Origin of the sequence: Methylotuvimicrobium sp., from assembly GCF_050611805.1 — a bacterium.
Lineage (GTDB): Bacteria > Pseudomonadota > Gammaproteobacteria > Methylococcales > Methylomonadaceae > Methylotuvimicrobium.
On sequence record NZ_JBNGHF010000018.1, the window covers coordinates 1 to 91,203 of the forward strand.

The following is a 91,203-nucleotide window of genomic DNA, read 5'->3' on the forward strand; positions in this document are numbered from 1 at the left end:
CTGGAAGATACTAAATACGCTTCGAATGTAGCTTAATTAATCACGGGCTCTATATGGCGACTATCTATGCTTTTGCCCAACCCCTCAGTCTGAACATGAGGCTTCCCGGCTGAAGAACCTTTGACTCCTGATACCCCATCATTTCTTAACTTCCCACCGGCTTTTTCAACGATCCTCCTCAATTGATCTGTTTTATCCTGAGAAAGACCATTGTTTTGTCTACTGTTATCCGAAAGTTCTTTAACTAATCGCTTAACACGCTTAAGTGAAGACTTCGTTATTTCCTTAAATAAACCGCCAACAGTATTAACCGGCAATGCAAATCCAATTGCAATATCAAAAGCATCCTGCTGGAACTGAAGGATTTGCGCTTGGGAAATTCCGATGCGTTCAAAACCCGACGGATCCACAAATATAATGGGATTCCCACCCACATACGCATACAGATTCAATCCCCCCTCGAATCCGATCGGGTCTTCGCTGATAAACCGGCCGATATCGGCATCATAGTACCGTGCCCGCATGTAGTAAAGGTTGTCTTCTTCGGAGAACACACCAAATTGGCCGACATACTTGAACGGTTGCGGCTTGGTCTCGGTTTGCGCCATGAGCCGGCCATAGGGATCGTAGGCATAGGTGTTGACGGTTTGCCGGTTTTGATCGGTGATCGCGACCGTGTGCCCGGTGCCGTCGAAGAGGTAGGTGTAGAGTTGATTGGTACTGGCATTGACAAAACCGAGCAGGCCTTGGCCGTGGATATAGTAACGTGTGATTTGATTGCTGTCATTGGCTTCGGCGAGCAGGTTGCCGGCGGCATCAACGATGTATTTTGTGGCGATGCCGCTGCGTGTCGCTCTGATGCGGTTACCGACGCCGTCATAGACATACTGCTCGTTGCCGTGTCGAATCAGCCGGTGGGCATGGTCGAAGGTGAAAGACGTGGGTCTTTCGCCATGAGGAAATATGCGGAATAGGCGACCTTCGTGGTCGTAGTTGAAGGTCGCCTGGTCCGTGCCGTTCAGTTGCGTGGCGAGCAGCCGATTCTTTTGGGCATTGTAAGTATAGCCTTGGCTCCGGTTGATCAGTGCTTCCGGTTTTATTGGTTCTTCGACCACGGCTTTGATCCGGTTGCCGTTGTTGTCGAGGGTGTATTGATAATCGGCCAGGGTTTGGCCGTAGGTGCTGTGTTGAATGCCGGTCAACCGGTCGGCTTTGTCCAGGGTGTAATTGGTGACGCTGCCGTTGAACAGATCGGCCTGTTCCATCCGGCCTGCGCCATCGTAGTGGTAGGTCGTGGTCGGGCTTCCGCTCAACCAATCGATTTTGACGGTTTTCAATCGGTTGGCGTCGTCGTAGCCGTAGGTGACGGTGCGGTTGGTGCCCGGATAGGTGAGGGTTTGGAGGTTGCCGGCCGGGTCGTATTGGTAGGCGACAGTAAAGCCGTTCGGGTCGGTGTGGCCGGTCAGCCGGTTCAGTTCGTCGAAGCTGTTGGTCGTCGTCCCGCTCGGGTCGGTCATTGTGACCGGATTGTCGCGACTGTCGTAGTTAAACTCGACCTGGCTGCCATTCTGGTAAGTGATGCTTTTGAGTTGACTGGTCGGCGTGTAAGCCAGACTGGTGACGTTGCCGTTGCGGTCGGTTTGGCTTTGGACCCGTCCCGCATCGTCATAAGTCGTGAAGCGTTTTTTGCCTAGCGGGTCGGTCTGCTCGGTCAATAAGCCACGTTGGTCGTAATAATCAAAAGTCGTCACGGTGCCGTTTTGATCTGCCAGCCGGGTCAGTTGGCCAATGGCGTTGTAATCGGTATCGACGACCGGGTGCGCGCCGGTTTTTTGCGTGTCGAGCCAACCGTAAGCGTCGTAGACATAATCGGTCCGGGTATACCGGGCGTCGGCTTCGAGTTGCAGCAAGCCATTGGCATAGTAGCGGCGCAAGGTTTGGATCCGCCGGCCGGTGCTTGCATCGGTTTCGCCGTTGCGGAAGCGGATCGGACGATGTTTGGCATCGTAGTCGATCTCGGCGCCGTGGCCCAGCGCGTCGATGACGCGGGTCAGCCGGTGTTGTCCGTCGTACTGGAATTCGGTCGGCTCATCCAGCGGATTCCAGCTGACTCGGAGATTGTTGTGACTGTCATAACTGTGCCGGCTGATGCGGCCGAGCGGGTCGGTTTGCTTGATGACCTGGCCTTGGCCGTCGTAGTCGACCGTACTTCTCTCGCCCAGGGCGTTTTCGACGGCGACGGTTCGCCCCGCGAAATCGTAAGTGTAGGTGGTGCGATGGCCGAGCGGGTCTTCTTCGCTGGAGGAGAGGCCGGTGTAGTGGAGTGTGTAGACGGCGGTCGTATGGTTGTCGCGCGGGGCGGTTTGCCAGATGACTTTGCCGCTTGCGTCGTAGACGTTGTCGACGATGGTAACGCCAACCGGGTCGGTGACGGTCAGGATTTGGTGATGGTCGTCGTAGCCGTATTGCCAAAGCTTGTTTTCGGCGTCGCGGTAGCCGGTCAGGTTGTCACCGGTATAATCGTAATGAACGCTTCGGCCTTGATTGTCGCTGACTTGGGTCAGCCAGTCGCCGGTATAAGTCAAAGTTAGCGTGCGGTGATAGGCGTCCTCGACCTGACTGAGTCTGCCGTTGCTGTAGGTAAAGCTCAGGGCGTTGCCGTCGATATCGGTCAGGCTTTGGATGCGGTTGTCGGTGTTGAAGGTCAGTACCGTGCCGAAGCGCCCTTCCAGTTTGAAGGTGCCGTTCGGGTTTTGGATTAATTCGGTGGTCACGCTCGGCGGCGGCGTGTAACTGCCGTCCGGTTGTTGCCGGTAGCTCAACACCCGGTCGCCCAGATTGACCGCGACCGCGTTGTCCAGCAATTGGTCGGTGGCCCATTGCGCGACCAAGGCGGCGGTTATCCAGTTCTCCAAATCGGGTTGCGTGTCGGTCAAAAGATCGCGGGCAACGTAGGCGGCGACGATCAGGGCGGCCGCGTCTTGCGGGGTGCGCAGTCCCAAGGCGGCGTCGTTGTCGCTGAAGCGTTTGAGTTCGATGGCGTAGCTGTGGCTCCAGCCCGGCGCCATGAAGGCACTGTTGGCGTTGACTTGCCGGCTGTTGTAGCTGCGTCCGAAGCGCAAGCCGCGCGGGCCGTTGCCGCCCAGGGCCAAGTCGGTACCGGCGTTGAGATAGGCGCCGCTGCCAAGATCGACAGGATCCACGCCTTTGGGCGTGGCAATGTTAGCCGACGGCGTGTAGGCCGGCCGGGACAAGCTGCTTTGCGTGATGGCGTTGACGTTCCCTTCCAGGCTGGCGAAGCCGCCGTGCAGGCCGCCGCCAATGATCATGCCGATGCTCCGCTGCGTTCCCGAAACCCGGTAGTCGACATAGCCGGCCCCGGTCCAGTCGTTCAACGCCACCTGACCGCTTTGCGGCAGGATCACCCGGGCTTGATTGTTGATTGCCGCTTGGATATCGTTGAGCGTGTTCGTATCGTAGCCGGTCAATTGCCCTTTGATGGCGGCATAGTTTCCGGGCGTTGCCAAGTAGAACTTGCCGCCGGTTTGGTTGTGCAGATGGAATATCTTGATCGTGGACATCGCCGGATTGTTGTCGCCTTGGAGTTGCTCCAGAACGCTGTGTTCCATCGCGCTGGCGATGAAATTGCCGGCCGCGAACGAACCGTCGCTGCCGGAGGCTACAGTCGACGCCGGAGTCGATTGTACCTGAGCCTTGATGTCGACGAAGTATCCCGCTTCCTGGCCGACGATGCCGAAACGGTGATGCCGAATCAGGCGTTTGCCGCCGATCGCGGCGAGCATTTCGGCATCGAGCTGGGTTTGTTTGTACCAGCTTTGACCGATGATATTGAGGGTTTCGGTGATGACTTCGCGCGAGTCCTCGGCCACCCCGTCGAGCAACAGGCGGTCCAAGCGTCGTTGGCGTTCGGCCGATAGGATGCTGTGCCGGTCGCCGCCGAAACCCGAGGCCAGAACATAGGTGCCGGAGCGTTTGACCGGAAATTTGACGTTGTCTTGATCTTGATATTTGCCGTTGTTGGCGGCATAAGGATGATCCACCGACAAGATTAGGGCATTCAAGTCGCCCGTGGGCGTGCCTTCATCGAGCAGCAATTGGTCGTCGAGATAGATTTGAGCGGTCGGCGTGGTTTCGACGATACCGGTCAGCACGATGTTTTGTGTAAAAGGGGTAAATCCAGGCGCCGATTGGATAATCGTTAACGTCGCATTCTTGCGTCCTCGTGTCTGCCCTGCCGCAGAAAAGCGGATTCGTGTTTGTGTGGAGCTACCGGGCGCGACATTTCGGGTGCCTTGTCCTTGAACAAAACTAAAGGCATTACTACCGCTCAAACTGGCCGTGTAGGTCACCGTTACATTATTCGAGTTGGTATAGTTCCAGACTCTTTCAGCTGTCTGGCTGCTACTTACAGTACCGAAATCGGTAGCCTCGGCCGGCGGCGGATCGATCGGCATTGTATCGCCGGTATAGGCGATACTCAGCTTTTTGCCGGCAATTTCGGGAATATCGAGTGTGACATCGATGCCGCCGTGTTGCAGGCGCACGGTATGAAGGTAGACGGCCGGTATTTCGGTCCATTGCGGTTCGGTCGGCGTCGCGCTGAACGGTAATGCCGCCGGCAAGGTTGTACTAGTATCCGCAATGATGGTCATGCCGCCGAGAATTTCGCTGACTTTGGCATTCGGATGGCTTTGTTTGAGTGTCGTCAGCAGCTGTTCTGTTAAGTCGTCGAGCTCGCTCTCTACTTCGTTTTGATTCAGGTTTTCGATGCTGTTCGTCCCCAGCGTGCCGCCGGCCGCATTAAGAAGATTGGTCGGGTTATAGCCCATTGCGGCGGCCAAATCGATGCCGGCAGTTTTTTCGCTCGGTTTGAAGGCGGGATCGAGGGCGTAGGCCGTACCGTTGATCGTGGTGACCACCCAAATGCGGTCCAATACAATGCGGTCGGTGTAGTTGTTGGCGATCGGGATGCCTCCGCTGGCAATAATATTGCCGATGACACCGGCATTAGCTTCGGCACCCAACCAGTGCGCGGTATCCATGCCAATGGCCGAAGCATGCGGAATCGTCATTCTGCCGTATTGGTAATTCGCCGCGATGCCGGCCGCCCGGAGCAATTCGACTAACAGGGCCGCCTGGTCGAAGTCGTTGCCGCTACGATCCAGTAAGGTCAGATAGGGCCCTTTCAGTGCGCCGTAATAGGGTTCGTATTTAAAATGATTGCGTACGAATTGATAGATTCGAACCGGGTCGTTGGCCAAGGCTTCGGCCGTCTGCGTATAGATGTCGGCGACCGTCATGGCGGATGCAACGGTGCCCGATTCGGTAAGGCCTTCGGTTCCGAAAGTCCGCTGCATCGCCCGTGATTCGAACGGTTGAACCGCAGGACTTCGTTCGGCCAGTTCCTCCGTGCGTTGTTCCAGATATAGCGCATGGGCTTCAGGGGATACCGGTTCGGCTTGTTGCTCGATCCAGCCGGGCTCGGCCTGCGCCGCGCTCATCGGCACGATGATCACCAAGAGGACGTTCAAGATCATCCGGACGGCGGCATTTAGCGGGCAGTTGCTTCGGTTCGCCGCTTGGCGGTCGGTTTGTGGGTGTCTGGTCGGCAAGATCGATGCGATATGGATTACGGTATTCAGCGTTTTCATGTGCGTCTTCCTGTCCGTTGGGAGCGGTAGAGTCGAATCAGACGCTGGGCCCAAGCCGGCAGCGGTAATCACCATACCGGCACGAACAGGACTTGATGGGCGGTCTGTTGATCCGATCCGTTGGCTTGTAAAGGATTCGTCTCTAATTGTTATTCCAGAAGATGGGTAAACCGTCGCCATCGATATTGGGACCGGCAAAATCGGCGATGCCGTCACCGTCCGTGTCGGGGCTTCCGCTCACGGTCTGCGTGAGGATGTTGCCGGCGGCATCGTAGCCATAGGCAACTACCGGCCCATCCCCGCGCTCGACCCGCTCGAGTCGGTTCAAGTCGTCATATTGATAAACGATTTCAACAGGCTGCGCTGAAACGGCGGTGTTGTGAATGAGTAGGCCGCTTAGCAACGCCCTACCTAAGCGGCTTATGATAACCTTGCAATCAATTTTCATGGTCATTCATCTCGTGACTTTACTTTTCGCTTGTTTATTGATTCGTTGTTTCGATCGCCCGGCAGACACACGATACGATCCTTATTGTTTACCCAATGAGCAGGTATTGACGAAAAAGGCGGTCGCCAATCAAGAGGCTTCGTTTTGCCTCGCGGTCTTTATCGACACGCCGAACAAATGTAGTCAACCGATCAGCATACTGTTAGCAACAGTATCATACTTTTTTTGACAATTGCAAGATGGAATGTGTTAAGTGCACGGCGAAACCGTTCTAAACTTCTTGACTTTGGTGTTGCAATATAACCTTTCTCGAATTCTCTGTCATGCGCAGGTAATCGAATACCCGTCGTACATTACGCGCCAGCTTTTCGATAGTGGCTGCCACACTGTCTTTACTCATGGACTTAATCAACCCTGCGGCAAATCTGCGCAGACAGGTTATGTTTTCAGGCCCATGGCCTTTGCTTATCCTGCACCGATCTTCATTCCAATTCCAATCCAGTAGGTAATGATGACTCTCGACGCCCCAATGATCTCTATTGAACTTGAGCACTTGTTCGGCGTTGGCGCTCATCGGTGAATGACTGGTCAGGCCGTAAGCCATCTCAAAGGTTTCTTGGCCGCTTTTTTTGTCGATGGTGTGGCGTTATATGGCAAATATTTGCCCGACGAAAGGGAAATCAAGGTAGTTGTTCAGGAGCGTAGACGTCCAAATAGAGCGTGACTCAATACGACCATGCATCAAGGTGTAAGGCTCGCTATAGTCAGGCGCCTGGCGGTTTTCAAAGGCGAGGCGAATATCCTGGGCGAGTGTGAGTTGGTTATCTTTGGCGGTAAATACATAATGGGCCTGCCGGTCTTCGACCAGATAGTGCGCCAGTTTACGCTGTGTTAAAAGGGCGTCGCCAGTGATCGTTTTATCGGCAATATCCGCCAAGGTATCAATAACAGGGATGAACATCCCAATTTCGTGGGTCTGTTTGAGTTCATCGCTCCCCTCTACGGGCAAAGCACCGACTTTTTTTGAGTGTGGCAGCGTCCAGTCTGATGCCCGACGACGCCCAGGATATGCGTTTGACGACAACCGCCAGGGATGGTGGGAATGCGGATTTTGCCGGGAGCAAAAATCCGCCTTCTTCATCGATCGCGTTACGCAGAGTTTTACCGTCGACAGCCATGCCTTCGTCTGCTTCGGCGAATTGTTCGTTCCAGCCTTGCAGTGCAAGATCGAGTTGTGCGGGATTGACGCTAATTAAGGTTTCTCTGAAGGTGGTGCGACTGGGTACCTGATAACGCCCATTGCGTTTGCGACAGCCAAAACGGGCTCGCGCTTTTTGGCCTAAGTCATCCGCCCAGCTGCCAATCGCTTTATAGCCTTCCATGCCACAGAGCACGGCAGCGGTGGCAAGAGCCAGAATACACGGCAGGGAATGACGCTGCCCCTGCTTACGCCGCGGGTCAGGAATATCAAGATAGAATGTCAGGATGATTTATATCGGAAAAATGAAAGTTTGTTCAGGATTAGTTATATTTCATTGATTCGTAATGTAAAATTATAGAGAACTGTTCCGCCGTGTTGTTAAGTGAGTGAGTTTGTGCCTACAATCCGAATAACGAGAAAATGAGCCATGCGTTCAACGGGAGGGGGCGTGATGAAGGTCGATAGAATAGCCATACCCAAAACAATCTGGACGCTCGGGTTCGTAAGTTTGTTCATGGATTTGTCGTCGGAATTAATACACAGCTTGTTGCCGGTTTTCTTAGTGACGACGCTCGGTGCCTCGGCGTTGACTGTCGGTTTGATCGAGGGCATGGCCGAGGCCGCGGCCTTGATGGTCAGAGTTTTTTCCGGAACGATCAGCGATTTTTTCGGCAAGCGCAAATTCCTCATTTTTATCGGCTACGGCATGGCGGCATTGTCGAAGCCTTTGTTTCCGATGGCCGGTAACGTCGAAACGGTGTTTACCGCGCGTTTTCTCGACAGGATCGGCAAGGGCATACGCGGCGCGCCGCGTGATGCCTTGATCGCCGATGTGTCGCCGCCGGAAATTCGCGGCGCGTGCTTCGGTTTGAGGCAATCGATGGATACGGTCGGCGCTTTTTTGGGGCCGTTGTTGGCGGTGTCGTTATTGTTTCTTTATCAAGGCGATATCGAGTTGGTGTTGTGGGTTGCCGTCGTTCCGGCTGTGCTCGCCGTGCTGTTGATCGTCATCGGCATCGAAGAGCCGAAGGCACGGTCAAGTTACAAACCTGCGCGCTCGCCGTTGAGTTTCAAGATATTGAAGGAATTTTCCGGGCGCTATCGCTGGGTTGTCGCATTGGGGGCCTTGTTTACGATGGCTCGGTTCAGCGAGGCTTTTTTGGTGCTGCGCGCCGCGCAAATCGGCTTGGCGGTGACCTGGATACCGTTGGCGATGGTGTTGATGAGTTTGGCTTATGCCTTGTCGGCTTATCCTGCAGGGCTTTGGTCCGACCGGGTCGAGAAAAGAGGCTTGCTGGCCTTGGGGATGGCGTTTCTGGTTCTGGCCGATTTGATTCTGGCAAACGCCGAGACCTTGCCGATGTTGTTTGCGGGATTGGCCTTGTGGGGTTTTCACATGGGTTTCAGTCAAGGCATTTTGGCGGCGATGGTCGCAGACACCACACCGGCTCGCTGGAAAGGCACGGCCTACGGTTTTTTTAATTTTGTCGGCGGTGTCTTCATGTTATTGGCCAGCGTGTTGGCCGGCTGGTTGTGGGACCGTTATGGCGCCGAATTTACCTTCTATTGTGGAGCGCTGTTTGCTTCGTTAACGTTGTTGATGTTGAAGAAGCGCTATTGATTTGAATGGTCAATGCAACATCAGCCGGATTTGTTCGATTTCTTCCTTGGCCATGTCCAAGATTCCGATGCTGGCATCGATCGTTAGCCCTCCCGAAGCCAGTTTTCTAAAAGCGGGGAGTTGATCTATTTTGGGCATTTTTTTGATGTCGATCTTGCCGATGAAACTATGAAGTTGCGAAATCATCACGATGTCGGCGTAATCCGGTGGGCCGTCATTGTCGCGATACCAGTTCTCGGCGTTGATAATGACATCTTCGAAGTCTTGCGGAAAATCCCATTTACGCAGAATTTGCAGGCCGATATCGACGCGTAGTTTTCGTACCGTTTCGACCAGGTCTTTCGGATTGTCGATAATTTCCGGGCGTTTGTCGGCATGCGTCAATATCGGGACGACGCCGATGTCGTGAATGAGGCCGGCCAGCATCGCCTTGTCCGGGTCGAACCCCGGGGTTTTGTGAGCCAATACCGCGCTGATAGCGGCAACATAGCTGCTGTGAGCCCAAAGATCGGTCATTTTTTTGCGAATCACCGGCGTTTTGGCTTGAAAAACCGCTTTCATCGCGAATGAGGTAATGATGTCCTGAGCCGCTTTTAAACCGACGCGGGTTAAGGCTTCCGGACAGCTTTCAATTTTTCTTCGGCCCCGGTAAAGTGGGCTATTCGCAATTCTGATCAAACGGGCGGTAATGGCCGGGTCGATCTGAACGACTCTAGCGATTTTGGCATTGTTGGCCGTCTGGTCGTTGATCGCGCGTCGAATTTTGAAGGCGACATCGGGTATCGTTGGCAGTTGCAGTTTATCCTTCTGCATCGACTTATAACAATCGAGGTACAGTTGATTTTTGGCAAGGCTCGAAGCAATAGCGGTAGTATCCGGTGATGTGCTCATGTTCTGTTTAATATTCGGGCAAGCAAAAAGAGTTTAGTTTAAAATTGCCCGTTGAGTCGAGATTTCCGTGATTAACCATGTCAGACAATTTTTTCGATATATCCGCCACATTAACGACCATTCGCGATTATATTCGTTACGGCGCCAGTCGGTTTCGTGATGCCGGAGTGTTTTTCGGGCACGGCACCGTGTCGGCGATCGATGAAGCCGCTGCCATTGTTTTACATACCTTGCATCAGCCCTACGATTTATCGCCTGTTTATTTAGACAGTACCTTGACGATGCTGGAGCGCGAGGCGATTCTTGCGATGTTCGAGAGGCGGATAAATGAACGTAAGCCATCGGCCTATTTGACCCATGAAGCGATTTTTGCCGGTTTATCGTTTTTTGTCGATGAGCGCGTATTGATACCGCGCTCGCCGATCGCCGAGCTGATTGAGGATCAATTCAACCCTTGGGTCGATCCGGATTCGGTCAACCGAATTTTGGATTTGTGTACCGGCAGCGGCTGCATCGCGATCGCCTGCGCCTATGCTTTTCCGGACGTTCAGATCGATGCGGTCGACTTATCCGAAGATGCGCTGGCCGTGGCCGCGATCAATGTCGAAAAACATGACAGAGTTGAACAAATCACGCTGTTTCAATCCGATTTGTTTTCGCAATTACCGCACGAACGTTACGACATCATTGTCAGTAACCCTCCCTACGTGGCCGTCGAAGAATGGCAAAATCTGCCTCCCGAATATCATGCCGAACCGGCGATGGGCTTCAAGGGCGGCGAGTCGGGTCTCGATATCGTGCTGCAAATTTTGGCGAGTGCCAATGATTATTTGTCGAAACAAGGCGTATTGATCGTCGAAGTCGGCAGCAGCGCCGAAACGCTGCAAAACCGGTTTCCCGAAATCCCTTTTTATTGGTTGGACTTTCAGCGAGGAGGCGACGGCGTGTTTTTGTTGAGCGCCGAACAAGTCGATCAATTTCATTCTTTATTCATCGAAGCATTAAATTAATATGTCCGGAAATACGATAGGAAAGTTGTTCACCGTGACTTCGTTCGGCGAAAGTCACGGACCCGCATTAGGTTGTATCGTCGATGGTTGCCCTCCCGGCATGGCGTTGTCGGAAGACGATATTCAAATCGATCTCGACCGACGCAAGCCTGGTACCTCGAGACACACCACGCAGCGCCGCGAAGCTGATCAGGTCAGGATTCTATCCGGGGTTTTCGAAGGCAAGACCACCGGCACGCCGATCGGTTTGTTGATCGAAAATACCGATCAGCGCTCGAAAGATTATTCGAAAATCGCCGAAAGTTTCAGGCCCGGCCATGCCGATTACAGCTATCAGCATAAATACGGCTTTCGCGATTATCGCGGGGGTGGGCGTTCATCGGCTCGCGAGACGTCGATGCGCGTGGCCGCCGGGGCAATCGCGAAAAAATATTTAAAGGAATCGGCCGGTATTGAAATTCGCGGGTTTCTGTCGCAATTAGGCCCCATCAAGATCGAAAAATTCGATTGGCCCGTGGTCGAAACGAATCCTTTTTTCTGTCCCGATAGCGATAAAATCGCGGAGATGGAGCAATACATGGATGCCTTGCGCAAGGAAGGCGAATCGATCGGCGCCAGAATCGAAGTGATCGCGTCGAATGTACCGCCTGGTTTAGGCGAGCCGATTTTCGACCGGCTCGATGCCGAACTGGCCTATGCCCTGATGAGCATCAATGCGGTAAAGGGGGTCGAAATCGGCGACGGTTTTGCCTGTATCGATACCAAGGGTACCGCATTTCGCGATGAAATCACGCCGGAAGGTTTCTTGAGCAATCATGCCGGAGGGGTTTTGGGCGGCATCAGTACCGGGCAAAACATTCGGGCCAGTATCGCGCTGAAGCCGACTTCGAGCTTGAGATTGCCCGGCAGAAGCATCAATGTCAGAGGCGAACCGATTGAAGTGGTCACCCAGGGCCGTCACGACCCCTGCGTCGGCATTCGCGCGACGCCGATCGCCGAAGCGATGACCGCACTCGTGCTAATGGACCATCTCTTACGGCACCGCGCTCAAAATTTCGAGGTCGATTCCGGCTTGCCGATTCTTAGATAAGCCGCGGTATGTCCGTTCCTTATTGGCGACTGTCGGGATTCTACTTTTGTTATTTTGCTACCCTAGGAGGTTTTTTACCCTACTGGAGCTTGTATCTGGAAAGCGTCGATTTCAATGCAATTGAAATCGGCGAGCTTTCGGCATTATTGGTCGGTACGAAAATCATAGCGCCGAATATTTGGGGCTGGATTGCCGATCGAAGTGGACGAAGTTTACGGATTATCCGCATTGCGTGTTTTTTTGCGGTTATTTTATTCAGCGGTTTTTTGTTCGTTGAAGGTTATTTAGCATTTGCCTTATTGACGGTAGCATTTAGTTTTTTCTGGAATGCCGCGCTGCCGCAATTCGAAGCGGCAACTTTGTTTCATTTAAAGCAAGAACCGCAACGCTACAGTCAAATTCGGCTATGGGGGTCGATCGGTTTTATCGTTACCGTTAGCGGTATCGGTCGCTTGCTCGACTGGCAAGGTTTGGCATTCATGCCGGAAATTATTACCGGGCTTTTGGGCTCGATTTGGCTTATGGCGTTATTGACGCCCGAAGCTTATGCATCCCAGCAGGGCATTGACGGTATCGCCATCGGTGGAATTTTAAAAAAGCCTGAAGTGTGGGCGTTTTTTTTCGTCTACATGCTTTTGCAAGTCGCGCACGGTCCCTATTATGTGTTTTATTCTATTTTTTTGAATCAACACGATTATTCAGGAACGACGACCGGGATGTTGTGGTCATTGGGGGTTTTTGCCGAAATCTTGCTGTTTGTATTGATGCGTAGGGTATTGGTAAAGTACTCGCTAAGACATATTTTATTGGTCAGTATCTTATTGAGTATCCTTCGTTGGCTGTTGATTGGTTGGTGTGCGGATAATCTTGCTTTACTGGTTTTTGCTCAAGTGCTTCATGCCGCGACTTTCGGCGCCACGCATGTGACGGCGATTCATCTAGTCGATTATTATTTCGGCCATCGACACCAAGGCAAGGGGCAGGCGCTTTATAGCAGCGTTAGTTTCGGCCTGGGTGGAGTGCTAGGCAGTCTGTACAGCGGTTATTTTTGGGATTCGCAAGGTGCCCGGTTCGTTTATAGCATTGCAGCGGTTTGTTGTTGTATGGCGTTGTTGATCGCATTTGTTTGGGTGGGCCGTGATAACGCTAAGCAAGCGGGATTTGTTTAAATTATAGAGCCCTTAGTTAATTAGAATATGGCATTACCTTTCTAGCCTGAGCTGAAGTGCAATTTATGTAGCTTTATTAACTACCGGCTCTATAGCTACAAATATCATCCTGATTACGTATAAGTTTCAGCCTATTTGAAGTCCGAAGTAGGTTTTGTGTCGCTATCGCGACGCTTATATGGAGTCGGTTCGCGGACCGACAACCGCGATACTTTTCTTTGCTTGTCCAAAGAAAAGTATCCAAAAGAAAAGACACCCGGAGGCCGCTGCATCCTGCGCGCTGACGATTTTGCCGAGGGTTTTCGGAAGGGCTATCCCTAGCCCTCCGAAAACGAGCGGCATCCCTGCCGCTCCCCTAGCGGGCTATTCTCGGCAAAATCGCCAGTGCTCGGCGCGGCCTAACGGGACCTAGGCGGGCGCCCTGAGTTAAGTCAAATTGGCTGAACGTTCTAAGTAATCAGGAATATCATTGCTCCGGGAAGTTATTTGTCATGAAATCCTTGGTCAATTCTCATGGGTTATCGAAAGCGTCATTCCGGCTGATTTGGCTGAAGCGGTATATTTTGTCTTAAGTTTTATAAACATAGGTAAAAATAGTGTTCGATTTGATTAAAAGCGGCGGCTGGTTAATGCTGCCGATTATTTTATGCTCCATCGGTGCGATGGCGATCATTGGCGAGCGGTTTTGGACGCTACGCAAAAATAAAATTTTGCCGCCCGATCTCGTCCCTCAGATTTGGAAATTATCCCGCGAAGGTAAACTCGATGCTTCAGCGTTGCGCAGCCTTAAAATGAGTTCGCCGTTAGGCGCGGTTTTGGCCGCAGGGCTTGCCAATAGCCGCCACGGTCGGGACATCATGCGCACCAGCATCGAAGAGGTGGGACGGCAAATCGTTCATGAATTGGAAAAATTTCTGAATACTTTGGGTACGATTGCCTCGATCACGCCGTTGTTGGGTCTTTTAGGAACCGTGGTTGGCATGATCAAAGTATTCACGGCTATCATGATGCATGGCGTCGGCGATCCCACGATATTGGCCGGGGGTATTTCCGAGGCATTGATTACGACCGCGGCCGGCTTGAGCGTTGCGATACCGAGCCTGATTTTTCACCGTTATTTCGAGCGATTGATCGATGAATATGTTTTGAATATGGAGGAGGAAGCGCTACGTTTGATCGATGTGTTGCACGGAGAGCGTGAGGAAGCCTGATGGATTTTCATCGTAAAAAAAGAGAAAAGCTCGAAATCAGCATTACGCCGATGATCGATGTGGTCTTTTTATTGTTGATTTTCTTCATGGTGACGACGACCTTCAATCGGGAAACCGTATTGAACATAGATTTACCTGAAGCCGAAGGCAGCGAACCTGAAAGAAAACTGAGACAGATCGAGTTGAGCATCGATTCGGACGGCGTCTATTATTTGACCGGCGAAGACGGTTTGCCTCGTCAATTGGTTAATCAAGAAAAAGAAACGCTCAAACAAGAGCTACTCAAATTGGCAGGTTCGTCGCGATCTATCCCTTTCGTCATCAATGCGGACGGGGAAACACCGCATAAATCCGTCGTAATGGCTTTGGATATTGCCGGGCAAATCGGTTTTAAACATATTACCTTTGCGGCAATAAAACCCAATGGAGGATAAATGAACGACTCAGGGAAGTTATTATACTTCGAGCAGCCACATTTTCGGTTTTCTAACGCGCTCCTTTGTCCGGTAGCTACGTTGCGAAAACAGTTACATAGCTTGCTATGCGCCTGTTTTCGCGCCTTGCTACCGAACAAAATAGCATTGCCATAAAAGCCGAAAACATGACCGCGCGAAGTATATCGCTCGATACCGTTTGGTATCAAGGCCGATTTCCCGCTAAGTTTTTATTACCGCTTAGTTGGGTTTTCCGAGGAGTCGTCGAGCTCAGGCGGTTTTTTTATCGTGCAGGATGGATAAAAAACAGGCGTCTGCCGGTTCCGGTCATCATCGTCGGAAATATCAGCGTCGGTGGTACCGGGAAAACGCCGTTAATTATCGCGTTGACCAAGCTTTTGAAAGAGAACGGTTATAAACCTGGCGTCATTAGCCGCGGTTACGGGGGGGAAGTCCGGGGCGCACCGGTCAAAGTCGATCCTTCCGGCAATGCCGCGATTGTTGGCGATGAGCCCTTGTTATTGTCCAAGCACTCCGATTGCCCTGTCGCGGTCGGCGCCAATCGTTTTGAAGCAGGACGTTTATTGTTGGAGCAAGACGGCTGCGATGTCATTTTATCGGACGACGGTTTGCAGCATTACAAATTGGCCCGCGATATCGAAATTGCTGTCGTCGACAGCGAAAGACAGTTCGGTAATGGTTTTTGTCTGCCGGCCGGCCCGTTGAGAGAACCGGTCGAGCGCTTGTCGGAAGTCGACTTTATCATCGAGAATGGAACAAAAACCGAAGACGAACGTTTTTCGATGACACTTAACGGCGATATGGCTGTCAATCTGACGACCGGTTCTGCCAAGCCGTTGCAAGACTTTATCGGTTTGAGTTGTCATGCGCTGGCCGGAATCGGCAATCCCGACCGGTTTTTCAACAAGTTGAATGCCGCCGGACTGCATTGCATCAATCATAAATTCCCGGATCATTATTCGTATCGCGCCGACGATATTGAATTCGGAGAGTGTCCGGTATTGATGACCGAAAAAGACGCGGTCAAATGCTTCGATTTTGCTAACGATACGCATTGGTATGTGCCGGTGACGGCCCAACTGGAGCCGGCTTTTAAGAATCGATTTTTAACCTTATTGAGAGAAAAATATGATGGATACAAAATTACTTGAAATTCTGGTCAGTCCGGTCAGTAAAGGGCCATTGATTTACGACAAAGAAAAGCAGGAATTGATTTCTATTGCCGATCGCTTGGCGTTCCCGATACGCGATGGCATACCGGTCATGCTCGAAGACGAAGCCCGAGAATTGAGTCAAGAAGAAGCCGAAGCCCTGCGCAAATGAGTATTCCGTTCAAAGTCGTGATTCCGGCCCGCTATGGGTCGACTCGGCTGCCGGGCAAGCCGTTGCTGACCATCGCCGGAAAACCGATGATCGCGCATGTCTGCGAACGAGCAAGGGAAGCCGATGCCGAAGAAATCGTCGTGGCAACCGACGATGCGCGGATTTTGGATAAAGTGTTGGAGCTCGGTATTCAAGCGGTGATGACTCGCGACGATCATCAAAGCGGGACCGAGCGTATTGCGGAAGTAGCGGAGTTATGCGGATGGAGCGATGATACGATTATCGTCAATCTGCAAGGTGACGAACCGTTGATTCCGCCGGATTATATCCGGGATGCCGCGGAAGCATTAGCGGGTCAGCATCGTGCAGGTATCGCAACTCTGGCGGCACGCATTACCGATCCGGAAGAAGTCTTCAATCCCAACTCCGTCAAAACGGTGCTGAACAAAGACGGTTATGCACTTTATTTCAGTCGTGCGCCGATTCCGTGGGACCGAGATCATTTCAGTCGGCAGGGCAGGGACTTTTCCGGAAAAATCGATTATTTGCGTCATATCGGCATGTATGCGTACCGCGTCGATTTCTTGCGGCGTTATTGCGGCTGGGAAGCTTCACCGCTTGAGGCGGTCGAGTCATTGGAGCAGCTTCGAATACTCTGGCACGGCGAGTCGATTCTCGTTAACACCGTCGCCAAAACTCCAGAAGCCGGTGTTGATACCGAGGACGATTTAAAACGCGTGGAAAAGGTTTTAGGGGGAAAGATGAAAGGTGAAAGAGGATTGGGTACCCCAGGTTAAACCCTAAGGACTTTGGATAATATTGGCGGGTACGGCTTTGGTACGCGCAACATACCCTTCAGTTCCGGCGATAACCCGGTAAAAAAGTATTGATAAATTCTTTAATAAGTTCAATTTTCATTTTGATGCCTCCTGCTAAGTCGTTGATTTTTAGCTCTAGGAAGCAAATAAAAGTAGGTTGACTGTCTGTTTTTCACCTCAAAAAAATAATAAACAATTGAATTATAATGATTAATATTTTATTTCGACAGCCTACATCTTTCCTCTTTCTTCTTTCATCTTTCCTCTGATGTATAATTGACAGAGCCTTTGATTAACAGTAATTTAGACGGTTTTTTAAACTTACTGACTAATAAATCTTTCTTCAGAGCCGCAAATGGAACAATTTCATCGAATCAGTCGCTTGCCTCCCTATGTTTTCAATATTGTCAACGAGCTAAAAGCGAAAGCCCGAGCGGCCGGGGAAGATATCATCGACTTCGGGATGGGTAATCCCGATCAGCCGACACCCGATCATATTGTCAAAAAGCTGGTCGAGGCAGCTCAACGAGAGGACACTCACCGTTATTCCGTTTCCAAGGGTATCCCTCGTTTACGAAGGGCAATATGCAATTGGTATAAACATCGCTTCGACGTAGATTTAGATCCGGATACTGAGGCGATCGTTACGATCGGTTCTAAGGAGGGGCTTGCGCATTTGGCTTTAGCTACGTTGGGGCCGGGCGATGTCGTGCTGGTTCCGAATCCGGCCTATCCCATCCATCCGTATGGTGTCGTCATCGCCGGTGCCGACATTCGTCATGTGGCGTTAGTTGCTGGTGTGGATTTTTTCGAAGAACTGCATAAAGCCATCGTCGATTCATGGCCGAAGCCGAAAATGTTGATTCTCAATTTTCCGGGTAACCCGACCACCCAATGCGTCGATCTGGAATTTTTCGAAAAAATCGTCGAAATGGCCAAAGAGCATAATATCTGGGTTGTTCAAGATGTCGCTTATGCCGATATCGTGTTCGACGGTTACAAAGCTCCGTCGATTCTTCAGGTCAAGGGTGCGACCGATATTGCGGTCGAATTTTTTTCGCTATCGAAAAGTTACAACATGCCCGGTTGGCGGGTCGGTTTCATGTGCGGCAATAAAGAACTCGTTGCGGCATTGGCGAGGATCAAATCTTATCTTGATTACGGTACGTTTACACCGATTCAGATTGCCGCGATTAGCGCTTTGGAAGGCCCTCAGGATTGTGTGGCCGAAATTGCCGAGATGTACCGGAAAAGACGCGACGTATTATGCGAAGGCTTGACGGCCGCCGGTTGGCCGGTGCCTAAGCCGAAAGCGACGATGTTCGTTTGGGCGCCGATTCCTGAACCTTATAAAGCAATGGGCTCGCTCGAGTTTTCGAAAAAATTGCTCGCCGATGCGAAAGTAGCCGTGTCTCCGGGGATCGGTTTCGGACAGTACGGAGACGATCACGTTCGTTTCGGTTTGATCGAAAACGAACACAGAACCCGACAAGCGATTCGCGGCATTCGACATATGCTCAAGAAAGACAAAGTTGTATAATGCTCGATTTGTTCGGGTTATGGGAAATTAGCAGGAGTCGAATTTGAAGCCGGTCAAAGTAGGGGTCTTAGGTCTAGGTACCGTCGGCGGTGGCACCGTCAATGTCTTGAAACGCAACGCCGCCGAAATTGCGCGCCGGGCAGGGCGTGAAATTATCGTAACGCGCGCCAGTGCTCGCGATCTTGAGCGAAGCCGTATTTGCGATACGCAAGGCATCGCGTTGACGACTGATCCTTATGAGATCGTCAACGATCCCGAGATTGAAATCGTTGTGGAGTTGATCGGCGGTGAAACGATTGCGAAAGACTTAGTGCTTAAAGCGATTGAAAACGGCAAGCATGTTGTGACCGCGAATAAAGCCTTGATTGCGCTGCATGGGAATGAAATTTTTGCGAAAGCCAGCGGCAAAGGTGTCATGGTTGCGTTCGAAGCCGCTGTTGCCGGCGGAATTCCTATTATCAAGGCGATTCGAGAAGGCTTGAGCGGCAATCAAATTGAGTGGGTGGCGGGCATTATCAATGGTACCGGCAATTTCATTTTGACCGAAATGCGTGATAAAGGCCGCGATTTCGCCGATGTCTTGGCTGAGGCCCAGGCTTTAGGTTATGCCGAGGCCGATCCGACATTCGACGTTGAAGGGATCGATGCGGCGCATAAATTAACGATTTTGGCTTCAATCGCATTCGGTATCCCCTTGCAATTCGATAAGGTTTATACCGAAGGCATTACGCAAATCACGCGCGACGATGTGGATTATGCCGATACCTTGGGTTATCGTATCAAGCATTTAGGAATCGCACGAAAAACTTCCGAAGGCATCGAGCTGCGCGTGCATCCAACCTTGATACCGGCCCGTCGATTAATCGCCAATGTCGATGGTGTAATGAATGCGGTATTGGTTAAAGGCGATGCGGTCGGGCCGACCTTGTATTATGGTGCGGGCGCGGGCGCAGAGCCTACGGCTTCATCAGTCGTTGCCGATGTGATCGATGTCGTTCGGGCATTGACGAGCGACCCCGAAAACCGCGTGCCGCACTTGGCCTTTCAACCGAACGCGCTGGCCGATATTCCGATGCTTTCGGCCGAGCAAATTCATACGGCTTATTATTTACGGCTCAATGCCGAAGATAGGCCGGGTGTGTTAGCCGACATTACCCGCATCTTAGCTTTGCACGACATTAGTATCGAAGCGATTATTCAAAAAGAACCTCATGAAAACGAAAAATCGGTGCCGATTATCATGTTGACTCAAAATACATTGGAATCGGAAATGAATGCAGCGATTACCGTGATCGAACAATTGACGACCGTAACCGGCAAAGTGTGTCGCATTCGTCTGGAAACTCTGGGATAAAACATAATGACAATTCGTAAACGCTATACAGGTTTAATCGAAACTTATAGAGATCGCCTACCGGTCGCTGATGGCACTCGCTTAATCAGTCTAGGCGAAGGTAATACACCTTTGATACAGCTGCAAAATATTCCAAGATTGATCGGCAAGGACGTCGATATTTATGTTAAATTCGAGGGTTTGAATCCGACCGGCTCGTTTAAGGATCGCGGCATGACAATGGCTGTGACCAAAGCCGTCGATGAAGGTAGTCAAGCCATTATCTGTGCATCGACCGGCAATACTTCGGCTTCCGCAGCGGCCTATGCGGTACGCGCCGGCATCAAAGCCTTCGTGCTGATTCCGGAGGGCAAGATCGCGCTGGGTAAATTGGCGCAAACTTTGATGTATGGAGCCAAGATCATTCAAATCAACGGTAACTTCGATCAAGGCATGGCTTTGGTTAAGGAAATCGTCGATCATGCGCCGGTTTCGATCGTCAATTCGATCAATCCGTTCCGTCTCGAAGGACAAAAAACCGCAGCATTCGAAATCATCGACGAACTGGGTACCGCGCCCGATTATCACTGTCTGCCGGTCGGCAATGCCGGCAATATTTCGGCCTATTGGAAAGGCTATAAGGAATATTCGACCGATATCGGTTCGCTGAAAGCCGTGACGAATAAGCGTCCCGTGATGTGCGGTTATCAAGCGGCCGGCGCCGCGCCTTTCATCGCTAGGGAAATGATCGATCATCCCGAAACGGTAGCAACCGCGATACGCATCGGACGCCCGCAATCCTGGGATTTGGCTTGGGCCGCGCAACGCGAATCGGAAGGTTGGTTTGACGCGATGACCGACGAGCAAATTTTAGCCGCGCAAAAATTGTTGAGCTCGAACGAAGGTGTTTTTTGCGAGCCTGCTTCGGCAGCATCGTTGGCCGGCGCGCTGCATGACATCAAGCTGGGTAATATTCCCGAAGGCAGCACGATCGTTTGCACATTAACCGGCAACGGCATCAAAGATCCCGATATCGCGATCAAGCAATGTAAAGACGCGCATCCGGTCACGATCGAAGCCGATTTAGACGCAGTCAAGAAAGCGATACTCGATAGTCTATAAAAACTGCTTGTTACTCCCTTTTATCGTTCCCACGCTCTAGCGTGGGAATGCAGACCGAGACGCGCTAGCGTCTCGTACCGCTGGAGCGGTGCTCGGGCGTTTCCACGAAGAGGTCTCATCATACATAAATTGTAGGGTACGCTGCGCGTACCAAAGCCGCGCCTTGGCGGTTCGGTTGGCACATGAACATCGCGGGGTTACCAGGGTACGCACAGCGTACCCTACGCGGATCACCTAGCGTTAGGTAATTCGCGAGTGTTATGTGACACAATAAATGGTGAGGATTGTATGATTCCCATTCTCCGCGATCGCCGTCATCCATAAGCACCAATAGACCTGTAGTGCGAAAAAACGAGGGTTTGAGGGCAGTAATGTCGTGCCATCTGGTAAGACAGTCATGTGGCTGACGGTTATACCAACAAAACTGGGTTGGGCAATTTTCACTCGCCCCTTGTTCCTTGATCCTTTCCCCTTGCACCTGACCCCTATGTACTCCCAAGGCGTTAAAAAAACAATTATTCCCCGTCCTCTAGGTAAGAAAAAGCTGGATTTGGGTGATATGCACCCGGTTTTGCAGCGCATATTTCTAAGCCGGGGTATTAAATCCGCGGATGAATTAGACCGTTCGTTGGTTGGATTGCCTTCGCCGTGGCTTTTGTCCGGGATGAAGGACATGGTCGCTCATTTGATCGAAGCGCTAAGTCAGCAGCAGCGAATCACTATTGTGGCCGATTTCGATGCCGACGGGGCAACCAGTTGCGCCCTTGCTATTAGAGGCTTGCGCATGCTCGGAGCGGTCAATGTCGACTTCATCGTGCCGAATCGTTTTGAATACGGATACGGGTTGACGCCGGAGATTGTCGAGTTGGTCAAACGCCAAGAGCCCGAATTGATTATCACCGTCGATAACGGCATATCGAGCATAGCCGGCGTTGACGCGGCTAAGGCGCTGGGTATCAAAGTTTTGGTCACCGATCATCATTTGCCCGGAGAATCACTGCCTGAGGCCGATGCAATCGTCAATCCTAATTTACCGGACGAACCTTTTCCTAGCCAAGCATTGGCTGGTGTCGGTGTGATGTTTTATGTCCTGACTGCATTAAGAAGTCGTCTTCGGGAAATCGATTGGTTTCAACAACAAGCCATACCCGAACCGAATCTAGCGCAATTACTGGACTTGGTTGCCTTGGGCACGGTCGCAGATGTCGTGCCGCTCGATCAGACCAATCGAATCTTGATCCATCAAGGCTTGCAGCGAATTCGTTCGGGCCGTTGTCATCCGGGAATATTGGCCTTGGTCGAAGTATCGGGGCGGAATCATCGGTATCTATCCTCATCCGACCTAGGCTTTGCGTTGGGACCAAGGCTCAACGCTGCCGGGCGCATGGACGATATGGCGCTGGGCATTCAATGCCTGCTAACCGATGATGTTCCTTTGGCCAAGGATATCGCACAGCAGCTTGATGAAATGAATAGGGATCGCCGGGACATCGAAGGTCAGATGAAGATCGAAGCAATGAGTTTGTTGAACGAAATGAAAGCCTTAGATGAAAAACATCTGCCGGCCGGCGTTTGCTTGTTCGATGAAAATTGGCATCAAGGTGTAATCGGTATTCTCGCATCGAGAATCAAGGATAGACTTCATCGGCCGGTCGTAGCTTTCGCACCGGCCGGTAACGGCGAAATCAAAGGTTCGGCGCGATCGATTCCCGGTGTGCATATCCGCGACGTTCTGAGCGACATAGCCGCAGCTCATCCCAATATACTTAATAAGTTCGGCGGTCATGCGATGGCTGCCGGAATGAGCATACAAATGCACGATTATCCCCCTTTTGCGTTAGCCTTCGATGAGATGGTCGCTCGGCGTATAGCGAATATGGACCTGGAACAGAAGGTGTATTCCGACGGCGAATTGTCGGAAAACGAGTTGACATTGGAATTCGCCGAGTTATTACAACGTTCGGGCACTTGGGGGCAGGAGTTTCCGGAGCCGGTTTTCGATGGTGTATTCGAAGTAATTCAGGCACGTATCGTCGGGCAGCATCATTTAAAATTGGTGCTGCGTCAGGCCGAAAACAAGCAGTTGATCGACGCGATTGCTTTCTTTATCGAAAAGCCCGAACAATGGCTGGGAATTCGAACGATCCATGCTGCTTACAAGTTGGATATCAATGAATACAGAGGCAATCGCGCCCTACAATTTGTGATTCAGTATTTGGAAAAGCTGAATTAAAGACTGAAATACGAACGCGGCTGATTTTTCCGATCAGTGCTGAGCGTTCAGGAGCATTACTACTACCTTCATAATGTTAGCCATTTTTTGAGTATAAAGGGAGTAAGCGTGAAAGATAGGTTGAAACGTTAAAGTTCAGCTTTTCGCAAAATTTGTAGTCTTCAAGCTATACTGAATGTTACGAAAAATTCCTAAGCTTTAGGTGTGTCATGGAAATAGAGTTAGTCAAAGTACAGCCAAGCGATATCGAATTAAATACGCCGCTGCCATTTTCCATTTTTACCTTTGAGCAATCGTTGTTATTGAAGAAAAATACGATTGTTACCACTGAAAAGCAACTTAACGTGTTGCTTGAAAAAGGGGTTTATAGGAATCTTACGGAACAAGAGATCGAGCTAAGAGACGCTTTAAAGCAAGAGCCGGATCAAAAAAAACTACAAACCAATCCGTTTACCGCTATCGCTTATTGCAACCAGAAGTTGTATCCATTGTTTCAAGATTTGGCAGATCAAAAAGCCGAGAATGTACAATCGCAACTAGCGAAAATTGCCGAGCTTTTACGGGTTATAATCGTATTCGATCCTAATGCCGCATTAGGGGCGATTCATTTACTGGGCTGCGCTAATAATTATGCCGTCATTCATTCAATATATACTGCAGTATTGTCCGGCTTACTTGGTCGGCGCAGGCAGTTATCCGATGAGGATAACGAACTGATCATTAGCGCGGCGCTGACGATGAATGTAGGCATGCTGAAATTACAGGATCAGCTTTATCGACAAGATTCTCCGTTGACAAGTGAGCAGCGTCAGCAAATCATAGAACACCCTAAACAAAGCGTCATTTTATTAAAAAAAGCCGGTATAGAATCTAGAGATTGGTTGGCGATGGTTTTGCATCATCATGAAAAAAACGACGGTAGCGGTTATCCCAATAAGCTCAGTGGAGGTGCTATTAGCGAAGGGGCTAAAGTCATCTCTTTGGCTGATATCTATACATCGTTGATCACCGGCCGTAAATATCGAGCTCCGATTTTGGCGCATGATGCGATCAAATCGCTATTTGCGAAACGCGGCAATGAAATCGATGAGCAATTGGCCAATCAATTCATCCGCGAAACCGGTATCTATCCCCCAGGTACATTCGTCGATTTGCAAAACGGCGAAATTGCTTTGATTACTAAGCGCGCCACAGTTAAGGGCAGTAAAACATCGGGTCCTTACGCGCTCGCTCTAGTAAGCCCTCGTGGTGCCTTTTATCGAGAGCCTCAAAAACGCGATTGCGGCATTGCACTGTATAAAATTAGCAAGCCTTGTTCGGCGCCAAAGGGATTTAACGTTGATCAAGCCAATAAGTTTTGGGGCTATTAAGCTGAACACAATTATTTTCGATGAAGCAATGAACAGGCAAGATCTTCCACTCGAACTATATTCCGCCGATCAAGTAAGAGAACTGGACCGAATGGCAATCGATGAATTTTGCATTCCCGGTTATGAATTAATGTGCAGGGCAGGTCAATCGGTATTTGAGCGGGTCAAGGCGTTCTGTCCGGAGGCGAGAAGTTGCGCGATTTTTTGTGGCGGCGGTAACAATGCCGGAGATGGCTATGTGATAGCGCGTTTAGCGATTGCTGCCGGAATGGAGGTAACGGTTTATTCTGTTGTCGAGGTTTCTAAGCTTAAGGGCGATGCGCTCACGGCATATCGAGATTGCATCGATAGCGGCTGTAAAGTTGCGGCCTATGATACGAAAGCTTTACTTGGCGAAGAAGTGATCATCGATGCACTACTAGGTACCGGCTTGGATCGTGAAGTCGAAGGTTTATATGCCGATGCTATAGCGGCGATCAATGCCAGTCGGGCTTTCGTCATTGCGGTCGATGTTCCAAGCGGATTGAATGCAGATACAGGAAAAATCATGGGCTGTGCGGTCAAAGCGGATTTGACCGTGTCTTTTATCGGGTTGAAAAAAGGCTTGTTTACCGGAGATGCGCCTGATTATTGCGGAAAAATTTATTATGCATCGCTCGATATTCCTAACGCGGTTTTTGACAAAGTCGATTGCGCTGCGCAACGCATTCGTTTTCTGCAACCACCGCGAAGAAGTCGCTGTACGCACAAAGGTCATAATGGTCATGTCTTAGTTATCGGCGGTGATGTCGGTTATTCGGGGGCGGTTCGTATGGCAGGCGAAGCCGCGTTACGGGTTGGTGCAGGGCTCGTTACCGTGTTGACCCGTCCTGAGCATGCCATATTGATCAATAGCTCGCGGCCGGAACTGATGTGTCGAGGTGACATCGACCCGGAGTGCATAGAGACGATCATCGATAGTGCAGATGTTCTTGTATTAGGGCCCGGGTTAGGACGAAGCGATTGGTCGAAAGGTTTATTCGATGCCACGATCCGAGCCGCTAAGCCGATGGTGATCGATGCTGACGGCTTGAACTGGCTGGCGGATTCGGAGCAATACGGCGAGCATTTCGTATTGACGCCGCATCCGGGCGAGGCTTCGCGTTTGTTGAAATGCTCAGTATCCGAAGTCGAACATGATCGCTTTGCGGCAGTAAATTCGATCAGGCGGCAATATGGAGGTATTTGTGTACTGAAAGGGGCAGGCACATTGATTGCTAGTCACCATCATATCGCAGTTGCCGATGTCGGTAATCCGGGCATGGCAACCGGAGGCATGGGGGATGTTCTGACCGGGGTGATTGCAGGGCTGTTGGCTCAGGGGTTCAGCAATTGGGAAAGCGCCGAACAAGGTGTTTATATTCATGGTTTGGCAGCCGATGCGGCCGCTGCCGATGGCGGTGAGCGGGGTCTTTTAGCGACCGATTTGATGCCTTATTTGAGGCGTTTGGTAAACTAACGCTCATGAAGGCATGACCATCGCCCCGGCAAATGAAAGTGCGAGGCGTTGGGAGAGGGTGCGGTCACTCGCCCGACAGGACGCCGTGAATACGTCCGTGTAGGCTTGGCGCCGGCTTTCCCTGCCGCCGACACCTGTCGATCGAGCAACCGCACCCTCTTTAGAACCTACGTTGTTTTATATATCGAAAAATTAGATAAGGAGTTCGAATCTGCGAACTTTCAAAGTCATGCAAATAAAACTGAGAAATACCGAGGCTACCGAAGCATTCGGTGCCGAGCTGTCAAGGCTGTTACCGCATAAATGTTTGATCTTTTTAAAAGGCCAATTAGGTGCCGGAAAAACTACGCTGGTTCGGGGCTTCTTGAGGGCTCTGGGTCATCAGGGTGCGGTTAAAAGTCCGACTTATACGCTCGTTGAGGAGTATATATCGAGTGGTCGAGCAGTCATTCATTTTGATTTGTATCGACTCTCCGACCCGGAAGAACTGGAGTGGATCGGGATTAATGATTATTTGGATCAAGATGCGGTTTGTTTAATCGAGTGGCCGGAAATGGGCGAAGGTTTTCTGCCGGAGCCTGATTTAGTCTTGACCTTGAGCGTTGTCGGGCAAGAGCGAAACCTAAAAGTGGAAACTAGCAATTTAAGCTTAAAAAAACTTTTTATCTAGCGTGATAAAACAAAGACATACTGCTATACTTTAAACAAATTTATAACTTGAATACTTTTAAAATTGAGAAATAACTAAGCGATTCATCGAAGTGCTTGTATTTTCAATTGCTTAGGGAAGGACAAAAAACTGTCCGTTGCGAAAGATATAAACTTCCCGTTCCTTAACGTCTAATTTCGGTGTTCAAGTCTTAAAGTTATAGAAAAGTTAAAAATGATATTGTCCGCTAATTTTAATTGAACTGGATACTAAGCGTAGTTAAGTCTGGAAATTTAGCGGCAAACATTCAATGACGGGGATTTACCGTCGGTAAAATAGCAAGCTTGGGTTGGGTCATGCGTAGTTTTATTAATATCTTATTCATTGCGATGTTGCAATTCTGGACAGGATCGGTGTTTGCGCAACAAACGGCGGTCAATTCCTTGAAGCATCAAATTTCTTCCGATCACTCCCGGTTGATTTTCGATCTGTCGGCGCAATTTTCACACAGAGTATTTCAACTGGATAATCCCCCGCGTTTAGTTATCGACATCAGTGATGCTCGCTTAAACGGAAAACTTGACCAACCGTCCTCCAATCATCCGTTGTTTAAAAAAATTCGAAGCGCGGTTCGTAATGACAAAGATTTGCGAGTTGTCGTCGATTTGAAAAAGAACGGCATAGCTAAGAGTTTGACGATTCCGGCTAATCAATCCGGTGGCTATCAATTGATGATTGATTTGTTTGCCAAACAGGATGGTCTTGCTGCCAAGCCTCCCGTTACACGGTCGGTTGCATCGCATCCATTGCTTTCGAAGCGAACCCCTTCCCCTAATCCGACCAAAAGGCCTTCCGCAAGGCCCGAAGCGTTAGCCGCCGTACATAATAAGCCGGTGAAAAAAACGCCGCAACGCAGCAAAGACGTTGTAATAGCGATCGATGCCGGACATGGTGGCCAAGACCCCGGAGCAAAAGGCCCGCATGGCACTCATGAAAAAGATGTGACTTTTGCGATCGCGAAAAAGCTGGCGGCCTTAATCGATAAAAAGCCCGGAATGAAAGCCGTTTTGGTTCGGCAGGGCGATTATTTTATCGATCTGAAAAAACGCATGAAAATTGCCAGGAAAGCAAAAGCCGATTTATTTGTATCGATTCATGCCGATGCCTACGATAACCCAAGTGTCAAAGGTGCGTCGGTATTTACCTTATCTAACAAAGGCGCAACGACCGAAATGGCGCGATGGTTGGCCAATCATGAAAATTCCGCTGACCTGGTTGGAGGCGTCAGCTTAGTCGATAAAGACGATGTATTGGCGTCCGTGTTACTCGATCTATCGATGACCGCCACTCAAGAAGCCAGTCAAAATGCAGCGTCAAAGATACTCGGAAGCCTGAAGCAAGTTGGTCATTTACATTCTCGGTCGGTGCAAAAAGCTGGTTTTTTGGTGCTTAAATCGCCCGATGTACCGGCAATTTTGGTTGAAACCGCGTTTATTTCGAATCCGGACGAAGAAAGTAAACTGCGCAGTGTTGCTCATCAGAGCAAAATGGCCCGAGCTATTTTCAATGGTATCGACAGTTACTTTCAGCAGGCGGCTCCAGCCGGAACTTATATCGCCGAACAAGGTCGACAACACGTCATCAGCCGTGGCGAAACTTTGTCAGGTATAGCGCAGCAATATGGAATTAGCATGCAGAAAATTAAAACGACTAATGCAATGAATGGTAATCAGGTTAGGATCGGCCAAGTTTTGAGTATTCCTGTTGATGGGTGATTTTTAAAGATGAAAGGTGAATCGGGGTTTGGTTTGCCAATCTTTTCTATAAAAAGCATTTTTCACACGAAACACGCAGATTTTTGCTTGTTTTAATTGGCTTCCCTCCTAAGAGTGGAAGGTTAATCCGCCCATGGTTCGACAGGGCTCTCCTGAGCGCAGCGGAAGGGCTCACCACGAACGGATTAACCTTAAATTGTCCCGCATTAATTGAGTAGCCTTGTAATTCAAACTGACATGGCTTTGACCGATCGGCTAAAATAGCCGATTTGGTTTCAGACTGTTCAATGCGTATTCATTCTCTTCCGACTCAACTCGTCAATCAGATCGCCGCAGGCGAGGTCGTCGAAAGGCCTTCTTCGATCGTTAAGGAGTTGGTCGAAAATTGCTTTGATGCCGGGGCTACGTCTGTTGCCATCGAGATCGAGCAGGGCGGCATGCGCCGGATCAAAATCCGAGACGACGGCTGCGGTATCGACAAGGATGATTTGCCGCTGGCCTTGTCTCGCCATGCCACCAGCAAAATCGCAACGCTTGATGATTTGGAGCATGTCTCGACGATGGGGTTTCGCGGAGAGGCCTTGCCCAGCATCAGCTCGGTCGCCCGGCTGACGTTGATTTCCAGAATCGAAGGTGCCGATTGCGCCTGGCGAGTCGACGCGGACGGTTCCGAGCAGAATTTTGATCCGCAGCCGGACCCGCATCCTCAAGGTACGACTGTCGATGTGCGCGATTTGTTTTACAACACGCCGGCTCGCCGAAAATTTCTCAAAACAGAAAAAACCGAATTCGGTCATATCGAAACGCTGATTAAACGCATGGCGTTGAGCCGTTTCGATATCGGATTTGCCTTGACGCATAATCAACGCGAAGTGTTGAATCTGAAACCGGCCGCGACCGAGGTGCAGCGCGAACAGCGTATCGCCGGCATTTGCGGTTCGGAGTTTATCGATAATTCGGTCAAGATCGATTTCGAGGCTTCAGGTTTGCAATTGACCGGATGGGTCGGTTTGCCGACTTTCTCGCGAAGCCAGCAGGACATGCAGTTTTTTTATGTCAACGGCCGTTTGATCAAGGACAAGTTGGTATCGCATGCGGTGAAACAGGCTTATCAGGATGTGCTTTATCACGGCCGCCATCCGGTATTCGTGCTGTATTTGAATCTTGATCCGGCCTTAGTCGATGTCAACGCGCATCCGGCCAAACTCGAGGTCCGTTTCAGGGAAGGCCGTCTGGTTCATGATTTTCTTTATCGGGCGCTACATCGTTCGTTGGCCGACTTACGGCCGGGGAGTCAAGAACAACGGTTCGTTCCAATCGAGGAATTCGTTCCGATGCTGCCGCAAACTCCGGAGCAGCCACCCGTCAAGCCACAAGTCCAATTTCAAGCCAAGCCGAAGCAAAATACGCTGCCGCTGCATGTCGAGGAGGATATTCGCGCTTACGCATCATTGTATCCGGCGATCGAGCCGGAGCCTGAAAGCAAAAGCCCCGAGCCATCAACAGCCGGCGAAGAGTCGTATCATCCTTTGGGGTATGCCGTCGCGCATCTGCATAATATCTATATTCTTGCCGAAACGCCGAAAGGCATCATTCTTGTCGATACGCATGCCGCGCATGAACGCGTCACTTATGAACGCTTGAAGCAACAATTCAACAACGGTAGCGTGCCTAGCCAGCCGTTGCTGTTGCCGATTAAGATCGTGGTCAGCGCCGGTGAAGCCGACTTGGCCGAACAGCACCAGGAATTTTTCAATGCGCTCGGGTTCGAATTGAACCGCTCGGGTCCGGAAACGATCGTGTTGCGGTCGGTTCCGGTGTTGTTAGCCGGCGGCGATAGCGAAGCGCTGATTCGGGATGTGTTGGCCGATATCATCGAGCACGGCTTGAGCACGCGGATTCAGGAAAAAGCCAATGAAGTTCTCGCGACGGTTGCTTGTCACGGCTCGGTTCGTGCGCGCCGACGTTTGTCGATCGACGAGATGAACGCTTTGCTGCGCGACATGGAGCGGACCGAACGCATCGGGCAATGTAATCACGGACGTCCGACTTGGATCGAGCTATCGACTCAGGAACTGGATAAATTTTTCCTACGCGGACGGTAAGCCTATCGTGACCCAATCAACCAAGCCTACGGCAGTGTTTTTGATGGGGCCGACAGCTTCCGGCAAGACCGCTTTATCGGTGCAACTCGCCGAAGCGCTCGATGCCGAGATTATCAGTGTCGATTCGGCGCTTGTCTATCGCGGTATGGATATCGGCACCGCCAAGCCCACGGAGTCCGAAAGAGGCGGCATTGTGCATCATTTGATCGATATTCTCGATCCGAGCGAGGCATTTTCGACCGGGCAATTCAGAGCACGAGCGCTGGAATTGATCGCGGATATCAGCGCTCGCGGTAAACTGCCCTTGTTGACCGGCGGCACGATGCTGTATTTCAATGCGCTCAATCACGGATTGGCGCAACTGCCGACCGCCGACGCTACGGTCAGAGCCGAATTGGATAAAGAGCTCGAACACATCGGCAAGGAAGCGATGCATCGGCGACTGGCGCAAGTCGATCCGGAATCCGCCGCGCGTATTCATCCGAACGATCCGCAGCGGGTGCAACGTGCGCTCGAGGTGTATCGATTGACCGGCAAAACCTTGACCGAATTGTTCAGCGAAGCCGAGGCGCAACCGCTTCCTTTTCGCGCGGTTAAATTGATCATCGCGCCGCAGGACCGAAAGCTACTGCACGAAATCATCGCAAAACGGTTTCACCGGATGTTGGAACAAGGCTTGATCGAAGAGGTGGAAAGGCTTTATCGACGCGGCGATTTATCGGAAAAAATGCCGTCAATACGCGCGGTCGGCTACCGGCAAGTGTGGTCGTTTTTGCAAGGCGAATACGATCATGCCGTGATGATCGAAAAAGCCATTGTCGCTACGAGGCAATTGGCGAAGCGTCAGTTCACTTGGTTGCGCCGTGAAAACGATGCTTGCGCTCTTATCAGCGGCGATCCGAAAGCATTGGACCGAGCGTTGCGGTATATTGCCGAGTCGGGTTGAGCCGTTTTTCCGGAGGAGCCATGTGTAGACTATCGATAGCCTGTAGTATTCGCATTGCGTTGCAAGGGTTAGGAATATGCGCAAAATAAATCCGCTTTGTGGAGGTTCGGTAACTTGCTTGACAGGACGCCGCAAATACGTCCGTGTAGGCTTGACGGCGGCTATCAGATTGCCATGGACGGCATGAACCCAGCACCTAAATTATCCAAGATAGTTAACCATAGACAATGGATTATGGAATTTAGGTGCTGGGTGAATGCAGATTTTGCAGGAGCAAAAATCTGCCCTGCCGCCGACACCTGTCAATCGAGCAACCGAACCCCCTTCCGACATTTGAAAAAGTTGATTCATGCTCGTTCCTTAATTTTGAAAGAGAGCGTGGTTTTTTTTCTGCGCTCGCTATTTTGGGTGCCGATATTGTTGATAGCCGCTTGCACCGCACCGCTCAAGGACGGGACGTTTCGAATCATACATCAAAGCGGTATCGCTCCGGTTTTCACGATTCCTTCGGTTCGGGAACGCATGATCTATTTGGCGCAACAGGAATGGACCTTATTCGGACGTCCCATAGCCGACTATAGCGTCGGGGAACCCGAATTGATCTTTCCGGAAGACAAGGAGACGACGCACGAAACCCAAGCGCCTTATTTCTCCCGAGTCATTCTTTATTGGTACAACGCAACGCATTTGCCGTTACTGAATCACGATGGCGAAGTCCGGCCCTGGTCGGCCGCCTTTATTGTTTGGTTGGCGCGTAGCGCCGGGGTGTCGGAACAGGATTTGCCTTCGACCGTGCTGCATTGGGACTATATCGAACATGCGATGTTCGCCGGAAAAAATGCTCGGTTTATCGCTCGCGACGCGCATTTTTTCACTCCTAACCCCGGCGATCTGTTATGCGCGCCGCGCAGCGAAGTTTTTACGCAACAAGTCCAGGCATTCAAACAATTACGCCGAGGGCCTTATCATTGCGATTTGGTCGTTGCCAAAAGCAACGATGCGCTCGACGTGATCGGCGGCAATGTGCTCGATACGGTGTCGATGACGCGCGTGGCATTGGATGACAATGGTATTGTGAAGCCGACCCAAGAGCGCCCTTGGTTGATTGTTTTGGAGCAGAGGGAAGGGAATAAAGATGAAAGATGAAAGGGGAAAGGGGAAAGGGGAAAGGGGAAAGATTCCGCTGTTTCCCAAGCTCCTTGCTTGGGAAAGCTATACTCGAAGCTCTAGCTTCGCGATATAGAGGCATAAAGTGGTGCTATATGTGTATCATCGCATGAACCCCGCGACATTCTTCGTTGCCACGCTCCAGCGTCCAGTAACGTTGCGAACGGTTTTATAACTCCTGTTCGGCGCTGGAAGGGTGAAAGGGTAATGGTGAGTGGCTGCTTGGATTTTTATTTTTATTGGGATTTGACGATTTATTATGCATATACAATGGTATCCGGGGCACATGCACAAGGCAGGGAAGGAAATCAGGGAGATCGCGCCTAAGGTCGATTTGTTCATTGAAATTCTTGATGCGCGCATTCCGTTCAGCAGTGAAAATCCGCTGTTGGCGCAACTTCGAGGTTCTAAGCCTTGCATCAAGGTATTGAATAAAAGCGATTTGGCCGACCCCGAAGCAACGCGGCAATGGCAAGGCTATTTGGAGCGCGAACAAGGCGTGAAGACGCTCGCGCTGAGTATCGAACAGCCGGAAAAAATCAGGCAGTTGACAGAATTATGCCGTAAATTGCTGGCTGTCGATGAGTCGGATAATCGCTTGATTCATGCGTTGATCATGGGGATTCCGAATGTCGGAAAATCCACATTAATCAATGCATTGGCCGGACGGGTCATCGCTAAGACCGGTAATGAACCGGCCGTCACTAAAGCCCAACAGCGTATCGCAATCGGTAACAATATCGTTCTGCTCGATACGCCCGGGATGCTCTGGCCGAATTTGGAAAATAAAAATACCGGCTACCGGCTCGCGGTGACCGGCGCGATCAAGGATACTGCGATCAAGCATGACGATATTGCGTATTTTGCCGCCGAATTTCTGCTTAAACTTTATCCGAATTGTCTAGTTGATCGATTCAAGCTCGATCCTCTTCCTAACAACGAGCACGACTTGATGCTTGCTATTGGAAAGAGCCGAGGTTGTTTGCGCTCCGGCGGCCGAGTCGATCTAGACAAGACCGCTAAGATATTGTTGTCCGAACTTCGTTCGGGGATGTTGGGCAGACTCACGCTGGAAACGTCGGCGATGATGGAGCAAGAGTTAACCGAGCTGGCCGTGATCAGGGAGCAGAAGGCTGCGAAAAAGCTGGCACGAAAGCAAAAACGTAAAGGTGCTCTTTAAGCTTAAATTCTGCAGTCAGTCTACGAAAATCACGAGAGCAATCATCGGGTTACATAAATCTCTTAAATCAGCCTTTAGGTGAGCAACTAGGAAAGCATAACTAGTTGAATATTCAAGTGATTATTTTGTGATATGTGGGCAAAATGCTTTTGATTAAGTTTAAGAAAGCCTTGACTATCTTAAGGTCTAAAATTCGCCATTGATCAACAAACGTTCATGGAGACTGGGACTTTCATGTTCATTGCGGGCATTTTTCGGAATTAAGTCTGAATCGGTCCAGCTGATTAATAACACCGTCCATTCAACGAATCGGGAAAAACCATAGCTTGGCTCAATAACACTTTCCAGCGTACCTACATTAGCATCATAAACAGACAAGCCAATCTTGGCGATGCCTTCCAGTTTATTGTTGCCCAGCAAAACAATTTCAGGTATTTCAAGGGTCCCCGTTAGTGGAATGGGGACGTTCAGGTGCGGTAGTCCCAGCCAACGGCTTTTGTGTTGATTGATCGACAATGCGCCCAAACGAATTTCGATAATGGAGTCGGCCTCTTTTCTATCGCTTACAACCGGGTATCCTAGGGTCAATAATTGGTTCTTGATCGCACCGATGGCATATTTGGCATCGGTGCTGACGGTATCGAAATATTGAGTGTCCAGGAAGATTTTATGGTGTTTCGGTAAATCAATCGCTAATTTTTGCGCGGAGTGATCGGCAGCAGTGGAGAGTAGAAGTTGTTCGGTCGCGGTCCGCGCCGGCAAAGATTCCCTTACCGTCGAACAACCCGTTAAAGTTAGGGCGAAAATCCCGATGATGGAGCAATAATAGCGTAGGCAATAATTAAAAGGGGTAGTCATAATTGAACAAGGGTTGATCCTAAATTTGGCAGTCAGTCCACGAAATACACGAAATACACTAACGTAATCATACGGTTACATAAATCTCTTGAGTCACCCATTGGGTAAACAACTTGAATAGTATACCCGTCGTAGCTCAAAATTCGGCGCCTGGGTGTCCGCTAAAGGACGCCGTGAATACGTCCATGTAGGCTCTATGCCAGCTCCATGCTGGCAAAGCCTTTATCGGACACTCAGGCGCCTCCTCTGGCACTGCCGAAATTTGAAGTGCGAAAGGTATATAACTAATTGAATATTTTCGTGATTTTCGTGTGTTTCGTGGACAAAAATGCTTTTTCTAGGTTGATCGCAGGTGACGATTCGTTATTGAATCCTAAAGAAATCGAAAATAAAAATGCAGTACATCAAATCACGTCATACGATTGAAGACATCATCAAAAAATCGCGTTTTATCGGAATCATTATACCAGTTGCCGATGAGCAGGAGGCTTTGCAAAATCTCAGGCAGTTGGCGGTCGACTATCCGGATGCCAGTCATATCGCCTTCGCTTATCGAATTCGCACGGAGCAAGCATTCATTTGCCGTTTTCATGATTCCGGCGAACCGTCCGGCACGGCCGGCAAGCCGATTTTTCAGCACTTGGAGGGTAAGGATCTCATCAATGTGTTAGTCGCGGTGATTCGTTATTTCGGCGGCGTGAAACTCGGCGCCGGCGGGTTGGCGCGGGCTTACGGCAACGCTGCGAAGCATGTCATCGAGTCGGCGGAAATCATCGATTATGTGGAGCTGATAAGAGTCAGATTAACACTCGCCTATCCTCAAATGCAGCAGTTCGAATATCAGCTCAAAAAATTGGATGGGCGAATTTTACAGCAGGATTTTTCCGAGCAGATCGATTTGCTGGTTGAATTACCCGCCGCCAGCCAAGAGGCTTTGTTCAAGTTTTTATCGTGACTAGGTTTGCTTCTTTCCACAGTTCCCGCTTTTGCGTGGCATAGGTTGACCTTAAGGATTCGCGCGAGAATGGGCAATAGTAGTTATGGATTCGGTCATAAATAACTTCCCTATTTTTAACGCCGCCAACACGCGCAGCTTAGAAGTGAAGGCGAAGCCGCAACGAAAAAGCTGTCGCTGTGCTTGGCCTTGTTAGGGCACTTGACGTATACTTGTACGGAAAATCCGTACATCAAGGTGCCATCATGGATACAATCAGTGTAAACAAATTTAGAGACAACCTGAAGAGCGTTGTAGAACAAGTGGTTAGCAGGCATGAACCACTCAAGGTAACTCGACGAGCCGGAGAGGCATTCGTTGTAATGAGCGCCGACGACTGGGAGCGAGGGCAAGAAACGCTTCATGTTCTCCAAAGCCAGAGCCTCATGCAACAGATTGCCTACTCCCTTGAAACCCACAACCGTGGTAAAGGCTATATACCGACTGAAGAGCAAATGAATGAGATCACTGGTATTTGAAGGCAACACCTGGGAAGCGTATGAAACTATGCGCGAGAAGGACAAACAATTGCACAAGGCTTTGTGTAAATTACTCAAGGAAATGCTGCGTTCAAACGACCCTGCTTCAGGTTTAGGGAAGCCTGAGCCACTTAACCACAACCTCTCTGGCCTTTGGTCCAAGCGAATATCACAAAGAGATCGTTTGATATATCGGTTTGACGAAAAGTCCATTTATATCTTCGCTATTGGTGGTCACTACGATCAGCCCTAACGCCGAAAATCACCGGCAAATTGTAGCAACGTGAGGCTTGTGCGATTTACGCACAAACGAGCGTTGCGGAAATTTGTCCGTGTGAATTTGCCTTGTTAGCCTTGCTATCCATAAAGCTTAACTTTCAACACCCGATTAAGCAGCCGGAAGTGCTTATCAAGTGAGTAAACATTGCAGCTATTTTGTTTTGCATTTTGTGCAATGATTAAATCAGGAATGCCGACCCCGTTAGCTCCACCTTTTAAGCACTTCACTTGATATTCAATAATCTCTTCCCAATGAATAGAAAGTGGAACTTTATTTATCTCATGAAGAAGAGTAATGACTTTATTTTGCTTCTTTATTTTCAGATAAGGAATCAATTCAGCCAGAATAATATCGTTGGTAACTAACAGATTTTCATCTATTAGATAATCTAGGTCTTTAGAGTTATCCCCACACCTGAAGTAATCAATCCATATTGAAGTATCAACCAACACCTCCATCAATGACGATCTCTTAATTCATTTAGGTCGATATCAAGATCAATCTTGCCGCGATACTTCTTGATCCCTGAAATCTTTGATTTTCTTACCAATTCTTCTAGGGCTTTTACTATTACGGCTGTTTTAGTATCAGTATGGGAGACCTTCATAGCCTCATCGAGCAGGTTTTCGGGTAAATCCAGGGTTGTTCTCATCGTAGCCTCCTTAGTTTTATGCATATCATTTTAGTTGTTCATGCATATCACTTCAAGAGGCTAACAAATTATTGTCCCGACCGTGCTAACATACGGCTTTTTCTGCTTTATTGTCAAGAATGCTGCTTCAACGCTAGATGTTCTAAACGGTATAACCTATATTTCATTCATGATAAACCGATCGGGATAATTCCAAAGCCACGTTTTGAATGACCGCAATTACCAACTCAAGCGACAGTCAAACATCTAAATTAAGAGACCGGTTTGGGTCGTATGCGAACCCTCGGCACATAAAGCAAGTAACCATCCACATAGGAGTTGCTGTAAGGTTTAGCAAAGCGCCGACCGGCTTAAGGTTTGGGGGTAACTGCCTGTTAGTTTGAGTATAGATGCTTGATTGCAAGTCCTGGTACCGTTTTGCGTCGCCTTTCCAAGGCTCCTCGAAATGACAGTAGCAATCATTTAATCCAGATCGTCTTGGCATTCACAAACTCGCGAATACCATGATGCGATAATTCACGCCCATAACCGGAACGTTTGATACCACCAAACGGCATCCGCGGATCGCTTTTTACCAAGCCGTTCACAAACGCCGCACCGCATTGTAGCTGTCGCGCCACGCGTTCACCGCGCGCGTTGCTTTGCGTCCAGACACTGCCGCCTAGGCCGAAGTCGCTGCTGTTGGCAATAGACACTGCATCATCTTCATTCTTGGCGCGAATCACGATTGCGACCGGGCCGAACAGTTCTTCGTGCCAGGCACGCATACCGGGTTTAACATGATCAATAATGGAGGCTTGGTAATAAGCACCACTGCCGGCTTCCGGCGCACAACCGGTGACAACCTTCGCGCCCGCCTCGATACTTTCAATTACCTGCTTATGTAATTCATCGCGCAGGTCATGGCGGGCCATCGGTGCCAGGGTGGTATCTACACTCATTGGATCACCCGTACGCAGATCTTCCACAGCGGCTTTGAATTTTTCCAGAAAGGCATCGGCAATCGCATCCACCACGATAAACCGCTTGGCCGCGATACAACTCTGGCCACCATTCATATAACGCGAGGTCACACCCTGCTTTACCGCCAGTTCCAGGTCGGCGTCGTCCAGCACGATAAAGGCATCCGACCCGCCCAGTTCCAGAACGGATTTTTTAATATTCGCACCGGCTGCCTCCGCCACCGATTTTCCGGCCGGCTTACTGCCGGTCAAGGTCACAGCCTTGACTCGTGGATCATCGATCACACCACGTACCTGAACTGATCCGATCATCAGTGTCGTGAAGACCCCCTCGGGAATGCCGGCCTCCTTAAACACAGATTCAATTGCCTGCGCACACTGCGGCACATTCGAGGCGTGTTTCAGCAACCCGGTATTACCCGCCACCAGTGCCGGAGCCGCAAAGCGAAAGACCTGCCAGAATGGGAAGTTCCATGGCATCACCGCTAGTATGATCCCCAACGGCTGATAAGTGACCAGACTCTTGGCGGCGTCGGTTTCGATATATTCCTCTTCGAGGAAACCCTGCCCGTGTTCGGCATAGTACTCACATACCCAAGCACACTTCTTGATCTCACCGCGCGATTCCTTGATCAGCTTACCCATTTCCTGGGTGATGATCGTGGCTAACTCTTCCTGACGTGCCCGCAAGACCTCCGCTGCCTTATACATCAGCTCACAACGTTTTTTGATCGGCGTGTCGGCCCACGTCCCGACTGCCAGTTCGGCAACATCCATTGCCTTGGACAACCGGGACGCCCCCCAGTTGTCCAAGGTCAGTATAGTGCTACCGTCAACCGGGTTGATTGCATGAAAGGCCATTGGCTGCTCCCTGAGTCAATAAAAGTTTGCTATGCTGCATTATTAAATGGACTTGGATTCAATATTACGAAATAACCATGAAGAGTAACGCGACACGAAGAATTCGATCGTCGATTTTATAGCCTTTTCTTCATTGTCTTCATGATGTATTCGCCAATACTTTCAAAGTTTAAGAGTCGAGGGAAACCGAAACATTACAAGGCGAAATTCAAAAGAGTTAGTCCGATCCATACGAAACCGATCGTTGTTATCGCAAAACTGACAATCGTATAGGCTTTCCAAATGGTTTTATCCCAAAAATTAGGATCGAAGGCCGCTATAACGAAAACGCCGGGGTTGGTCATGCCGCCGATGACGACGAGCCAGCAAGCTGCTACCGGCAGCGGAATTTTTACCGCATAAAAAGCCAAACAAAACAGTGCCATCAGTACAAAATCGACATGGGCTCTGACCATCGTTTTATAATCTTTTAGAAATCCGCCGTCTATGCCTTCGATAGGAAACCATTTGGCAAAGGTCATGAGCCATGCCGAGGCCAATACCGCGAAAATCATCAACACGGCTCCGATAAGTAATATTTCCATGTTATTGCTCTTTAGTTTTATGTTAAGTTAAATTGAATTTTGAAGCCGAAGCTATCCGGCCGGCTTCTGTTTCGCGGGTATGGGTTGGTAAAGATTAGCTAAAGAAGCGCGACCTACCTGTTTGTTCTCGGTTTTTAGATTATTTTGCTAAAAGTCCATATCAAGGAAGATGCAAGGACCTGTTTTCTATTGCTAGTGCCGCCTCATGTAAGACTTCCGAGATGGTCGGGTGGGCATGTATAGTTCTGGCTAGGTCTTCGCCGCTCGCCGAGAATTCCATCGCTAGAACCGCTTCGGCAATTAATTCCGAAGCATTGGCTCCGATGATGTGGATGCCTAGAATCAAATCGGTTTCCGCATGTGTGATGATTTTGACCAAACCTTCGGTTTTGTCGATCGATTCGGCGCGGCCATTGGATTTCAATGTGAATGTACCGGTCCGATATTTTTGTCCAATGGCTTGCAGCGCTTGTTCGGTTTGTCCGACCCAGGCGATTTCAGGATCGGTGTAGATGACGCTCGGCATGATGTTATAGTTGATCGGATTGTGTTGGTTGGCGATGTGCTCGGCGACGAATACGCCTTCCTCTAGGCCCTTATGCGCCAACATCGGCCCGAGTAAGGTCAAATCGCCGATCGCATAAACGCCGGGAACCGTCGTGCAGCAGTTTTCGTCGACATGGATATATCCGTTTTCATCCAAAAGCAGTTCGGCTTCGGGGGCTGCGATATTTTCCGAATTAGGCTTTCTACCCGTAGCCACGATCAGTTTGTCGAGTCGTAAAGTATGGCTGCCTTCCGGGTTTTGATAGTCGACGACGACTTTGTTATTATTTTTTTTAGCCGAGGTGACGCGAGCTCCCAGACGCAAGTCCAGTCCTTGATTGGAATAGATTTTATAGGCTTCCGCAGCAATTTGGTGATCGACGATCGGTAAAAAAGATTCTTGCGCTTCTAACAAAATTACTTCGGAACCCAAGCGATTCCATATTCCAGCAAGCTCTAAGCCAATGACGCCTGACCCGATGATTCCGAGTCGTTTGGGGATGCTGGTCATGTTCAGCGCATAAGTTGTATCGACGATAAACTCGTTGTCGATCGGTGCGCACGGTAGATCGATGGAGGTGGAGCCGGTCGCTAGTATTATATTGGGGGCATTGAGTTTGATTGGTTTGCCACCGTCGGCGGGTGTCACGCTGACTTGGTCGGCGTTGAGCAGCTTTCCTTGCCCATGATAATAGTTAATTTTTTTTTCGGCGAAAACATTGAGGATCTGCCGGCTTAATCGCGCTATCTTTTCATTTTTGCGGTCTATCATCTTCGGCAAGTCCAGTTTAATGTTCTCGACCGATATGCCATGATCGGCAAGCCCATGCCGCATTAAATCGTAGATTTTGGCCGACTCGAGCAGCGCCATCGAGGAAACGCAACCGGCGTTGATATAAGTCCCGCCCAGACTTGGATCGCCATTAATATTGGTCCAATGATCAACACAGGCTGTTTTCAATCCTAATTGGGCGGCGCGGATCGCGGCGACATAGCCGGCAGGGCCGGCACCGACGACAATAACATCATAAGTTGATTCGGGTTTTGACATGACAGTGAACCGTTTATATGTTTAGCAATAAGTGCGCTGGAGATTCCAGGCACTCTTTGATGGTGACCAAAAATTGAACCGCCTCGCGGCCGTCGACCAAGCGATGATCGTAAGATAAAGCAAGATACATGATCGGTCTGACGACTATTTGTCCATTTTCAACGACGGGTCGATCCTTGATTGCATGCATGCCTAAGATCGCGCATTGCGGCGGATTTAAAATCGGAGTCGATAGCATCGAGCCGAAAATGCCGCCATTGGTTATCGTAAACGTTCCGCCGGTCAGGTCTTCAAAACTAATGTTGCCTTCTTTGGCTTTTTTGCCGAAATCGGCGATATTTTTTTCGATGCCGGCAAAGTCTAATTGATCGGCATCGCGCAGTACCGGAACAATCAAGCCGCGCGGCGTACTGACGGCAATGCCGATATCGTAGTAGCCGTGATAGATAATGTCGTTACCGTCAATCGAGGCATTGATAGTCGGGAATTTTTTCAAGGCTTCGATCGATGCTTTGACGAAAAAAGACATGAAGCCCAATTTGATACTGTGCGTTTGCTCGAAGCGGTTTTTATATTGGTTTCGTAAATCAATCACATGATGCATGTCGACTTCGTTGAAAGTCGTCAGCATCGCGGCGTTTTGTTGCGCTTGCAGCAAGCGTTCGGCAATCTTTGCTCTAAGTCGAGTCATTGGGACTCGTTGTTCGGGTCTCAATGCAGCCGGAATCGTGGCCGGTTTCGAATCCGTTTGCACGGATTCCGGCGGTGTTTTTGTACGGGACGAGGTTTCGAGAACCGGTTCGTCCTGCAAATATTCGAGAATATCGTTTTTGGTAATACGACCATGTTTTCCCGAGCCGCTAATGGCCGAGGGGTCGAGATTTTTTTCAACAACGAGCCTTCGGACTGCGGGGCTCAAAGGAATGTTGGCCGATGCGGCCTCCGGTTCTTTTTCGGCGGTCTGTTGCGGTTCATTGTCGGCATCGCTTGCTGGCGTAGCGGCGGTTTCTTCAGTCGCGGCCGCTTGCGGGTCGATGATAGCCAGTATTTCGCTGCCGACAACAATGTCGCCGTCGTTTTTCAGGATTTTCGTTAAAACGCCTGATTCGGGCGCAGGCACTTCGAGCACGACTTTATCGGTTTCGAGATCGACTAGATTTTCGTTTTTTGTGACTCTATCTCCGGGTTTTTTTTGCCAGTTAATGAGTGTGGCATCGGAAACGGATTCAGGCAGATTAGGAACGAGGACTTCAATGCTCATGTTATTTTCCTGTGTGTTTTCCAAATAAAGCGGTGTTAACAACTTGTTGCTGTTGTTCAAGATGCTTCTTGAAATTGCCTACGGCGGGCGCTGCGGATGCCGGGCGTCCGGCATATTGCAGATTGATTTCGGTTGCCAACGTATCGACGAAATGGTGTCGTATTTGATACCAAGCACCTTGATTTTTGGGCTCTTCTTGACACCAAATCAAGTGTTCCAAATTCGGGAAACGATCGATTTCTTGTTTAAACCGATTATTTGGAAACGGATACAGCTGTTCTATCCTGACAATGGCAACATGGTCGAGTTCGTGCTCCCGTCTGGCTTCCAAAAGATCATAATACACTTTGCCTGAACATAATATTAGACGGGTTACTTTATCCGGTTTAATCGGGTCTATTTCGCTGATAACCGTTTGAAACCGCCCTTTAGTGAGGCATTCCAGTGTTGACACGGCGAGCTTATGACGCAATAAGCTTTTTGGAGTCATGACGATTAACGGTTTACGATAAGGGCGGAGTAATTGCCGGCGAAGTAGATGAAAGATTTGTGCCGGAGTCGTCGGTGCGCAAACCTGGATGTTTTGTTCGGCACAAAGCTGAAGATAGCGCTCCAGTCGGGCGGAGGAATGCTCGGGGCCTTGTCCTTCGTAACCGTGCGGCAGTAGCATCACGAGACCGCTCAAACGCCCCCATTTGGTTTCGCCGGAACTAATAAATTGATCGATAACCACTTGGGCTCCATTGGCGAAATCGCCGAACTGTGCTTCCCAAATTACCAGAGTTTCAGGGGCGGTAGTACTGTAGCCGTATTCAAAACCCAATACGCCTGCTTCGGAAAGTAACGAGTCGTAAATGTAAGCTCGGCCTTGTTCGGAATCCAGGTGATTGATCGGCAGGTAGGTTTTGCCGTCAATCTGGTTATGTAAAACGGCATGTCTGTGAAAAAAAGTACCGCGCCCCACATCTTGCCCGGTCAAGCGGACATTGCGTTTTTCCAGCAGCAAGGTTGCATAAGCCATGTTTTCGGCAAATCCCCAGTCCAGCGGTTGAGCGCCGGCGGCCATTTTATTTCGGCTGTCCATGATTTTGGCAACCCTGGGGTGTAATTCGAAACCGGTCGGCAGGCACTGTGACCTTTTATTACAGAACCGGAGTACATCGAGCGATACCGAGGTTTTACAAGAAGCCGTCCACTTAGCGTGATGGTATTTTTCCCATAGCGCCGAGTAGGAATACACCTTGTTACTGAGAACCGGCCTGGAGACTACCATCCCGGCTTCCAGCATCGAAACGTAGTCGTTTTCGATATTTTGATCCTCTTCCTGTGTGATCAATGCTTCGGATATAAGTTTTTGGGTATAGATTTGGCGTGTGGTCGGATGTTTGCGAATTTTTTGATACATCAATGGCTGGGTCGTTGCCGGTTCATCCGCCTCATTGTGACCTAGTCGCCGATAGCATATTAGATCGATGACAACGTCCCGGTTGAAAGTCATACGGAAGTCTAAGGCAAGCTGAGCGACGAACGACACGGCTTCCGGGTCGTCACCATTGACATGGAAGACTGGGATTTGCGCCATACTGGCAATATCGGTGCAGTAATAAGTCGAACGGGCATCTAGGGGGTTGCTGGTGGTGAATCCAACCTGATTGTTGATGACGACATGAATAGTTCCGCCGGTGGAATAGGCACGGGTTCCCGCCATATTTAAGGTTTCCATGACAACACCTTGTCCGGAAAAAGCAGCATCGCCGTGGATTAAAATAGGTAGGATGGTATTGAAGCTATTGGGACCGTAACGATCTTGGCGTGCTTTAACCGAGCCTTCGACGACTGGGTTGATGATTTCCAAATGCGATGGATTGAATGCCAACGTGACATGAATGGGCCCGCCGGGAGTGGCGATATCTGAGGAAAAGCCCATGTGATATTTAACGTCGCCGGAATTCATGCCGGGCGTTGAGGTGTGCATTCCTTTGAATTCGTCGAACAAGACGCTCGGGTTTTTTCCCAGGATGTTGACCAGGACATTTAATCGGCCGCGATGAGCCATGCCGATGACGACCTCTTTGATTTGCTTATCGCCGCCACGCTGTACGATATTATCTAAAAAAGGGATTAGAGACTCGCTGCCTTCCAGAGAAAATCTTTTTTGCCCTACAAATGTACGATGCAAATATTTTTCGATGCCTTCCGCCGCGGTCAACTGCTTGTGGATGGAGAGTTTTTCTTCGGATGTTAAGTTTGGCTTGGCGCGGGTGCCTTCAAGCCGGTTTTTGATCCAACGTTTGACATCGGTATCCACGATATGCATGTATTCGCTGCCGATGCTTCCGCAATAAATTTCTTTCAATCTACCGAGAATTTCTCTGAGCGGAAGTCTGTCTTCTCCATATAAGGTGCCGGTATCGAATAGCGTATCCATATCGAGTTCGGTCAGTCCGTAATATGCAGGCTCAAGGTCCGGAACGGAAGGGATCGATTTATTCAGTGGATTATTGTTGGCAATTTGATGGCCTCTAACCCGGTAATGATTGATAAGCCGCGCGACCGCAGATTGTTTTTTTACGCTTTCTTCGGTAAAGCCTTGCAGCTTAGCTAGACGGCCTTGAGATTGCTGGGCTAGGCTGGCGAATCTGTCAACAATAGGACTATGAATGATCTCCTGTGCCATGCCGTTATGCAGCTTCTTAAATGTGTGTCTCCAACTCGGGTCGACCGAGTCGGGGTTTTGCAGATATTTTTCATATAAGTCTTCGATAAATACGGCGTTTCCGCCATAAAGCGCGGAAGATTCTTGAAATAACTTGAGGAGGTCGCTCATGGATGATTTCCGTTTAATCTGAAGCTGATGCCGATATCTTAGGGGGAAAATGCTATATTACCAAGTAGTAAAGTGCCGTTGTTATAAAAAATCAGCCTACATGACTGATTGTGGCGGCGCAAGGTTCTGACTTACGAAGACCGGGAAAAGTTTATGGCAAATGCAAAAAAAATTGTAATCAAAATTAATCGTTCCGGAAGCGAACAAAGCAATATGCCGAGAAACTCGGCGTCTTCCGAAATTGTTATTTGGAATGTCAGGCGAATCGTATTGGCTGTGATTATTGCTATTGCATTTATAGTGATTCCTTATTTTTATCTAAGTAATGGATTAGAAGATAAAGTCGACAAAAAAACTGAACAGACTTCGTCTGAAGTAATGGTGAAAGAATCCTCTCTTATTGAAACAAAAGATCAACCGATTTCCGAAAAAAATCATCGGATTAAAGAGGTTATTCCTGAGTTGGCAAAAGAAGCTCCAATTGACCGGCGATTTAAGACAATCAATCATTATAAGATTACCCGGGGCTTATTAACTAATGCCATCGTTAATAAAGAACCGGTAAAAGAGTTGATTCCACCCTTCAGTCTCGGAGAAAAAAAGCCAATTCATCTTTATTATTTTACTGAGCTCAAAGATTTGAAAGGCGAATCTTTTTTTCATCAGTGGATTAAAGATGGCGTACTTGTTGGGAAAATACCAATCAATCCGAAAGGCAATCGTTGGAGAGTCTCGACTAATAGAGTATTGACCTATACGGATGCAGGGCATTGGATGGTTCAGTTAATAGATAAGAATGGATTAATTTATAACGAAATTAAATTCGAGGTCATAACTGACTAAGCTATACCCTTTTCTTGTCTGACGAATAAAGCCGAAAATGCATAAGAGATACTGATTTTGCGCTTATGAGGAGGTGGCTCGATTGACAGGGTCGGCGCAGGGATTATGTTAAGCGAGATTACCTTGCCTCTACAAAGCTTACTGTCTCGGGAAGTTATCTTGTGCATATTCCTAATTAAGAATGCAGTTTTTGGAATAAGGCGAGATTATCTGATCAACAGACCAAGTTTGATTTAAAACTCATCAAGCATAATCTCTCTTTTTTGTTAATGCTTTGAGTTGTTGCTCATTTAATGTTTTTTTAGTTACAATTAATAGCTATCATTCCTTGAATAAAGAAAAATCTCTTTTTGGGTCTATTAATCTTTGATCACTGGAAAACCTATTAAAAAAAACATGATTATTTGTCTCATGTGATTTTTATTAAACCGGCGACTTAAGCATTTGTTATTTTTTAATTGAGTTGCTTTGGGTCCTAATAAAATTAATTGAAACTTTTACATTAAGTGAGAATTTACGTATGACCGATTTTCAGAATCTTTCAGAAGATGAATTGCAGGCAGTTATTTTAAATGCTGAAAAAGCACTTAAAGCTAAGCAAGCAGATAAACGTAAAGAAGTTATGAATCAGATAAAAGAACTTGCCGCCTCGATCAATGTGGCGGTTGAGTTTATTGATGATCAAAAAAAATCCGCTAGAAAAGGCATTAAGGTACCTGTTAAATATCGGCATCCAAACGACTCTAGCAAAACATGGACTGGACGAGGAGTTATGCCTAAATGGCTTCAGACTTTAGTTGAACAAGGTCATGACCGTTCGGAATTCGAAATTGATTAAGTTATTTATAACGTAATCCTATAAAGCCTTGTGTTAAGTTTTTAGCGCTTTTTATGAGGTGGCCGCTAATTAGGATTATTAATAATTGCTAAGCCGGTAGGGGGATTTTGTGGATGTGTAGGGTCCAGAAATAGAAAATATCTATTTGTTGCCGGGAATGATAACGTAATAGCTTAATGAGAAAGAGCTTCCAAGAAGCTAGCCTTGGAAGCTCGAAAATTAAATGTTGAATTGTCGGTTTTGCATCTATTAGTCATATGTATCACAGACGTTCGCTTTTATTACGTTTGTGGGTTGCGTTAATGTTTCCAGCAATAGCTGCCGTGGCGAATAAAGTAGAAGAGAGTATGAATTCTCCGGAAACAAAGCCAAGCACGCCAGTGACAAATACTGCGCCAGTTAAAATGTCTTTTTGAAAATCGCTCATTAGATGAATCCTCGTTTATCTAGTTAAAGGTTTAAATTACGGTTTAACTATACTGAACAGGGTTGATGTAAACAATACCATTAAAAATAGACGGATTGTTTACCAAAGCAGTACTAATGTTTAATGAACTTTTCATACAGGGCGATTATAGTTATCGCAATTGGGTGTTTTTGCACTTTGCTAGTAAAATTTCGGTGCAGGAGAGTGACGTCTAAGGTCATCGTACCCAGTCATAAGTACCACTCAGTGCTTAGTGTATTTTCGGCATTTTTCGTTTTGTCGGTATTCAGGTTACATGAATGTAAAGCTACGCTTGCTTTCCTGGCGCTGTATATATTCGTCAATCCTTCGCGGTGCCCTTAGTTGGCGTTTAAGCCGCGCTCAGTGCTTCGTTGCATTAATCAGAAATTTGATGAGAAGTATAAAAGGCTTACAATGGCGATCGTTTTTTGAATAAAGTTGAAAAATACAAGATAAATATGCCGGTACAACAAATTTCACCCACCGACTTAAATGTTAAGCTGCAAAGCGATACCCCGCCTTTTTTGCTTGATGTAAGGGAGCCCTATGAATTTGCTTATGCCCGGATTGCAGGCAGCGTGCTGATTCCGCTACATCAAATTCCCGAACGGTTGGATGAGCTGGATGCAGAGCAGGATATTGTTGTGATATGTCATCATGGCATACGTAGTCAGCAGGCGGCATCTTTTTTAGAGCACCATTCGTTTCGAAAATTGCTGAACCTACAAGGCGGAATCGATGCATGGTCTTGTGAATGCGACGCCTCGGTACCGAGATATTGATATTTAAGGCAATGCTTACAGTTTTCTGAAATACTTCATGTACTTCATGGTTAAAATGCCGCTTTTAGGTTAATCGATCCAAGTTGATAAAGGCTCGACGACCACTCTATCGCCTTTTTTTATGCCTTGGCAATCGCCGGGAAGTACAATGAAGCAATTTGCGTAACTCATGCTTGATAGTATATGTGATCCTTGTTTTCCCGCCGACCGGACTTGATGCTCGCCGTTATCGGATTGCGATAAAACCCCCCTTATAAACTCAAGTCGACCGGGCGATTTTTTAATCGATTCCTGACAAATGGCAGTTAATTGCAGTGGTTTTTCCGGTGATAATCCAGCCATGAACCGGAGCCCCGGTATGACAATACGCTGAAAAGCTAAAACTACCGAGACCGGATTTCCCGGTAATCCGAAAAGTCGGCAATTGCCGATCGAACCAAACGCAAGCGGTTTTCCGGGTTTAACCGCTATTTTCCAAAGTTCTACCTGTCCGATTGTGTCCAGTATTTCTTGGATAAAGTCAGCTTCGCCAACTGAAGCGCCGCCGGTGGTTATGATCGCATCATGAGTCTCGGCAGCCGCAGTCAATAGGTTTTCGAGCCGGTCCTTATCGTCCGGCACAGCGCCCAAATCAGTAGTTGAGAAGGCTTCTTCTTTTAGTAATGCACTCAGCATATAGCGATTACTGTCGTATATATTTCCAGGAGCCAAGGGTTGGCCAAGCGGCGTCAATTCATCACCGGTCGATAGGAAGGCGATTTTAATTTTGCGTTTTATGTTGACTTGATAAATGCCGGCAGAAGCCAGCAAACCAAGGTCGATAGCGGACAGTCGTTTCGGTGCGGTTATCAGGAGAGCATTTTTTGCGATATCCTCTCCGGCAATTCTGACGTGTTGCAAGGCTTGAAGCTTGGCCGGAAAATGCACGATTTCGCCGATTCTTTGCACATGCTCTTGCATGACGACGGTATCGAGTGCTTCCGGTACAACTCCGCCGGTAAAAATTCTGACGCATTGCCCGGGTAAAATACTTCCGTCATAGGGACGACCGGCCCATGAAGTACCGATTAGGTTTAAGCTGAACGGATGGTTGGGATTGATATCGGAGCTGGCTAGCGCATATCCATCCATTGAAGCATTATTGTGATAAGGCAGATCGATAGGAGAAATGACCGATTCCGCCAAAACTCTGCCTAACGCATCGTGTAAATTAACCTTCTCAGCGTCGATTATCGGTTCTATTGACGATTCGATTCGAGTCAGCGTCTCCTCAAGAGTCAGCAGGCGGTTTTCTGTTTGAATGCAGGCATCAATCATGCTTGCGCTCCAAGAATTGGTTTAAAATGTAGTCGGCTATCATGTTCGGATTGTTTAAGTCGAAACCGAGTAAATGTTTTGGTAATTCGAGCGGGCTATCCGATGCAACGGCGATAATATTAGGGTCGTTCGGGTAGATTAGCGGTTTGTTTAGCGCCGGTCTATGGATTTCGATTTTTGGAAATAATTCAGCCTTGAAGCCTTCGACTAAAATGAGATCCAGGTTGCTTTGATCAATAACTTGTAGCTGGTCGGCTAGCTTAGGTTCTTGTGCCGGTTCGATTTCAGTAATGATTGCGCGCCGGTGTTTTGATGCCAATAGCACGGTTAGGGCCCCCGCCTTGCGCAGTCGATAACTGTCCTTGCCCGGTTGGTCGATCTCGAAATTATGATGGCTGTGTTTGATTAAACCGATTCGTAGCTTATGATTTTTGAGAATGGGTATCAATTGTGTCAATAAGGTAGTCTTACCTGTTCCGCTGAATGCAGCGAAACCGAGGATAGGAATATGAGTGTGTAGCATGGTCGACTAATTACTGTAATCTGGAAAAATTCGGAACTAAGATAGGGTCTTAAGGTTTAATATGCAATTATTTGTAGCTATTCAGCGTATTCGGTAGGTTGGTGTCAGGCATTGATTTCTAAGGACGCGTGAATACATCCCTGTAAGCTCTGACTGCAACGTCCTGTTGCAGACAGCCTTATAAATCAATGCCTGACACCTTCTCATACATGACTTATGCTGAATAATTACAATTATTTCAATAAGCGGATCATTTTAATCGGAGAGTATTTTTGGTTCGGATCTATTTGGCGATATTGGCGCTAGCGGTCTTTTTTTGGTTATTACGCGGGTTTTTAAGCCGTCCACCTGAAGTTGTGGCTCGTTATATAAAACTGATAATCGCCGTTTTCATCGGATTGGTTCTGCTATATCTTGGCGCGACAGGAAAGCTTAATTGGTTGTTGGCATTTTTGGGTATCTTGGTTGCTGCCTTGACTAGGTTTGTTCCCGCTTTGCTGTACTATGCCCCAGCATTACAGAAACTTTGGTTTATGTTTAAATCGGGCAAGCAAAGCAGCGAAGCACGCCATTATTCGAGATCTAGCAATGCCGCGATGTCGGTTGAAGAAGCTTACGAGATTTTAGGATTAAAACAAGGGGCAACTCGTCAGGATATTATTGCCGCGCATAGAAAGTTAATGCAAAAACTACACCCGGATCGGGGGGGCTCGGGTTATTTGTCGTCTAAGATCAATCAAGCAAAAGATTTATTATTAAAGTATGTAGCCTAATGTTTTTATTTAAATTAGTTGCACGTCTCGATTGCTGGGTATTGATGCTTGCCGGGGTTGCTGTTTCTTGTGGGCAGGTCGTTTTACCGGATTCGGAAGTTGCGACGACCCCCTCCATATCAAGGCCCCAACCGACTAAAGCAACGATTGACTCCGCTTATTATATCGTCCAACCAGGAGATACGCTTTATTCAATCGGGTTTCGATCGGGACATGGTTATCAGGTGCTTGCTGCCTGGAACGGGATTAAACCGCCTTACAAAATATTGGTCGGTCAGACGCTCAAAATGTTTGATTCAGGTCCCGAAAAACCTACTGTCGTCAAACCTTCAAATGACCCGGGAAGCTTAGTGCGGGCCCCAGTTAAAAAGAGAAATTCGTCACAAAAAAAATCAATAGTTTCAAATGATAAGAAAAAATTGTTAAAGTTGCACTGGCAGTGGCCGATTACCGGAAAGGTACTAAAAAAATTTTCTCAATCCGGAAGAAAAGGAATAGATATCTCAGGTCGTTTAGGTCAGTCGGTTAAGGCGACGGAAGCAGGTAAAGTCGTTTATAGCGGTACAGGTTTAATCGGCTATGGAAATCTACTCATCGTTAAACATAATGAAATGTACATGAGTGCTTATGCCAATAACAGTCTATTGCTGGTCGAAGAGGGAGAATATGTGGAAAAAGGCCAAAAAATAGCTGAATTAGGTAAATCAGCGTCGGGGCAAGCCGCGCTGCATTTCGAAATAAGAAAAAACGGAAATCCGGTAAATCCACTCGAGTATTTGCCGAAAAATTGACGAAACCACTTCGGCAATAGCCGATTAACCTGGGGGTTAATAATAATGAAAGAAGAATTCGTTGAGGTTACTTCCATTAAACCGCACGGTGCGCTCTCAGATGATCTCGTTTTCGAAGATGAAGATGATCAAAGTTTGTGTCTCGAGGAAGTGTCTGTTATAGAAGATGTAGTCGTTGACGATTCCCAGAATGATTATACATTCGATGCTACACGTTTTTATTTGAATGAACTGGGTCGATCGAAATTACTGACTGCCGATCAAGAAAAAATGTACGGCAAAAGGGTTTTACGGGGCGATGAAGAGGCTCGTAAAATCATGATCGAAAGCAACCTTCGGCTAGTCGTAAAAATTTCTCGCCGTTATTTAAATCGAGGGTTGCCTTTACTGGATCTGATCGAAGAAGGCAATCTCGGCTTGATTAGGGCGGTTGAAAAATTCGATCCCGAGCGAGGATTCAGGTTTTCGACTTACGCCACTTGGTGGATAAGACAAACCATTGAAAGAGCGATCATGAATCAGACTCGTACGATTAGGCTTCCGATCCATATTGTTAAAGAGATGAACGTTTATCTCAAAGCGCAAAGACAATTAGCGCAAATTCTTGATCATGAGCCGAATGCCGAAGATATCGCCCGTCATCTTGATAAGCCAGTCAAAACCGTCGAAAAAATGCTTAAATTAAACGAGCGCGTTAGCTCCGTGGATGTTCCGGCCGGAAAGGATTTTGATAAGCCGTTAGTTGAATCGATTTCTGATGAATGGAGCATGTCTCCAACCGAAACCCTGCAAGAAGAAGGTATCAAGGATAATGTCACGAACTGGATCTATCAGCTTTCGGAAAAGCAACGCGAAGTCATTTGTCGGCGCTATGGGTTGTGCGGTCATGAGTCGGCGACTCTGGAACAAGTTGCTCAAGAGCTGGGGGTCACCCGGGAAAGAGTCAGGCAGATTCAGATGGACGGTTTAAAAAGACTCAAAGAAATATTGGAATTCGGCGGCTATTCCTTTGAGTCTATTTTTCACTAATGGGTTTGATTTAAATGAATCTTTCTTGCAAAGGCCAATCTCTGTAATTACAGACTTGGCCTTCTGCACGGACTTTCGCAATCTCGGCCAATGAAATATCGGCATAGACCCATTGCGTGGCATTCAATTCACCTATCGCGGCAATACCGTTGTCTGGAAACCCTCGATCGACAGGCGTATAAATCGCTGCAGCACCCACATTGACATCGACCGCCTCCGACCATAGAGCGTTGCCGACTGTCGGCGACTGTACGACAAAGCATTGATTTTCTAAGGCTCTTGCCTGGCAGCCGATTCTCACACGATGATAACCCGCCACGGTATCGGTACAACTCGGTACCAAAATCAGGTTTGCGCCGGCTTCAACTTGTTTTCTGGCCAGCAGCGGAAATTCGCTGTCATAGCAAACATTGATCGCGATTTTGCCGTATTCGGTGTCGAAACATTTTAATGCTACACCGCTTTTGATCAACCACTGCTCGTTTTCGAAGCGTGTCATCTGTAATTTATCCTGAAAATCGTAGCGACCATCGGGCCAGAATAAATATGCGCGGTTCCGATAGTCTCCGTTTTCGATTTTGACTGGAAACGTTCCAGCCTGGATATAGCAAGAATATTGCTGTGCCAGCGATCGGTATAAGTCGACATAAGCGTCATGCAGGCTTTGTATGGCATCCAGTTGTTTTTCCAACGACTTGTATATTTCTTCCGAAAAAAGCGAAGCTAATTCCATGCTGCCGTATTCCGGAAATACTAAAATTTTTGCGCCTTCATCGGCGGCTTCCTGAACCCAGCGTTCGATTTTGCTTTGATAATTGGCCCAGGTTTCGAGAAAGCCGATATCGTATTGCGCAGCCGCTATTTTAATCGTCATGTTTCAACCAGAATGTCATCAGCTTAGGGGTTTCGGTTTCATCGTCCAGGTCTTTCCAAGTATAAGTTGTTTGTAGCTCCGGGTGCTTGAAATAGCCGCGCTTGTTCCAGAACTTGTCGAGCGGGACGTAATCGGCGGGGCGGCGGGGATGGTTGTTGGGGCGCTCGACACAACAAAAACAAATATGTTTGAAACCGCCCAGATCACTGGCATGCGCTTCGCGTTGTTCGAAAAATTTGACGCCGATGCCGAGGCCTCGATAATTTTTATTCAAAACCGACTCGCCGCAATAAAAAATTTCATCCGGATTATAGCCGTGCTCGATAAAAGGCTTTTTGACTTCGTCGGTTTCATATTTCATGGGAATCGCGGTTGATGCGCCGATGATTTTATCGCCGTCGAATGCCAATACGATCACGCTTTCCGGGCAATCGATATAGGTTTGCAAATATTTCTTCTCATAGTCGTAATCGCCATCGTAAAGATAGGGAAAACCATGAAAGACTTCGATACGAAGGCGAGCAAGGTCGGAGATGTATTTCTCCAAATCTTTTCCGCTCCATCTTTCAATGCGTATGTTGTTAGACATCGTGTTAACCTGCTTTTAAAAAAACGGATATTTTAACGGAAGCGACTGCGGGATGTGAATTGATACAGAATGAATAGTGCAAATGCGGCGCCTAACGTATCGGCAAGCCAATCGAGAACATCCGAAGAACGTCCGTCGACGAAAGATTGGTGCCATTCGTCGCTGATTCCGTATATGCTGCAGAATAAAAGGCTCACAACAGCCAAGTGCCGAGGAGTCGAAATAAAGTGTGTTAATAAACGCCAGGTGAAAAAAGCCAGAATAAAATAGGCGCCGGCATGATACAGTTTGTCTTGATGCTCGAACCACATTGGCGCAGGCAGGGAAGGTTGATGCGATAGCCAAAAAATAAAGCCGCAGTACAAAGCCAAGAGTAAAAAATCCCTAAATTTAGTCATCGTTTGAATTCCTTGGTAATGAAAAACATATTTCGAACAGCCGAAAACTGCTTGTTCCATGCCTCGATTCCGGAAAAGTTGTCGCAAACTCACCAGGCTTGGCAATTTTGCAAAGACGGCTTACTCAGTTATGAATCGATAGACAAGCCTAAACCTATAAATGCCACGCGATTTCCCGATAAGCCGCTATGGTTGCCGCCGAAACAGATGCCGCGACGGCAATTGACGACTCCGGAAGGCCTTGCGGCATTTTTTCATGCCTTGGTGCATATCGAGTTCGTTGCAATTTATCTGGCCTGGGATATTATTTACCGATTTCGCGGCTTGCCCAACGAGTTTTATCGGGATTGGCTACGCGTAGCCGATGAAGAGGCGCAACATTTTACGTTATTACGCAACCATCTTGCGACACTCGGTTGCGATTATGGCGATTTGCCGGCACATGGCGGTTTATGGGATCATGCTCAAGATACCCATAGCGATTTATTGGCAAGATTGGCTATTGTGCCGCGCTGCTTGGAAGCGCGCGGTCTGGATGTAACGCCGGCGATGATCGAAAAACTTGAAGCGCTGGGTCATACTCAAGGCGTGACGATTTTAACCCGAATTTTGAATGATGAAGTCGGTCATGTGCAATTAGGTTCGAAATGGTTCGAATATCAGTGCCGCCAACAATCGCTCGACCCTAGTGAAACCTATAAAAAACTTATCAATCATTACTTCAAAGGCAAACCGAAAGGCCCATTTAATCGCGAAATGCGTATAATCGCAGGCTTCTCGGATGCTGAACTGGATTGGCTGGAATATGAACAAAAACAATAGTAATTCGACGCCTGTATTTGATTACCCGGTCTTTGGTTTGGGGTTCAGGCCATTTTTTATATTGGCCGGTTTATTCGCGTTATTGCTGATTTTGTTATGGAATGCCATTTATAAAGGCGAGTTTACGGTTCAAAATTATTATGCACCGAATATCTGGCATGCGCATGAAATGCTGGTTGGTTATTCGGTGGCTGTCATTGCCGGCTTTTTGTTAACTGCCGTGAAAAATTGGACCGGACATGCAACGGCCAGCGGTGATCGTTTGGCCGGACTTTGTTTGCTTTGGTTGTACGGCCGAATTTTGCCTTTTTATGCCGAGTTATTACCGGATTTTTTGATCGCGTTGACCGATTTTGCATTTTTACCGGTGTTGGCTTATTCGGTCAGTCAACCGATTATGCGATCAGATCATAACAAGAGCTTGGTTTTCATAGTTTTATTGGCGTTGATGACGGCGGCTAATGCTTTAGTTCATCTTGAAATGCTTGATATTTATGAAAGTACGGCGATGCTGGGGCTTAATATGCTTTTGGCTATTATCATCGTGATGATTTTGGTCGTTGCCGGACGTGTTTTTCCTTTTTTTACCGAACGCGGTTTAAAGGGCGTTATCGCGATTCGCAATCCGCTTTTAGACGTCTTGTCGATTGTTTCCGCCGCCTCGGTTTTCTTGTTGCAAATGGCCGGTATATCCGGGCACATTCTTGCTGTGAGTGCGATTGCCGCTTTGGTAGTCAATCTTGTGCGTATTGCCGGTTGGCATGTGCGGCAAGTTTGGTATGTGCCGTTGTTATGGATATTATATATCGGTTACGGATGGATCATTTTGGGGTTCGGCTTAACTGTTTTGGCGGCTTATGCAAAGATTTCATATTCTTTAGTTTTGCATGCGTTTACGCTGGGGGGAATCGGTGTATTGACCTTGGGCATGATGGTCAGAGTGTCTCTGGGGCATACGGGGCGAGTTATGAGGGTTTCGAATATCATTGTGACCGCTTTTGTTCTATTAAATTTATCCGCTTTTGTTCGGGTTGTTCTTCCCGCTTTGTTACCTGCTTGGTATAGTCAGTTTGTTTATATTTCGACACTGGCTTGGCTGGCGGCCTTTGCCTTGTTTGTGTTTGTATACGCGCCAATTTTATTGGCACCTAGAATCGACGGCAAACCCGACTAGCTAAGGATTTCGTGATACTCCCTTTTGATTGAAAAACCGTCTAAGAATAAAAGGTATGGGATCTATCTATCGAGGAACGCCGTAACCCCGTCCATGGGGGCTTGACGGTAGCGCTCCCTGCTGCCGACATCCTCGCTAGCCACACCCCCATACCTTCATAAAGTTAATTTTTGAGTATAAAGGGAGTAAATAACCTCTTGGATCTATGAGCTTTGTTATGTGAGTAACCGAAAGCTTCATAAAATATCGCATGATTCGGCGTAAGGATATACCGAATCTTTTTATGACAAAGAAACGATACAGGATAGACGTTTTTTAAACTTAACTTATTGGAGATTGTATGGCTGAAACTGTAGATGAATTGACTGTCACCTACGAAGATGGCGGTATTGAAACCGTCAAGGAACTCGATAAAAAAGTATTGAGTAAAGGCGCTTGGGCGACGGTGATCTATCGTTATCAAGATTGGGATCGCAAGAAAGAATCTTACGGCCCGGATAAATATACAATTCGCCGTTATCAAAAACGCAACGGCGAATATCAACAAAAATCCAAATTCAATATTTCCAGTACGGATCAAGCCAAAAGTATTATTGCCGCATTGCAGGAATGGACCGGAGAATGACAAGTTTGTGAAAACTAAATTCTGCAGTTTAACCATGAAGCACATGAAGTTCATTGAGTAATTCAATAGGTTGTTTGAGCCCCTGCCAGGCTATTGGGTGAGCGAAAGTTTTATGCGAACGCGTAACAAGTTGTTGAATTAACTTGGTATTCTTCATGATCTTCAGGGTGAAATGCTTTTTCTAGGTTGAAGATTTATTTCAAGTTGTTTGAGATATCGGAATTTCCGAAGTGGCCTGATACGGCGACGCTATTTGCCCATTTGCCGGGTTTTCCACGATCGAGCGGATATGAAGGTCGCGTTGCGGAAATGGAATTTCAATATGATTTTCGCGAAAGGCATGATCGATTCGGAAATGGATGTCATGGGTAACCGGTAGTCGGTGCGCCAATTCGCTAACATAAACCCGGATCGAAAAATCTAAAGAACTGTCGCCGAAGCCAAGCATCAGCACACTGGGTTCTGGATCTTGCAAAACCAAGGGTGTAGATCGAACCGTTTCCAGCATGACTTTATGGGCTAGTTCGATATCGGAACCATAGGCTATACCGATTGGGATCACTAACCGTGTCGTCGGATCGGTCAAGGTCCAATTGATCATTTGTTCGGTGATGAATGTTTTGTTCGGTACGATTAATTCCTTTTGGTCCCAATCAATAACAGTTGTGGCACGCATTTGGATGCGGCTAACTTTGCCGCTGATTTCGCCGATTGTTACGGCGTCTCCGACTCGGATAGGTCGCTCGAACAAAATAATAATGCCGGAAACCATGTTCGCGAAGATTTCCTGTAGACCGAAACCTAAACCTAAACTGAGTGCTGCGACTAGCCATTGCACTTGCGACCAGCTGCCGCCCAGTTCATTCGCGACCACGATAAAGCCGATCGAAACTAAGAAATATTTGGCCAAGTGATTGACGGCATAACGAAAGCCGGCGTCGACCGTTACGCGCCGAAAAATCAATAACTCCATGACCCCCGGAAAATTGCGGATCGCCACACCGGCTATGAAAGCATAGAGGCCGGCCAGAAACAGATTGGTTAGGGTTATCGGCTGATAGACTTCTTGATTATCTACCGTGACGAGGTGTTGCCATAACGTGATGTTGTCGAAAAACGAGAAGGCCGGCAGAATATTTCGCCATATCATCCACGAGCCGACAATAAGCGTAAAGCCGATAAAGACATTGAGTAACGCCTTGGTTTGAGCATTGATTTTAGGAATATCCAGTAGCTCTTCTTCGGCGACTACAACATTATCTTCGGAGCCTGCAGTCGTAGGTTTCGAGCTTTGCGCGGCAGCGGCAGTCTTGCGTTTTTGCCGTGCGTTTTTCAGGGCCAGTTGGCGGTTAGCCAGGGTTAGCCAACGCAGCACCAACTCATAGATAATAATACTGATAAATATCATCCTCAGCATTACAATTAATTTGTTCTGCAATTCTAGTGCGCTCAAATAATAGCCGGCTGTCGCAAACCCAATGATGGTTAAGGGGGCGATGACCGCGGCCGGATACCAAATATAGCGCGATCGATAAAGCCATCCGTTCGGGTTCGCTTCAAGATAATCCTGCAACACACCTTTCGATGGCTTTAAGATATTGAATAAAAATGCGGCGAGAGACAGCATTATGATAATGACAGCCAATCGCCCGAGATTATCGCTATGCGATGCTATAGCGGAGCTTCCATTCAATTCGGTCAGAAACACGCCAGGCACAGCAACAAAGCGTACCCAAGCAATTTGTTTACGAAATATCCCGGCATTTTTCGCTTGCCATAGAAAATGTTTTTGAGCAACACCTTGCGGCGCGAACAGTCGATAAAATACCGCAAGAGTGAGTAATGGGATGGAGGCGGCCTGTAATCCTGCTCCGATAGCTTGACTAAAATCGGTAACATGAGGATTGTCGGCCAATAACCAGCCGGCTAAAAAAATCAGGAGGGGCAGGGGCAGCGCTAAAACAAAAATGTCGCCCATCGCGATCAATGTATAGGAAAATTTGTCGGTATAGATTTTTCCGATTCGGTTTGAAATGGCTGTTAATTGATGTTTGACTTTAGCCTTGACCGTCATGAGTACAATTAAAATTATAATCGAAAAGGCACTTAACAGCGGTTTTGATATTGCGGCTTTAACGATGTCTTTTGTAAAGCTTAACCAGTTTAGAGGCGACAGCAGCCATTGGAAGGAACCGAATAAGTCGATGAGGTACTCGGTATCGATCGGAGCGGAACTCGGCACCCACAGCAAACGTTCATCAAGATAAGTGGCAAATTTTTCAGCTTGACTAAGCATTTGTTGTCTTGCGAAATCTAGATCGCCTAGGGTTCGCAAATAAGCCGTGTAAGCAACCGATAATCGGTTCAGTAAGTCTTTTTGGTTATTGAGCAATACGCGCAATTCGGCCTGTGTCATCATTCGTTCATTAGCCGGTAGCTTGTTGTCGACTTCCGAATTCATGATTCTATTTAGTTCCAAATCAATATCGGCTAATTCTTTAAGTCGATCCTCAATCTTGAATTGCGCAAGGCCGGTCTGAGCAGTTTCGTCCTGTATGGTCTGGGATTGCAATGAGAATTGCCCGGCGGTCGGTAAATTACGCCGTTGTTCTCTCAGTATTTTGCCAAGCGCAGGACTGAGTCCGGCTAAGCTGATTTTGCGTTCGGCGCTTTTGAAATCGGTCTCAATTTCGGCGGATTTGCTATCGATTTTGTTTTTCTGTTCGCCGCTTTGTTCAATCTTGGTTGTGATGGCCTGAAGATCCCGACTGTATTGAATGTTTTCGCGGGTAACAACCTGTATGACCGGGTGCTTATCGGCTAGCTCCTGTTCCGCTTGATCGAGGGCCTTCTGCATTTCCTTGGCTTCTTGTTGGCGGCGTTCGGACAGGGTGCTTTCTATCGCAGCGATAACAGGGGCGAGCAGATTCTTCTGCATATCCAACAATTGCAGTTCGGATTTGATGACTTCGGTCCTGAGCGGATTGCTGGCGGCCTCGATTTCCAGCTTTTTTAATTCGGCCGTGCGTGATTCGATCAAGGTTTTTAAATGAATGTGCCGGGCTTCAATTTCCAACTTCGATTCTGCTGACGTTGGCGGGATTTCGAGCTTATTTCGGGCGGCATCGAGATCTTGTTTGGCCTCAACCGTTTCTAGGCGAATTTGCTGTGGACGGCTGTTCTGTTCGGCCAATAGCGCGTCGAGTCTTTTGGTTTGTTGGTCAAGGTTGCTAATTTTGCCTTTTTCGATAATCAGGCGTTGTTCGAGCTCTTCGATAGGGATGTGACTGAAGTCCTCTATCTTTTGTTTCTCTAGTTTTTGTTGGGTTTGCTTGATTGCATTTTGTAAGTTTTTAATTCTATCGGGTGCTAGTTGCAGGGCTTTTTGGTAGTTTTCACTGCGAAAATTAAACTCTCCGGTATTGGCGAGATTGTCTAACGCGGACTGATAATATTTAAGCGTTTTGGTTTTGACGCCTTCGTCGAGATCTTCCCGGGCGGTGAGTACTTCGATTTTGTTGCGTAGGTTCTCCGGGTCATATTCGGAAGTTACAGGCTTGCCGTTTTGGCTTTGAGCCAAAACGACTTGAGGAATTAAGCTGCTTAGTAAAGTAAAAATAAGCAAGCCAAGAATTGCCGGAAAGATCGGTTGGATTGTCGAACAGATATTTTTCATCGATGATGGAACGTCTGATAATAAGAGATAGCAGGAGCAAATATCGCAAGCGCCAAGGAAGGTGCGAATGCGGATTTTGTATTACGCCATGGATGGCGTGTATTAGGGCAATGCAGGAGCAATTGCTGAGGAGCAAAAATCCGCCTAAATTTGACTAGCAAAGGTAATAATCTCAAATTCGGCAGTTTAACCTTGAAGCACATGAAGTATAAACATTCCCGATAACCTCTTGGGTGATCGAAAGCTCTATTTCTCGTTCCCACGCTGTAGCGTGGGAACGAGGGGGGAGTGAATAATTACCTTCATGATGAAATGCGTTATATAGAAGCTTGTCCGCAGTAGATCAGTCTGTTCTCGGACAGGCTCCTAGGATAATTAATCGATAAATCGTTTAATTAAATTGCCGTACTCGTCAATTCTTCTGTCGCGTAGATAAGGCCAAACTTGTCTGACGCGCTCGCTACGCCCGCGGTCCAGTTCCTGGGTTAGGATGATTTGCTCGCTGGATCCGGCTTGCGCGAGAAATTCGCCTTGCGGCCCAGTAATAAAACTGTTGCCCCAGAATTCGATACCGGTCGAGGCGTCATCGGGCGATGCTTCGAATCCGATGCGGTTGCAGGCAACGACCGGTAGTCCGTTAGCGACCGCGTGCGCGCGTTGAATTGTGATCCAGGCGTCGAGTTGGCGCTGCTTTTCCTCGTTAGTATCAGCAGGATCCCAACCGATCGCGGTCGGATAAATCAAAATATCGGCGCCTGCCAGTGCCATCAAACGCGCGCCTTCCGGATACCATTGGTCCCAGCAAACCATCACGCCTAATTTACCGATCGAGGTCTCTATCGGTTTGAAACCGATGTCGCCGGGTGTGAAGTAATATTTTTCATAATAACCGGGATCGTCGGGAATATGCATCTTGCGGTATTTGCCGGCGATGCTACCGTCTGTGTCGAAAACGACGGCAGTGTTGTGATAAAGGCCAGGAGCACGTTTTTCGAATATGGTCGATATGATGACGATTTCATGTTCCTTGGCGGCTTGAGACAGTATTTCGGTACTCGGCCCTGGAATCGGTTCGGCCGTGGCAAAGGAGTTGAAATCTTCATTCTGGCAAAAATACGGACCTAAATGTAACTCCGGCAAAACGGCTAAGTTAGCACCGGATTGTTTGGCCTCTTTGATTAAGTCGATCGAAAGATTTAAATTGCCGGCTTTGTCGGCGTTACAAGGTTGTTGAATCGCGCTGACGATGATGTTCGAGCTCATGATTATGATGTATGACTGCGGTTCGGAAAAATCTCTCGCTCCCAAGCCCTAGCTTGGGAGTGTATATAGTCCAAGCTCTGCTTGGTGTGTATACAAGCAAAGCTTGACGGGACGATGAAGTTCGATTTCATGATTGTGAGATATGACTGCTGTTCGAAAAAGTTCGGTATTATATCGCCAATTGCCGGGCCCAGTTATACCCTTTGCGGGATAAAATTCATGGCGCCTTATCAGGCGAGCTACCGAACCCTCAGCAAAGCCCGTAGTTCCTCGACGTTATTTATCACGAAATCCTTATTCCTTAATCTGTCGAGATAGTTGCCGGAAATTGCATCGTCATGCAATGCAGGCTGCCGTATTGATGCACGATCGGCCGACAGGGCGTGGCAATGATTTCGTGTTGCGGAAAACATTCGGCTAGTTTATCGACGGCGGTTCGATCCATTGGGTCATCGTAGACTGGGACCATGACAGCATCATTGATGACCAGAAAGTTCGAATAATTGGCGGGTAAACGCTTGCCGTCTTCATCTAAAATCGGCTTCGGCAAATCCAGAGCAACTAATTTGTAGGGTTCGCCGCTGGCGGTTTTTAGCGCCTTAAGCTGAGTCTCCATGTTTTTCAGGCTTTGGTAATGCTTCTCGGACGGATCGTTGCAGCTGGTGTAGGCGATCGTATCGGGGCTACAGAAGCGAGCGAGCGTGTCGATATGGGCATCGGTGTCATCCCCGTCAAGATTTTCCTGATCGATCCACAACACGCGTTCGGCGCCGAAATGCTTTTGTAATTGCGCCTCGATTTGCTCCCTGCTCAAATCCGGATTTCGGTTCGGATTGAGCAGGCATTGTTTGGTCGTCAATATCGTGCCTTTGCCGTCGCTTTCGACGCTGCCGCCTTCGAGTACCATATCGATATCGAGATGTGGGGTGCTTGCGAACGGAGCGTTTTTTAGCATATTCCGATTTAAAGCGTTGTCAGCCGCGTGCTCGTATTTTCCGCCCCAGCCGTTGAAACGGAAATTCAGGAACAGCGGCTTGCCGTCTTTTTCGACGGTCAGAAATGCGGTGTCTCGAACCCAAATGTCGTTATACTCGGCATGTATGAAGCGAATCGCGGATTTGCCGGTTTGTAATAGCGTTTCAATGAGCTGCTGGTGGACCGCATTCTTGCACACGATGATCAACGATTCATAACGACTGATCGTTTCCGCGATGAAGCGATAGCTTTGTTCGACGTCGTTGAGATTCGCCCCGAAATCGCCGGCTTGATCGGGCCATGCAATCAGTACGGCGGATTGTTTTTCCCATTCTGCTGGAAAACGGATCATTCTTTGTTTTTCCTATGTTATAAAACCGACGAAGTGTCGGAGATCGATTGAAAAAGCATTTCTCGGGCATGGGCCAAGGTGTTCTCGGTAATGTTAACGCCGCCGAGCATTCGAGCGATTTCTTCGACGCGTTCTTCGGTGTTGAGCGGCCTGACATTGGATGTCGTGATATCGCTTCGGTTATTTTTGGACACATACAAATGATGATGGGCTTGCGATGCGACTTGTGGCAGATGTGTAACGCACATAACTTGTCGATTGAGGCTCAATGCGCGTAGCTTTTGTCCGACAATTTCGGCAATGCCGCCGCCGATTCCGGAGTCGACTTCGTCGAAGATCATTGTCGGCGTGGTTTTGTCGTGACTAGTCGTGACTTGAATCGCTAAACTAATGCGCGATAACTCTCCTCCGGATGCAACTTTAGCTAGGGGTTTGGCTGGAAGCCCCGGATTGGCGCTCACTAGAAATTCCACTTTATCTTGTCCATCGGTGCGCGGGAGCGAGCTATCTAGCGGCGAAATTTTCACTATAAATTCGCCTTGAGGCATGCCGAGTTCTTTGATCATCGCCGAAATTCGGGTTTGCAACTGCTGGCCGCCTTGTTGGCGTTGTCGTGTCAATTGATCCGCTATTTCACCGTATTTAGCGAGCAGTTTTTTAACTTTATCGGTCAAGCTATCGATTCGTTCGCCGCTGTGTGTCAGGTTGTTGAGTTCTTGTTCGAGATGCGTAGCTAGCTCAGGCAATTCTTCTGGCTGAACATGATGCTTACGGCAGAGACTTTGAATAATGCCGATTTGATTTTCCAGCACTTCCAGTCTTAACGGGTCGGCTTCTAGGTTGTCCAAATAACGACGCAATTGGTGAGCGGCTTCTTCAATCTGAATTTGTGCTTCGTTTAAAATGCCGTTGATAGATTCGATATCCGGCGCAAAACGCGTTAAATCATTCAAAGCATGAGTCGATTGCAGCAGCAGACGATTGAGCGATTGTTCGTCGTTTTCGTAGAGCAAATCGAGTTGCCGATGTCCGGTCGATAGAATCTCTTCCAAATGCGCTAGTTTACTGTGTTCATCCACAATTTCGGCATAATTGAAGTTGTTCAAGTCGAGTTGTTGTAATTCGTCGAGTTGGTAGCGTAATAATTCCTCGCGCTCGATACTATCGACACTGGCTTTTTTCAGAGATTGTAACTCCCGATTGTTTTGCTGCCATTGTTGAAAATAGGTATTGACCTGTTCCAAAAGGGCTTGATTGTCGGCAAACACATCTAGCAATCGGCGTTGTTCATCGCTATGAAGTAAAGTCAAATGTGCATGCTGTCCGTGTATTTCAACTAGCTTTTCGCTCAGTTCTTGTAAAGTTTGTAATGTAACTGGGCGATTGTTGATATAGGCTTTTGATCGACCGTCATGGTTGATAACTCGCCTAATCAGGCAGTGTTGATCATCATCCAGTTCGTTTTCTTCAAGCCATGTTTTCGCAAGAGGGGCATCGGATAAATCGAATTCTAAATTGATTTCAGCACGTTTACTGTTCGGCCGAATATAGCCTGAATCGGCTCGATCGCCCAGTGCTAAGCCAAGTGCGGTCAATAAAATCGACTTTCCAGCGCCGGTTTCGCCTGTCAAAACCGACATTCCGGCGTTCACATCCAGGTCTAATGTTTTGACGACAGCTAGGTCGTTAATAGAAAGATTTAATAGCATGAAAATGGGTTAAGGATAACCGCCGCTCCAGTTGAGTTTTTTTCTGAGGATTTCAAAAAAATCGTGTCCTTCGGGGTGGAGAATTCTAATCGGTTTCGGGTCTTTTTTTATCAAAATTTTATCACTGATCAATACTTCGGGTATTTCGAGATGATCGCAGGTGACTAAGGCATTGATTTGTTTAGTTTGACAGAAGCTGATTTCGATTTCGGCCGAATCGTCAATGACGATTGGGCGATTCGATAACGTATGGGGGTTAAGCGGTACCAAAACCAAGGCATTCAGAGACGGATGCAAAATAGGACCGCCCGCCGACAACGAATAAGCGGTCGAACCGGTCGGAGTCGAGACGATCATGCCGTCGGAACGCTGAGAATTTAGATAGATGCCGTTAATGCGCGTGACGATTTCTATCATACTGGGTGTTACCCATCGATGCACGACGACTTCGTTAACGGCAGTCTGCTCGCTAAAGACTCGGTGGTCGCGTATGATTTTGGTCCGTAATAAGTAACGTTTTTCCTCGCTATAATGGCCGGTTAAAATGTTATTGAGCTTAGGCAATAGTTCATAGGGCGAAATGTCGACCAAAAACCCGAGGCGTCCCAAATTGATCCCGACTAGTGGAATGTCGTATTGGGCGATTGCCCGCGCGGCAGATAAAAACGTACCGTCGCCACCAGCGGCGATAATCAGGTTGCAGCGCTGTCCGATAGTCTCGATGGCCGAGCTTTCAACGTCGGCGTCCGTTAAAAATTGAGCGCTCAAGCGGTCTACTATGACGGCATAGTCGTGCTGTTTAAGATAACGGTAAAGAATCGCTAAAGTTTCGGCAATTCCGGGGTCGCTGGCTTTACCGATAATGCCGATGGTTTTGAATGAGCTGTGCATTGTCATTAATTTAAGAAAGGATTTGATCGAATTATACTCAATAAGTCAAGGGGTGAGGTTTAAAAGGTGAAAGAAGAAAGGTCAAAGGTGCAAGCAGCAAGGGGAAAGATGAAAGGGGGTAGTCGAAAAAAGCTATTTTTAGCTAATTACTGTGTTCCCGCGTTTTAAACTCAAAAATATTTTTGAAATTGTTGGTGTTCATAGATTTTTAAGCGCCAGGCGCAGGGTGCGCGATGCGCACCCTGCGGCGCTCAAACTATCTTGGAATTTGTTGATGATCATAGGCTATAAAGCGCTAGTTATTTTCTCAAAATCCATAAAGCAGTCATTCTATCTGATATGAAAATCGGTAAATTTCGACACCCTAGGTATTTGGTCTGTGATGGGGGATGTTACGCGAGTTATGCTAAGTAGGTGTTTTTATTATATTTGCTGGTATTGACAAGCAGGGGGGGAGCTGCTAATTTGCGCCGCTGGCACTCGATGGGGTAGAGTGCTAATAAGATAGAGGGTTTAATGTGAATAATAATCAGGTGTTGAACGAAAGATCGCTGCAATTATTGAAAGCATTGGTTGAACGTTATATCCAAGACGGACAACCGGTAGGTTCGCGTGCATTATCTAAGGATACCGAATTAAAATTGAGTCCTGCAACGATTCGTAATGTCATGGCCGATCTGGAAGATATGGGATTAATTCGTTCTCCGCACACTAGTGCAGGCCGGGTGCCGACCGTGAGTGGCTATCGTTTGTTTATCGATTCGTTGCTCACGGTAAAGCCTCTGAACTCGGAAGAACTTAAACTCTTGCGCAAAAATTTAATTGCTAAAGATAACGTCAATGATGTCATCGGGATGGCATCGAGAATATTATCCGACGTCACGCGGATGGCCGGTGTCGTGACATTGCCCAAGCGCGAACTGGTCAGTTTACGCCATATCGAGTTTTTGCCGTTATCCAACACCCGCGTATTGGTCATTTTCGTGACTAATGAACAGGAAGTGCATAATAAAATCCTCCATACCTCAAAGCAATTTACGCCTGCACAATTGCAGCAAGCCGCCAATTATTTAAATTCCGTCTATTCCGGGTTAAGCCTAGCCGCAGTCAGAAAGGCCGTTCTGAAAGAGCTCAAAGACGCCCAAGAACAAATGAATAGGGAAATGTTGGATGCGGTGCAAATGGCTAAGTTGGCACTCGATCCCGAAAAGTCGGATGAAGATTATGTGTTAAGCGGCGAGACGAATCTAATGGGTTTTTCCGAATTATCGGACATGGAGAGGCTCAAGGAATTATTCGATGCTTTCAGTCAAAAGCGAGGTGTTATCCATCTACTTGATCAATGCTTAAATGCCGAAGGCGTACAAATTTTTATCGGTGAGGAGTCCGGTTATCACGCATTCGAACAATGCAGCCTGGTTACCGCACCGTACTCGATTAACGAACAAGTAGTCGGTGTTTTAGGCGTAATAGGACCCACCCGAATGGCTTATGAAAGAGTGATTCCTTTTGTCGATGTAACGGCAAAATTATTAGGCGCGGCCTTGAATCCCAAAACATAAGCCCCACATTTCTTGAAATAGAGTTTTTCCGTGGATACGGACCGTTTTTTATTTAAACCGGAGTTTAATAATGAGTAACGAGCAGGAGTTGCCGGAAAAGGCAGCGGACGAGCAAGCCGAGACTATTTTGGAGCAAAGCGCTGATGCGCAGCTAGATAACAATATAGACGAAAACAATCAGCCGCAGACGGCTGAAAAGGTCGATATCGAAGAGTTGTCGAAAAAGCTCGAAGAGGCCGAACAAAAGGCTACGGAAAATTGGGATAAAGTTCTGCGCATACAAGCGGAAATGGAAAATCTGAAAAGAAGAACCCAAAAGGATTTGGAAAACGCCCATAAGTTTGCGTTGGAAAATTTTGCCAAAGAGCTGTTGACTGTTGTCGATAGTTTAGAGCTTGGTTTGCAAGCCGCTATCGGTGATAGCCCGGAAGTACAAAAGTTTCGAGAAGGCAGCGAATTGACATTAAAACAATTCGAAGCCGTTTTTTCTAAATTCAATATTGAAGTGGTTAATCCGCTTGGGCAACCGTTTGATCCTGAGTTGCATCAGGCGATGGCTATGCAGCCATCTGCAGATGCCGAACCGAACTCGGTTATTAATGTATTTCAGAAAGGCTATGTATTGAATGGGCGCTTGTTGCGTCCGGCAATGGTTGTTGTCGCCAAAGCTGAAGACAATCCTCCGCAAGAAACACCAAAAATCGATGAACAGGCTTGAACACATTAAAACTGCCCCCATATCGTAATCGACTAATTTTTTAAATACACTCTCAAGTCTGGAGCAATCAATGGCTAAAATAATCGGAATAGATTTAGGAACCACGAATTCTTGCGTGGCTGTGCTCGAAAACGGCACCGCACGCGTCATCGAAAATAGCGAAGGCGCTAGAACCACGCCTTCAGTCATCGCTTTCACCAAGGATGACGAGGTGCTCGTCGGGCAATCGGCCAAGCGTCAGGCGGTAACCAATCCCGAAAACACACTGTTCGCAATCAAGCGTTTGATAGGCCGCCGCTTCAAAGACGATGTTGTGCAAAAAGATATTAAAATGGTGCCGTATAAAATCGTGCCGGCCGATAATGGTGATGCTTGGGTTGAATGTCACGGTAAAAGAATGGCGGCACCTGAAGTTTCGGCTCGGGTCTTGATGAAACTGAAAAAAGACGCCGAAGCTTATTTAGGTGAAGAAGTTAAAGAAGCGGTCATTACCGTACCGGCTTATTTTAACGATTCTCAGCGTCAGGCAACTAAAGATGCGGGCCGAATTGCGGGTCTCGATGTCAAACGCATTATCAATGAGCCGACCGCCGCTGCGTTGGCATTCGGGATGGACAAACCGAAAGGCGATATGAAAATTGCCGTGTACGACTTAGGCGGCGGTACATTCGATATTTCAATCATTGAAATCGCCGAGATCGAGGGCGAGCATCAGTTCGAAGTATTGTCGACCAATGGCGACACTTTCCTCGGCGGTGAAGACTTCGACCTGCGCATCATCGATTTTCTGGCCGACGAATTCAAACGCGACAACGGTATCGATTTGCACAGCGATCCATTAGCGCTGCAACGACTCAAAGAAGCAGCAGAAAAAGCCAAAATCGAATTGTCGTCTTCGCAACAAACCGATATCAATCTGCCTTATGTCACGGCCGATGCGACAGGACCAAAACATTTAAATGTCAAATTGACTCGGTCTAAATTGGAATCCTTGGTAGATGATCTGATTGATAAAACCAAAGCCCCATGCCTAATGGCGCTAAAAGACGCAGGCTTATCCGCGTCCGACATTGACGATGTGATTTTGGTCGGCGGTCAAACTCGAATGCCTCGCGTTCAAGAATTCGTTAAATCGATCTTCGGCAAAGAGCCGCGTAAGGATGTTAATCCGGATGAAGCAGTTGCTTTAGGTGCAGCGATTCAGGCCGGCGTATTAGGCGGCGATGTCAAAGATGTATTGTTGCTCGATGTAACGCCTCTATCGCTCGGTATCGAAACCTTGGGCGGTGTAATGACGAAATTGATCGAGAAAAATACAACGATTCCGACCAATGCTTCACAGGTTTTTTCAACGGCGGACGACAATCAAACCGCTGTAACGGTTCATGTTTTACAAGGCGAACGGGAAGTTGCCAGCGGTAATAAATCACTGGGCCGTTTCGATTTGGCCGATATTCCACCTGCGCCGCGCGGCGTTCCGCAAATCGAAGTGACTTTCGACATTGACGCAAATGGTATTTTGAATGTCTCGGCTAAAGACAAAGCGACCGGTAAAAAACAGTCAATTGTGATCAAGGCCTCTAGCGGTCTATCCGATGAAGAAGTCGATCGCATGGTCAAGGATGCCGAGGCGCATGCCGATGAAGATCGCAAAGTGACCGAATTGGTGAGTGCGCGTAATCATGCAGAAGGGATCATCAATGCCACCGAAAAATCGATGAAGGAGCTCGGCGATCAAGTTTCCGCCGATGAAAAGTCGTCGATCGAAACTGCGATCAATGAATTGAAAGAAGCTCTGAAAGGAAGCGATAAAGAGTCTATCGAAGCCAAAACCAATGCGCTGACCGAATTGTCCGGTAAACTGGCTGAACGCGTTTATGCGCAAAAAGCGGAAGCTGAAGGCGGTGCCCAAGCCGACCAGCAGTCTTCTTCAAGTACTTCGACAGCCGATGACGGCGTGGTCGATGCCGAGTTTGAAGAAGTCAAAGACGACGACAAGAAATAATTCCATGCCGGCGCCGGTCGGGTCGACTTGCCGTTTACGGTATGTCGACCGGCGCCGAATTTGATAGTATCAAGGCATGGTGTTTTATAACGCTACTCAATCGAGCCTTTATTTCTACGGGAAATAATGTGACTGTATCGAACGATAATTAATAGACATGGCAAAAGAAGATTACTATAAGCTTCTCGGCGTCGATAGAAACGCCAGCGACGCGGAAATCAAAAAAAGTTACCGCCGCATGGCAATGAAATTCCATCCGGATAGAAACAAAGATAATCCTGATGAAGCCGAAGCAAAATTTAAGCAAATAAAAGAGGCTTATGAGGTTTTATCCGATCCTAAAAAAAGATCCGCATACGATCAATTCGGCCATGCCGGCGTCGATGCATCGATGGGTGGCGGTCCGGGCGGTTTCGGAGGCTTTGGCGGGGGATTTAGCGGCGAAAGTTTTAGTGATGTCTTCGGCGATGTTTTCGGCGATATTTTTGGTGGCGGAGGACGTGCTCGCGGCGGTGTTCAGCGTGGTGCCGATCTTCGTTATAACCTTGAGTTAACCCTAGAAGAAGCGGTAGGCGGAACAGAGGCAAAAATTCGCGTGCCGGTCATGGTCGTGTGTGACGAATGCCATGGATCCGGTGCAAAAAAAGGCTCTTCTCCGGTCACATGCTCGACCTGTCATGGCCATGGCCAAGTTCGGATGCAACAAGGTTTTTTCTCGGTTCAACAAACCTGTCCGACGTGCGGCGGAACCGGTAAACAAATCAAAGACCCTTGCCGGAAATGTCATGGACAGGGCCGGGTTCAGGATACTAAAACATTGTCAGTCAAAGTGCCTCCCGGCGTCGATACCGGCGATCGAATTCGTTTGTCCGGAGAAGGTGAAGCCGGTAAGGGCGGCGGACCGGCCGGCGACTTGTACGTTCAGGTTCATGTTAAGGATCATCCGATATTTACCCGCGATGGGGCTAATTTGTATTGCGAAGTACCGATCAGTTTCCCGACCGCTTGCCTTGGCGGCGAATTGCAAGTACCGACTTTAGATGGCCGGGTCAAATTGAAAATTCCCGCTGAAACTCAAACCGGTAAATTATTCCGATTGCGTGGCAAAGGGGTGAAGCCGGTTCGCGGAGGCGCTATCGGCGATTTGCTCTGCCGCGTGCAAATCGAAACGCCTGTGCATTTAACCAAGGAACAAAAAGAGATGATTGAAAAACTGGGCGAGTCTTTAACCGGCGGCGGTAAGCAGCACAGTCCTCAAGAACATTCTTGGATGGATGGTGTAAAAAGTTTTTTTGACAAATTGACTGGATAATCAAATGACAAGAATTGCCGTGGTTGGCTCTTCCGGAAGGATGGGCTTGTGCTTGATTAAAGCGGCCGCTTTTGCCGACAATGCCGAATTAACTGTTGCCGTTTCAAGGTCGGACAGCTTATCGATCGGCAAGGATGCAGGAGAATTGGCCGGTATCAGCCCGTTGGCGGTCAAAGTAGTCGATAGTTTAGCATCGGTAATAGACAGGTTCGATGTGTTGATCGATTTCACAAGGCCTGAACCGTCGATGGATTATATTGAGATTTGCCGCCGAGCGGGAAAAAGTATTGTGATTGGCACCACCGGTTATAGTGAAGAGCAAAAACATGTCATCGCCGAGACGTCAAAAGATGTATCGATCGTAATGGCGCCTAATATGAGTATTGGCGTTAACTTGTCTCTGAAATTGCTTGAGATGACCGCGAAAGTCATGGGCGATTATACCGACATCGAAATCGTAGAAGCCCATCACAGGCATAAAATCGACGCACCTTCCGGAACAGCATTGCGCATGGGCGAAGTGGTCGCATCGGCATTAGGCCGTGACTTAAAAGATTGTGCGATCTATGGCAGGGAAGGCGTCACCGGTGAAAGAGATCGAAAAACGATCGGTTTTTCGACGATCCGGGCAGGGGATATCGTCGGAGAGCACACAGTGATGTTTGCCGATGAGGGCGAGCGCGTCGAAATCACTCATAAAGCCAGTAATCGCTTGACCTTCGCGAACGGCGCCGTCAGAGCAGCAATTTGGTTGAAAGACAAACCGAACGGTTTGTACGATATGCAGGATGTGTTGGGTTTGAAAGATTGATCTCACAATCGTTTTAGAAAAAGCATTTACCCCCCCTTTGCTGGCCAATTTCGGCGCCGGGGTGTCCGTCAAAGGGCGCTGTGAATACCTCCTGTAGGCTCTGTGACAGCATCTCTGCCGCTCCCCTATCGGGACCCAGGGAAGGGGGCATAAGTTAATCCAAATTGACTAAGCGTTCTAAGCAACAGGGTAACATTTTGATATATTGATTATTTTAATGCGTTTACCCTGGATGTACTCGCCAATACCTTTACAACCTCCCCTGTTTGAGATACCGGTGCGCGAAGCTTATCCTTGGCATAGTTAAGCGGACGAATTCTATTTTTTCGATTGCCTGTTGTGATCACAACTCGTTTCCGGCCTCACGGTCTTCCGTGGGAGTCGGTGTATTCAAATTCCTTCTTGCTCCATTTGCTCCCTTCTTCGGTCGGCGTTTTCCTGCAGCAAAGATTCCATCTTTTTAGCATCCTCAAGTGCTTTGGTTTGCGTTTCGAGTGGCTTTGATTGTTGAGAAACATCAGTTTGCTGTTCCGAACCCGAGCAAGCCGCGAGGGCAATGGTTAAAAGTGTTGAGATCAATTTGAATTGGATTTTCATGTCGGATTCTTTGGCCATGCTCATGCTAGCCCCGGCACGAAGCCGGGGAGTTCATGAGTAATCGGAAAGGTAAGACCTTAGTTTATTCGCTTATTCGGTGTCCCGCCTGCGTAAGCCTTAACCGCGCAGAATTTGAATTCGGGAATTTTTGCGGCAGGGTCCAGAGCGTCATTGGTGACTAGATTCGAGCTGGCTTCGTTATAGCAGAATGCCATGAAAACGGTCCCTTGCTGTATGCCCAGTTCGGCACGGGCATAGGCGCTGAGTTTGCCGCGCCGCGATTCGACCGTGATGAAGCCTCCCGGTTCGACGCCAAGTTTTTCCAAGTCCAGCGGATGCACGCTGACGACTGGATCGGGTTCGATCGAGTCCAGCGTCGCCGAATGCCGTGTCATGCTGCCGGTGTGCCAGTGCTCGAGTTGACGACCGGTGATGAATATCAAAGGATATTCGTTGTCGGGCAGTTCGTCGGCATGAATGAAGTCGGCCGGTACGAATCTGCCTCGGCCGGTCGCGGTCGGGAAGCCGTCAGTGAAGATCACCGGTTGTCCCGGGTCGCCGACATTTTCGAGCGGATAAGTCAACGAGTCTTCCTGGTCGAGTCGTTCCCATGTCATGCCGGCAATGCTGGTCATCGCTTGGCGCATTTCGTTGAATACATCTTCGGGGCCTTGATAATTCCAATCGCAGCCCAAACGTTTTGCGATTTCTTGAATGATCCACAGATCTTGTTTTGCTTCGCCCGGAGGATTGACCGCTTGGCGGCCCATCTGTACGCGGCGATCGGTGTTCGAGAACGTGCCGGTCTTTTCGTAGAAAGCCGAAGCCGGCAGGATGACGTCGGCAAATCCAGCGGTTTCGGTCAGGAAGATATCTTGCACAACAAGGTGTTCTAGCGAGGCCAGGGCCTTGCGAGCATGATTTTGGTTGGGGTCGGACATCGCCGGGTTTTCGCCTTCGATGTACATACCGAACACTTCGTCGTCGAGAATCGCATGGATCATTTCGACCGTGGTCAAGCCGCGTTTCGGATCCAGCTCGGTATTCCAGAGTTTTTCGTATTTCGCTCGGAATTTCGGGTCTTCGACCGGTTCGTAATCCGGATAGACCATCGGAATCAAACCGACATCCGAAGCCCCTTGTACATTGTTTTGACCGCGTAGCGGGTGCAGGCCGGTGCCGGGTCTTCCGATTTGGCCGGTCATCAAAGCCAGCGCGATCAAGCAGCGGGCGTTGTCGGTACCGTGAATATGCTGCGATATGCCCATGCCCCAAAGGATCATCGAGCCTTTCGATGTCGCGTAAAGCCGTGCGACTTCTTTGATGGTTTCGGCGTCGATGCCGCAAACCGGCGCGACTTTTTCCGGGCTATAGTTGCGCAGATGCGTGCGCATCTGATCGAAGCCTTCGGTATATTGTTTGATATAGGCGTCGTTTTGTAGATTTTCGGCCAATATTGTATGCATGATGCCGTTCAGCAATGCGACATCGGTGTCGGGGCGGAATTGCAGCACATGTGACGCGTATTTCGCGATCGGGGTGCGGTTCGGATCCATCAGGATAATTTTGGTACCGCGTTTAGCTGCATTCTTCATGAATGTCGCGCCGACCGGATGATTGACGGTCGGATTCGAGCCGATGATGATGATCACTTCGGCTTGTGCGACATCGGAAACCGGGTTCGATACCGCGCCCGATCCCAAGCATTCTAATAGCGCGACAACAGAAGATGCGTGGCACAAACGGGTACAATGGTCGACATTGTTCGAACCGAAGCCGATGCGCACCAGTTTTTGGAACAAATAAGCCTCTTCGTTACTGCCTTTCGCCGAACCGAGGCCGGCCAGCGCTTTCTTGCCTTTTTCGTCGCGGATTTTTTTCAAGCCGTTTGCGGCGAAGTCGAGCGCTTCTTCCCAAGTTGCTTCCCTGAATTCTTTATCTAAGTCATTAGGGTCCAACAATTCAGTGCTTTTCGGAACCCCTTCGCGCCTTATCAATGGCTTGGTCAGACGCAACGGGTTGTGGATGTAATTGAAACCGTAACGACCCTTGACGCAGAGACGGAAATGATTCGTGTAACCGTCACGTCCTTCGGTATAAAGGATTTTGTCATCCTTGACATGATATTTGATCAAACAGCCGACGCCGCAGTAAGGGCAGGTCGAATCGACGGTTTTATCGGCTTCTTGCAGACCGACATTTCCGGCCGGCATTAACGCGCCGGTCGGGCAAGCCTGGACGCATTCGCCGCAAGCGACGCAACTGCTGGCGCCCATCGGATCGGCAATATCGAACACGATTTCGGAATGCGAACCGCGATTCGCATAGCCGATCACGTCATTCATTTGTTCTTCGCGGCAAGCTCTCAGGCAACGGGTACATTGAATGCAGGCATCGAGATTGACGGAGATTGCCGGGTGCGAAAGATCGGCTTGCGGTTGGCTGCGGCCTTTGAAACGAGGCGTGCCGACTTCCATTTTTTCGGCCCAAAAATCCAGTTCCGATTTCAGGGTGTAAGGAGATTGGGACTGCTTCGGCATGTCCGATTTTAGCAGTTCCAAGACCATTTTTTGCGAACGGACTGCACGCTCGCTTTCCGCCTTGATGTTCATGCCTTCTGACGGCTTGCGGCAGCATGACGGTGCTAGTACTCGTTCGCCTTCGATTTCGACGACGCAGGCCCGGCAGTTGCCGTCGGGGCGCAGATTATCCGAATAACATAGATGTGGGATTTCTTTGCCGTGTCGTTTTGCGGCCTGCAAGATAGTTTCGCCTTCAAAAGCAAAAACTTCCTCACCGTCGAGTTTGAAACCGATTTGCGGTTGATTCATAAATTCAGGATTCGCAGCCATGAGTTAACCTCTAGTGCTTGTTAATTCGTCGGGAAAATACTTGATGACGCAGCGTAGCGGATTAGGAGCGGCTTGGCCGAGACCGCAGATCGATGCGTCGACCATCACCGACGATAATTCTTCGAGCAAGTCAGTGTCCCAATTGTCTTGTATCATTAGGTCTGCGGCTTTAGCGGTGCCGACACGGCATGGCGTGCATTGGCCGCACGATTCGTCCTCGAAGAATTTCATCGCGTTCAATGCCAGCTTACGTGCACTGTCTTGGTTGGAAAAAATGATTACTGCGGCGGAGCCGATGAAGCATCCGTGCGGGTTCAAGGTATCGAAATCGAGCGGAATGTCACCCATCGAAGCCGGCAAGATTCCGCCGGAAGCGCCGCCAGGAAAGTAACCGTAAAACTCGTGACCATCGAGCATGCCGCCGCAATATTCGTCGATTAGTTCACGTACCGTGATACCGGCAGGAGCCAGGTGAACGCCCGGATTTTTGACTCGGCCCGACACCGAGAACGAACGAAGGCCTTTACGGCCGTTTCTGCCGTGCGACGAGAACCAGTCGGGACCTTTTTCGACGATATCACGCACCCAATAGACCGATTCCATATTGTGTTCGAGCGTCGGCCGACCGAACAGGCCGACTTCGGCCAAAAACGGCGGTCTTAGTCGAGGCATGCCGCGTTTGCCTTCGATCGATTCAACCATTGCCGATTCTTCGCCGCAAATATAGGCGCCGGCACCGCGGCGTAAATGAATCGGAGGAAGACGGTAGACCGTCGACGGAGGGTTATTTTGCAGATTGGCGATTTCTTTGGTGAGAATTTCGCGGCAACCGGCGTATTCGTCTCGTAAATAGACGTAGATTTCATCGCAACCGACCGTCAGCGCAGCGATCAGCATGCCTTCGAGAAAACGGTGAGGGTCTTGTTCGAGATAGTGTCGGTCTTTGAAAGTACCCGGTTCGCCTTCATCGATGTTGACGGCCATCAGACGCGGGCCTTTGAAGCCTTTAACGATGCGCCATTTTCTGCCGGCCGGAAAACCTGCGCCGCCCAAACCGCGAAGGCCCGAATCTTCCATTTTTTTGATGATGCTTTCGGGATTGAGGTCGCCTTCGATGACTTTTTTCAGCGTTTGATAACCGCCATCGGATCGGTATTGTTCGAGGCTGATATATTCGGCAACCGGCGCTGTGATTTCATGTTCGGCAACTGTATTTAAGACGCTTTCCGTGGTTGCTTCATCAATCGGGTTTTGGCCAACTACGGCGACGGGTGCATGTTGGCATCGGCCCACGCAAGGGACTTTTTGGATTCTGACCTTGTCTTTGAGTACGGTTTCCAAGGCATCGATTAGTTCATGGCCGCCCGCCATTTCGCAAGAGACCGATTCGCAAACACGGATGGTTAGATCGGGGGGAGGAGTTTGGCCTTCCTTAACGATATCGAAGTGATGATAAAATGAAGCGACTTCATAGACTTCAGCGGTGGACAGGTTCATCTCATTCGCAAGCGCGACCAAGTGCTTCGAAGAAATATGGTGAAAACGGTCCTGTATCTTATGCAAATGCTCGATCAATAAATCCCTTCGGCGAGGTTCGTCGCCCAATAGAGTCTTGACTTCTTCCAGAGCCCGAAGATCCACTGCATGGCCTTTAGGGCCTTGACGCTTCTTTTTTTTGATCTGTTCGGGGCTAATATTGATCACTGCCACAGGTGTTTCCTCCAAATAGTCCGCATATAGGGCGGAATTATAGCCAATTGTTCATGCTCAAGGAACTCGCGATGTTGTCGGATGTTCTGCTTCATGCTCAGTGTGAGCACTTTAACTTAGCTATGATATAGGTTTCAACTCATCATTTATGAGTAAAATCATCAGAAATAATGATAAAGACATTGGTGAAAGCCTTATGAATCGATACAATGGTTTTTGCGATGCTATCAATTATTTTATTATTCAATTGCTTATGAACCCAACGCATTTACTGACCTTTGCTGTAGTGGCTCGTTTTAAAAGTATTACGCAAGCTGCCGAGTATCTGTATTTGGGGCAACCGGCAGTTTCCGGGCAATTAAAATTGCTACAAAATCAAATCGGAGAACCTTTGTATTTCCGTAAAGGCTATCAAATCGAGTTGACACCTGCGGGACAAGGTTTATTGGAATATGCACAGCAAATGACCGATACCTTCAATCAAGCCAGCGAGTATGTTCGTTGCTTGCAACAAGTTAATGCCGGAACTCTAAGACTCGGTTCGACGACGACGATCGCCAGTTTTTATTTGCCTCAGTATTTGGTGTTATTACAGACTTCGCATGCCGGAGTAAATGTCAGAATGAAGACCGGCGATACCGATGAAATCATTCGAAATCTCGAAGATTTGGATTTAGGCTTTATCGAAGGACCGGTCCATGATCAGGAACTGCCCGGCAATTATCAAGTTATCAATTGGCAGGAAGACGAGATTGTTTTAGTTTTGCCCGAAGATCATCAAATTGCCCGTGATTACCCGGAATTTGTGCCATTGGATGTATTCATGAAATATCAGGTGATATGGCGGGAGCCGGGCTCAGGCGCCAGGCAAGCCGTGGAAATGTGGTTGGCGTCGGCGGGAATACAACCCAAAATCTGCATTGAAGTGACCGGTGTCTCGGGTATCAAAGAAGCGGTGCGCGCGGGCTTGGGAATTGGCTTTGCCTCGTCGCAAGCTTTGCGAAACGAGCGGCAGGGTTTGGTCGCGAAAAGGCTCAATGCGCCGACCGGTTTGATCTGGCAGCTTAAGATCATCGCTCCGAAAAAGGCGATACGATCCAGAGCTACACAGGCTTTTTTGGATTTGTGTTTATGAGGGTTGATACTTTGTAATGACTCGCGTAGAGGCGCAAAGATTTAGAATTTATGTTTACGACTCAAATTTTAGAGCATGAAACCAAAGTCGGAAATTGGTTTATGACCATGGAAAGCATACTCTATCCCTACTATTCTCTGCGCTTCCGCGGGTGCTATGAAATATTTATTTTACTCATTTGTGATCGAAAAACCGTCTAAGAATTAAAGGTATGGGATGTGTCTATCGAGGAACGCCGTGAACCCATCCATGGGGGCTTGACGGCAGCGATCCCTGCTGCCGACATCCTCGCTAGCCACACCCGATACCTTCATAAAGTTAACTAATTTTTGAGTATAAAAGGAGTAGGAGTTTGTTTTGCGTTATTTGATTATTGCCATTTCGTCGTTTTTTTGTATAGAGACCCATGCCGGCGTCGTGTTGAGCATTGAGCAAGTCGCTGATGGTGTTTATGTGCATCAAGGCAAACATGAGTGGCCCGACCATAAAAATCACGGTGCGATTGCGAATATCGGTTTCATCGTCGGCGAACGCTGCGTCGCGGTGATCGATACCGGCGGTAATCCGGAAGAAGGAAAATCGCTCAAGCGCGCGATTGCCAAAACGACCGGTAAACCAATTTGTTATGTGATTAATACCCATGTTCATCCCGATCATATTTTCGGCAATATCGCATTTAAGGAACCGGGCACTCAATTTGTCGGACATCATAAACTAGCCAGAGCAATGGCCGCGCGCGGACAATTCTATATCGATAAAGCCGAAGACCAGATTGGCATGGCCTTGTCCGCCGAACATATTATTCCGCCCGATATGGAGGTTGAAAAAACGTTGCTCTTAGATCTCGGAGGGCGGGAATTGCTTTTGACCGCGCATCCTACCGCGCATACCGATAACGACTTGAGCATCTACGACCAGAAGACCGATACCTTATGGCTCGGCGATTTGTTTTTTATCGGACATTTGCCGACTCTCGACGGCAGTTTAAAAGGTTGGTTGGCGGAACTTACGGAATTAGAAAAAAAGTCGTTCAAGCAGGTCATTCCCGGGCACGGGCCGGTAGTTACGGATTGGCCGAAGAGTCTCGAGCCGCAAAAACGTTATCTCGGCACTTTATTGACCGAGATTCGTAAAATGATTAAAAGCGGAAAATTTATCGAGGATGCGATCGAACAGGTCGGTTATGAATTAAAAGATCAATGGCAGTTGTTCGACGAATTTCATAAAAAAAACGTCACGGCGGCTTTTGCCGAATTGGAATGGGAAGATTGATATTTCGATTTATTATACCTTTGACACTTCAAATTTCGGCAGTGCCTAAGGAGGCACCCCGGTGCCGAATTTTGATCTACGATGGGTATAACTCTTTAATTTGCCTAACAGGAGAAACAAAATGATAAATAAAATAATTGAGGCCCTTTGCTTGGCTTTAATAGCAAATGGGGCTTTGGCTGCCGAAGACGAGTCGGCCTGGACTTCGCAATTGAAAGATCAATTTTTCGCCGGACGCACGATTACCGAATCCGATGCCGTGATTGAACTTGATGCGCCTTATCGAGCCGAAGATCCCGCTTTGGTTCCGTTGAAAATCATTAGTAAAATCCCACAAACCAACGACAAATACATCAAAAAGATTTTGGTGCTGGTCGACAAGAATCCTTTTCCCTATGTCGGCGAATTCGAATTCACGCCCGATAGCGGTAAAGCGGATTTAGCGATGAGAGTTCGTGTCAATACTTATAGCTTTGTTCGCGCGATTGCCGAAACGAACGATGGTAAACTCTATATGAGCAAAAAGTTTGTTAAAGCCAGTGGCGGCTGTTCGGCGCCGATAGGAGCCGATTTGGACGCAGCGATGAAGCGTCTCGGCAAGGCCAAATTCCGGTTGTCCGATAATATCAAGCCAGGCGAGGCGAATGAGGCGCAATTATTCATTAGCCATCCCAACATCACCGGCATGCAGATGGATCAAGTGACGCGTTTCGTCAAAAAATCGCATTTCGTCAATCGAGTTAATGTGTCGTTCAACGACAAGCCGATCTTGACGGCGAAAACCGATATCGCGATTAGTGCCGATCCGAATTTCCGGTTTTATTTCATACCGGAAAAGAACGGCATTTTGAAAGCGGAATTTACCGATATATCTTGTCAAAGTCCGACCAGTCGTGCGAACTGTAAAGCCGGTCAAAGTTTTACCGAAACTTTGGCTATAAAACCGTAAAAAAGTATATGGCCAGCATTGACTAAGGATTCAGCAATTCTCAGTTTGAGAAATTTCTCCGTGTTCAGGGTGCGGGGTATGCCTGTCGAGGAACGCCGTCAAGCCTACACGGATGCATTCACGGCGTCCTGTCAAGCGAGTAACCGAACCCGATACAAAACTCATAGCTCCAGGAAGTTATTTTTTACGAAATCCCAAACCAAAGCCGACAAGGCTTGGTTTGGTCTAGCAGCTTGGATCGGATTCGAAAGCAACTTTGTCGTAAATTTCGTTCAGCCTTAATACGCAGTCGATGCTTTCCAGGCGAACGCTTGCATCGAGTCCGGCGGTTTCGGTCAAAAGCCAAGCGTCGCCTTGCCGGACATAGCGCTCGACCATCGGCTGGTCTTGAGCGACCAACAGATATTCGCGAAGCGATTCGATCTTGCGGTAGTGCGAGAATTTAGCGCCTCTATCGTAGGCTTCGGTAGAAAGCGATAATACCTCGATAATAAGCGACGGATTGATCAATGTGTCGACATGGTTGTCTTCGAATTGCGGCGTGCCGCAAGCTACCGCGATATCCGGATAATGATAGCTGCGCGCCTTTTTAGCCTTGACCCGCATGTCATTGATGTAAGCCTCGCAGAGGCGGTTTTTGAGTTGATTGCTGATTTCTCGAGCAATATTGATATTAATCAGGTTATGTTCGCGACTCGCTCCGGTCATCGCGAACATTTCGCCGTCGACGTATTCGCTTTTGATTCGCGCTTGGCGTTCGATCGCTAAATATTCTTCTTGAGTGTAATACGTTTTATTGAGTACAGCAGACATAAATAGCCTCCTTTGTCTGAGCTCATACGATTCGTCAAAAGCCTCTTTTCAAAAGCGAATCTTGAGGGTGTTATTTCACGAAACAACTTTTTTCGGCATAAGCCTCGGCTTCTTCCATCAGCTTCCTCAATCGTTTGGCTTCCGGCGGGTCGCGGAATACGCCGCCGGCCTCGCCTGGCGTTTTACGCATAAAACCGAAGGTTCTGGCTTGATCGTAATCGGCAAAACTCATTTTTTCAGCGATTTTGTCTATTTTGCATCCGCAGCCGTATTGGGTAATGTAAGTCAATCCGCCTTTTTGAGCGATACAGCTCAGTACATAATCGACGCGTTCCTGAGTCGGAAAATCGCTGACGAAAGGCGCGTCTTCATCAAGTTTTTCTTGAGTTGCGCTACAGCCGGCAAGAGCGGAGAGAAAGACTGAACCGATTAGAAGTTTGATTTTCATGCGAAGGTCTCTAGTTCCTGTTTTGATTAAGTGAAAAAATATGCTAATAAAACAAAAGCATGTTCAATTTATTGATTTACGTAAAGTGCGTGAAATATTGATGTTCTATTGAGGTGCAATATCGGATATCGACCGGAAAACTATTCTTCGACGGCAAAATCGACAATTTGTTTGAGCATATCGTTCATTTTATCAGAGAATGCATCGAGTTCAGGATTACCTGTGTCCGTAGGCAATAAATGTGTACTGACGACGGTTTTACCCTCAAATGCATAGAGTACAACATTGCAAGGCATATGCTTGACCGCGTGGGGCGAAAGTGTCAATAGCGTTTCGGCGTGAGTCAGATTACAAAATTGTATCGTATCGTAATCCGGAAAATTTGCCGTTCCTCGATCTCTGATCACTTTTCCGATACGACTATGTGCGGTAATTCGTAAATTGTGTTCTGCAATGGCAATTTTGATCTCCGCCAGCACATCATCGTAAGGTTTGAGCGTTTCGACCCGGTAATATTCGATGAATTCACCTTTTTTATGCACGGTGTCGCAGCTTGCAATAATCATCAGGCTTGCGAAAATAACGATCAATCTTGTCATACAGTTTTATTCCCATTCACTATTAACAGCTTAACATCATGAGCAATCCAACAAAAGTGACCGGCGTTATTTTGGCCGGCGGACTGGCCCGACGCATGAATAACCAAGATAAGGGTCTGGTGTTGTTTCATCGAAGGCCAATGGTCTCCTATGCGATCGATTCAATTAAGCCGCTGGTCGACCAAGTCATTATCAATGCCAATCGCAATCTCGACGCCTATCGACAATTCGGTTTGCCGGTCGTTTCCGATCAAAACGGTAATTTTGAAGGGCCTTTGGCCGGCATTCTTTCCGCGATGACATATACCGATACCGAACTATTGTTGGTATTGCCTTGCGATTCGCCGTTGATTACGACCGATCATTTGCAACGATTGTTAAAAGCAGGTTTAAACCCCAAAATCGATGTGGCGGTTGCGTTCGATGGCGAGCGCTTACACCCGGTGTTTTTGGCTATCAAGACAACGCTCGAATCCAGCTTGAAAAATTATCTAGGCAGCGGTGAGCGTAAGATCGACCGTTGGTTGATGAAACATCGAATGACTCAGGTCGATTTTAGCGACGACCCCGAGGTTTTTGTCAACGTGAATACCTTAGCTGAATTATCCGAGTTGGAGGAGCAGAGCAATGAATAACCTCTATCGGCCTGATATGACTAATGCCGGTTTAGGCTTTTCAATGCCGTCCGTCGCGTTTGACGAGCGAGGAGAAGCTCAAGCTATCGAACTGGTCGGTGAAAGAGCATTAACCATTTACGTGGACAAGCAGGAAATCGTAACCTTGATGACGATTGGCGCGCATCCCGAATTATTGACGCTCGGGTATTTAAAAAATCAGGGGTTTTTCGACGATATCGTTGAAATCAAAATCGTTCAAGTCGACTGGGAAACCGAGGCGGTTGCTGTTGTAACTCGGCAAGGTGGCAGCGATTTTTCCGAACGAATGGCGCAGCGCACGGTGACGACCGGTTGCGGGCAAGGTACGGTATTCGGCCGATTGATGGAAAAACTCACGCAAATCCGAGTGCCGGATGTGTCGATCAATCAATCGATGCTTTACGCAATGCTCGATGCGTTAAAAAATTATAACGAAGTTTACAAAAAAGCCGGCGCGGTCCACGGTTGCGCGCTATGTACCGGCGACCGGATCGATTTTTTTGTCGAAGATGTCGGGCGGCACAATGCGGTCGATGCGATTGCCGGTTTCATGTGGCTGAATGATTTATCCGGCGCCGACAAAGTTTTTTACACGACCGGACGCTTAACCTCGGAAATGGTGATTAAAGTCACCCAAATGGGTATACCGATATTATTGTCGCGTTCCGGAGCGACCCAAATGGGCCTCGAAATGGCTAGGCAAGCCGGCGTTACGATGATTTCAAGGGCAAAAGGCAAGCACTTTTTAGTGTTGAACGGCAGTGAAAACATTGAGTTCGACGCGATACCCGAGCGTCGTCGGAGAAGTTTAGAAGAGGGGTGATTTAACCTAGAAAAAGCATTATTTCATGGAAGTCATGAAGAATAAGGAATTATACCTTTCGCACTTCAAATTTCGGCAGTGCCCGAGGAGGCGCCGGGGTGTCCGACACTGCCATTAAGTTAAGCCATCACAGAATTAAGTAATGCTTGTATCCAGGATCTACTTTGCCTCCAAAGCTTGCCATCCATGGCACTGGATTCCGCCAGTCCATGGCGGAATGACGGGCTTCCCTTAACTTAATGGCAGTGACACCTAACGCTAGGTGATCCGCGTAGGGTACGCTGTGCGTACCATGGTAACCCCGCGATGTTCATGTGCCAATCGAACCGTCAGGGCACGGCTTTGGTACGCGCAGCGTACCCTACAATTTATGTATAACGATGAGCGCAGAGCGTGGGAACGATAATTGCCGGGGGACTGAATGCTTGCAGAATTAATAAGTTAATTCAATAACTTCTTGATCCCGACAAATTTGTTTTGCGGCGTCAGTTCCATTTCGAAATGTCCGTGAATACCTTGTCTAGTCAAAAAAGACTGTATGTTTCCGGCAGGAAATTCAATGCGCCGTCCGTCGTCGGCGATGACCGATATAGTTTTGGCCAGGCCTTGATAGACGCCGAGATATTGATCGTAGCTCAGGTTGAGCCTGAAGCGTATGAAAATCGATTGGGTCATGAAGAAGTACCGGACCAGCAGACTAGTCCGGCATTGTTTCTAAAAATTAACGGCTGTTTTGCAAAGCCGCGATACGTTCTTCCAAAGGCGGATGGCTCATGAACAAACGGTGCATGCGGCTGCCGTGAATACCGAATGCGGCCAATTGACCCGGCAGTTCTTCGGGCTCATGAGCCCGTTGCAAGGCGCGTAATGCATTGATCATTTTGTCGCGCCCGGCCAATTTAGCTCCACCCGCATCGGCACGGTATTCGCGGTAACGCGAGAACCACATGACCAGCATCGATGCCAGAATCGACAAGACTATTTGCATCACTATCTGCGTGATGTAATAAGCCGGACCGTAACCGCGTTCGGTTTTGAACACGACTCGGTCGACCGTATGGCCGATTACTGTCGCGAAGAAATACACGAAGGTATTAACCACACCTTGCATCAAAGCCATCGTGACCATGTCTCCGTTGGCGACGTGACTGATTTCGTGGCCGAGAACCGCTTCAACTTCTTCGGCGCTCATGTTTTGTAGCAAACCCGTGCTGACTGCAACCAAAGCGTTGTTTTTATTCATGCCGGTCGCAAATGCATTCGGGTCCGGTGTTTGGAAAATGCCGACTTCCGGCATGCCGATACCGGCCGCTCTCGCTTGACGGGCGACAACATCGACTAACCATTTTTCGGTTTGATTTTGCGGATGTTCGATGACATGCACGCCCATCGCGCTTTTAGCGGACCATTTGGATATCGCCAACGAGATTGCCGAGCCGGTGACGCCGATGATAGCCGACATCAGCAGTAAGGCGTTCAGATTAAGATCGACACCTTGGGCATCCAATACGCCGCTGATGCCGAATATATTAAAGATAACGCTGATAACGACCAATATAGCGGCATTGGTTGCTAAAAAAAGAAGTATACGCATCATAAGTGTATTACCTTGAGTTTATTGAGGGTTGATAACGATATAAGGGATAATTTTTTTATTTCAAGCGCTTTTTAGAGTGTTACCATACCGAAAAGTTTATTTGTTGGAGGCCTCTGTATGAAAGCCAAAATCTTTTTAATACTATCGCTGATTGTATCGTGTCCGATCCAAGCCGCAAGCGTCGATGAAGTTTTAAAACAATTACAGTTACCGGTCGGTTTTTCCATTTCATTATTTGCCGAGGATCTTCCGAATGCCCGGTCGTTAGCCCGAGGCGAAAAGGGTGTGATTTTTGTCGGCACCCGCCAGCAGGGCGCTGTTTATGCCGTTCAGGATACTAATGGCGACGGTAAGGCCGACAAACGCTATGTCATCGCGACCGATTTATACATGCCTAACGGCGTGGCGTTTCAAAACGGTTCGCTGTATGTTGCAGAAGTTAACCGGATTATCCGTTTCGACAATATTATCGACAATTTGGCGAACCCGCCTAAGCCGGTCGTTGTATTAGACGGTTTACCTTCCGATCGGCACCACGGCTGGAAATATTTACGTTTTGGCTCGGACGGCAAACTCTATACCGCGGTCGGTGCGCCCTGCAATGTTTGCGAGCCTGATAAAGAAATCTATGCAACGTTGATTCGCTTGAACCCAGACGGTTCCGATCTTGAAATTTTAGCGCATGGGATAAGAAATACCGTTGGTTTCGATTGGCAGCCCGGAACGAATACGCTGTTCTTTACAGAAAACGGCCGCGATCTAATGGGGGACGATATTCCGCCCGATGAATTGAATCAATGGATGGAGCCCAGCCAGCACTTCGGCTTTCCTTATTGCCACAGCGGCACTATTGCCGACCCGGAATTCGGCAAGCAACGAAGCTGCGACGAATTCGTCGCTCCTGCATGGCAATTCAAGGCTCATAAAGCGCCATTGGGTATGCGTTTTTATCGAGGCGAGCAATTTCCCGAACGCTTTAAACAACAGCTATTCGTTGCCCAACACGGTTCATGGAACCGGAGTCAACCTCACGGTTATCGCATCGCCTTGGTCAAATTTAAAAACGGCCGGCCTGTATCCGAACATTCTTTCATTTCCGGTTGGCTAACGTCGTCCGATGAGGTTTTGGGGCGTCCGGTCGATATCCTGGAAATGCCGGACGGTAGTTTGTTGATTTCCGACGATAACTTAGGCGCTATTTATAAAGTAACCTATCAAAAATAATATGGATAAGGATTTTGAAGTTCTCGATAAGCATGAGGTTTATCACGGTTTTTTTCTGTTGGAAAAATACCGGCTTAAACATCGATTATTTGCCGGCGGATGGAGCCCGGAAGTCGAACGCGAACTATTCAGACGCGGTTCTTGTGTCGCGGTCTTGTTATACGACCCGATCAAAGATACCGTGGTTTTGATCGAACAATTCAGGGTCGGTGCGATTTTAAGACCGGAAGCCCCTTGGTTGTTGGAAATCGTTGCAGGAGCGGTCGAGGAGGGCGAATCGCCGGAGGAAGTCGCTTACCGAGAGGCAGTCGAGGAAGCCGGCTGCGAAATTCTGGAATTACTGCCGATCAATTCGTTTTATACGACTCCCGGCGGTTCGTCGGAGTGGCTTAGTCTTTATTGCGGCAGGATCGATAGTACCGGCGTCGGCGGAATTCATGGTTTGGATCATGAGCAAGAGGATATTCGGGTTTCGGTCGTGAGCTTCGATGAGGCTTATCGGCTCATGGAGCAGGGTAAAATTAACTCGGGCATTCCGATCGTCGCGATTCAATGGTTGGCATTGAATCGCGATAAACTCAGAAGTCAATGGACTTGAGTGTTACTGTTTAGGCGAATGCGCTCTGGTTTATTTGAAATCTTTGGGAATCATTGGTTTATTATCGAATAGGGTATGCCAGCCCAAGGCTATTCGGTAAACCAGCCACAACACGGCAAATAGCAATAAAAACCAACCTAAGCCCATCGCAAAGGTTAAACCGCTTGCCGCTAACAATGCGACAGCGACCCAAGCAGTTTTGATTTGCCAATCGAAATGGGATTCCAACCAAGTGCCCCGAACATCGTTTCGCTTGATTAAGTTAATCGCGACACCGATGAAAATAGGCAAGCCCGCAAAACCGAATGCCAGGACTTGACATAAATAGACGATGCCGGTCAGGTTTTTAAGCTTTTCCATTTTTTCGGCGTTACTTTTATTATTATCGGTTTCATTACTATTCACAAGGTATCTCCTTACATAGTGTCGAATATTATGAGTTCATAAATTGATTGTAAGTTCCTCTAGCGAATTCAATGAATAACAGATGCCGTCTCGATTATTTTAATAGTCAAAAAAATTACGAAACTGTAATAAATCGCGCTTAAAATTAAATTACGCTCTGCTAAGCTTTATCAACAATTAGTAAAGTGAGTCTTTTACCGCTTAGAATACGCTAAAAAATAACTTCCCTAAATGGATCTCACGCTTTATACGCATCCCACGCAAGTTAATCGCTCCCATGCAGAGCATAGGAACGATGATAAGTCGTGAGGTTGTTTGTTCGAAATCCTTAGTAAAATATTTAATATTCGACTTTTAGACAAAAGGAATAAAAATCTATGTTAGAAAATGTCAAGTTGGGAATGATCGGTCTCGGTTATGTCGGTCTGCCTTTAGCCGTCGAATTCGGCAAGAAATACCCGACAATCGGTTTCGATATCAATGCAGAGCGTATCAAAGAATTGCAAAACGGGAGCGATCACACGCTTGAAGTCGACGAGGAAGAATTAAAAGAAGCCGTTTATTTGACCTACACCTCATCGGTCGAGGAAATCAAAGCCTGCAATATTTACATCGTTACGGTGCCGACGCCGATCAATGAATATAAACAGCCCGACTTGAGTCCATTGGAAAAAGCCAGCACTCTGCTGGGCGGACTGATCAAACCCAATGATATCGTCATTTATGAATCGACTGTTTACCCCGGCGCGACCGAGGAAGTTTGCGTGCCGATTCTAGAAAAAATATCGGGGTTGACATTCAACCAAGATTTCTTTGTCGGCTACAGCCCGGAACGTATTAATCCCGGCGACAAAGAACACCGAGTCACCAATATTCTAAAAGTCACATCCGGTTCAACGCCCGAAATCGCCGACCGCATCGATCGGCTTTATCAAAGTATCATCACGGCCGGCACGCACAAGGCTAGTAGTATCAAAGTCGCTGAAGCGGCCAAAGTCATCGAGAATACGCAACGCGACCTGAACATCGCATTGATCAATGAATTAGCGATCATTTTCAATAAACTCGGCATCGATACCGAAGAAGTGTTGTTGGCTGCCGGTACCAAATGGAATTTTTTACCGTTCCGGCCCGGATTGGTCGGCGGACATTGTATTGGTGTCGACCCTTACTACTTGACTCATAAGGCCCAAGCGATCGGCTACAATCCCGAAGTCATCTTATCGGGACGCCGTATCAATGACGGCATGGGCGAATATGTCGTGTCGCAATTAATCAAATTGATGCTGCAAAAACGCATCCATATCAAAGATTCCGATGTGCTAATTATGGGCTTGACTTTCAAGGAAAATTGCCCCGATTTACGTAATACCCGTGTCGTCGATATCGTCAAAGAACTGCAAAGTTATGGCGTTAACGTGCATGTTTACGATCCTTGGATCGATCCGGTCGAAGCGTTTGAGGAATACGGCATAACAACCATCGACAAGCCGGAAGACGGGCGTTACGATGCGATGCTCTTGGCCGTAGCGCATGAGCAATTCAAGCGAATGGATATCGCTTCAATAAAGGCGATGGGTAAAAAAGACTCGGTAATTTACGATTTGAAATACGTTTTTCCGACCGAACTGACTGACGCACGTTTGTAATTTATGAAAATACTGGTAACTGGAACCGCCGGTTTTATCGGCAATCATTTGGCTTTGCGTCTGCTCGAAAGAGGCGATGAAGTCATCGGAATCGACAATCTGAACGACTATTACGATGTCAATCTGAAAAAGTCACGCTTGGCGCGCATACTCGATCATGAGCGTTATACCGACATCCGAGCCGACTTGGCCGACCGAGATAGGATTGAACAGGTATTCAAAGAGCATCGTCCGGAGCGCGTCGTCAATTTAGCCGCGCAAGCCGGCGTGCGCTATTCCATCGAAAATCCGCATGCCTACATCGACAGCAATATCGTGGGCTTCATCAATATTTTGGAAGGCTGCCGGCATCACGGTGTCGAACATTTGGTCTATGCCTCGAGCAGTTCGGTATACGGTGCGAACGAAAGCATGCCGTTTTCAGTACACGACAATGTCGATCACCCGCTGAGTCTTTACGCGGCGTCGAAAAAAGCCAACGAACTGATGGCGCACACCTATAGCAATCTCTATAACCTGCCGACGACCGGATTACGATTCTTTACCGTATACGGTCCTTGGGGGCGGCCTGATATGGCTTTGTTTTTGTTTACCAAAGCCATACTAAATGGCGAAAAAATCCAAGTTTTCAATTACGGTAAGCATCGCCGCGATTTCACCTTCATCGACGACATTGTCGAAGGCGTGATCCGGACACTTGATAATATTGCTCAACCTAACCCGGATTGGACCGGCGCGAAACCCGACCCCGGAACTAGCCGAGCCCCTTGGCGGGTTTACAACATCGGTAATCAAAGTCCTGTCGAGTTGATGAAATATATCGAAGTGCTCGAGCAATGCCTCGGTAAGACTGCGGAAAAAGAATTGCTCCCGCTGCAACCCGGCGACGTCCCCGACACCTATGCCGATGTCGAAGCGCTGGTGCAAGATGTCGGCTATAAGCCCGGAACGTCGATTGAAGTTGGAATAGCGCGGTTTGTTGAGTGGTATGGGAGTTATTATGATCTTTAGTAAACAGTAAACAGTAAACAGTAAACAGTAAACAGTAAACAGTGAGCAGTGAGCGGTATAGATGAGTGAAGCTGAGAGGGACTACAAACCACATTACCAATTGTAAGCATGGCAATCGGCAATGCATTTAGTAAAGTTGGTATATCTCTGGTCTCAAGATTTTCCAATCGAAGAAAAGTATGGTTTACAGTCGCAAATTAGGCGGGCGGCAATTTCCATTCCATCCAACATTGCTGAAGGTGCTGGAAGAACGGGATCGCGCGAGTTTGTCCATTTTTTGAGCATAACCAAAGGTTCTTTGAGCGAATTGGAAACACAATATCTTCTTGCACTTGATCTTGGTTTTGCCTCATCGGATCAGGTGCTTGAAGATATGTTAACCAGAACATCTAAATTAGTCTCAGGACTTCATAAGTTTCATAAACAGAAGATAGATAGTAGTAAGCGGTGAGCAGGGGGAGAAGAGAGTGGTAAACAGTTAGTAAATGAGCATTTTTACTTGACAAGGCTAATATTAGCTTCAAAATCCCGCTAACCGCTAACCGCTAACCGCTAACCGCTAACCGCTAACCGCTAACCGCTA

The 91,203-nt window shown here is 48.2% G+C and carries 81 protein-coding genes and 1 pseudogene; 48 read left to right on the plus strand and 34 right to left on the minus strand.

The window, feature by feature from the left end; genetic code table 11:
• Positions 1-32: 32 nt before the first annotated feature.
• The 5 genes from ACRJJO_RS10670 to ACRJJO_RS10690 all read right to left on the minus strand — a co-directional run bounded on the left by ACRJJO_RS10670 (position 33) and on the right by ACRJJO_RS10690 (position 7,610).
• Positions 33-5,672 (minus strand): RHS repeat-associated core domain-containing protein, encoded by a 5,640-nt coding sequence (locus ACRJJO_RS10670; protein ID WP_431065742.1) that lies wholly within the window; start codon positions 5,670-5,672, stop codon positions 33-35.
• 142 nt (positions 5,673-5,814) lie between these two features.
• Positions 5,815-6,120, minus strand: a complete 306-nt coding sequence (locus ACRJJO_RS10675; RefSeq protein ID WP_431065743.1) for an RHS repeat domain-containing protein — start codon at positions 6,118-6,120, stop codon at positions 5,815-5,817.
• 271 nt (positions 6,121-6,391) lie between these two features.
• Positions 6,392-6,724 carry a hypothetical protein gene (locus tag ACRJJO_RS10680; RefSeq protein WP_431065744.1) on the minus strand — a complete coding sequence of 111 codons (333 nt, stop codon included), beginning with the start codon at positions 6,722-6,724 and terminating at the stop codon, positions 6,392-6,394.
• A gap of 42 nt (positions 6,725-6,766) precedes the next feature.
• Positions 6,767-7,081, minus strand: a complete 315-nt coding sequence (locus ACRJJO_RS10685) for a hypothetical protein (RefSeq protein ID WP_431065745.1) — start codon at positions 7,079-7,081, stop codon at positions 6,767-6,769.
• A 25-nt stretch (positions 7,082-7,106) separates the two neighbouring features.
• Complete coding sequence (locus tag ACRJJO_RS10690; RefSeq protein ID WP_431065806.1) at positions 7,107-7,610, minus strand: transposase family protein; 504 nt, start codon at positions 7,608-7,610, stop codon at positions 7,107-7,109.
• A gap of 162 nt (positions 7,611-7,772) precedes the next feature.
• Here ACRJJO_RS10690 and ACRJJO_RS10695 point away from each other — a divergent pair, with 162 nt between their 5' ends.
• Positions 7,773-8,942: an MFS transporter gene (locus ACRJJO_RS10695; RefSeq protein WP_431065746.1), complete on the plus strand. Its 1,170-nt coding sequence runs from the start codon at positions 7,773-7,775 to the stop codon at positions 8,940-8,942.
• Between the two features lie 9 nt (positions 8,943-8,951).
• Here ACRJJO_RS10695 and ACRJJO_RS10700 read toward each other — a convergent pair whose 3' ends face one another.
• The gene (locus ACRJJO_RS10700) at positions 8,952-9,833 is read right to left on the minus strand and encodes an HDOD domain-containing protein (RefSeq protein ID WP_341325204.1); all 882 of its coding nucleotides are present in this window, start codon (positions 9,831-9,833) and stop codon (positions 8,952-8,954) included.
• Positions 9,834-9,910: 77 nt separating this feature from the next.
• Here ACRJJO_RS10700 and prmB point away from each other — a divergent pair, with 77 nt between their 5' ends.
• The 20 genes from prmB (at position 9,911) to ylqF (ending at position 33,827) form a co-directional block, all read left to right on the plus strand.
• Positions 9,911-10,843, plus strand: a complete 933-nt coding sequence (gene prmB, locus ACRJJO_RS10705) for a 50S ribosomal protein L3 N(5)-glutamine methyltransferase (protein WP_125219342.1) — start codon at positions 9,911-9,913, stop codon at positions 10,841-10,843.
• A 1-nt stretch (position 10,844) separates the two neighbouring features.
• Positions 10,845-11,933 carry a chorismate synthase gene (gene aroC / locus ACRJJO_RS10710; protein WP_431065747.1) on the plus strand — a complete coding sequence of 363 codons (1,089 nt, stop codon included), beginning with the start codon at positions 10,845-10,847 and terminating at the stop codon, positions 11,931-11,933.
• Between the two features lie 8 nt (positions 11,934-11,941).
• Positions 11,942-13,102 (plus strand): MFS transporter, encoded by a 1,161-nt coding sequence (locus tag ACRJJO_RS10715; protein WP_431065748.1) that lies wholly within the window; start codon positions 11,942-11,944, stop codon positions 13,100-13,102.
• Positions 13,103-13,698: 596 nt separating this feature from the next.
• Entirely contained in the window at positions 13,699-14,313 is a 615-nt protein-coding gene (locus ACRJJO_RS10720; protein ID WP_125219345.1) for a MotA/TolQ/ExbB proton channel family protein, read from the plus strand.
• Positions 14,313-14,747 carry an ExbD/TolR family protein gene (locus tag ACRJJO_RS10725; protein ID WP_125219346.1) on the plus strand — a complete coding sequence of 145 codons (435 nt, stop codon included), beginning with the start codon at positions 14,313-14,315 and terminating at the stop codon, positions 14,745-14,747. The genes ACRJJO_RS10720 and ACRJJO_RS10725 overlap by 1 nt, the downstream gene beginning before the upstream one ends.
• A 167-nt stretch (positions 14,748-14,914) precedes the next feature.
• Positions 14,915-15,919, plus strand: coding sequence for a tetraacyldisaccharide 4'-kinase (lpxK, locus tag ACRJJO_RS10730; protein ID WP_431065807.1), 1,005 nt, complete (start codon positions 14,915-14,917; stop codon positions 15,917-15,919).
• Positions 15,900-16,091, plus strand: a complete 192-nt coding sequence (locus tag ACRJJO_RS10735) for a Trm112 family protein (protein WP_017839310.1) — start codon at positions 15,900-15,902, stop codon at positions 16,089-16,091. Before lpxK ends, ACRJJO_RS10735 begins: the two co-directional genes overlap by 20 nt.
• Positions 16,088-16,888: a 3-deoxy-manno-octulosonate cytidylyltransferase gene (kdsB, locus tag ACRJJO_RS10740; protein ID WP_431065749.1), complete on the plus strand. Its 801-nt coding sequence runs from the start codon at positions 16,088-16,090 to the stop codon at positions 16,886-16,888. Before ACRJJO_RS10735 ends, kdsB begins: the two co-directional genes overlap by 4 nt.
• 376 nt (positions 16,889-17,264) lie before the next feature.
• Positions 17,265-18,449: an alanine transaminase gene (alaC, locus tag ACRJJO_RS10745; RefSeq protein WP_125219349.1), complete on the plus strand. Its 1,185-nt coding sequence runs from the start codon at positions 17,265-17,267 to the stop codon at positions 18,447-18,449.
• 43 nt (positions 18,450-18,492) lie between these two features.
• Positions 18,493-19,803 carry a homoserine dehydrogenase gene (locus ACRJJO_RS10750; RefSeq protein WP_431065750.1) on the plus strand — a complete coding sequence of 437 codons (1,311 nt, stop codon included), beginning with the start codon at positions 18,493-18,495 and terminating at the stop codon, positions 19,801-19,803.
• Between the two features lie 6 nt (positions 19,804-19,809).
• Positions 19,810-20,904 carry a threonine synthase gene (gene thrC / locus ACRJJO_RS10755; protein ID WP_431065751.1) on the plus strand — a complete coding sequence of 365 codons (1,095 nt, stop codon included), beginning with the start codon at positions 19,810-19,812 and terminating at the stop codon, positions 20,902-20,904.
• A 487-nt stretch (positions 20,905-21,391) separates the two neighbouring features.
• Positions 21,392-23,137 carry a single-stranded-DNA-specific exonuclease RecJ gene (recJ, locus tag ACRJJO_RS10760; RefSeq protein ID WP_431065752.1) on the plus strand — a complete coding sequence of 582 codons (1,746 nt, stop codon included), beginning with the start codon at positions 21,392-21,394 and terminating at the stop codon, positions 23,135-23,137.
• A 209-nt stretch (positions 23,138-23,346) separates the two neighbouring features.
• Positions 23,347-24,507 carry an HD domain-containing phosphohydrolase gene (locus ACRJJO_RS10765; protein ID WP_125219353.1) on the plus strand — a complete coding sequence of 387 codons (1,161 nt, stop codon included), beginning with the start codon at positions 23,347-23,349 and terminating at the stop codon, positions 24,505-24,507.
• Positions 24,508-24,535: 28 nt separating this feature from the next.
• Positions 24,536-26,005 (plus strand): NAD(P)H-hydrate dehydratase, encoded by a 1,470-nt coding sequence (locus tag ACRJJO_RS10770; RefSeq protein ID WP_431065753.1) that lies wholly within the window; start codon positions 24,536-24,538, stop codon positions 26,003-26,005.
• Positions 26,006-26,234: 229 nt separating this feature from the next.
• Positions 26,235-26,675: a tRNA (adenosine(37)-N6)-threonylcarbamoyltransferase complex ATPase subunit type 1 TsaE gene (gene tsaE / locus ACRJJO_RS10775; RefSeq protein WP_431065754.1), complete on the plus strand. Its 441-nt coding sequence runs from the start codon at positions 26,235-26,237 to the stop codon at positions 26,673-26,675.
• 335 nt (positions 26,676-27,010) lie between these two features.
• Positions 27,011-28,429, plus strand: coding sequence for an N-acetylmuramoyl-L-alanine amidase (locus ACRJJO_RS10780; RefSeq protein WP_431065755.1), 1,419 nt, complete (start codon positions 27,011-27,013; stop codon positions 28,427-28,429).
• A 287-nt stretch (positions 28,430-28,716) separates the two neighbouring features.
• A complete protein-coding gene (gene mutL / locus ACRJJO_RS10785) occupies positions 28,717-30,534 on the plus strand; it encodes a DNA mismatch repair endonuclease MutL (protein WP_431065756.1) in 1,818 nt (605 codons plus the stop codon).
• 43 nt (positions 30,535-30,577) lie between these two features.
• A complete protein-coding gene (miaA, locus tag ACRJJO_RS10790) occupies positions 30,578-31,480 on the plus strand; it encodes a tRNA (adenosine(37)-N6)-dimethylallyltransferase MiaA (protein ID WP_431065808.1) in 903 nt (300 codons plus the stop codon).
• A 378-nt stretch (positions 31,481-31,858) separates the two neighbouring features.
• A complete protein-coding gene (locus ACRJJO_RS10795) occupies positions 31,859-32,626 on the plus strand; it encodes a DUF2272 domain-containing protein (RefSeq protein ID WP_431065757.1) in 768 nt (255 codons plus the stop codon).
• Between the two features lie 280 nt (positions 32,627-32,906).
• Positions 32,907-33,827: a ribosome biogenesis GTPase YlqF gene (gene ylqF, locus ACRJJO_RS10800; protein WP_431065758.1), complete on the plus strand. Its 921-nt coding sequence runs from the start codon at positions 32,907-32,909 to the stop codon at positions 33,825-33,827.
• Positions 33,828-34,013: 186 nt separating this feature from the next.
• Here ylqF and ACRJJO_RS10805 read toward each other — a convergent pair whose 3' ends face one another.
• Positions 34,014-34,685, minus strand: coding sequence for a DUF6655 family protein (locus tag ACRJJO_RS10805; protein ID WP_431065759.1), 672 nt, complete (start codon positions 34,683-34,685; stop codon positions 34,014-34,016).
• A gap of 394 nt (positions 34,686-35,079) precedes the next feature.
• Between ACRJJO_RS10805 and ACRJJO_RS10810 the strand changes: the two genes are divergently transcribed.
• The 3 genes from ACRJJO_RS10810 to ACRJJO_RS10820 all read left to right on the plus strand — a co-directional run bounded on the left by ACRJJO_RS10810 (position 35,080) and on the right by ACRJJO_RS10820 (position 36,411).
• Positions 35,080-35,640 (plus strand): IMPACT family protein, encoded by a 561-nt coding sequence (locus ACRJJO_RS10810; RefSeq protein ID WP_431065760.1) that lies wholly within the window; start codon positions 35,080-35,082, stop codon positions 35,638-35,640.
• 245 nt (positions 35,641-35,885) lie between these two features.
• Positions 35,886-36,158: a type II toxin-antitoxin system Phd/YefM family antitoxin gene (locus ACRJJO_RS10815; RefSeq protein WP_431065761.1), complete on the plus strand. Its 273-nt coding sequence runs from the start codon at positions 35,886-35,888 to the stop codon at positions 36,156-36,158.
• Positions 36,139-36,411, plus strand: a complete 273-nt coding sequence (locus tag ACRJJO_RS10820) for a Txe/YoeB family addiction module toxin (protein ID WP_431065762.1) — start codon at positions 36,139-36,141, stop codon at positions 36,409-36,411. The genes ACRJJO_RS10815 and ACRJJO_RS10820 overlap by 20 nt, the downstream gene beginning before the upstream one ends.
• A 104-nt stretch (positions 36,412-36,515) precedes the next feature.
• Here ACRJJO_RS10820 and ACRJJO_RS10825 read toward each other — a convergent pair whose 3' ends face one another.
• From ACRJJO_RS10825 to ACRJJO_RS10855, 7 genes are all read right to left on the minus strand, one after another.
• Positions 36,516-36,896, minus strand: coding sequence for a PIN domain-containing protein (locus tag ACRJJO_RS10825; protein ID WP_431065809.1), 381 nt, complete (start codon positions 36,894-36,896; stop codon positions 36,516-36,518).
• Complete coding sequence (locus ACRJJO_RS10830; RefSeq protein WP_341326357.1) at positions 36,896-37,090, minus strand: type II toxin-antitoxin system VapB family antitoxin; 195 nt, start codon at positions 37,088-37,090, stop codon at positions 36,896-36,898. Before ACRJJO_RS10830 ends, ACRJJO_RS10825 begins: the two co-directional genes overlap by 1 nt.
• A 458-nt stretch (positions 37,091-37,548) precedes the next feature.
• A complete protein-coding gene (locus ACRJJO_RS10835; protein ID WP_431065763.1) occupies positions 37,549-38,913 on the minus strand; it encodes an NAD-dependent succinate-semialdehyde dehydrogenase in 1,365 nt (454 codons plus the stop codon).
• A gap of 194 nt (positions 38,914-39,107) precedes the next feature.
• Positions 39,108-39,497: a hypothetical protein gene (locus ACRJJO_RS10840; RefSeq protein ID WP_431065764.1), complete on the minus strand. Its 390-nt coding sequence runs from the start codon at positions 39,495-39,497 to the stop codon at positions 39,108-39,110.
• A gap of 160 nt (positions 39,498-39,657) precedes the next feature.
• On the minus strand, positions 39,658-41,094 hold the full coding sequence (gene lpdA / locus ACRJJO_RS10845) for a dihydrolipoyl dehydrogenase (RefSeq protein WP_431065765.1): 1,437 nt from the start codon (positions 41,092-41,094) through the stop codon (positions 39,658-39,660).
• A 13-nt stretch (positions 41,095-41,107) separates the two neighbouring features.
• Positions 41,108-42,355, minus strand: coding sequence for a 2-oxoglutarate dehydrogenase complex dihydrolipoyllysine-residue succinyltransferase (gene odhB, locus ACRJJO_RS10850; protein ID WP_431065766.1), 1,248 nt, complete (start codon positions 42,353-42,355; stop codon positions 41,108-41,110).
• Between the two features lies 1 nt (position 42,356).
• Positions 42,357-45,182 (minus strand): 2-oxoglutarate dehydrogenase E1 component, encoded by a 2,826-nt coding sequence (locus tag ACRJJO_RS10855; protein ID WP_431065767.1) that lies wholly within the window; start codon positions 45,180-45,182, stop codon positions 42,357-42,359.
• Between the two features lie 153 nt (positions 45,183-45,335).
• Here ACRJJO_RS10855 and ACRJJO_RS10860 point away from each other — a divergent pair, with 153 nt between their 5' ends.
• Positions 45,336-46,025, plus strand: a complete 690-nt coding sequence (locus ACRJJO_RS10860) for a DUF2914 domain-containing protein (RefSeq protein WP_431065768.1) — start codon at positions 45,336-45,338, stop codon at positions 46,023-46,025.
• Positions 46,026-46,545: 520 nt separating this feature from the next.
• Positions 46,546-46,863 (plus strand): H-NS family nucleoid-associated regulatory protein, encoded by a 318-nt coding sequence (locus ACRJJO_RS10865; RefSeq protein WP_431065769.1) that lies wholly within the window; start codon positions 46,546-46,548, stop codon positions 46,861-46,863.
• Between the two features lie 262 nt (positions 46,864-47,125).
• On the opposite strand, the gene ACRJJO_RS10870 is transcribed toward ACRJJO_RS10865, so the two are convergent.
• Positions 47,126-47,290, minus strand: coding sequence for a hypothetical protein (locus ACRJJO_RS10870; protein WP_017839339.1), 165 nt, complete (start codon positions 47,288-47,290; stop codon positions 47,126-47,128).
• Between the two features lie 449 nt (positions 47,291-47,739).
• Here ACRJJO_RS10870 and ACRJJO_RS10875 point away from each other — a divergent pair, with 449 nt between their 5' ends.
• Positions 47,740-48,093: a rhodanese-like domain-containing protein gene (locus tag ACRJJO_RS10875; protein WP_431065770.1), complete on the plus strand. Its 354-nt coding sequence runs from the start codon at positions 47,740-47,742 to the stop codon at positions 48,091-48,093.
• 69 nt (positions 48,094-48,162) lie between these two features.
• On the opposite strand, the gene moeA is transcribed toward ACRJJO_RS10875, so the two are convergent.
• Together moeA and mobB are read right to left on the minus strand one after the other, a co-directional pair.
• Positions 48,163-49,410, minus strand: a complete 1,248-nt coding sequence (gene moeA, locus ACRJJO_RS10880) for a molybdopterin molybdotransferase MoeA (RefSeq protein ID WP_431065771.1) — start codon at positions 49,408-49,410, stop codon at positions 48,163-48,165.
• Positions 49,403-49,933 (minus strand): molybdopterin-guanine dinucleotide biosynthesis protein B, encoded by a 531-nt coding sequence (gene mobB, locus ACRJJO_RS10885; protein ID WP_431065772.1) that lies wholly within the window; start codon positions 49,931-49,933, stop codon positions 49,403-49,405. The genes moeA and mobB overlap by 8 nt, the downstream gene beginning before the upstream one ends.
• A gap of 272 nt (positions 49,934-50,205) precedes the next feature.
• Between mobB and ACRJJO_RS10890 the strand changes: the two genes are divergently transcribed.
• From ACRJJO_RS10890 to rpoS, 3 genes are read left to right on the plus strand one after another with little or no spacing between them, the layout of a single operon-like run.
• A complete protein-coding gene (locus tag ACRJJO_RS10890; RefSeq protein WP_431065773.1) occupies positions 50,206-50,706 on the plus strand; it encodes a DnaJ domain-containing protein in 501 nt (166 codons plus the stop codon).
• The gene (locus ACRJJO_RS10895) at positions 50,706-51,497 is read left to right on the plus strand and encodes a peptidoglycan DD-metalloendopeptidase family protein (RefSeq protein ID WP_431065774.1); all 792 of its coding nucleotides are present in this window, start codon (positions 50,706-50,708) and stop codon (positions 51,495-51,497) included. The genes ACRJJO_RS10890 and ACRJJO_RS10895 overlap by 1 nt, the downstream gene beginning before the upstream one ends.
• A 45-nt stretch (positions 51,498-51,542) precedes the next feature.
• Entirely contained in the window at positions 51,543-52,526 is a 984-nt protein-coding gene (gene rpoS / locus ACRJJO_RS10900; protein ID WP_404355278.1) for an RNA polymerase sigma factor RpoS, read from the plus strand.
• A gap of 10 nt (positions 52,527-52,536) precedes the next feature.
• Here the strand turns inward: rpoS and ACRJJO_RS10905 are convergent, their stop codons facing one another.
• The 3 genes from ACRJJO_RS10905 to ACRJJO_RS10915 are packed head-to-tail and all read right to left on the minus strand — an operon-like array spanning position 52,537 to position 54,387.
• Positions 52,537-53,400, minus strand: a complete 864-nt coding sequence (locus ACRJJO_RS10905; RefSeq protein ID WP_431065775.1) for a carbon-nitrogen hydrolase family protein — start codon at positions 53,398-53,400, stop codon at positions 52,537-52,539.
• Positions 53,390-53,989: a GNAT family N-acetyltransferase gene (locus ACRJJO_RS10910; RefSeq protein ID WP_431065776.1), complete on the minus strand. Its 600-nt coding sequence runs from the start codon at positions 53,987-53,989 to the stop codon at positions 53,390-53,392. The genes ACRJJO_RS10905 and ACRJJO_RS10910 overlap by 11 nt, the downstream gene beginning before the upstream one ends.
• 32 nt (positions 53,990-54,021) lie before the next feature.
• Entirely contained in the window at positions 54,022-54,387 is a 366-nt protein-coding gene (locus ACRJJO_RS10915) for a VanZ family protein (RefSeq protein WP_431065777.1), read from the minus strand.
• 18 nt (positions 54,388-54,405) lie between these two features.
• On the opposite strand from ACRJJO_RS10915, the gene ACRJJO_RS10920 reads away from it, so the two are divergent.
• The 3 genes from ACRJJO_RS10920 (at position 54,406) to ACRJJO_RS10930 (ending at position 57,008) form a co-directional block, all read left to right on the plus strand.
• Complete coding sequence (locus ACRJJO_RS10920) at positions 54,406-55,209, plus strand: ferritin-like domain-containing protein (protein WP_431065778.1); 804 nt, start codon at positions 54,406-54,408, stop codon at positions 55,207-55,209.
• Positions 55,193-56,383, plus strand: a complete 1,191-nt coding sequence (locus ACRJJO_RS10925) for an NnrS family protein (protein WP_431065779.1) — start codon at positions 55,193-55,195, stop codon at positions 56,381-56,383. The genes ACRJJO_RS10920 and ACRJJO_RS10925 overlap by 17 nt, the downstream gene beginning before the upstream one ends.
• Before the next feature lie 340 nt (positions 56,384-56,723).
• The gene (locus tag ACRJJO_RS10930) at positions 56,724-57,008 is read left to right on the plus strand and encodes a hypothetical protein (protein WP_404355267.1); all 285 of its coding nucleotides are present in this window, start codon (positions 56,724-56,726) and stop codon (positions 57,006-57,008) included.
• A gap of 199 nt (positions 57,009-57,207) precedes the next feature.
• Here the strand turns inward: ACRJJO_RS10930 and ACRJJO_RS10935 are convergent, their stop codons facing one another.
• The 5 genes from ACRJJO_RS10935 to ACRJJO_RS10955 all read right to left on the minus strand — a co-directional run bounded on the left by ACRJJO_RS10935 (position 57,208) and on the right by ACRJJO_RS10955 (position 65,874).
• The gene (locus ACRJJO_RS10935; RefSeq protein ID WP_431065780.1) at positions 57,208-60,684 is read right to left on the minus strand and encodes a mechanosensitive ion channel domain-containing protein; all 3,477 of its coding nucleotides are present in this window, start codon (positions 60,682-60,684) and stop codon (positions 57,208-57,210) included.
• A gap of 375 nt (positions 60,685-61,059) precedes the next feature.
• Positions 61,060-61,947, minus strand: a complete 888-nt coding sequence (locus ACRJJO_RS10940; RefSeq protein WP_431065781.1) for a carbon-nitrogen hydrolase — start codon at positions 61,945-61,947, stop codon at positions 61,060-61,062.
• Between the two features lie 301 nt (positions 61,948-62,248).
• Positions 62,249-63,274, minus strand: a complete 1,026-nt coding sequence (locus tag ACRJJO_RS10945; RefSeq protein WP_431065782.1) for an agmatine deiminase family protein — start codon at positions 63,272-63,274, stop codon at positions 62,249-62,251.
• Between the two features lie 17 nt (positions 63,275-63,291).
• Positions 63,292-64,983, minus strand: coding sequence for a DNA repair protein RecN (gene recN / locus ACRJJO_RS10950; RefSeq protein ID WP_431065783.1), 1,692 nt, complete (start codon positions 64,981-64,983; stop codon positions 63,292-63,294).
• A gap of 9 nt (positions 64,984-64,992) precedes the next feature.
• Positions 64,993-65,874 (minus strand): NAD(+) kinase, encoded by an 882-nt coding sequence (locus ACRJJO_RS10955; protein ID WP_431065784.1) that lies wholly within the window; start codon positions 65,872-65,874, stop codon positions 64,993-64,995.
• A gap of 518 nt (positions 65,875-66,392) precedes the next feature.
• Between ACRJJO_RS10955 and hrcA the strand changes: the two genes are divergently transcribed.
• The 5 genes from hrcA (at position 66,393) to dapB (ending at position 72,282) form a co-directional block, all read left to right on the plus strand.
• A complete protein-coding gene (gene hrcA / locus ACRJJO_RS10960; RefSeq protein WP_431065785.1) occupies positions 66,393-67,436 on the plus strand; it encodes a heat-inducible transcriptional repressor HrcA in 1,044 nt (347 codons plus the stop codon).
• Positions 67,437-67,506: 70 nt separating this feature from the next.
• Positions 67,507-68,154, plus strand: a complete 648-nt coding sequence (gene grpE, locus ACRJJO_RS10965) for a nucleotide exchange factor GrpE (RefSeq protein WP_431065786.1) — start codon at positions 67,507-67,509, stop codon at positions 68,152-68,154.
• Between the two features lie 70 nt (positions 68,155-68,224).
• Positions 68,225-70,159 (plus strand): molecular chaperone DnaK, encoded by a 1,935-nt coding sequence (dnaK, locus tag ACRJJO_RS10970; protein WP_431065787.1) that lies wholly within the window; start codon positions 68,225-68,227, stop codon positions 70,157-70,159.
• A 157-nt stretch (positions 70,160-70,316) separates the two neighbouring features.
• On the plus strand, positions 70,317-71,471 hold the full coding sequence (gene dnaJ, locus ACRJJO_RS10975; protein WP_431065788.1) for a molecular chaperone DnaJ: 1,155 nt from the start codon (positions 70,317-70,319) through the stop codon (positions 71,469-71,471).
• Positions 71,472-71,475: 4 nt separating this feature from the next.
• Positions 71,476-72,282: a 4-hydroxy-tetrahydrodipicolinate reductase gene (dapB, locus tag ACRJJO_RS10980; protein ID WP_431065789.1), complete on the plus strand. Its 807-nt coding sequence runs from the start codon at positions 71,476-71,478 to the stop codon at positions 72,280-72,282.
• 390 nt (positions 72,283-72,672) lie between these two features.
• Here the strand turns inward: dapB and ACRJJO_RS10985 are convergent, their stop codons facing one another.
• From ACRJJO_RS10985 to ACRJJO_RS10995, 3 genes are read right to left on the minus strand one after another with little or no spacing between them, the layout of a single operon-like run.
• Positions 72,673-72,897 (minus strand): hypothetical protein, encoded by a 225-nt coding sequence (locus ACRJJO_RS10985; protein ID WP_431065790.1) that lies wholly within the window; start codon positions 72,895-72,897, stop codon positions 72,673-72,675.
• A 59-nt stretch (positions 72,898-72,956) separates the two neighbouring features.
• On the minus strand, positions 72,957-75,731 hold the full coding sequence (fdhF, locus tag ACRJJO_RS10990) for a formate dehydrogenase subunit alpha (protein ID WP_431065791.1): 2,775 nt from the start codon (positions 75,729-75,731) through the stop codon (positions 72,957-72,959).
• A gap of 3 nt (positions 75,732-75,734) precedes the next feature.
• Positions 75,735-77,441: an NAD(P)H-dependent oxidoreductase subunit E gene (locus ACRJJO_RS10995; protein ID WP_431065792.1), complete on the minus strand. Its 1,707-nt coding sequence runs from the start codon at positions 77,439-77,441 to the stop codon at positions 75,735-75,737.
• Positions 77,442-77,589: 148 nt separating this feature from the next.
• On the opposite strand from ACRJJO_RS10995, the gene ACRJJO_RS11000 reads away from it, so the two are divergent.
• The 3 genes from ACRJJO_RS11000 to ACRJJO_RS11010 all read left to right on the plus strand — a co-directional run bounded on the left by ACRJJO_RS11000 (position 77,590) and on the right by ACRJJO_RS11010 (position 80,797).
• The gene (locus ACRJJO_RS11000) at positions 77,590-78,576 is read left to right on the plus strand and encodes a LysR family transcriptional regulator (protein WP_431065793.1); all 987 of its coding nucleotides are present in this window, start codon (positions 77,590-77,592) and stop codon (positions 78,574-78,576) included.
• A gap of 357 nt (positions 78,577-78,933) precedes the next feature.
• A complete protein-coding gene (locus tag ACRJJO_RS11005) occupies positions 78,934-79,848 on the plus strand; it encodes a quinoprotein relay system zinc metallohydrolase 2 (protein ID WP_431065794.1) in 915 nt (304 codons plus the stop codon).
• A 121-nt stretch (positions 79,849-79,969) separates the two neighbouring features.
• Positions 79,970-80,797 (plus strand): quinoprotein dehydrogenase-associated SoxYZ-like carrier, encoded by an 828-nt coding sequence (locus ACRJJO_RS11010; RefSeq protein WP_431065795.1) that lies wholly within the window; start codon positions 79,970-79,972, stop codon positions 80,795-80,797.
• Positions 80,798-81,022: 225 nt separating this feature from the next.
• Here the strand turns inward: ACRJJO_RS11010 and ACRJJO_RS11015 are convergent, their stop codons facing one another.
• The 3 genes from ACRJJO_RS11015 to ACRJJO_RS11025 form a co-directional block, all read right to left on the minus strand.
• Positions 81,023-81,610 (minus strand): Uma2 family endonuclease, encoded by a 588-nt coding sequence (locus ACRJJO_RS11015; RefSeq protein WP_431065796.1) that lies wholly within the window; start codon positions 81,608-81,610, stop codon positions 81,023-81,025.
• 70 nt (positions 81,611-81,680) lie between these two features.
• Entirely contained in the window at positions 81,681-82,058 is a 378-nt protein-coding gene (locus tag ACRJJO_RS11020) for a hypothetical protein (protein ID WP_431065797.1), read from the minus strand.
• Positions 82,059-82,198: 140 nt separating this feature from the next.
• The gene (locus ACRJJO_RS11025) at positions 82,199-82,657 is read right to left on the minus strand and encodes a DUF302 domain-containing protein (protein ID WP_431065798.1); all 459 of its coding nucleotides are present in this window, start codon (positions 82,655-82,657) and stop codon (positions 82,199-82,201) included.
• A gap of 38 nt (positions 82,658-82,695) precedes the next feature.
• Between ACRJJO_RS11025 and mobA the strand changes: the two genes are divergently transcribed.
• Positions 82,696-83,292: a molybdenum cofactor guanylyltransferase MobA gene (gene mobA / locus ACRJJO_RS11030; protein WP_431065799.1), complete on the plus strand. Its 597-nt coding sequence runs from the start codon at positions 82,696-82,698 to the stop codon at positions 83,290-83,292.
• Positions 83,285-84,136 carry a formate dehydrogenase accessory sulfurtransferase FdhD gene (locus ACRJJO_RS11035; RefSeq protein ID WP_431065800.1) on the plus strand — a complete coding sequence of 284 codons (852 nt, stop codon included), beginning with the start codon at positions 83,285-83,287 and terminating at the stop codon, positions 84,134-84,136. Before mobA ends, ACRJJO_RS11035 begins: the two co-directional genes overlap by 8 nt.
• Before the next feature lie 441 nt (positions 84,137-84,577).
• Here the strand turns inward: ACRJJO_RS11035 and ACRJJO_RS11040 are convergent, their stop codons facing one another.
• A complete protein-coding gene (locus ACRJJO_RS11040; RefSeq protein ID WP_431065801.1) occupies positions 84,578-84,811 on the minus strand; it encodes a DUF2835 domain-containing protein in 234 nt (77 codons plus the stop codon).
• 46 nt (positions 84,812-84,857) lie between these two features.
• The gene (htpX, locus tag ACRJJO_RS11045; RefSeq protein WP_404355225.1) at positions 84,858-85,733 is read right to left on the minus strand and encodes a protease HtpX; all 876 of its coding nucleotides are present in this window, start codon (positions 85,731-85,733) and stop codon (positions 84,858-84,860) included.
• A 117-nt stretch (positions 85,734-85,850) separates the two neighbouring features.
• Between htpX and ACRJJO_RS11050 the strand changes: the two genes are divergently transcribed.
• Positions 85,851-86,957 (plus strand): PQQ-dependent sugar dehydrogenase, encoded by a 1,107-nt coding sequence (locus ACRJJO_RS11050; protein ID WP_431065802.1) that lies wholly within the window; start codon positions 85,851-85,853, stop codon positions 86,955-86,957.
• Position 86,958: 1 nt separating this feature from the next.
• On the plus strand, positions 86,959-87,555 hold the full coding sequence (locus ACRJJO_RS11055) for an NUDIX domain-containing protein (protein ID WP_431065803.1): 597 nt from the start codon (positions 86,959-86,961) through the stop codon (positions 87,553-87,555).
• A gap of 30 nt (positions 87,556-87,585) precedes the next feature.
• On the opposite strand, the gene ACRJJO_RS11060 is transcribed toward ACRJJO_RS11055, so the two are convergent.
• Positions 87,586-87,960, minus strand: coding sequence for a DUF4870 family protein (locus tag ACRJJO_RS11060; RefSeq protein ID WP_404355221.1), 375 nt, complete (start codon positions 87,958-87,960; stop codon positions 87,586-87,588).
• Between the two features lie 377 nt (positions 87,961-88,337).
• Between ACRJJO_RS11060 and tviB the strand changes: the two genes are divergently transcribed.
• The 3 genes and pseudogenes from tviB to ACRJJO_RS11075 all read left to right on the plus strand — a co-directional run.
• Entirely contained in the window at positions 88,338-89,609 is a 1,272-nt protein-coding gene (gene tviB / locus ACRJJO_RS11065; protein WP_431065804.1) for a Vi polysaccharide biosynthesis UDP-N-acetylglucosamine C-6 dehydrogenase TviB, read from the plus strand.
• Between the two features lie 3 nt (positions 89,610-89,612).
• A complete protein-coding gene (locus tag ACRJJO_RS11070) occupies positions 89,613-90,620 on the plus strand; it encodes an NAD-dependent epimerase (protein ID WP_431065805.1) in 1,008 nt (335 codons plus the stop codon).
• A 118-nt stretch (positions 90,621-90,738) separates the two neighbouring features.
• Positions 90,739-91,071 (plus strand): annotated as a pseudogene (locus ACRJJO_RS11075) (four helix bundle protein); the annotation flags it as partial.
• Positions 91,072-91,203: the final 132 nt, after the last annotated feature.

Bases quoted from the DNA above. Each gene is read 5' to 3' on its own strand.
- ACRJJO_RS10670 (WP_431065742.1), bottom strand. From the start codon at position 5,672: ATGAAAACGCTGAATACCGTAATCCATATCGCATCGATCTTGCCGACC.
- ACRJJO_RS10675 (WP_431065743.1), bottom strand. From the start codon at position 6,120: ATGAAAATTGATTGCAAGGTTATCATAAGCCGCTTAGGTAGGGCGTTG.
- ACRJJO_RS10680 (WP_431065744.1), bottom strand. From the start codon at position 6,724: ATGGCTTACGGCCTGACCAGTCATTCACCGATGAGCGCCAACGCCGAA.
- ACRJJO_RS10685 (WP_431065745.1), bottom strand. From the start codon at position 7,081: ATGTTCATCCCTGTTATTGATACCTTGGCGGATATTGCCGATAAAACG.
- ACRJJO_RS10695 (WP_431065746.1), top strand. From the start codon at position 7,773: ATGAAGGTCGATAGAATAGCCATACCCAAAACAATCTGGACGCTCGGG.
- ACRJJO_RS10700 (WP_341325204.1), bottom strand. From the start codon at position 9,833: ATGAGCACATCACCGGATACTACCGCTATTGCTTCGAGCCTTGCCAAA.
- prmB (WP_125219342.1), top strand. From the start codon at position 9,911: ATGTCAGACAATTTTTTCGATATATCCGCCACATTAACGACCATTCGC.
- aroC (WP_431065747.1), top strand. From the start codon at position 10,845: ATGTCCGGAAATACGATAGGAAAGTTGTTCACCGTGACTTCGTTCGGC.
- ACRJJO_RS10715 (WP_431065748.1), top strand. From the start codon at position 11,942: ATGTCCGTTCCTTATTGGCGACTGTCGGGATTCTACTTTTGTTATTTT.
- ACRJJO_RS10725 (WP_125219346.1), top strand. From the start codon at position 14,313: ATGGATTTTCATCGTAAAAAAAGAGAAAAGCTCGAAATCAGCATTACG.
- lpxK (WP_431065807.1), top strand. From the start codon at position 14,915: ATGACCGCGCGAAGTATATCGCTCGATACCGTTTGGTATCAAGGCCGA.
- ACRJJO_RS10735 (WP_017839310.1), top strand. From the start codon at position 15,900: ATGGATACAAAATTACTTGAAATTCTGGTCAGTCCGGTCAGTAAAGGG.
- kdsB (WP_431065749.1), top strand. From the start codon at position 16,088: ATGAGTATTCCGTTCAAAGTCGTGATTCCGGCCCGCTATGGGTCGACT.
- alaC (WP_125219349.1), top strand. From the start codon at position 17,265: ATGGAACAATTTCATCGAATCAGTCGCTTGCCTCCCTATGTTTTCAAT.
- thrC (WP_431065751.1), top strand. From the start codon at position 19,810: ATGACAATTCGTAAACGCTATACAGGTTTAATCGAAACTTATAGAGAT.
- recJ (WP_431065752.1), top strand. From the start codon at position 21,392: ATGTACTCCCAAGGCGTTAAAAAAACAATTATTCCCCGTCCTCTAGGT.
- ACRJJO_RS10765 (WP_125219353.1), top strand. From the start codon at position 23,347: ATGGAAATAGAGTTAGTCAAAGTACAGCCAAGCGATATCGAATTAAAT.
- ACRJJO_RS10770 (WP_431065753.1), top strand. From the start codon at position 24,536: ATGAACAGGCAAGATCTTCCACTCGAACTATATTCCGCCGATCAAGTA.
- tsaE (WP_431065754.1), top strand. From the start codon at position 26,235: ATGCAAATAAAACTGAGAAATACCGAGGCTACCGAAGCATTCGGTGCC.
- ACRJJO_RS10780 (WP_431065755.1), top strand. From the start codon at position 27,011: ATGCGTAGTTTTATTAATATCTTATTCATTGCGATGTTGCAATTCTGG.
- mutL (WP_431065756.1), top strand. From the start codon at position 28,717: ATGCGTATTCATTCTCTTCCGACTCAACTCGTCAATCAGATCGCCGCA.
- miaA (WP_431065808.1), top strand. From the start codon at position 30,578: ATGGGGCCGACAGCTTCCGGCAAGACCGCTTTATCGGTGCAACTCGCC.
- ylqF (WP_431065758.1), top strand. From the start codon at position 32,907: ATGCATATACAATGGTATCCGGGGCACATGCACAAGGCAGGGAAGGAA.
- ACRJJO_RS10805 (WP_431065759.1), bottom strand. From the start codon at position 34,685: ATGACTACCCCTTTTAATTATTGCCTACGCTATTATTGCTCCATCATC.
- ACRJJO_RS10810 (WP_431065760.1), top strand. From the start codon at position 35,080: ATGCAGTACATCAAATCACGTCATACGATTGAAGACATCATCAAAAAA.
- ACRJJO_RS10815 (WP_431065761.1), top strand. From the start codon at position 35,886: ATGGATACAATCAGTGTAAACAAATTTAGAGACAACCTGAAGAGCGTT.
- ACRJJO_RS10820 (WP_431065762.1), top strand. From the start codon at position 36,139: ATGAGATCACTGGTATTTGAAGGCAACACCTGGGAAGCGTATGAAACT.
- ACRJJO_RS10825 (WP_431065809.1), bottom strand. From the start codon at position 36,896: ATGGAGGTGTTGGTTGATACTTCAATATGGATTGATTACTTCAGGTGT.
- ACRJJO_RS10830 (WP_341326357.1), bottom strand. From the start codon at position 37,090: ATGAGAACAACCCTGGATTTACCCGAAAACCTGCTCGATGAGGCTATG.
- ACRJJO_RS10835 (WP_431065763.1), bottom strand. From the start codon at position 38,913: ATGGCCTTTCATGCAATCAACCCGGTTGACGGTAGCACTATACTGACC.
- ACRJJO_RS10840 (WP_431065764.1), bottom strand. From the start codon at position 39,497: ATGGAAATATTACTTATCGGAGCCGTGTTGATGATTTTCGCGGTATTG.
- lpdA (WP_431065765.1), bottom strand. From the start codon at position 41,094: ATGTCAAAACCCGAATCAACTTATGATGTTATTGTCGTCGGTGCCGGC.
- odhB (WP_431065766.1), bottom strand. From the start codon at position 42,355: ATGAGCATTGAAGTCCTCGTTCCTAATCTGCCTGAATCCGTTTCCGAT.
- ACRJJO_RS10855 (WP_431065767.1), bottom strand. From the start codon at position 45,182: ATGAGCGACCTCCTCAAGTTATTTCAAGAATCTTCCGCGCTTTATGGC.
- ACRJJO_RS10860 (WP_431065768.1), top strand. From the start codon at position 45,336: ATGGCAAATGCAAAAAAAATTGTAATCAAAATTAATCGTTCCGGAAGC.
- ACRJJO_RS10865 (WP_431065769.1), top strand. From the start codon at position 46,546: ATGACCGATTTTCAGAATCTTTCAGAAGATGAATTGCAGGCAGTTATT.
- ACRJJO_RS10870 (WP_017839339.1), bottom strand. From the start codon at position 47,290: ATGAGCGATTTTCAAAAAGACATTTTAACTGGCGCAGTATTTGTCACT.
- moeA (WP_431065771.1), bottom strand. From the start codon at position 49,410: ATGATTGATGCCTGCATTCAAACAGAAAACCGCCTGCTGACTCTTGAG.
- mobB (WP_431065772.1), bottom strand. From the start codon at position 49,933: ATGCTACACACTCATATTCCTATCCTCGGTTTCGCTGCATTCAGCGGA.
- ACRJJO_RS10895 (WP_431065774.1), top strand. From the start codon at position 50,706: ATGTTTTTATTTAAATTAGTTGCACGTCTCGATTGCTGGGTATTGATG.
- rpoS (WP_404355278.1), top strand. From the start codon at position 51,543: ATGAAAGAAGAATTCGTTGAGGTTACTTCCATTAAACCGCACGGTGCG.
- ACRJJO_RS10905 (WP_431065775.1), bottom strand. From the start codon at position 53,400: ATGACGATTAAAATAGCGGCTGCGCAATACGATATCGGCTTTCTCGAA.
- ACRJJO_RS10910 (WP_431065776.1), bottom strand. From the start codon at position 53,989: ATGTCTAACAACATACGCATTGAAAGATGGAGCGGAAAAGATTTGGAG.
- ACRJJO_RS10915 (WP_431065777.1), bottom strand. From the start codon at position 54,387: ATGACTAAATTTAGGGATTTTTTACTCTTGGCTTTGTACTGCGGCTTT.
- ACRJJO_RS10920 (WP_431065778.1), top strand. From the start codon at position 54,406: ATGAAAAACATATTTCGAACAGCCGAAAACTGCTTGTTCCATGCCTCG.
- ACRJJO_RS10925 (WP_431065779.1), top strand. From the start codon at position 55,193: ATGAACAAAAACAATAGTAATTCGACGCCTGTATTTGATTACCCGGTC.
- ACRJJO_RS10930 (WP_404355267.1), top strand. From the start codon at position 56,724: ATGGCTGAAACTGTAGATGAATTGACTGTCACCTACGAAGATGGCGGT.
- ACRJJO_RS10935 (WP_431065780.1), bottom strand. From the start codon at position 60,684: ATGAAAAATATCTGTTCGACAATCCAACCGATCTTTCCGGCAATTCTT.
- ACRJJO_RS10940 (WP_431065781.1), bottom strand. From the start codon at position 61,947: ATGAGCTCGAACATCATCGTCAGCGCGATTCAACAACCTTGTAACGCC.
- ACRJJO_RS10945 (WP_431065782.1), bottom strand. From the start codon at position 63,274: ATGATCCGTTTTCCAGCAGAATGGGAAAAACAATCCGCCGTACTGATT.
- recN (WP_431065783.1), bottom strand. From the start codon at position 64,983: ATGCTATTAAATCTTTCTATTAACGACCTAGCTGTCGTCAAAACATTA.
- ACRJJO_RS10955 (WP_431065784.1), bottom strand. From the start codon at position 65,874: ATGCACAGCTCATTCAAAACCATCGGCATTATCGGTAAAGCCAGCGAC.
- grpE (WP_431065786.1), top strand. From the start codon at position 67,507: ATGAGTAACGAGCAGGAGTTGCCGGAAAAGGCAGCGGACGAGCAAGCC.
- dnaK (WP_431065787.1), top strand. From the start codon at position 68,225: ATGGCTAAAATAATCGGAATAGATTTAGGAACCACGAATTCTTGCGTG.
- dnaJ (WP_431065788.1), top strand. From the start codon at position 70,317: ATGGCAAAAGAAGATTACTATAAGCTTCTCGGCGTCGATAGAAACGCC.
- dapB (WP_431065789.1), top strand. From the start codon at position 71,476: ATGACAAGAATTGCCGTGGTTGGCTCTTCCGGAAGGATGGGCTTGTGC.
- ACRJJO_RS10985 (WP_431065790.1), bottom strand. From the start codon at position 72,897: ATGGCCAAAGAATCCGACATGAAAATCCAATTCAAATTGATCTCAACA.
- fdhF (WP_431065791.1), bottom strand. From the start codon at position 75,731: ATGGCTGCGAATCCTGAATTTATGAATCAACCGCAAATCGGTTTCAAA.
- ACRJJO_RS11000 (WP_431065793.1), top strand. From the start codon at position 77,590: ATGAGTAAAATCATCAGAAATAATGATAAAGACATTGGTGAAAGCCTT.
- ACRJJO_RS11010 (WP_431065795.1), top strand. From the start codon at position 79,970: ATGATAAATAAAATAATTGAGGCCCTTTGCTTGGCTTTAATAGCAAAT.
- ACRJJO_RS11015 (WP_431065796.1), bottom strand. From the start codon at position 81,610: ATGTCTGCTGTACTCAATAAAACGTATTACACTCAAGAAGAATATTTA.
- ACRJJO_RS11020 (WP_431065797.1), bottom strand. From the start codon at position 82,058: ATGAAAATCAAACTTCTAATCGGTTCAGTCTTTCTCTCCGCTCTTGCC.
- ACRJJO_RS11025 (WP_431065798.1), bottom strand. From the start codon at position 82,657: ATGACAAGATTGATCGTTATTTTCGCAAGCCTGATGATTATTGCAAGC.
- mobA (WP_431065799.1), top strand. From the start codon at position 82,696: ATGAGCAATCCAACAAAAGTGACCGGCGTTATTTTGGCCGGCGGACTG.
- ACRJJO_RS11035 (WP_431065800.1), top strand. From the start codon at position 83,285: ATGAATAACCTCTATCGGCCTGATATGACTAATGCCGGTTTAGGCTTT.
- ACRJJO_RS11040 (WP_431065801.1), bottom strand. From the start codon at position 84,811: ATGACCCAATCGATTTTCATACGCTTCAGGCTCAACCTGAGCTACGAT.
- htpX (WP_404355225.1), bottom strand. From the start codon at position 85,733: ATGATGCGTATACTTCTTTTTTTAGCAACCAATGCCGCTATATTGGTC.
- ACRJJO_RS11050 (WP_431065802.1), top strand. From the start codon at position 85,851: ATGAAAGCCAAAATCTTTTTAATACTATCGCTGATTGTATCGTGTCCG.
- ACRJJO_RS11055 (WP_431065803.1), top strand. From the start codon at position 86,959: ATGGATAAGGATTTTGAAGTTCTCGATAAGCATGAGGTTTATCACGGT.
- tviB (WP_431065804.1), top strand. From the start codon at position 88,338: ATGTTAGAAAATGTCAAGTTGGGAATGATCGGTCTCGGTTATGTCGGT.
- ACRJJO_RS11070 (WP_431065805.1), top strand. From the start codon at position 89,613: ATGAAAATACTGGTAACTGGAACCGCCGGTTTTATCGGCAATCATTTG.